General features: G+C 71.5%; 103 protein-coding genes and 3 pseudogenes (1 of these 106 running past the window's edge). 48 read left to right on the forward strand and 58 right to left on the reverse strand.

Annotated elements, in window-relative coordinates:
- Positions 1–334 precede the first annotated feature (334 nt).
- Entirely contained in the window at positions 335–1,354 is a 1,020-nt protein-coding gene (locus Ari01nite_RS33265; protein WP_203786210.1) for a LacI family DNA-binding transcriptional regulator, read from the reverse strand.
- Between the two features lie 104 nt (positions 1,355–1,458).
- Between Ari01nite_RS33265 and Ari01nite_RS33270 the strand changes: the two genes are divergently transcribed.
- Positions 1,459–3,078 carry a glycoside hydrolase family 27 protein gene (locus tag Ari01nite_RS33270; RefSeq protein WP_239163242.1) on the forward strand — a complete coding sequence of 540 codons (1,620 nt, stop codon included), beginning with the start codon at positions 1,459–1,461 and terminating at the stop codon, positions 3,076–3,078.
- Here the strand turns inward: Ari01nite_RS33270 and Ari01nite_RS33275 are convergent.
- Genes Ari01nite_RS33275 through Ari01nite_RS33285 form a run of 3 tightly spaced genes read right to left on the reverse strand, consistent with a single transcriptional unit; the run spans position 3,070 to position 5,008 of the window.
- The gene (locus Ari01nite_RS33275; RefSeq protein WP_203786211.1) at positions 3,070–4,065 is read right to left on the reverse strand and encodes a DUF808 domain-containing protein; all 996 of its coding nucleotides are present in this window, start codon (positions 4,063–4,065) and stop codon (positions 3,070–3,072) included. The two genes, Ari01nite_RS33270 and Ari01nite_RS33275, sit on opposite strands and share 9 nt — an antisense overlap.
- 44 nt (positions 4,066–4,109) lie before the next feature.
- On the reverse strand, positions 4,110–4,445 hold the full coding sequence (locus tag Ari01nite_RS33280; protein WP_203786212.1) for a DUF3817 domain-containing protein: 336 nt from the start codon (positions 4,443–4,445) through the stop codon (positions 4,110–4,112).
- Positions 4,446–4,504: 59 nt separating this feature from the next.
- The gene (locus tag Ari01nite_RS33285) at positions 4,505–5,008 is read right to left on the reverse strand and encodes a hypothetical protein (RefSeq protein WP_203786213.1); all 504 of its coding nucleotides are present in this window, start codon (positions 5,006–5,008) and stop codon (positions 4,505–4,507) included.
- Positions 5,009–5,086: 78 nt separating this feature from the next.
- On the opposite strand from Ari01nite_RS33285, the gene Ari01nite_RS33290 reads away from it, so the two are divergent.
- Genes Ari01nite_RS33290 through Ari01nite_RS33300 form a run of 3 tightly spaced genes read left to right on the forward strand, consistent with a single transcriptional unit; the run spans position 5,087 to position 7,204 of the window.
- Positions 5,087–5,854, forward strand: coding sequence for a DUF4184 family protein (locus tag Ari01nite_RS33290; protein ID WP_203786214.1), 768 nt, complete (start codon positions 5,087–5,089; stop codon positions 5,852–5,854).
- Positions 5,829–6,440 carry a TetR/AcrR family transcriptional regulator gene (locus Ari01nite_RS33295; RefSeq protein WP_203786215.1) on the forward strand — a complete coding sequence of 204 codons (612 nt, stop codon included), beginning with the start codon at positions 5,829–5,831 and terminating at the stop codon, positions 6,438–6,440. Before Ari01nite_RS33290 ends, Ari01nite_RS33295 begins: the two co-directional genes overlap by 26 nt.
- Positions 6,437–7,204, forward strand: coding sequence for a maleylpyruvate isomerase family mycothiol-dependent enzyme (locus tag Ari01nite_RS33300; protein ID WP_203786216.1), 768 nt, complete (start codon positions 6,437–6,439; stop codon positions 7,202–7,204). The genes Ari01nite_RS33295 and Ari01nite_RS33300 overlap by 4 nt, the downstream gene beginning before the upstream one ends.
- Positions 7,205–7,207: 3 nt before the next feature.
- Here Ari01nite_RS33300 and Ari01nite_RS33305 read toward each other — a convergent pair whose 3' ends face one another.
- Positions 7,208–8,374 carry an MFS transporter gene (locus Ari01nite_RS33305; protein WP_239163243.1) on the reverse strand — a complete coding sequence of 389 codons (1,167 nt, stop codon included), beginning with the start codon at positions 8,372–8,374 and terminating at the stop codon, positions 7,208–7,210.
- A 22-nt stretch (positions 8,375–8,396) separates the two neighbouring features.
- Entirely contained in the window at positions 8,397–8,924 is a 528-nt protein-coding gene (locus tag Ari01nite_RS33310) for an RICIN domain-containing protein (RefSeq protein ID WP_203786217.1), read from the reverse strand.
- Between the two features lie 158 nt (positions 8,925–9,082).
- On the opposite strand from Ari01nite_RS33310, the gene Ari01nite_RS33315 reads away from it, so the two are divergent.
- Positions 9,083–9,226 (forward strand): hypothetical protein, encoded by a 144-nt coding sequence (locus Ari01nite_RS33315; protein ID WP_203786218.1) that lies wholly within the window; start codon positions 9,083–9,085, stop codon positions 9,224–9,226.
- Positions 9,226–9,891, forward strand: a complete 666-nt coding sequence (locus tag Ari01nite_RS33320; RefSeq protein WP_203786219.1) for a response regulator transcription factor — start codon at positions 9,226–9,228, stop codon at positions 9,889–9,891. Before Ari01nite_RS33315 ends, Ari01nite_RS33320 begins: the two co-directional genes overlap by 1 nt.
- A 27-nt stretch (positions 9,892–9,918) precedes the next feature.
- On the opposite strand, the gene Ari01nite_RS33325 is transcribed toward Ari01nite_RS33320, so the two are convergent.
- Positions 9,919–10,461 (reverse strand): CGNR zinc finger domain-containing protein, encoded by a 543-nt coding sequence (locus tag Ari01nite_RS33325; protein ID WP_203786220.1) that lies wholly within the window; start codon positions 10,459–10,461, stop codon positions 9,919–9,921.
- An 88-nt stretch (positions 10,462–10,549) separates the two neighbouring features.
- Between Ari01nite_RS33325 and gap the strand changes: the two genes are divergently transcribed.
- Positions 10,550–11,551, forward strand: a complete 1,002-nt coding sequence (gene gap, locus Ari01nite_RS33330; RefSeq protein ID WP_203786221.1) for a type I glyceraldehyde-3-phosphate dehydrogenase — start codon at positions 10,550–10,552, stop codon at positions 11,549–11,551.
- Between the two features lie 224 nt (positions 11,552–11,775).
- A complete protein-coding gene (locus Ari01nite_RS33335; protein WP_203786222.1) occupies positions 11,776–12,747 on the forward strand; it encodes an aldo/keto reductase in 972 nt (323 codons plus the stop codon).
- Here the strand turns inward: Ari01nite_RS33335 and Ari01nite_RS33340 are convergent.
- Positions 12,717–13,934 carry an FAD-dependent oxidoreductase gene (locus Ari01nite_RS33340; protein ID WP_203786223.1) on the reverse strand — a complete coding sequence of 406 codons (1,218 nt, stop codon included), beginning with the start codon at positions 13,932–13,934 and terminating at the stop codon, positions 12,717–12,719. The genes Ari01nite_RS33335 and Ari01nite_RS33340 overlap by 31 nt on opposite strands.
- Positions 13,935–13,972: 38 nt before the next feature.
- Here Ari01nite_RS33340 and Ari01nite_RS33345 point away from each other — a divergent pair, with 38 nt between their 5' ends.
- Positions 13,973–14,713, forward strand: coding sequence for an esterase family protein (locus tag Ari01nite_RS33345; RefSeq protein ID WP_203786224.1), 741 nt, complete (start codon positions 13,973–13,975; stop codon positions 14,711–14,713).
- A gap of 129 nt (positions 14,714–14,842) precedes the next feature.
- Here the strand turns inward: Ari01nite_RS33345 and Ari01nite_RS33350 are convergent, their stop codons facing one another.
- Entirely contained in the window at positions 14,843–15,442 is a 600-nt protein-coding gene (locus Ari01nite_RS33350; RefSeq protein WP_203786225.1) for an STAS domain-containing protein, read from the reverse strand.
- A gap of 86 nt (positions 15,443–15,528) precedes the next feature.
- Between Ari01nite_RS33350 and Ari01nite_RS51035 the strand changes: the two genes are divergently transcribed.
- The 3 genes from Ari01nite_RS51035 to trxA all read left to right on the forward strand — a co-directional run bounded on the left by Ari01nite_RS51035 (position 15,529) and on the right by trxA (position 16,641).
- Positions 15,529–15,663: a hypothetical protein gene (locus Ari01nite_RS51035; RefSeq protein ID WP_275410897.1), complete on the forward strand. Its 135-nt coding sequence runs from the start codon at positions 15,529–15,531 to the stop codon at positions 15,661–15,663.
- A gap of 76 nt (positions 15,664–15,739) precedes the next feature.
- Positions 15,740–16,321: a carboxymuconolactone decarboxylase family protein gene (locus Ari01nite_RS33355; protein ID WP_203786226.1), complete on the forward strand. Its 582-nt coding sequence runs from the start codon at positions 15,740–15,742 to the stop codon at positions 16,319–16,321.
- Complete coding sequence (gene trxA / locus Ari01nite_RS33360) at positions 16,318–16,641, forward strand: thioredoxin (RefSeq protein WP_203786227.1); 324 nt, start codon at positions 16,318–16,320, stop codon at positions 16,639–16,641. Before Ari01nite_RS33355 ends, trxA begins: the two co-directional genes overlap by 4 nt.
- Here trxA and Ari01nite_RS33365 read toward each other — a convergent pair.
- A complete protein-coding gene (locus Ari01nite_RS33365; RefSeq protein WP_203786228.1) occupies positions 16,592–17,617 on the reverse strand; it encodes a LacI family DNA-binding transcriptional regulator in 1,026 nt (341 codons plus the stop codon). The two genes, trxA and Ari01nite_RS33365, sit on opposite strands and share 50 nt — an antisense overlap.
- Positions 17,618–17,638: 21 nt before the next feature.
- Positions 17,639–20,959, reverse strand: coding sequence for an NACHT domain-containing protein (locus Ari01nite_RS33370; protein ID WP_203786229.1), 3,321 nt, complete (start codon positions 20,957–20,959; stop codon positions 17,639–17,641).
- Positions 20,960–21,134: 175 nt separating this feature from the next.
- Here Ari01nite_RS33370 and Ari01nite_RS33375 point away from each other — a divergent pair, with 175 nt between their 5' ends.
- Positions 21,135–21,446 carry a hypothetical protein gene (locus Ari01nite_RS33375; RefSeq protein WP_203786230.1) on the forward strand — a complete coding sequence of 104 codons (312 nt, stop codon included), beginning with the start codon at positions 21,135–21,137 and terminating at the stop codon, positions 21,444–21,446.
- 340 nt (positions 21,447–21,786) lie between these two features.
- On the opposite strand, the gene Ari01nite_RS33380 is transcribed toward Ari01nite_RS33375, so the two are convergent.
- The 4 genes and pseudogenes from Ari01nite_RS33380 to Ari01nite_RS33395 form a co-directional block, all read right to left on the reverse strand.
- Positions 21,787–23,007 carry a YndJ family transporter gene (locus Ari01nite_RS33380; protein WP_203786231.1) on the reverse strand — a complete coding sequence of 407 codons (1,221 nt, stop codon included), beginning with the start codon at positions 23,005–23,007 and terminating at the stop codon, positions 21,787–21,789.
- A gap of 483 nt (positions 23,008–23,490) precedes the next feature.
- Complete coding sequence (locus tag Ari01nite_RS33385; protein ID WP_203786232.1) at positions 23,491–23,814, reverse strand: STAS domain-containing protein; 324 nt, start codon at positions 23,812–23,814, stop codon at positions 23,491–23,493.
- An 89-nt stretch (positions 23,815–23,903) separates the two neighbouring features.
- Positions 23,904–24,494: a DUF5701 family protein gene (locus Ari01nite_RS33390; RefSeq protein ID WP_203786233.1), complete on the reverse strand. Its 591-nt coding sequence runs from the start codon at positions 24,492–24,494 to the stop codon at positions 23,904–23,906.
- A gap of 97 nt (positions 24,495–24,591) precedes the next feature.
- Positions 24,592–24,945 (reverse strand): annotated as a pseudogene (locus Ari01nite_RS33395) (acyl-CoA dehydrogenase family protein); the annotation flags it as partial.
- 5 nt (positions 24,946–24,950) lie between these two features.
- On the opposite strand from Ari01nite_RS33395, the gene Ari01nite_RS51805 reads away from it, so the two are divergent.
- Positions 24,951–25,193, forward strand: coding sequence for a DUF6036 family nucleotidyltransferase (locus Ari01nite_RS51805; protein ID WP_239163244.1), 243 nt, complete (start codon positions 24,951–24,953; stop codon positions 25,191–25,193).
- 128 nt (positions 25,194–25,321) lie between these two features.
- On the opposite strand, the pseudogene Ari01nite_RS51810 reads toward Ari01nite_RS51805, so the two are convergent.
- From Ari01nite_RS51810 to Ari01nite_RS33405, 3 genes and pseudogenes are all read right to left on the reverse strand, one after another.
- Positions 25,322–25,495: pseudogene (locus Ari01nite_RS51810) on the reverse strand (hypothetical protein); the annotation flags it as partial.
- A 182-nt stretch (positions 25,496–25,677) separates the two neighbouring features.
- A pseudogene (locus Ari01nite_RS51815) lies at positions 25,678–26,133 on the reverse strand (glycoside hydrolase N-terminal domain-containing protein); the annotation flags it as partial.
- A 76-nt stretch (positions 26,134–26,209) separates the two neighbouring features.
- Entirely contained in the window at positions 26,210–28,459 is a 2,250-nt protein-coding gene (locus tag Ari01nite_RS33405; protein ID WP_203786234.1) for a rhamnogalacturonan lyase family protein, read from the reverse strand.
- Positions 28,460–28,677: 218 nt separating this feature from the next.
- Here Ari01nite_RS33405 and Ari01nite_RS33410 point away from each other — a divergent pair, with 218 nt between their 5' ends.
- Positions 28,678–29,268 (forward strand): class I SAM-dependent methyltransferase, encoded by a 591-nt coding sequence (locus tag Ari01nite_RS33410; protein WP_239163245.1) that lies wholly within the window; start codon positions 28,678–28,680, stop codon positions 29,266–29,268.
- A gap of 105 nt (positions 29,269–29,373) precedes the next feature.
- On the opposite strand, the gene Ari01nite_RS33415 is transcribed toward Ari01nite_RS33410, so the two are convergent.
- The 3 genes from Ari01nite_RS33415 to Ari01nite_RS33425 form a co-directional block, all read right to left on the reverse strand.
- Complete coding sequence (locus tag Ari01nite_RS33415; RefSeq protein ID WP_203786236.1) at positions 29,374–29,754, reverse strand: hypothetical protein; 381 nt, start codon at positions 29,752–29,754, stop codon at positions 29,374–29,376.
- Between the two features lie 86 nt (positions 29,755–29,840).
- Entirely contained in the window at positions 29,841–30,212 is a 372-nt protein-coding gene (locus Ari01nite_RS33420) for a hypothetical protein (protein ID WP_203786237.1), read from the reverse strand.
- Positions 30,213–30,230: 18 nt separating this feature from the next.
- The gene (locus Ari01nite_RS33425) at positions 30,231–31,190 is read right to left on the reverse strand and encodes an alpha/beta fold hydrolase (RefSeq protein ID WP_239163246.1); all 960 of its coding nucleotides are present in this window, start codon (positions 31,188–31,190) and stop codon (positions 30,231–30,233) included.
- A gap of 63 nt (positions 31,191–31,253) precedes the next feature.
- Between Ari01nite_RS33425 and Ari01nite_RS33430 the strand changes: the two genes are divergently transcribed.
- Genes Ari01nite_RS33430 through Ari01nite_RS33445 form a run of 4 tightly spaced genes read left to right on the forward strand, consistent with a single transcriptional unit; the run spans position 31,254 to position 34,490 of the window.
- Entirely contained in the window at positions 31,254–32,234 is a 981-nt protein-coding gene (locus Ari01nite_RS33430; RefSeq protein ID WP_203786238.1) for a helix-turn-helix transcriptional regulator, read from the forward strand.
- A gap of 40 nt (positions 32,235–32,274) precedes the next feature.
- The gene (locus Ari01nite_RS33435; RefSeq protein WP_203786239.1) at positions 32,275–33,045 is read left to right on the forward strand and encodes an SAM-dependent methyltransferase; all 771 of its coding nucleotides are present in this window, start codon (positions 32,275–32,277) and stop codon (positions 33,043–33,045) included.
- A gap of 33 nt (positions 33,046–33,078) precedes the next feature.
- Entirely contained in the window at positions 33,079–33,906 is an 828-nt protein-coding gene (locus Ari01nite_RS33440; RefSeq protein ID WP_203786240.1) for a metalloregulator ArsR/SmtB family transcription factor, read from the forward strand.
- A complete protein-coding gene (locus Ari01nite_RS33445) occupies positions 33,903–34,490 on the forward strand; it encodes a dihydrofolate reductase family protein (RefSeq protein ID WP_239163247.1) in 588 nt (195 codons plus the stop codon). The genes Ari01nite_RS33440 and Ari01nite_RS33445 overlap by 4 nt, the downstream gene beginning before the upstream one ends.
- Positions 34,491–34,563: 73 nt before the next feature.
- On the opposite strand, the gene Ari01nite_RS33450 is transcribed toward Ari01nite_RS33445, so the two are convergent.
- Together Ari01nite_RS33450 and Ari01nite_RS33455 are read right to left on the reverse strand one after the other, a co-directional pair.
- On the reverse strand, positions 34,564–36,114 hold the full coding sequence (locus tag Ari01nite_RS33450; protein ID WP_239163248.1) for an FAD-dependent monooxygenase: 1,551 nt from the start codon (positions 36,112–36,114) through the stop codon (positions 34,564–34,566).
- A complete protein-coding gene (locus tag Ari01nite_RS33455) occupies positions 36,042–36,620 on the reverse strand; it encodes a PadR family transcriptional regulator (RefSeq protein WP_239163249.1) in 579 nt (192 codons plus the stop codon). Before Ari01nite_RS33455 ends, Ari01nite_RS33450 begins: the two co-directional genes overlap by 73 nt.
- A 118-nt stretch (positions 36,621–36,738) precedes the next feature.
- On the opposite strand from Ari01nite_RS33455, the gene Ari01nite_RS33460 reads away from it, so the two are divergent.
- Both Ari01nite_RS33460 and Ari01nite_RS33465 read left to right on the forward strand, forming a co-directional pair.
- Entirely contained in the window at positions 36,739–38,100 is a 1,362-nt protein-coding gene (locus tag Ari01nite_RS33460) for a hemolysin family protein (protein ID WP_203786242.1), read from the forward strand.
- On the forward strand, positions 38,097–39,173 hold the full coding sequence (locus Ari01nite_RS33465; protein ID WP_203786243.1) for a hemolysin family protein: 1,077 nt from the start codon (positions 38,097–38,099) through the stop codon (positions 39,171–39,173). Before Ari01nite_RS33460 ends, Ari01nite_RS33465 begins: the two co-directional genes overlap by 4 nt.
- A 90-nt stretch (positions 39,174–39,263) precedes the next feature.
- Here Ari01nite_RS33465 and Ari01nite_RS51040 read toward each other — a convergent pair whose 3' ends face one another.
- From Ari01nite_RS51040 to Ari01nite_RS33485, 4 genes are all read right to left on the reverse strand, one after another.
- Entirely contained in the window at positions 39,264–40,784 is a 1,521-nt protein-coding gene (locus Ari01nite_RS51040; RefSeq protein ID WP_275410898.1) for a serine/threonine-protein kinase, read from the reverse strand.
- A 29-nt stretch (positions 40,785–40,813) separates the two neighbouring features.
- Entirely contained in the window at positions 40,814–42,610 is a 1,797-nt protein-coding gene (locus tag Ari01nite_RS33475) for an ATP-binding cassette domain-containing protein (RefSeq protein WP_203786244.1), read from the reverse strand.
- Positions 42,607–44,376 carry an ABC transporter ATP-binding protein gene (locus tag Ari01nite_RS33480; RefSeq protein WP_239163251.1) on the reverse strand — a complete coding sequence of 590 codons (1,770 nt, stop codon included), beginning with the start codon at positions 44,374–44,376 and terminating at the stop codon, positions 42,607–42,609. The genes Ari01nite_RS33475 and Ari01nite_RS33480 overlap by 4 nt, the downstream gene beginning before the upstream one ends.
- Positions 44,377–44,522: 146 nt before the next feature.
- Complete coding sequence (locus Ari01nite_RS33485) at positions 44,523–45,722, reverse strand: ROK family transcriptional regulator (RefSeq protein ID WP_203786246.1); 1,200 nt, start codon at positions 45,720–45,722, stop codon at positions 44,523–44,525.
- Between the two features lie 132 nt (positions 45,723–45,854).
- Here Ari01nite_RS33485 and Ari01nite_RS33490 point away from each other — a divergent pair, with 132 nt between their 5' ends.
- From Ari01nite_RS33490 to Ari01nite_RS33510, 5 genes are read left to right on the forward strand one after another with little or no spacing between them, the layout of a single operon-like run.
- A complete protein-coding gene (locus tag Ari01nite_RS33490) occupies positions 45,855–46,898 on the forward strand; it encodes a substrate-binding domain-containing protein (RefSeq protein ID WP_203786247.1) in 1,044 nt (347 codons plus the stop codon).
- A 2-nt stretch (positions 46,899–46,900) separates the two neighbouring features.
- The gene (locus Ari01nite_RS33495; protein WP_203786248.1) at positions 46,901–47,872 is read left to right on the forward strand and encodes an ABC transporter permease; all 972 of its coding nucleotides are present in this window, start codon (positions 46,901–46,903) and stop codon (positions 47,870–47,872) included.
- Positions 47,869–48,612 (forward strand): ATP-binding cassette domain-containing protein, encoded by a 744-nt coding sequence (locus Ari01nite_RS33500; protein WP_203786249.1) that lies wholly within the window; start codon positions 47,869–47,871, stop codon positions 48,610–48,612. The genes Ari01nite_RS33495 and Ari01nite_RS33500 overlap by 4 nt, the downstream gene beginning before the upstream one ends.
- Before the next feature lie 11 nt (positions 48,613–48,623).
- Complete coding sequence (locus Ari01nite_RS33505) at positions 48,624–49,493, forward strand: sugar phosphate isomerase/epimerase family protein (RefSeq protein WP_203786250.1); 870 nt, start codon at positions 48,624–48,626, stop codon at positions 49,491–49,493.
- A complete protein-coding gene (locus tag Ari01nite_RS33510; RefSeq protein WP_203786251.1) occupies positions 49,493–50,155 on the forward strand; it encodes a nucleoside/nucleotide kinase family protein in 663 nt (220 codons plus the stop codon). Before Ari01nite_RS33505 ends, Ari01nite_RS33510 begins: the two co-directional genes overlap by 1 nt.
- Here the strand turns inward: Ari01nite_RS33510 and Ari01nite_RS33515 are convergent.
- Positions 50,137–52,140 carry an NACHT domain-containing protein gene (locus Ari01nite_RS33515; RefSeq protein WP_203786252.1) on the reverse strand — a complete coding sequence of 668 codons (2,004 nt, stop codon included), beginning with the start codon at positions 52,138–52,140 and terminating at the stop codon, positions 50,137–50,139. The genes Ari01nite_RS33510 and Ari01nite_RS33515 overlap by 19 nt on opposite strands.
- A 93-nt stretch (positions 52,141–52,233) precedes the next feature.
- Between Ari01nite_RS33515 and Ari01nite_RS33520 the strand changes: the two genes are divergently transcribed.
- Together Ari01nite_RS33520 and Ari01nite_RS33525 are read left to right on the forward strand one after the other, a co-directional pair.
- Positions 52,234–53,703 (forward strand): GGDEF domain-containing protein, encoded by a 1,470-nt coding sequence (locus Ari01nite_RS33520; protein WP_203786253.1) that lies wholly within the window; start codon positions 52,234–52,236, stop codon positions 53,701–53,703.
- 175 nt (positions 53,704–53,878) lie between these two features.
- The gene (locus tag Ari01nite_RS33525; protein ID WP_203786254.1) at positions 53,879–56,767 is read left to right on the forward strand and encodes an NACHT domain-containing protein; all 2,889 of its coding nucleotides are present in this window, start codon (positions 53,879–53,881) and stop codon (positions 56,765–56,767) included.
- A gap of 27 nt (positions 56,768–56,794) precedes the next feature.
- On the opposite strand, the gene ku is transcribed toward Ari01nite_RS33525, so the two are convergent.
- A complete protein-coding gene (gene ku / locus Ari01nite_RS33530) occupies positions 56,795–57,682 on the reverse strand; it encodes a non-homologous end joining protein Ku (protein ID WP_203786255.1) in 888 nt (295 codons plus the stop codon).
- 90 nt (positions 57,683–57,772) lie between these two features.
- On the opposite strand from ku, the gene Ari01nite_RS33535 reads away from it, so the two are divergent.
- Positions 57,773–58,564, forward strand: coding sequence for a GAF and ANTAR domain-containing protein (locus tag Ari01nite_RS33535; RefSeq protein WP_203786256.1), 792 nt, complete (start codon positions 57,773–57,775; stop codon positions 58,562–58,564).
- A 29-nt stretch (positions 58,565–58,593) separates the two neighbouring features.
- Here Ari01nite_RS33535 and Ari01nite_RS33540 read toward each other — a convergent pair whose 3' ends face one another.
- From Ari01nite_RS33540 to Ari01nite_RS33550, 3 genes are all read right to left on the reverse strand, one after another.
- The gene (locus Ari01nite_RS33540) at positions 58,594–59,301 is read right to left on the reverse strand and encodes a GAF and ANTAR domain-containing protein (protein ID WP_203786257.1); all 708 of its coding nucleotides are present in this window, start codon (positions 59,299–59,301) and stop codon (positions 58,594–58,596) included.
- A gap of 52 nt (positions 59,302–59,353) precedes the next feature.
- A complete protein-coding gene (locus tag Ari01nite_RS33545; RefSeq protein ID WP_203786383.1) occupies positions 59,354–60,061 on the reverse strand; it encodes a SigB/SigF/SigG family RNA polymerase sigma factor in 708 nt (235 codons plus the stop codon).
- Between the two features lie 235 nt (positions 60,062–60,296).
- Positions 60,297–61,007 carry a GAF and ANTAR domain-containing protein gene (locus Ari01nite_RS33550; RefSeq protein WP_203786258.1) on the reverse strand — a complete coding sequence of 237 codons (711 nt, stop codon included), beginning with the start codon at positions 61,005–61,007 and terminating at the stop codon, positions 60,297–60,299.
- 198 nt (positions 61,008–61,205) lie between these two features.
- On the opposite strand from Ari01nite_RS33550, the gene Ari01nite_RS33555 reads away from it, so the two are divergent.
- A complete protein-coding gene (locus tag Ari01nite_RS33555) occupies positions 61,206–62,414 on the forward strand; it encodes a PP2C family protein-serine/threonine phosphatase (RefSeq protein ID WP_239163252.1) in 1,209 nt (402 codons plus the stop codon).
- Between the two features lie 116 nt (positions 62,415–62,530).
- Here Ari01nite_RS33555 and Ari01nite_RS33560 read toward each other — a convergent pair whose 3' ends face one another.
- Genes Ari01nite_RS33560 through Ari01nite_RS33570 form a run of 3 tightly spaced genes read right to left on the reverse strand, consistent with a single transcriptional unit; the run spans position 62,531 to position 64,530 of the window.
- The gene (locus Ari01nite_RS33560) at positions 62,531–62,917 is read right to left on the reverse strand and encodes a nuclear transport factor 2 family protein (RefSeq protein ID WP_239163253.1); all 387 of its coding nucleotides are present in this window, start codon (positions 62,915–62,917) and stop codon (positions 62,531–62,533) included.
- A 22-nt stretch (positions 62,918–62,939) separates the two neighbouring features.
- Entirely contained in the window at positions 62,940–63,431 is a 492-nt protein-coding gene (locus Ari01nite_RS33565; RefSeq protein WP_203786259.1) for a pyridoxamine 5'-phosphate oxidase family protein, read from the reverse strand.
- A complete protein-coding gene (locus Ari01nite_RS33570) occupies positions 63,424–64,530 on the reverse strand; it encodes an aminotransferase-like domain-containing protein (protein ID WP_203786260.1) in 1,107 nt (368 codons plus the stop codon). Before Ari01nite_RS33570 ends, Ari01nite_RS33565 begins: the two co-directional genes overlap by 8 nt.
- A 49-nt stretch (positions 64,531–64,579) precedes the next feature.
- On the opposite strand from Ari01nite_RS33570, the gene Ari01nite_RS33575 reads away from it, so the two are divergent.
- Positions 64,580–65,521: a phosphoglycerate dehydrogenase gene (locus Ari01nite_RS33575; RefSeq protein WP_203786261.1), complete on the forward strand. Its 942-nt coding sequence runs from the start codon at positions 64,580–64,582 to the stop codon at positions 65,519–65,521.
- 8 nt (positions 65,522–65,529) lie between these two features.
- On the opposite strand, the gene Ari01nite_RS33580 is transcribed toward Ari01nite_RS33575, so the two are convergent.
- The 3 genes from Ari01nite_RS33580 to Ari01nite_RS33590 are packed head-to-tail and all read right to left on the reverse strand — an operon-like array spanning position 65,530 to position 72,401.
- Positions 65,530–66,888: an FAD-dependent oxidoreductase gene (locus Ari01nite_RS33580; RefSeq protein ID WP_203786262.1), complete on the reverse strand. Its 1,359-nt coding sequence runs from the start codon at positions 66,886–66,888 to the stop codon at positions 65,530–65,532.
- A 38-nt stretch (positions 66,889–66,926) separates the two neighbouring features.
- A complete protein-coding gene (locus Ari01nite_RS33585; protein ID WP_203786263.1) occupies positions 66,927–68,918 on the reverse strand; it encodes an ATP-binding protein in 1,992 nt (663 codons plus the stop codon).
- A 42-nt stretch (positions 68,919–68,960) separates the two neighbouring features.
- Positions 68,961–72,401, reverse strand: a complete 3,441-nt coding sequence (locus tag Ari01nite_RS33590) for a bifunctional proline dehydrogenase/L-glutamate gamma-semialdehyde dehydrogenase (RefSeq protein WP_203786264.1) — start codon at positions 72,399–72,401, stop codon at positions 68,961–68,963.
- A 100-nt stretch (positions 72,402–72,501) separates the two neighbouring features.
- Here Ari01nite_RS33590 and Ari01nite_RS33595 point away from each other — a divergent pair, with 100 nt between their 5' ends.
- On the forward strand, positions 72,502–73,401 hold the full coding sequence (locus Ari01nite_RS33595) for a LysR family transcriptional regulator (protein WP_203786265.1): 900 nt from the start codon (positions 72,502–72,504) through the stop codon (positions 73,399–73,401).
- Here the strand turns inward: Ari01nite_RS33595 and Ari01nite_RS33600 are convergent.
- Together Ari01nite_RS33600 and Ari01nite_RS33605 are read right to left on the reverse strand one after the other, a co-directional pair.
- Positions 73,394–73,885 carry a beta-class carbonic anhydrase gene (locus Ari01nite_RS33600; protein WP_203786266.1) on the reverse strand — a complete coding sequence of 164 codons (492 nt, stop codon included), beginning with the start codon at positions 73,883–73,885 and terminating at the stop codon, positions 73,394–73,396. The two genes, Ari01nite_RS33595 and Ari01nite_RS33600, sit on opposite strands and share 8 nt — an antisense overlap.
- 32 nt (positions 73,886–73,917) lie before the next feature.
- A complete protein-coding gene (locus Ari01nite_RS33605) occupies positions 73,918–76,362 on the reverse strand; it encodes a S8 family serine peptidase (protein ID WP_203786267.1) in 2,445 nt (814 codons plus the stop codon).
- 309 nt (positions 76,363–76,671) lie between these two features.
- Here Ari01nite_RS33605 and Ari01nite_RS33610 point away from each other — a divergent pair, with 309 nt between their 5' ends.
- The 6 genes from Ari01nite_RS33610 (at position 76,672) to Ari01nite_RS33635 (ending at position 84,414) form a co-directional block, all read left to right on the forward strand.
- The gene (locus Ari01nite_RS33610) at positions 76,672–77,316 is read left to right on the forward strand and encodes a TetR/AcrR family transcriptional regulator (protein WP_203786268.1); all 645 of its coding nucleotides are present in this window, start codon (positions 76,672–76,674) and stop codon (positions 77,314–77,316) included.
- A gap of 102 nt (positions 77,317–77,418) precedes the next feature.
- Positions 77,419–78,885 carry a GGDEF domain-containing protein gene (locus Ari01nite_RS33615; RefSeq protein WP_203786269.1) on the forward strand — a complete coding sequence of 489 codons (1,467 nt, stop codon included), beginning with the start codon at positions 77,419–77,421 and terminating at the stop codon, positions 78,883–78,885.
- A gap of 38 nt (positions 78,886–78,923) precedes the next feature.
- Positions 78,924–80,312, forward strand: a complete 1,389-nt coding sequence (locus Ari01nite_RS33620; RefSeq protein WP_203786270.1) for a sensor domain-containing diguanylate cyclase — start codon at positions 78,924–78,926, stop codon at positions 80,310–80,312.
- Between the two features lie 64 nt (positions 80,313–80,376).
- On the forward strand, positions 80,377–81,459 hold the full coding sequence (locus tag Ari01nite_RS33625; protein ID WP_203786271.1) for a phospholipase D-like domain-containing protein: 1,083 nt from the start codon (positions 80,377–80,379) through the stop codon (positions 81,457–81,459).
- Positions 81,460–81,722: 263 nt separating this feature from the next.
- Positions 81,723–82,898: an alpha/beta hydrolase family protein gene (locus Ari01nite_RS33630; protein WP_203786272.1), complete on the forward strand. Its 1,176-nt coding sequence runs from the start codon at positions 81,723–81,725 to the stop codon at positions 82,896–82,898.
- 40 nt (positions 82,899–82,938) lie between these two features.
- Positions 82,939–84,414, forward strand: coding sequence for a GGDEF domain-containing protein (locus Ari01nite_RS33635; RefSeq protein WP_203786273.1), 1,476 nt, complete (start codon positions 82,939–82,941; stop codon positions 84,412–84,414).
- Positions 84,415–84,473: 59 nt separating this feature from the next.
- Here Ari01nite_RS33635 and Ari01nite_RS33640 read toward each other — a convergent pair whose 3' ends face one another.
- Complete coding sequence (locus Ari01nite_RS33640) at positions 84,474–85,619, reverse strand: PrsW family intramembrane metalloprotease (protein ID WP_203786274.1); 1,146 nt, start codon at positions 85,617–85,619, stop codon at positions 84,474–84,476.
- On the reverse strand, positions 85,616–86,254 hold the full coding sequence (locus tag Ari01nite_RS33645; protein ID WP_203786275.1) for a hypothetical protein: 639 nt from the start codon (positions 86,252–86,254) through the stop codon (positions 85,616–85,618). Before Ari01nite_RS33645 ends, Ari01nite_RS33640 begins: the two co-directional genes overlap by 4 nt.
- A 205-nt stretch (positions 86,255–86,459) precedes the next feature.
- On the opposite strand from Ari01nite_RS33645, the gene Ari01nite_RS33650 reads away from it, so the two are divergent.
- Entirely contained in the window at positions 86,460–86,834 is a 375-nt protein-coding gene (locus Ari01nite_RS33650) for a YciI family protein (protein ID WP_203786276.1), read from the forward strand.
- 52 nt (positions 86,835–86,886) lie between these two features.
- Here the strand turns inward: Ari01nite_RS33650 and Ari01nite_RS33655 are convergent, their stop codons facing one another.
- From Ari01nite_RS33655 to Ari01nite_RS33665, 3 genes are all read right to left on the reverse strand, one after another.
- Positions 86,887–87,480 (reverse strand): lytic polysaccharide monooxygenase auxiliary activity family 9 protein, encoded by a 594-nt coding sequence (locus Ari01nite_RS33655; RefSeq protein WP_239163254.1) that lies wholly within the window; start codon positions 87,478–87,480, stop codon positions 86,887–86,889.
- A gap of 560 nt (positions 87,481–88,040) precedes the next feature.
- Complete coding sequence (locus Ari01nite_RS33660; RefSeq protein WP_203786278.1) at positions 88,041–88,226, reverse strand: hypothetical protein; 186 nt, start codon at positions 88,224–88,226, stop codon at positions 88,041–88,043.
- A gap of 20 nt (positions 88,227–88,246) precedes the next feature.
- Positions 88,247–89,257 carry a M14 family zinc carboxypeptidase gene (locus tag Ari01nite_RS33665; protein ID WP_203786279.1) on the reverse strand — a complete coding sequence of 337 codons (1,011 nt, stop codon included), beginning with the start codon at positions 89,255–89,257 and terminating at the stop codon, positions 88,247–88,249.
- A 102-nt stretch (positions 89,258–89,359) separates the two neighbouring features.
- Here Ari01nite_RS33665 and Ari01nite_RS33670 point away from each other — a divergent pair, with 102 nt between their 5' ends.
- A complete protein-coding gene (locus Ari01nite_RS33670) occupies positions 89,360–90,349 on the forward strand; it encodes an isopenicillin N synthase family dioxygenase (protein ID WP_438872265.1) in 990 nt (329 codons plus the stop codon).
- Positions 90,350–90,432: 83 nt separating this feature from the next.
- A complete protein-coding gene (locus tag Ari01nite_RS33675; protein ID WP_203786281.1) occupies positions 90,433–91,398 on the forward strand; it encodes an RICIN domain-containing protein in 966 nt (321 codons plus the stop codon).
- 2 nt (positions 91,399–91,400) lie between these two features.
- Here Ari01nite_RS33675 and Ari01nite_RS33680 read toward each other — a convergent pair whose 3' ends face one another.
- Positions 91,401–92,690 carry a beta-propeller fold lactonase family protein gene (locus Ari01nite_RS33680; RefSeq protein ID WP_239163255.1) on the reverse strand — a complete coding sequence of 430 codons (1,290 nt, stop codon included), beginning with the start codon at positions 92,688–92,690 and terminating at the stop codon, positions 91,401–91,403.
- A gap of 143 nt (positions 92,691–92,833) precedes the next feature.
- On the opposite strand from Ari01nite_RS33680, the gene Ari01nite_RS33685 reads away from it, so the two are divergent.
- A complete protein-coding gene (locus tag Ari01nite_RS33685) occupies positions 92,834–94,006 on the forward strand; it encodes a PucR family transcriptional regulator (RefSeq protein ID WP_203786282.1) in 1,173 nt (390 codons plus the stop codon).
- On the opposite strand, the gene Ari01nite_RS33690 is transcribed toward Ari01nite_RS33685, so the two are convergent.
- The 9 genes from Ari01nite_RS33690 to Ari01nite_RS33730 form a co-directional block, all read right to left on the reverse strand.
- Entirely contained in the window at positions 93,989–94,495 is a 507-nt protein-coding gene (locus Ari01nite_RS33690) for a GNAT family N-acetyltransferase (protein WP_203786283.1), read from the reverse strand. The genes Ari01nite_RS33685 and Ari01nite_RS33690 overlap by 18 nt on opposite strands.
- A 44-nt stretch (positions 94,496–94,539) precedes the next feature.
- Positions 94,540–95,472, reverse strand: a complete 933-nt coding sequence (locus Ari01nite_RS51045; RefSeq protein WP_275410899.1) for an AAA family ATPase — start codon at positions 95,470–95,472, stop codon at positions 94,540–94,542.
- Positions 95,473–95,590: 118 nt separating this feature from the next.
- Positions 95,591–96,751: a hypothetical protein gene (locus Ari01nite_RS33700; RefSeq protein WP_239163256.1), complete on the reverse strand. Its 1,161-nt coding sequence runs from the start codon at positions 96,749–96,751 to the stop codon at positions 95,591–95,593.
- A 147-nt stretch (positions 96,752–96,898) separates the two neighbouring features.
- Positions 96,899–98,137 (reverse strand): FAD-binding protein, encoded by a 1,239-nt coding sequence (locus Ari01nite_RS33705; RefSeq protein WP_203786285.1) that lies wholly within the window; start codon positions 98,135–98,137, stop codon positions 96,899–96,901.
- 60 nt (positions 98,138–98,197) lie between these two features.
- Entirely contained in the window at positions 98,198–98,788 is a 591-nt protein-coding gene (locus tag Ari01nite_RS33710) for a hypothetical protein (protein ID WP_203786286.1), read from the reverse strand.
- A 3-nt stretch (positions 98,789–98,791) separates the two neighbouring features.
- A complete protein-coding gene (locus tag Ari01nite_RS33715; RefSeq protein WP_203786287.1) occupies positions 98,792–99,622 on the reverse strand; it encodes a carbohydrate ABC transporter permease in 831 nt (276 codons plus the stop codon).
- On the reverse strand, positions 99,622–100,590 hold the full coding sequence (locus tag Ari01nite_RS33720) for a carbohydrate ABC transporter permease (RefSeq protein WP_239163257.1): 969 nt from the start codon (positions 100,588–100,590) through the stop codon (positions 99,622–99,624). The genes Ari01nite_RS33715 and Ari01nite_RS33720 overlap by 1 nt, the downstream gene beginning before the upstream one ends.
- Before the next feature lie 27 nt (positions 100,591–100,617).
- Positions 100,618–101,931 (reverse strand): ABC transporter substrate-binding protein, encoded by a 1,314-nt coding sequence (locus Ari01nite_RS33725; RefSeq protein ID WP_203786288.1) that lies wholly within the window; start codon positions 101,929–101,931, stop codon positions 100,618–100,620.
- 18 nt (positions 101,932–101,949) lie between these two features.
- Positions 101,950–102,984 carry a LacI family DNA-binding transcriptional regulator gene (locus Ari01nite_RS33730; RefSeq protein ID WP_203786289.1) on the reverse strand — a complete coding sequence of 345 codons (1,035 nt, stop codon included), beginning with the start codon at positions 102,982–102,984 and terminating at the stop codon, positions 101,950–101,952.
- A 271-nt stretch (positions 102,985–103,255) separates the two neighbouring features.
- Here Ari01nite_RS33730 and uxaC point away from each other — a divergent pair, with 271 nt between their 5' ends.
- From uxaC to Ari01nite_RS33760, 6 genes are all read left to right on the forward strand, one after another.
- On the forward strand, positions 103,256–104,671 hold the full coding sequence (uxaC, locus tag Ari01nite_RS33735; RefSeq protein ID WP_203786290.1) for a glucuronate isomerase: 1,416 nt from the start codon (positions 103,256–103,258) through the stop codon (positions 104,669–104,671).
- Positions 104,672–104,677: 6 nt separating this feature from the next.
- Positions 104,678–105,964, forward strand: a complete 1,287-nt coding sequence (locus Ari01nite_RS33740; protein ID WP_203786291.1) for an enolase C-terminal domain-like protein — start codon at positions 104,678–104,680, stop codon at positions 105,962–105,964.
- Positions 105,955–107,424 carry a mannitol dehydrogenase family protein gene (locus Ari01nite_RS33745; protein WP_203786388.1) on the forward strand — a complete coding sequence of 490 codons (1,470 nt, stop codon included), beginning with the start codon at positions 105,955–105,957 and terminating at the stop codon, positions 107,422–107,424. Before Ari01nite_RS33740 ends, Ari01nite_RS33745 begins: the two co-directional genes overlap by 10 nt.
- A complete protein-coding gene (locus Ari01nite_RS33750; RefSeq protein WP_203786292.1) occupies positions 107,421–108,557 on the forward strand; it encodes a Gfo/Idh/MocA family protein in 1,137 nt (378 codons plus the stop codon). The genes Ari01nite_RS33745 and Ari01nite_RS33750 overlap by 4 nt, the downstream gene beginning before the upstream one ends.
- A 94-nt stretch (positions 108,558–108,651) precedes the next feature.
- Entirely contained in the window at positions 108,652–108,981 is a 330-nt protein-coding gene (locus Ari01nite_RS33755; protein ID WP_203786293.1) for a hypothetical protein, read from the forward strand.
- Entirely contained in the window at positions 108,978–109,424 is a 447-nt protein-coding gene (locus Ari01nite_RS33760; RefSeq protein ID WP_239163258.1) for a VOC family protein, read from the forward strand. Before Ari01nite_RS33755 ends, Ari01nite_RS33760 begins: the two co-directional genes overlap by 4 nt.
- Before the next feature lie 595 nt (positions 109,425–110,019).
- Here Ari01nite_RS33760 and Ari01nite_RS33765 read toward each other — a convergent pair.
- The 3 genes in view from Ari01nite_RS33765 to Ari01nite_RS33775 are tightly spaced (each overlapping or abutting the next) and all read right to left on the reverse strand, a layout consistent with a single transcriptional unit that may run on beyond the window.
- Positions 110,020–110,820, reverse strand: a complete 801-nt coding sequence (locus Ari01nite_RS33765) for a DUF6807 domain-containing protein (RefSeq protein WP_203786294.1) — start codon at positions 110,818–110,820, stop codon at positions 110,020–110,022.
- Positions 110,817–111,620, reverse strand: a complete 804-nt coding sequence (locus Ari01nite_RS33770) for a sugar phosphate isomerase/epimerase family protein (RefSeq protein ID WP_203786295.1) — start codon at positions 111,618–111,620, stop codon at positions 110,817–110,819. The genes Ari01nite_RS33765 and Ari01nite_RS33770 overlap by 4 nt, the downstream gene beginning before the upstream one ends.
- Positions 111,617–112,376, reverse strand: partial view of a Gfo/Idh/MocA family protein gene (locus Ari01nite_RS33775; RefSeq protein ID WP_203786296.1) — the 3' portion only. The gene runs 392 nt beyond the window's last position; only the last 760 of its 1,152 coding nucleotides appear in the window; its start codon lies beyond the right edge, outside the window; the stop codon is at positions 111,617–111,619. Before Ari01nite_RS33775 ends, Ari01nite_RS33770 begins: the two co-directional genes overlap by 4 nt.

The following is a 112,376-nucleotide window of genomic DNA, read 5'->3' on the forward strand; positions in this document are numbered from 1 at the left end:
GCGCCCCTGCCACATCCCGCCATCCGGCAGCGGCGCCCCAACGTCATCCCACCGGTTGGCTGGACCGCTTCCGGGTTCGAGGCCTGCGAGTCCGGTCCGGCAGCACTCCTGTGCCAGTACCGTCCCCCGGCCGCGCATCCCCGCCTCGCACGACAACGGCTCCTAAGCGGCCGGTGCGTGGGCTGGCGGCTGGGACCTTGACCTGCACACCACCGGATCGGGTGGTGTCCGCGCCAAGATCTGGGAAGGGGGCACGTACGCCGTCGGGAAGGGGGCACGTACGCCGTCGGGAAGGGGGCACGCGCGCCGTCGGGCGCGGCGGTGGAGGTGCCGCTCAGGCGCTGGCGCCGTGGAGCAGTTCGGTGGGGACCAGCAGGCCTGGTTCGCCGGTGGGGCCGTGGTCGATCTCGCGGCGGCAGCGCTGCACCAGTTCGCGGGCTATCCGCTCTACCGGGATGCGGACGCTGGTCAGGGCCGGTTCGGTGAACGTGCCGATGGCGCCGCCGTCGAAACCGGTCACGGCGACGTCCTTGCCTACCGCGCGGCCCATCGCGTGGGCCACGTGCATGACGACCGCGGCCACCGCGTCGCTGCCGCAGACGATGACATCCGGGGGTGCGGTACGGGTCAGCAGCCGCCGGGTGAAGGCGCGGACGCCACGGTCGGGGCCGTGGCAGACGTTGCGGTCCGGTACGCGGATGCCGTGCGCTGCCAGCCCTTCGGCGAAGCCGGTGAAGCGCTCCGCCTTCCAATACTCGCCGCCGGGTGCACCCGCGTACGCGAAACTGCGGTGGCCCCGCTCCAGCAGATGGCCGACGAGGGCGCGCATGCCGGCCGTGTTGTCCACGTCGACCCACTGCTGCGGCAGGTCGGAGGCCAGCCGGCCCATGCACGCGAACGGGATGCCGTTTTCGGCCAGCAGCCGGACCCGCGGGTCGTCGACGGCCGACTCGGACAGGACGAAGGCGTCGATGTTGCGTTGGGCGATCAGTTCCCGGAAGGTCCGCAGCGGGTCGTCCTGATGGGTGAAGACCACCACCTGGTAGTTGTCCCGCGCCGCCTGCCGGACCAGGGCCTGCACGAAGTGCACGAAGAAGCCGTTCACCGACTGCATCTGCTCGCCGAACATGTGGTAGCCGATCTGCATGGACCGGCGGGACCGCAGGTTTTGCGCGGCCCGGTTGGGCTGGTAACCCAGGGCCGCCATGGCGGCCAGGACGCGGTCGTACGTGTCGGTGGAGACGTTGCCGCGGCGCTCGTTGAGCACGTTGGACACGGTCTGCCGGGACACGCCGGCGTGGGCCGCGACATCGACGATGCCGACCCGCCGGGCCCGCGACGAGCCAGGTTGCATGCCGGTCAGCGTACCGGCCGTCTTGACGGGCCAGCACGGACGTGGAACGTTCAACGCACGCCTGCTCCCCCAGCGTCCCCATCCCCCATCGGAAGCAGGTCATCGTGAGAAGGTTCGGACTTTCGCTGGTCCTCGTCGGTGCGTTTCTCGTGCCGGTGTCACCGGCCTCGGCCGCGCCGGGCAGCCCGGCGGTCCGGCCGCCGCTCGGGTGGAACAGCTGGAACACGTTCGGCTGCGACATCAGCGAGGCGAAGATCCGCGCGGCCGCCGACGCCATGGTCAACTCCGGCATGCGGGCGGCCGGTTACCAGTACGTCGTGGTGGACGACTGCTGGCAGGCGACGACCCGGGACAGCGCCGGCAACCTGCGCTCGGACCCGGCGCGGTTCCCGTCCGGCATGAAGGCGCTGGGCGACTACATCCACGGCAAGGGGCTGAAGTTCGGCATCTACCAGGCGCCCCGCGAGGAGACCTGCGCCCAGTACTTCAACGCGATCGGCGGTGCCACCGGCGCGCTCGGCCGTGAACAGCAGGACGCCAACACGTTCGCGGCCTGGGGTGTTGATTTTCTGAAGTACGACTGGTGCTCGCCCTGGGGCACGCTGACCGACCAGATCGCCGGCTTCACGAAGATGCGCGACGCGCTGCGGGCCACCGGGCGGCCGATCGTCTACTCGATCAACTCGAACAGCGTGCACTCGAACACCGGCCCGTCCTACAACTGGGGGCCGGTCGCCGACATGTGGCGCACCACCGAGGACATCACCGACAAGTGGACCTCCGGCTGCCGCGCCGACTGCTTCATGGGCATCACCGAGATCCTGGACGTGCAGGCCCCGCTGCACTCCTGGGCCGGGCCGCAGCACTGGAACGACCCGGACATGCTCGAGGTCGGCGTCCGCGGCACCTTCACCCCGACCGAGAACCGGGCGCACTTCAGCATGTGGGCGATCATGGCGGCGCCGCTGATCGCCGGCAACGACATCACCACCATGCCGGCCGACGTGCGGACCGTGCTGACCAACCCGGACGTCATCGCGATCAACCAGGACAGCGCCGGCCGGCAGGCGCAGCGGGTCCGGGACTTCGGCGAGACCGAGGTGTGGGCCAAGACGCTCAGCGACGGCTCCGGCGCGGTCGCGCTGCTCAACCGGTCCGGCAGCACCGCGACCGTGTCCACCACCGCCGCCGAGACCGGTATGCCCGCGTCCGCCGGCTACCAGCTGTTCGACGTCTGGACCAAGGCCGGCCGGAACACCACCGGGGCGATCAGCGCCACGGTCCCGCCGCACGGCGTGGTCATGTACCGGGTGCGCACCGGCTCGGGCACCCCGACCGACACCTTCAGCCTGCGCGGTGCCGGGTCGGGCCGCTGCCTGGACGTCCTCGGCGGCGCCGCGGTCGACGGCACCCAGGCCGTCATCTGGGACTGTAACGGCGGCACCACCCAGGCCGTCACCGCGGCGTCCGGTCAGCTGCGCATCGGCGGAAAGTGCCTGGACGCCGACAACAACGGCACCGCGGACGGCACGAAGGTGATCGTGTGGACCTGCGGCAGCGGCACCAACCAGCAGTGGAGCCTGCAGGCCGACGGCACCGTCCGCGGTGTGCAGTCCGGCAAGTGCCTCGACGTCAACCTGGCCGCGACCGCCAACAACAGCACGCTGATCCTGTGGAGCTGCACCGGCGCCACGAACCAGCAGTGGAGCCGCGTGTCAGTGTGAGTCGGCCTCGGCCTGGCTGCCGGTGGCCGGCGCGGATTCGGCGGCGGGCTCGTGGCCGGCGGCCGGGGAAGGCTTCTTGCGGTGCAGGGTCAGCGTCATCACGACCACGATCAGGGCTCCGATGATCAGGCCGAGGATGGCGCTGGCCACCGTGTTGACGATCCATCCGGCCAGGCCGCCGAGTGCGCCCAGGGCGTCGTGCGTCGCCTCCTCGGCGTGGTGCACGGCGTCGTACAGGAAGTGCAGGCCCAGTTCGTCGGCGCCGACCAGCAGGATGTGGCCGCCCACCCAGAGCATCGCGGCGGTGCCGACCACGGTCAGCGCGGTGAGCACCCGCGGCATGCCCTTGACCAGGCCGCGGCCCAGGGCGGCCACGGCGCCGGAGCGCTCGGAGAGCTTCAGGCCGGCGTCGTCCATCTTGACGATCAGTGCCACCGCGCCGTACACCAGCACGGTCATCACCACCGCGACCACGGACAGGATCGCCAGCCGGGACCAGAAGCTCTCGTCGATCACCTCGTTCAGGGTGATCACCATGATCTCGGCGGACAGGATGAGGTCGGTGCGGACCGCGCCGGAGACCAGGGTCTTCTCGTCCTGCTCGCCCTCGCCGTCGCCGTGCGCGTCGTGGTGGGCGATCTTGGCCCAGACCTTTTCGGCGCCCTCGTAGCACAGGTAGGCGCCGCCGAGCATGAGGATCGGGGTGAGCAGGACCGGCACGAACTGGCTGAGCAGCAGAATGGCCGGGAGGATGATGAGGAACTTGTTGCGCAGCGAGCCGAATGCGATGCGCTTGATGATCGGCAGTTCCCGCTCGGCGGCGATGCTGCGGACGTACTGCGGGGTGACGGCGGCGTCGTCGATGACCACACCGGCCGCCTTGGCGCCGGCCTTCGCGGCGGCCGCCCCGATGTCGTCGACCGAGGCGGCGGCGGCCCGCGCCAGCACCGCCACGTCATCCAGCAGGGCAATGAGTCCACCGGCCACGGGGGAAGTCCTTCCAGTTGTTCAGCAGCAGCGTCCGTGCCGGGTCATTGTCGCAAGCGTGCCCGAGCCGCGGTGTCCACCTCGGGTTCCCGGATGCGGCGCCGGGAAACCCAGCGCTCGAACAGCAGCGTGGTGAGCGGCGGGATCGACGCGGCGAGACCGGCCACGGTGCGCAGCAGTGACCAGCGCTCGGCCCGGGCAACCCACAAAACCGCGACGAGGTACGCGACGAAGAGCGCGCCGTGCAGCCGGCCGAACAGCCACACACCCGCCTCGGTGGTCTCGGGGATGTACTTCAGGTACATGCCGACAAGCAGCCCGGTCCAGGAGATCGCCTCGGCGACGGCGGTGATCCGGAAGACGCGGTACGGCGTTGGCATGGTGCTCCTCGGTGCTTCCCGGTGCTACGGCGACTCCGGACGAGGATAGTGGCTCGTGATCAGCCGGACTGACGGACGGTGCCGTCCGCGGCAATCTGCAGCTTGGCCTGCGGCGTCCCGGTGCCCGAAGGACAGGGTGCCGCGTCGCACACGGCGACGGGTGTCACGCGTACCTCCGCATTGATCTTGAATTTGGCCTTGTCCGGCGTCGTCACCGTCACGGTCACCGGATCCAGGGTCAGCGGCGGGACCGGCGCGTAGCCGAACCCCGGACCGGGACCGGGCAGGCGCACCGCACTGCACGCCGTGTCGGGCGCGGCGCCGGTCGGGCAGGGCAGCGCGCTCATCGGGCCCGAGACCATCAGCGGCACGTCCTGCTCGTGACAGCCCCACGAACCGCAGGTCCGCAGATGCACCGACGGCACCCGCGGCGCGACCGCCTGCTCGACCTCGACCCCGAAGCCTCGCAAAGCCGCCGCGCCGGTGGACCCGCCCACCGACTCGGCGCCGGCACAGCCCGCGACCGTGACCAGCAGCAACGCGGCCCACACCGGTCTCATCACGACCCGCTCACAACATCTGCCCACTTTCGCCCCCGCGCGGCCACCGATGCCGGCGCCGGCCGCCCTACCGTCGCGATCATGCCGCTCACGCTGCCCACCCACCCGACCGCCGTCGTGCCGCTGAAGCTGTGGCGGCCCCGCTGGTTCGACGGCGTGGCCCTGGTCGTCGGGGCGGTCGCACCCGACGTGGGCTACGTGACCTACGGCATCACCGGCGAGACCGTGCGCACGCACAACCTACTCGCCCTGCTGTGGTGGAGCCTGCCGGTGACCTTCGTGGCCGCCCGCCTGGTCCGCTGGGCGGCACCCGCGGTCGCCGCCAACCTGCCGGACGCGGGTGTGCTGCGGCTGCGCGACTACGGCGTCCTCGGCTCGGTGCGCCATCCCTGGTACGTCACCGCGATCTCGGCGCTGCTCGGCGCGTTCAGCCATCTCGCCTGGGACTGGTTCACGCATCCGGGCTACTTCCCATCGTTGCAGTCCGAGGTGCTGCCGGGCTGGCCCTGGTGGGGCGTGCTGTCGGACGCCTCCAACCTGGCCGGTTTCGCCGGCGGCACGCTGCTGCTGCTCCACGTCGGACGGTACCGCCTGCTGCGGAAGTGGCACGGCCCGCCGGCCCGCCGGCGGCGGCAACCGGTCCGGTTCTGGACGGTCGTCGCGGTGGCGCTCGGTACCGGCGTGACCCTGGTGCTCGCCCGGCCGGTCGACTGGATGGCCGGGCAGGCGATCCGGGTCATGCTGGTCGCCGCGGTGGCGGTTCTGTGCGCCGCCGGGGTGACCCGGTTGACAGACCGGCAGCTGGGCGCGCATGCTCCTAATCGTGTTAGGCAAGCCGAACCGCAATAGGATTGACGAACGCCGTTCGGAAACGCGGCGGGAGATCATCGAAGCTGCCTGGCAGACCGCCCGGGAGAAGGGCCTCGCCCAGGTGACCCTGCGCGACGTGGCCGACCTGGTGGGCATGCGGCCGCCGTCGCTCTACACCCACTTCGCCTCGAAGAACGCGATCTACGACGCGATGTTCGCGGACGCCTGGGCCACGTTCCTGGCGCACAGCGAGGCCGCCGAACCGGGTGAACCGGCGACCAGCCGCGCGGCGATGCGGTACTACGCCCGGGTCTTCTTCGACTTCGCGGTCGCGTTCCCGGCCCGGCACCAGCTGATGAACCTGCGCACCCTGCCCGACTTCACGCCGAGCGCCGAGGCCTACGCCCCGTCGGTCGCGGTGATGACCGCGTTCGTCGCCCGGATGGCCCGGCACGGCGTCACCGCGCAGGACGACATCGATCTGTTCGTGGCCGTCGTGAGCGGCATGGTCGACGCCCAGCTCGCCAACGACCCGGGCGGCCGGCGGTGGTCCCGGCTCCTGGACCGCGCCATCGACATGTTCGCCGACAACGTCGGCATCACCAGCGAGAGGACCCGGCCGTGACGACAACACCGATGGTCTCGCCGATCGACCACGACACCGCGATGGCGATCGCGGCCGCGGAATACGACCGGGGCGCCGCACTGCTGGACCGGCTCGACGCGGCGCACTGGTCCGCGCCGACCGTCAACGACGGCTGGGACGTCCGCGCCACGGTGGGCCACATGGTCGGCATGATGGCGATGATGAGCAGCGCCGGCCAGCTCGTCCGCCAGCAGATCACGGCGCAATGGGCCGCCCGCCGCAGCGGCGCGCCGGTGTCGATCGACGAGCTGACCGCGTTCCAGGTACGGAGCAACGCCGGGCTCACGGTCGAGCAGTTGCTCGGCAGGTACCGCGCGCTGACCGGCCCGGCGGTGCGCGGGCGCCGGCGACTTCCGGCCTTCGTCCGCCGCCGGACCCTGCCCGAACGCCAACTGGTCAACGGGCAGTTGGAGAGGTGGACCGTCGGCTACCTCGCCGACGTGATCCTCACCCGCGACCCGTTCATGCACCGCCTGGACATCCACGCGGCGACCGGCCTCGAACCCGTGGTCACCGCCGAGCACGAGGGCAGCATCGTCGACCTCGTGGTGCGCGAGTGGGCCGGCCGCCACGGCGAGCCGTACACCGTGGAGCTGACCGGCCCGGCCGGCGGCCTCTGGTCCACCGGCGGGCCGCCGGTCAAGCTCGACGCCCTCGACTTCTGCCGGATCGTGTCCGGCCGCCCCGCCGTGTCGACCGCACCCGAACCGGCCGGGCTGCTGGCTGTGGGGGTGCCGTTCTGAGGCTCACTCGCGCGGCCGGGCTACCCCGGCCCGGCGGACGGCGGCGAGCGCGGCGCCGGCCGCGAGCAGGGCGGCGAGCGCCGCGAAGCCCCAGGCGAGGCTCGTGAGCGTGGCCACACCGGCGACCAGCAGCGGCCCGCCGGCGTCGCCGAGTTCGCGGCCCAGTTCGGCTGAGCCCATGGTCTGGCCGAGCCGTTCGGCCGGGGTGCCGGCCGCCAGCGCCGCGAAGCCCAGCGGGGTGATCAGCCCGGTGCCCAGGCCGATCAGCGCGGCGCTGATCAGCACGCCGGCCAGGCCCGGCAGCACCGCCGCCGCCAGCCCGGCCGCGGTCACCACCAGGCCGGTGATCAGCCCGGTGCGGATGGCGAGGCGCCCGTCGTCGAGGGCGCGGCCGGCCCACGGCTGGACAACCGCGGCGCAGGCCGCCAGCAGCGAGACCGCCGCGCCGGTGGCGATCGTGCCGAGGCCGGCCGCGCGCCCGGACACCGGCAGGAAGCCGACGCCGACCGACAGCGCCGCCGTCGCCGCGGCCAGCGCGCCGGTCGGGGCCAGGAACGCCGGTTCGGTGAGCCGCCGGACCAGGTCGAGCACCGTCTGCCGGGCCATGGCCAGCGGCTGGACGACCGGGACGGCCAGCAGCGCCCAGGCGGCGACGACCGCGCCGAGCACCGCGAGCACCGCGAACAGCAGACGCAGGCCGCCGGCCCACACCAGCAGGCCGCCGAGCAGCGGGCCGAGCGTGTAGCCGATGGACTTGTAGAAGCCGTACGACCCGAACGCCCGGCCGTGCTTCGCGGCCGGGTTGAGCCGGGCGACCAGCGCGGACGCCGCCGGCGAGAACGCCGACGCGGCCGCACCCTGGCCGAGACGGGCGGCCCAGAGCCAGCCCGGGCTGTCCGCGACGACGTAGACCAGCGAGGCCGCGGCGAAGGCGACCAGCCCGCCGAGCAGCACCGGCCGCGCGCCGATCCGGTCGGCCAGGGTGCCGAACAGCGGCTTGAGCAGCACCTCGGCGCCGTCGTACAGGGCCAGCAGCCCGCCCAGCACCAGCAGCGAGGTGACCGCGTCGCCGGCGAAGCCGCCGAGGTTCGCGGCGATGCCGTGCGCACCGAACGCGGTGGTGAACCCGGCCGCGTACAGCGGCCACATACGCCTACGCTCAGCCGTCACCGGCTGAGCGTAGGCACACCCGCTACGGCGTTCCGCCGATGTAGGCGAACCGCCAGTGCTGCCATGGCTCGCCGGTGCCCCAGCACTTCCACTGGACCGCGTCGTTACCGGCGGTCTTGTCCAGGCACTTCTGGCTGTGCCGGGCGATCAGCCGGACGTACCCGGCGGTGCCGATCGGTTCGAGCTGCCACTGCTCGTTGGTGTTGCCCGAACAGGTCGCCTGCACGACGTCGGACCCGTCCGCCTGCCCCCACCAGGCCACGTTGAGGCACATGCCGGTGTGCCGGGCACGGATGTAGTAGTAGTTCCTGCCGTCGAAGTTGCCGGCCAGCTCGCGGTACCACAACTGGTTGTCGGCACCGACACAGCGCCAGGTGCCGACGTTCGCGGCGTGCCCGGTGGCGGCGCCCCAGACGTCGAGACACTGGTCGTTCCAGCCGTTGACGACCTGGTAGTAGGCCGGTTCGGCGCGAGCCTGCGCCGCGGTGGGTGCGGCGACGGCGCCGAGAACGGCCGCCGCCACGGTCAGCAGGGACAGGAATCGGTTCATGGGCTTGACTCCTCCGGTCACTTGGGACTGAGACCCCAGAATCCGATGTGCACCGCCGCGGTGCATCGGGGTTGACCCGCGGCCGGAGGCAGGGTTTTCCCGGTTGCCGTGTCCAGAACTCGATTGAACGCACGGCGCGATGTTGCCAGCATCGACGGGTGGCCGGACGGGACGGCATCCGCACGCATCGCACCGGCTCGCCGGGTGCTGCGGCGATCGCTGCCGGGTGTGCGGCCGCCCTCCTCGTCACCGCGGTCGCCGCCGTGATCCCGCTGGGCCGCCAGACGGTCGGTGGCTGCTGATGCGGGTCGCGCTGGCCGACGACTCCCGGCTGTTCCGCGACGGCCTGGCCATGATGCTGACCGCGGCCGGGATCGACGTCGGCGCCCGGGTCGGCACCGGCCGCGAACTGCTGGCCGTGGTGGCCGCCGACCGCCCCGACGCGGTGATCCTGGACATCCGGATGCCGCCGAGCTTCACCGACGAGGGCCTGCGCACCGCCGAGGAACTGCACGACCGGTACCCGCAGGTCGGCGTGCTGGTCCTCTCCACGTACGCGGAGTCCAGCTATGCGGCGCGGCTGCTCGGCGAGCGGGCCGGCGGCGTCGGCTACCTGCTCAAGGACCGGGTCGACGACGTCGGCACGCTGCGCGACGCGCTGCAGCGGGTGGTGCGCGGCGAGGCGGTCGTCGACCAGGAGGTCGTGCTGGGCCTGCTCCGCAGCCGGCGGCGGGCCCACGAGCTGGGCCGGCTCAGCGACCGGGAGCGCGAGGTGCTGCGGCTGATGGCGCAGGGCCGCTCCAACGCCGGCATCGGCCGGCACCTGCACCTCACCGCGAAATCGGTCGAGGCGCACGTGTCGTCGGTGTTCACCAAGCTGGACCTGTACGCCACCGCGGACGACAACCGCCGGGTGCGCGCGGTGCTGGCCTGGCTGCGCGCCGAGGCCCTGCTCGGCGAGCCGTGACCAAGCCGGCCGTCCGGCCGTCCGGATCTAGGTGGTCTGCCGGGCCCGGAACTTGGCGACCTTGGCGCGGTTGCCGCAGCGGCTCATGTCACACCAGCGGCGGGTCCCGCGGGCCGAGTTGTCGAGGAACATCCGGGTGCAGGCCGGGCCCTCGCACTCGTGCAACTGGGCCGTCGCCGGTCCGGTGACCAGCGCGATCGCCGCCCGCGCGACGAGCGAGAGGGACGCCCGCGCGGAACCCGAGCGGACCAGCGCACCGGTGTCGTCGATGCGCACTAGCGGCGGCGCGACCGCGGCGGCCTCGTTGACGACGGCGCGGTCGGCCGGATCGAACACGGCGGCGGTCATGGCGGCGTACGCCAGGCGGTAGATGGCTTCGCGCAGCTCCTTGGCGGCGGCGAGGTCCGCGTCGCCGACGACGGCCGACGGGTCGCCGACGCCGGCGGCCGCGAACCAGCGGTGCAGGTCGGCGGGGGTGTGCAGGAACTCCACGGGGGTGCCGCCGTACCGCCGGCCGAGGGTGCCGGTCAGGTCGAGCGCGAGGTCACCGCCGAAGAAGTTGAACTCCACGCGGCCATGGTAACCAGCTTGACCGGTTTCATCAGAGCGCCCATCATGTAACCGGACCGACTGGTTACACGATGGGAGTGGTACGCCAATGACCGTGCGACTGGGTATCAACGGCTTCGGCCGCATCGGCCGCGCCCTGCTCCGGGCCCAGCTGCGGCGCCGGGAGGATGTCGAGATCGTCGCCGTCAACGACCTGACCGGGGCGCGGACGCTCGCGCACCTGCTGAGGTACGACACCACCGCCGGCACGCTGCCCGCCGTCGTCACCGGCGGCGACGACGCGATCGAGGTGGACGGCGCGAAGATCACCGTGCTGGCCGAACGCGATCCGGCCCGGCTGCCGTGGCAGGAACTGGGCGTGGACGTCGTCGTCGAGTCGACCGGACGGTTCACCGACGCGCACCGGGCCCGCGCGCACCTCGACGCCGGCGCCAAGCGGGTGCTTATCTCCGCGCCCGCCACCAACGAGGACCTGACCCTGGCGATCGGCATCAACGACGACCGGTACGACCCGGACCGCCACCGGATCGTCTCGAACGCCTCGTGCACGACGAACTGTCTCGCCCCGATGGCGAAGGTCCTCGACGACACGTTCGGGATCGAGCGGGGCGCGATGACCACCATTCACGCGTACACCCAGGACCAGAATCTGCAGGACGGACCGCACCGCGACCCGCGCCGGGCCCGTGCCGCGGCACTCAACCTGATCCCCACCACGACCGGTGCCGCCACGGCGATCGGCCTGGTCCTCCCCCGGCTCGGCGGCCGGCTGGACGGTTACTCGATCCGGGTGCCGGTGCCGGTCGGCTCGCTCACCGACCTGACCGCCGAACTGAGCCGGGAAACCACGCCGGACGAGATCAACGCCGCCTTCCGGGCGGCCGCCGACGGCCCGCTGCGCGGCATCCTGGAGTACACCGAGGACCCGATCGTCTCCAGCGACATCGCCGGCAGCCCGGCCTCGTGCATCTTCGACGCCAGTCTCACCAAGGTCGTCGGCGGCACCCAGGCCAAGATCTACGGCTGGTACGACAACGAGACCGGCTTCGCCAACCGACTCCTCGACACCACCCTCCGGATGGCCGCCTGACCACACCGGCGAGGTGGCGGTGTCCGCCACACCGACCCGGTGGGCCGCGATCTGTTCGCCCCGAGGCCGCCCGCACCCCGGAAACCACGCTGCCCGGCCGCGAGTGCTGGCTCCCGACCCACCCACCGACCTGGTCGGTCCGGGCGACGGCGTCCTCGGGGTCCGCCAGCACTGCCACGACGGCTACCGGTATGCGGGCCAGTGCTCGGGGATAGGTTGGTGGGGTGCTCTACACACGTCTGGGAAGTTCGGGTCTCAAGGTCAGCCGCATCGCGCTCGGGTGCATGAGCTTCGGGGAGCCCGATCGCGGGTCCAACCAGTGGGCGCTCGCCGACGACGACGCCGAGCCGGTCTTCCGGCAGGCGCTCGAGCTGGGGATCACGTTCTGGGATACGGCCAACGTCTACGGCGACGGCAGCTCGGAGGAGATCGTCGGGCGGGCCGTCCGGAAGTATGCCGACCGGGACTCGATCGTGCTGGCCAGCAAGGTGTTCTTTCCGATGCACGACGGGCCCGGCGGGTCGGGGCTGTCGCGCAAGGCGATCATGGAGCAGATCGACGCGTCGCTGACCCGGCTCGGCACGGACTACGTCGACCTCTACCAGATCCACCGGTTCGACCCGGAGACGCCGGTCGAGGAGACCATGGCGGCGCTGCACGACGTGGTCCAGGCCGGCAAGGCCCGTTATCTGGGCGCCTCCTCGATGTGGGCCTGGCAGTTCGCGAAACTGCAGCACACCGCCGGCCTCGGCGGCTGGACCAGGTTCGTCTCCATGCAGAACCAGTACAGCCTGCTGCAGCGCGAGGAGGAGCGGGAGATGTTCGGCCTGCTCGCCGACCAGGGCGTCGGGTCGGTGCCGTGGAGCCCGCTGGCCAAGGGGCGGCTGGCCCGGCCGTGGGACGAGCAGACCACCCGCCGCGCCGGGGCCGACCCGCTGCACGCCCGCTACGAGGGCGCCGAGAACCGGCCGATCGTCGACGCGGTCCGCCGCGTCGCCGAGGCGCGCGGGGTGCCGATGGCGCAGGTGGCGCTCGCCTGGGTGCTGCGCAACCCGGTGGTCGACGCGCCGATCGTCGGCCCGACCAGGCCGCACCACCTGGCCGACGCGGCGGCCGCGCTCGACCTGGACCTGACCGCCGACGAGATCGCGGCGCTGGAGGAGCACTACACGCCCCGGCTGCCGTCCGGGTACTGACGGCTCCAGGGCGCCGTGACGGCCGCGACGAGCGGGAACGCGACCTCCACGGCCAGCACGCGCAGCAGCGGATTCGCCAGCCGGCGCTGCCAGTCCAGGGCCGGGCGAGCCTCGTCGACGGCTGCCGGGGCGTACGCCAGCATGCGATTTTGGAAGCGCGCCAGCGCGACCGGAACGCTCGCCTCAGCCAGGTCGGCGCTGAGATGCCCGGCATCGACGAGGGCCGTGCTCGCGCCCGCGCCGGCGGTCGGCGGCATCGGGTGCACGGCGTCGCCGATCAGCGTGATCCGGTCCGAGCGCCAGGGTCCGAGCGCGCCCGGGAAGACGAACGGGAACGCGGCCACGCTGCCCGGATCGGAGGCGGCCAGCAGGTCGCGGTAGCCGGGTGACCAGCGGGCGGTCAGCGCGAGCGCCTCGGCGAGCAGCAACTCCGGCCGCATCCCGGTGACGTCGGCCGAGAACCGGTCGAGGGGCGCGGCGACCGACCACACGAGGTAGGGCCGCTCGCGGATGACGCCGTCCGGCAGGTCGCCGGTGCGCGGGTGGTGGGCGGCCAGGAACATGCCGGTGCCGCGCGGGCCGATCGCCAGGCCGAGCCCGCGCCGCAGGTCGGCCGGGGCGGCAACCGGGCGGTCGCACAGCTGGACGGTGCCGGCGATGGCGGCCACCCCGGCGGGCCGGGCGGCGGGCCGGCCGGTCAGGTGCTGGGTCACGACCGAGCGGATGCCGTCCGCGCCGACCAGGACGTCGAGCTCGGTGGCCGGGCCGTCGCCGGTGTGGACCGTGACGCCGCCGGGATGCTCGCGCACGGCGGTGACCCGGGTGCCCCAGCGCACCACGTCGCCGAGACCGCGGGCCAGCAACTCGCGCAGCGGGCGCCGGCCGATCAGCAGGTTGTCCGCGCCCGGGATCGGCAGGCGGATCCGGGTGCGGCCGCGGTGGTCGAGGACGGCGATCTGCCGGAACGTACCGGGCGCCGCGGCGGTTCCCTCGATCGCGGCGGCCAGCCCGGGCGGGAGCAGGCCGCGCAGCGCTCCGAGCGACGCGGGCGTCAGGTGCAGCCGGTAGCCGGCCGTGTCCCGCGGCCGGGCATCTCGTTCGAAGACCACGGTCTCGAAGCCCTGCCGCCGTAGTCCGTGTGCCAGCGCCAGGCCCCCGATGCCGCCGCCGGCGATCCCGACTCTCATGGCGTCCATCGTGCCCCGCGGGGCATAGGATCACGCGCGTGCGGCACTACATGGCTGAGCTTTACTCCCCCGCCGGTGCCCGGGGCATGCTGGCCGCGTACGGGCACTACGGCCGTCCGGTGCTGGTGTTCCCCACCGAGAACGGGCACGCCCGCGAGTTCGCCGACCGGGGGCTGGTGGCGGCGGCCGGCGACCTGATCGAGGCGGGCAGGGTGAAGTTGTACGGTGTGGACTCGTTCGACGCGGGCACCTGGTCGGCCGGCGACCTGCCGCTGGAGGAACGCGCCCGGCGGCACGGCGCCTACGAGTCGTGGATCGTGGACGCGGTGGTGCCGCACATCCGGGCCGACAGCGGTGGCGCGGCCGAGATCGTGGTGGCGGGCTGCTCGATGGGCGCGTTCCACGCACTCAACTTCGCCTTCAAGCGGGCCGACCTCTTCCCGCTCGCCCTCTGCTTCTCCGGCAACTACGACCCCACGTCCTGGCGCGGGTGGGGCGAGCAGGGCGACGCGCTCTACTTCAACAATCCGATGGCGTACGTGGCCAACCTGCACGGCGACCATCTGGACTGGCTGCGGTCCCGGCTGTCGGTGCTGCTCGTCTGCGGGCAGGGCCAGTGGGAGGACACCACGGGCTCGCTGGCGTCCACCCGGCGGATGGCCGAACTGCTCACTGCCCGGGGCGTACGGCATGAACTGGATCTTTGGGGTTTCGATGTGCCGCACGATTGGCCGTCCTGGCGGGCGCAACTGGCCCACCACCTGCCCCGGTTCTGTTAACGCGGTGGGCCGGCCCGGCGATGACGAGGGCGGCGCTGAGTGACCGCGTTGCCGCCCATCGGCGTGGCGAAGAACCACCAGGCCAGCCTGACCTCCCGGCGCGGCAGGCACTTCCGGCGGCCGCGCACCTCAGCTCGTCGTCCCGGCCAGCGCAAGGCGCGGCGACGGCCGGTGTGCGGCGGCGACGGCCTGCTCGACCGTGCCGAACGAGCGGAACGCGGTGTGCAGGCGCATCGTGCGCAGCACCGTCTGGACGAACCGGGAGGGACCGGCCAGCAGCAGCTCACCGTGGCGGCGGCGAACCGCGTTGCGGGCCCGGACGAGCGCACCCAGCCCGACCGCGTCGATCACGCCGGCGCCGCTGAGATCGACGACGACGTGCGTGCGGGCGGCCATCGCCCGCTCGAGAGCGGCACGCAGCCCGGGCGCGACGTCGAGGTCGAGGTCGCCGCGCACCCGGACCACCGCGGCGGCCGGCCGGAGCTCGACGTCGACCCGGTCGGTGACCACCCGGGCCGGCTTCTGCGTCCGCCGCGGCGCGCTCGGCGGACACGATGGACAGCGGTGCGGCCCGCGCGCGAAGGCGGAGCCGGACCAGCCGATCGCGGTGACCGCGACATAGACCACGTCCGCATCATGCAGACCACAACCGTCGGTGGCGGCCACGTCGCCGCAGGTGTCACAGATCAGCTGTACGCCCGAACCGTACGCGGAGGGGACGGCCGTCATGCCTGCCTCGCTTCGTCGTCGAACCGTGGTGACCTCAAGCTTCGAAGGCGCAGATGGCGGGACCTCCGCGGATTTATGACGGTCCTGTGACAACCCGCGGATTCTCGGTGGCCCAGGGCGCCCGGCGGCGCCACTCCGGCACCTCGGCAAAGGTGACCGGGCGTAACGCGGCGACCTGTTCCGCGACGTCCTCGACCACCCGCGGCACCTGCCGGACCTGACCTGACGTGCCTTGACGCGGCCCCGCCGGTGCGCGCACGATGGCTGGCAATCGATTGCCAAGCGTCGGGAGGCGCCATGCCCCGGATCAGCTACGTCGACCCGGACTCGGTCACCGATCCGGACCTGGCCGGATACCTCGAGGACTCCCGCCGGTACGGCACGCCGCGGCTGGAGAGCCAGGCGATCCGCGCCCACGTCCCGGCGGTGCTGCGGACGTTCAACCAGTCCTGGCAGCAGGTCTTCCGCGAGGGCGTGCTGGACCACCACATCAAGGAGCTGGCCCGGGTGTTCGTGGCCAAGTCGCTGGACTGCGGATACTGCGCCGGCCAGCGCTCGCACCTCGCGGACATCGGCGAACGCGAGATCGACGACCTGATCGAGTTCCGCGGCTCCGACCGGTTCACCGAACGGGAGAAGGCGGCGCTGCTGCTGGCCGAGGCGATCGCCTGGGATCCGCTGATGGCCGACGACGAGGTGTGGGCCAAGCTGCACGAGCACTTCACCGAGCCGGAGATCGTCGAACTCGGCTACTTCATCGGGCTCACCATGGGACAGCAGAAGTTCCTCAAGACGCTCGGCATCAAGCACGGCGAGTTGGGCCGGGACAACACCGCCGGGCTGGCGCCGGAGGTGGCCGCCACGATGGGCCGGCCGTGAGGACGGCCACCGACGCCGACTTCGACGCCACGGTCCGGGACGTCGGCGGGGCGGTGCTGGTGGACTTCTGGGCAGGCTGGTGCGGCCCGTGCCGTCAGCTCGCCCCGGTCCTCGACGCCCTGGAGGCCGACCTGGCCGGCCGGCTGACCGTGGTCAAGGTCGACGTCGACGACAACCCGGCGGTCGCGCTCCGCTACGGCGTGACCAGCCTGCCGACTCTGCTGCTGTTCGTCGGCGGCGAGCCGGTGCACCGGGTGCACGGCCTGCGGCCTAGGAGCGTGCTGCGGGCCGAACTGGACCGGTGGATTCCCGGACGATGAGCTCGGTGGCCAGCGCCACGCTGCCGGCGTCCGCCCGCGGGTCGACGATCCGGGCCAGCACGAGCCGGGCGGCCTGCGCGCCCAACTCCTCCTGGGCGATCGCGACCGTGGTCAGCGGCGGGCGCAGCCACTCGGCCAGCGGCATGTTGTTGATGCCGACCAGCGACACGTCCTGCGGGCAGCGCAGCCCGCGCTCCGCGATCGCGGCGAGGCAGCCGACCGCGATCATGTCGTTGCCGGCCAGGATCGCGGTCACCTCGCCCCGCTCCAGCAGCCCGCGGCACGCCACCTCGCCGGCCGCCGCGGTGTACTGCCCGGCCCGCACCACCCAGGCCGGTCGCGGCGTGATGCCGGCGGTCCGCAGCGCCGCCCGGTAGGCCGCCGCCCGGGTGCCGGTCACCGAGATCCCGGCCGGTCCGGCGACATGTCCGATCGCGGTGTGCCCCAGCGCCCGCAGATGCGTGACGGCATTCCTGATCCCGCACGCGTCATCGCTGGTCACGCTGGGCACGTCGACCTCGGTCAGCCGGTTGACCAGCACCATCGGCACGCCCTGCCCGGCCAGCGCCGCCACGGCCGCATCGCGCCGCCCGGCCGACGCGATGACGTAGCCCTCGCACCGCCGGGCCCGGAACAGGTCCAGCAGTTCGGCACCGCGCCGCAGGTCGTTGTCGGTGCTGGCGATCAGGCCCTCGAAGCCGTGCTCGCGCAGCACGTTCTGCACCCCGCGCACGACCGGCGGATAGAACGGGTTGAGCAGATCGGGCACCAGCACGCCCACCGTGCCGGACCGCTGGGTGCGCAGCGACCGCCCGACCGGGTCGACCACATAACCCAGCTCAGCGGCGGCCCGCACCACCCGCTCGGTGGTGGCCGGGCTGATCCGCCCCGGCAGCCTCGGGTCGAGCGCCCGCGACGCCGTGGCCGGGTGCACCCCGGCCGCCCGCGCCACGTCCTTGATGGTGAGCCGGTCCACGCCGACACCCTATGCACAAGTTCACGCCCGATCACCGTCGTGCCGGATCAGGTCGTGCGTCAGCGAATCCACGATGGCGGGCAGCAGCGCCGGCCGCGCCTCGTCGGCGACCACGGCGACGGAGGCATATTTCTTGATCAGGTGGGCCTTCACCATCGACGCCAGGTGCGCGTTCGTGCGCAACAGCAGTTTGTACACCGGCCAGCCCAGGTCCTTCTCCTCGGTCGAGCCGATCAGATTCAGCAGCGCCAAGGCGCCGGCGACCCGCGCGAAATCGACGGGCGAGGCGAAGTGCTGCCCGTACCAGTCGGCCACGTGCGGCAACATGTGCAAGAGCTGTGGCCGCGCGACCACGACGGGCACTGCCCGGATCGCCTCGGGCGCCGACGTGACGGCGGAACCGACAAGTTCGGCCGTCTCGCTCAGCGAGAGATGACCGCAGTGCGTGAGGACGTACTCCACCACCGCGAAGGACGCGGGTGGCTGGAGCTGCCCGACCTGGCGGACATCGGCGAGCAGGCGCGGCACACTCGCCGGCGAGGGAGCAGCGAAAAGCCTTCGCGCGAGCACGTCGGAGTAGACCTGGACGGAACTCGCGACGGCGGGAACCGGCACGCCGCGCCACAGGGCCACACCGACATGGGCGACATCAGCCGCATCGGATTCGAACAGCAGACGTGCTTCGTGAACCTCGCGCATGTCGTAGTCGAAACCGTCACGCCGCAACTGCAGCGAGCAGACACCGCCCGCGACGAGGGGCTCGATGGACTGGAGGACGCCCAGCCAGGTTGCCTCCTCGAGGCCGGCCTGCATGAGCCGGACGACCGACCGCCACCACACCAGCGGCTCCTGCCCGTGCGGCGCCAGGTCGGGCAGCGTGATCGATCGGTCCGGCACCAGCAGCAACCGCAGCAGAACCAGGTTGATGACGTAGGCGGCGAGGCGTTGCACCGTGGTTCGCGAGTGCGGGTTGTAGTTGATCTCGTTGCTCTGGATACGCGGCCGGTCAGCCTTGCTCAGCAGCATCTCGAGGACTTTGCCGCCCAGGCTGCGTACCTCGGGTTTCAGCTGGTCGACGAGCTGATGGACGAACCGGACGATCGCCCCGTCCGCGATCGGCCGGTGGGACAGCAGGGCGAAGAGAACGTCGTCCTTGTCCCACGGCACGCCGGGCCGCAGCCGGCCGTTCACGTAATCGTCGTACGCGTCGATCAGCTCGGCGGCCCGGTCCACCGCGTGATGCGCTATCAGGTACTCCGAGAACGTGGCGTGCAGGAACTCGTACGTCTTCCGGCTCTGGTCCGACTCGCTCGTCTCCGAGGTGTGGATGAAGAAGAACCGGCCGATCGTCCGCCTCGCCTCGCTGAGCTGCTGGACCTGTTGCGACCGGTCGCTGCGGGCAGCGAGCCCCTGCGGGTCGAGGGCGCCGAGATCGCCCTGGAGCTGCATCTCGGTGACGAACTGCCGGCCACGGTTGAACATGCCGTAGGCGGCTATCCCCAACCGCCAGAGCTCAGCGCTCACCAGGGGCTCGGGCGGCGGCTCGAGGGTGCGTTCCTCGCGGTCGGACTTGCGCAGCTCACGGCGGGTGAAGTCGACCAGGAGCTGGTGGTAGACCGCGGTCTCGCTCGCCGCGACGGTATGCCCGCCGGATGCGGTGGCCTGGATGGCGATCATCAGGAGCAGCAACGGCTGCCTGGCGATCGGGCCCATCGCCTGGACCGACTGCAGGGAGAGAGCGCCGGGCGGTGTCCCGCCGGCATCCGCGTTGACCGCGTTCCAGGTTGTCAGCCACTCCTCGATCTGCCGGTCGGTGAAATCCTCGAGCCGTAGCACCGCACATCCGCGCGGAATGCTGGCGATGTCGGCCACCACCTGGCGGGACGTGACAATGACCGCCACCGGAGCGTCCTGGTTCATCTCGGTCCGCTGGAAGTCCTGCACCTGGCTCAGGTAGTTGGACTCGGTGGTTCCGGTGGCCTGCATCAACTCGTCCAGACCATCGAGGAGTACGACCCGCGTGGCTCCTCCGCCGCCGTCCTTCTGGCCGGCCGCCGCCTCCGCGATGGTGGCCCACCGGGCACGCGCGTGCGTCGAGCGGTCCAGCACGTCCTGCACCTGCTGAAAGATCGGTGCGCCGGGCGCCCGGACCTGCCGGAGCGGGACCAGGAACGCGGGAAACGCGGTCGACGAAAGCCTGGCCGTCAGCACGCGCATGAGCAACGACTTGCCGGCGCCCGGATGGCCCAGAACCACGAGCGGTTGTTCGGCGCTGCGTGCGGATGCCAGGTAGGCGATCAGAAACTCGTCCAGGTCGGAGCGGACCGGATGGTCCTGCCACCATTCCTCGCTGGAGGGCTGCGATCGATTGTCGACGACCGCGAACCGGAAACGCGGGGTGATGTACCCGTCCGCGATCGACGGGATGGACACCGTTGCGGCGCCCTCCATCTCTCCGATCTTGATGAGCGGCTGGGACAGGATGGCGCGATTCGCCTTCCTCAGCGCGTCGAGATCGTGGTGCGGCCGGTACGGGCGGGAGACAAGCGACAGCACCGTCTCGATCCGGTTCAGCGCGACCGCCTGGCTGTGCAGGGCACCGAGGATGTCCCGGCCGGCCGCCTTGATCGCCCGATCGGTGGCCCGCTGCCCGCCCAGCATCGCCCAGACCAGGAATTCCGGTACGTCGGACGCCAGCCGGAAGTAGTTCTCCTCGTACCGCTTGGTCGCGCCGGTCACGATGTGCTGCACGGTTGGCCGGTACCCGAGCCGCTTCCAGGCTCGATCCCACATGGCGAGCTTGTGGAACGAGGCCAGGCACCGGGCAACACCGGCACGCAGGTACGGAGCGATGTTCACTTCGAGGTTCTCGTCGAAGGAGCAGCCCGCCCACGGGACCTCGATCCGCGCCGACAGCACCGCGTCTACGGCCGTGCGGTACTCCTCGGCGACGTCGAGATCGGCGAACAGGAACCGCTTCTCCTCGTCGGTCAGCTTCAGCACCGCGTAGGCGGGACCGAGATGTTGCTGGAGACTGTGGAACACCGCCTCTCCGACCAGCACGGAATGTGCCGCCGCGATCAGCTGCGCGCGCTCGTAGCCGGCCAGTACGCCGAGCCGGTCCCGGCCCCAGGACACGCCTCTGCCGAGGATCTTGAGGAACTCGCTCTTCTGGTCGACCCAGCCCCAGACCTGCCCGAGCACGGCGTAGCCGGTGGGCAGGGCCGCCGCGCCGGAAGCGAGGATGATGCCGCCCAGCAACGTGTCGAGCATGCGCAGCGCCCCAGGTTCGTCGACTCCCATGAGCCGCAGAGCGGAGCGGTACGTCAAGGGCAGCTTCATATTTCCTCGGCTCGTCACAGATCGTTGGGCGGGCGACAGGTGAGGCTAAGACGGTCGATGCCCGGTAGCTCGCGCCAGTCGTTGATCTGACTGACCGGCCTTGATCGAGCCTGCCCGCGCGGCCGCACCACGGATCGGCGCCGCTACGATCTGACGGGTTGAAAGGCGGAGGATGATGACGAACGCGACGGACACCACCCGGTCGCTGCGCTGGTACGGCGGCCTGGCCGTGGTGTTCTTCGGCATTGTGCCGGCCGTGATGGTGACCATGCTGGTGGCCCAGGGCAAGACTCCCGGCTCGGTGGGCCTGCTGCTGATCGGCGGCATCCCGCTGGTGCTGGCCGCGCTCTGGTTCGCGGCCCGCGGCCTGACCGGCGACGACCCGGACCTCGCCGCGCGCCGCATGCGCCTGAGCATGGCCCTGGTGGCCGGCGCCGACGTGCTGCTGCTGGGCGGCAACGCCCTGATCCGGATGGCCACGTCCTGACGTGGACCTGATCGCCCCGCCGCGCATCGAGGACCGGCCCGCGCGGAGTTGCCTCGAGATCCGCACGGTAACGCCGGTGGTGCCGGGCCGCTGCCCGCGGGCCGTTACGCCACGCTGACGGGTCGCGACCAATCGCTGCGGGCCAACCGGGCGCTGCTGGACTGGGTCGCCGCTTCCGGTGCGCCGCCCGGGTGTGCTCCGACAACCGCCGGTGTGGAACTCGACCGCGAGGGCGACCGTTCGGGTGCCGCTACGAGGCCTGCCTGACGGATCCGCGCACCGAGCCGCGCAAGACGAAATGGAAGGTGCAGCTCAACATCCGCGTCCGCGACACCGCTTGTCAGCGGCTGATCTCACGCTCCGGCAGGCGAGTGGACGGCCGTCGCAGGGCCGCCGCACACCGGGCGATGAACAGCCGCTGCGCCACCGGAACCAGCGGACCGGCGAGCCGGGCGATCAGGAGCGCGGGCCGCGAGCGTACGGTCACCTCGAATTGCACTTGATCTTCCCCGTCCAGCACGATCGCGAACCGCTCATCCCCCTCGAACGTGTGTCCCGGCAACGCCCGATAGTGCATCTCGGTGCGGGCGGGCTCGCGTACCACGTCAATGATCTCGCAGGGCTCCCCCACCCGCAGCCGGCCCACCCCCAGCTCGGACCGCATCTGCTGGCCGGCCCTGGCCGCCGGGGTGTCCGGCGCGACCCGGGCACCCGCGCGGCGATGCATCTCCCAGCTCAGCAGCGCCGCCGACGCCGCCTCGAACCGCTCCCGCCCGGCACCGACCCGATGTGCCCAGCGCCGCTCCGACCAGTGCTGCTCCCGCCGCGCCCACACCACAGCGAGGGCGGTGAGCACCGCGGCTGCGTTCAGGACACCGTGGGTCAAAACCATCCAAGTCAAACCCAGATGGGGTACGGGGAACAGCTGACCGGCCGCGTAGAGCAGCGCCAACGCCATGGTCACCACGCTGACCGCGAGCAGCCCCCGGGCGGCCCGGCCGGACCGGGTAGCGAGAGCGAGCCACAGCCCCGAGGTGAGCATCCCCGCGCCCACCAGCTCGACCGCCTCCCCCGCATCGCCGTCAACCAGAAAGCCGAACCCGACCACCGCAACACCGACCGGCGCCAGCAGCCGCGCCGCCGGCCGGGCGTCCAGCAGCGCCAACAGCAGAAGCGCCCCAAACCCGGCCACGTGAAAGTGCGCCGCCGTGAGCCCCAGCACGCCGGCCGGAAAGCCGAGCAGCGCCACTCCCGCCCGCTCAGCCACCAGCCCCACCGCGGCCACCGGGAGGCAGGCCCCCGCAAACGCCGCCAGCCGCTCCCGCCGCAGCACCACCGGCACCGCGAGGCAGGCCATCAGGTAGGGCACGCAGAGCACCCCCGCACCCACCCCGCGCGGCATCAGCAGCGCCACCACCGCCGGCACAGCCACAACCGGCCACCAGCGCACAAGCCACCGCCCGCGCCCCAGCGCCCCCAGCCCGAGCGGAACGAACAGCAACAAACACACCGCCACCACGAGATAGAGCCCCAGCCACCCCGGCGCCGTCAGTCGATCCATGCCTCCCAGCATACTCGAACACGTTCAAGAAAGGCAGGCCTCGTGCTCGGTAAGGCGCAGTGAACAGGGCCGCAGCCGCCAGAGCATGGCAGGCGGCGTCTTCTGACGGGCCAAGCCCCACCGCGGTGAAACGCCGCGGTGGCACGCCGCGGTGACACGCCGCGGTGACCGCTGCCGACGACGCGCCGCGCCCAGCTGGAGGACCGCTCCGCCGCGCCCGCGGGCCCGCCGGAACACCGGCTCGACGGCGACCGCCCAGCCCGAACACCACTCAACCGCGGATGGCGCCCAGCCGGAGCACCGCTCCACCGCGACCGCGCCCAGCCGGAGCACCGCTCCACCGCGACCGCGCCCAGCCGGAACACCGCTCCACCGCGACCGCGCCCAGCCCGAACACCGCTCCACCGCGGATGGCGCCCAGCCGGAGCACCGCTCGGTTGCGGCCACCCGGCCGGGCAGCGCCGTTCAGGCTGCCTCCCGCGTTTAGGCGTCGGTTGCCTCGCGGACCAGCGTTTTGTCCAGGTTTGAGATCTCCAGGACCATGCGGACCATCGGGCCGGGGTTACACAGCATCAGCCGGGTGGCTCGGGCGGCGGCGGCGCGCTGGGCTGCCACCAGCACGCCTATGCCGGACGAGTCGAGGAAGGTCACGGCCTGCATGTCTACGTCGATGCGGCCACCGTCGTGGGTTGCCACCGCCGAGCGCAGCACCTCGCGCATCGCCTCGACGGTTTCCAGGCTGACATCGCCGATGGGCGCCACCGTGGTGACGTTGCCCTGACGCTCGACGCGGTACTCCAAGGACATGCCGATCCCCCCGGCTGGTTGTGTGCCGTCGGGTCGCCGCGGTACCCCGGATGGCGGCACCGCAAACGTCGCACTTTGTCGTCACCTACTCATGAGCGACCTCCCGCCGACGCCATCCCCAGCCACGTGTGCGGGTTGCCCTCCCAGCACCAGCCGAGCTTCGGCGCATTTTGGCTGATCCAGATGGCCGGCACCCGCCGGTCACCGCAGCGCGAGCCGCCGAGCGAGAAGCACTTGTTTTTCACCAGTAGCTCGGGGTGCTGCGTGATCAGGGCAACACCTTCCTCGATGGTGAGCGGCGTGCGGCCCCGCTCGTCGATGGTCGCCAAGGCATGCGCCGGCACCGCGCCGCAGAACTCCTCGCCCCGCTCGACATCGAGCAGCAGATAGGCGTCGTCGGCCGGCAGATGGACGCCCTTGGCCGGCCCGAAACGCTCCAGCGAGCCCGGCTCGAACGTCCGGTCGACGAATCCCGGCTTGCTCCTGCCGGCCAGCGTGGTGCGCACCATGGACTCCTCGATCGGGACCAGTGCACGCGTGATGACCAGCAAAAACGTGCCGGAGCCCGTCGCCCGCCGCAACGGTGCCAGCCGTTCGGTGAACGCCTCCTCGGACAGCCCGGCCAGCGCGGGATAGCCGAGTGCGACGAGGTTGCCCAGTTGCCGATCGAACTCCGTCATGGGGTCTCCCTCCGGATGGTGGTACGCCCATCAACGTACACCGTACGGAGATATTCCCGCCACTGCTTCCCGGCGGCCCACCGAAAGGCTCGTCAGATTCACTGGTCACCGACGCGCGCAGGGACATCTTCTGCCTGATCTCGGGGGCCTGGAAGCCGGCCGTGCCGGTCGGTACCACGAAGCCGCGGATGCCGTCGGGGGTCTGCGCCCAGACCACCGCCACGTCGGCGACCGAGCCGTTGGTGATCCACATCTTGCGGCCGTCGAGGATCCAGTCGGTGCCGTGCCGGCGGGCACGCGTGCGCATGCCCGCCGGGTCCGAGCCGGAGTCCGGTTCGGTGAGGCCGAAGCAGCCGATCGCGTCGCCGGCCGCCAGCGCGGGCAGCCAGCGTTCGCGCTGCTCCTCGGAGCCCCACCGGTGGATCGCGTACATCGCCAGGGAGCCCTGTAGGTCGCGTGAGCAGTGACGATCCGCTGCTCGATCGGGTCGCGATCGAGGATGCCTTCCGACGCCTCGGCGAACGGTTGGCCCGGCGCGGTGTCATCGCCGACCTCTACGTCTTCGGCGGCGCGGCGATGGCCTTGGCGTACGACGCCCGCCGGTCGACACGCGACATCGACGCGGTGTTCCAACCACACGGCGTCGTGCTCGACGAGGCCAGATCCGTTGCCGCCGAACTCGGTCTACCGCAGTGGTAGCTCAATGAGCAGGCCAGCGCGTACGTCGCACCCGGCGGCGACACCAACGCTCCGCGGGTGTTCGACCATCCCGGCCTGCGGGACGACGAGATCAGCAGGTAGCGGCCGAACTGGAAGAGCAACGCGGCGAACTGCGGGTCGTCGGCGACGGCGTGCTGCGCGATCCGGACGTCGGTCGGCTGGTCGGCGGCGGTACGGCCAGGCCGATCGTCACCCGGCGGAACAGTTCCTGGTAGTCGGCCACGTGCCGGCGCCGCAGCCGGTCGTAGCGCACGGTCTCGGCGGCGCGCAGATGCTGCCACGCGATGCCCTGGTAGTCGCCGCCGACGGCGTGGAAGTTGGCGTAGCTGGAGCCGATCGAGATCAGCAGGGTCACCGCGTCGGCTCCGGTGACCCGCAGCGTGCCGGCGGCGCTGCTGACCACGCCGCCGTCGAGCGCGATCGTGGTGCCGTCGGGGCTGGCCACCGTGGTGCGCTGCGGGCTGCCGAAGGACGCGGTGAAGCTGATCGCGCCGGGCTGGTCCGCGGTCAGCCGCACCGCGATCACCTGATCCGGCGCGCTCGCGAAAACCTCACGATCAAAAGCAACCCCATTGACCACGTACGACGTCGACGTCGTGGCCGTGGTCAGGCGGAGCCGCCGGTCGTGCCCGCTGACCTCGGTGCCATGGTCGAACTCCAGGCGCAGGTCCCCGACCGGCTGACAGACCATCTGCCCAACCGGCTGCCGAGCATGGTCTGGTTGATCAGGGTCTGCGCCTCGAGCCACTGGCCGGCGAACACCAGCCGGCGGATCTCGGCGAGCGCGCCGGCGCCCAGCGGATTGTCCGGGACGTACGGTCCACCCGCTCAGACGGTGTCCCCGTTGAGCTGGAGGCGTTGCCGGCCGGCGTTGCCGAACTCCGCCGATGCGAAAGCTCCGTCGGGACACCTCGAACATGTGCTGGCCCTCCGCCTCAAGCAATACACATCTGTCGATATGTCAGGTGCTCGGGGCGGAGGGCCGGATTACGGTTTTACCGCGGTGTGTAGCTGATGGCCGGCCGGGGCGGGGTGCTCATGCCCGAGCCGAGGTAGTAGTCGACGTGGTGCGACTGCATGTAGCCCTTGAGCGTGATGGCGTTGCGGTAGGCCGGGTTGTGGACCAGCGTGTAGAGCCGGGTGCTGGTCGGCACGTTGGTGGTGAAGATGACCAGCTCGTTGAACGAGGAGTTGGTATAGACGACCTCTTCACGCCAGTCGCCGAAGATGTCGCCGGACAGCGTCGGGCCGCTCTGCGCCGCGGTGACCGCGCCGAAGTTCCAGGTGGTGACCAGCCGGGGCACGCTGCCGCTGGCGGACGGGCTGCTGGGGTTCCACTTCTCGATCTTGCCGGCGTTCAGCAGCTCCATCGTGACGTCGCCGTCCCACCACAGGCCCAGCTGCGGCCACGGCGCCAGCCCGGTGTTCGGCTCGGCGAGCCGGTTGGTCGGGCCGTTGTAGAGGCCGGAGAACGACCACACCTCGTATCCGGGGTAGCGCGGGTCGACGTCGCCGGCCATGCCGCGGCCGACGTCGCCGACACCGGACTCGATGTGCTTCCAGATGATCTGCCCGGTGGTGGCGTCGTAGTAGTACTCGCGCAGGCCGCTGGCGTTGTCCTGCTGCACCGCGTAGCCCTGCAGGCCGGCCCGGTTCGGGTCCATCTTGGCGATGTGGAACCGGTCGCCGTGGATGACGCCCTGCGACGCGAGCGAGTAGCGCAGCGTGCCGTTGCCGTTGAGGACGAACCCGATCTCGGCGATCTCGTCCTTGCCGTCGCCGTTGATGTCGATGATCCGGGTGTTGTGCCCGTCCGGCAGGTCCTGGTTGCCGCGCAGGAACTTCCACTGCATGCTGACCGCGCTGCCGGTGAACCGCCACGCGGTGAACATCAGGTTGAAGCCGCCGTCGCCGACCCGGTTCTTCATGTACGCGACCAGGCTCGGGTTGACCCCGTCCAGGTGGCCGACGCCGAAGCGGGCCATCAGCGGGCCGTCCGCGATGTAATCGGCCGGAATCGCGGCGGTGGCCCGCGGCGCGCCGGTCATCCCGTCCAGGATCGCGATGAACTGCCGGTTGTTGTCGGAGTTCGAGAACGTGGTGCCGTTGCCGAACCGGACCCCGTTGGCGATCCGCAGCGCCACCTCGGCGCGGCCGTCGCTGTCCAGGTCGTAGACCGTGACGCCGTCGTTGTGGCCGACGTCGATAACCGACGAGCCGCCCTCGATGTTGTCCTGGTTGGTGCTGTTCGGCCCCATGTCGGCGGACCACAGGAACTGCCCGTTGCTCCGGTACGCCTCGATCGTCTGCGGCGAGGTCTGCCGGTCGACCACGTAGTCGTACTCGCCGTCGCCGTCCAGGTCACCGACCCAGACGAACTTGACCGCCCCGCCGGCCCGCAGCGGCACCCGCACCACGGGCTCGACCGCGTTGTTGGCCTTGAGCGTGAACGCCCCGCTCGGCGCCTGTTCCGCGCCACCGACCACCGGGCGTACCCGATAGGTGTTCGCCTGGGCGAAGTTGGCGGTCGAGTCGGTGAAGTTGGTGCCGCCGGTCAGCACCGACGAGTTGAGCTTGACCTCGGCGCCGCCGGCCGCGGACCGGTAGACGTTGAAGCCGATCCCGTCCGGGTCCAGGCCCAGCAGGCGCCAGCTGACCAGCGCACTCGTGTTGCTGGCGCGGACCGCGACCACACCACGTCCCAGGCTCTCCATCTTGCGGCCGCTGCCGGTCGGCGGCGGGGTCGTCGGCGTGGTGCCGCCGCCGCTCGTGGTGACGTCCAGGTAGTCGATGTTGGCGAGCCCGCCCGCGGTGGTCGCGGCCAGCCGGATCGTGTTGCTGCCGGCGCGCAGCGGGACGCTCAGCGAGGCGGTGGTCCAGCCGTTCCAGGCGCCGGTGTTGTTGAACGCGTACCCGCCCGCGACGACCGCGCCGTTCACGCTGATGTCGGCGGGGCGCCCGGCCGGGTTGCCGTTGGCGTACCGGATGTCGACCGTGGCGTTCCCGGCGGCCGCCGCGTTCACGGTGAACTGGGCCGCGGCGCCGACCGCACCGTTCGAGTCGCAGAACCCCGAGCCGGAGAAGCCCGAGTGGTTCGAGGCGATGGCTCCGTCGCAGGTGGCGGGCGCGGATTCGGCCTCGTACCGGTCGGTGGCGGCGCTCGCCTCGAGGGCCACGAGCACCCCCGCTCCGGACAGGAGGGTGGCCACGGCCGCGACGACCGTGACCTTCGCTGATCGTTTCATGGGGGGACTCCAAGGTGGATCAGGGATGAGGACGTTAAAACGTTTACCAGAGGTTGCCGAACGATTTCATGGTCGTCAATACCTTGGCAGGCGTTTTCCGTCCTGATGCGGAGGGGAACCGTTTAGGCCCGGCCCGCACGGCGGCCGCGATCAGCACACTCGCGGCGATCTCGTCGAGGCCCGGGCGCTTGCTCCCGGAAACGTTTACCATGACCGGGATGACCTCTCACGACAACCTCTGGCTCCGCAAGATCGCCGAGAACCCCGGCCACTCCCAGTGGTACATCGACCGGTTCCGTGGCATGGCGGCCCGCGGCGACGACCTGGCCGGCGAGGCGCGGCTGATCGACGCGATGGCGCCGCGGGGCTCCCGGATCCTGGACGCGGGCTGCGGCACCGGCCGGGTGGGCGGTCACCTGTCCGGCCTGGGCCATGCGGTGGTCGGCGTCGACCTGGACCCGGCCCTGATCGAAGCCGCCCGGGCGGACCACCCCGGTCCCACCTGGCTGACCGGCGACCTGACCGAACTCGACCTGGACCCACCCGGCTTCGACGTGATCGTCTGCGCCGGCAACGTGATGACCTTCGTGGCCCCCGGCACCCGGCGCGCGATCCTCGCCCGGTTCCGCGCCCACCTGGCCGACGGCGGCCGGGCGGTGATCGGCTTCGGCGCCGGCCGCGGCTACGACTTCACCGAGTTCCTGACCGACGCCGCCGACGCCGGCCTCCACCCCGACCTGCTGCTGAGCGCCTGGGACCTGCGCCCGTTCGGCAAGGACGCCGACTTCCTGGTAGCCGTCCTGACCTAGACAGCTTCCGGTGGGCCGAGGTCTGCGCGACTTGCGGTCCGGCCGCTTTCTCGCCCAGCACCGCTCCCGTCCAGGTCGCGCCGCGCGGTCAGGGCGACTACGGACCTAGACCCGGACACCAGCCCTCACGGTGTGGACGGACGGGCCGGCATGCAGTGAGTAGATGGTCTGTTCGCGCTGGCCGGCCGTGTACCGGATGTGGAAGTACGGCGCCCGCCGGCCGCCCACCTGCCCGTACCAGACGATGTCCCGCTCGACGACCCGCCGCCACCTGCCGCTGGCCGGGTCGGTGACGACCAGTTCGGTCCGCCGGATCCGCTCCACCGGCTCGTCCAGGTATTCGACCGCGTGATCGAAGATCGGGACCGCGTCGAGCGCCGCCTCGCTCTCCCAGTACGTCTCGGGCGCCAGGGCGAGCCGGACCGGGGTCTCCTCCCCCACCCGCACGAACAGGAGCTCGACCCGCAGCCGCGACGACCCGGCCATGGCGTGCACCTCGCCGCTACGCTGCCCCTCGACCCAGACCGGCGAAGGGAGCCGGCAACCAGCGATCCGACGACTGACGTCCCCACTCAGGTCCGGCGCGCGGCCCCGATCGCCAGCAGCACCACGGCGGGAACGTAGAAGGCGCCGACCGAGGCCAGACCGGCCAGCACACCGACGCCGAGCACGATGGCACAGGCCCAGGCCAGCGCACGTCCCGCGACCACCAGCGGCAGCGCACACACCAGCACCGGCACTGCCGTCAGGAGGGCCACGCCCGGGCCGTCGCTCGCCAAGAGGCTGCGGTATTCCACCGCCTGCCCCGCGATCTGCCCGGCCGACAACGGTGCCAGCAGCAGAATCCCGCCGGTCACCAGGCTGTACAGCACGGCCCCCACCGACCACCGCCGCCCGGCACTCGCCCCGACGCCGGCCGGGCGCACCGCTTGTGCCCTTCCCATGGCCATATTTGAACACGTTCAGGCCGCCCGGGCATCCCGCTGGTCCAACCACTTCAGGATCGCCTGGTTCGTTTCCGCCGGCTTCTCCTGCTGGATCCAATGACCACAGTCCAGGCTGACCACCTCCACGTCGGGCACGAATTCGGTCAGCCTTTCGGATTTTTGCACCACGTCACGGTCGCCATAGATCATGAGCGTGGGCTGCCGGACGATCGGGTCCACGTCCGCCAGCAAGCGCCAGTTACGGTCGAGGTTCCGGTACCAATTCAGACTGGCCGTGAACCCGGTTGATGCGAAGGCGGAGACGAAAACGGCCAGGTCGCTGTCGCTCATTACGGGGTCACCGAGCGGTGTTTCTGCCCTGGCGAGGTCTATCAACGCCATACCTGGCCGAGGCTCTCGCGGGGGCTCGTTCTTACGGAACATGTTGCGAAGGAACTGGAAGGTGTTCTCGTCGAATACGGCGTCGGCGACACCTGGCTGCCGATTGAAGTGGACGAAATAGAAGTCGCCGCCGAGCGCCTCCGCCATGGACTCGATCCAGGGCTTTTCCCCGCGCTCGAGGTAGGGCACGCTCAGGTTGATCACTCTGTTGACACGGTCCGGATGCAGCAGGGCCAGGCCCCAGACGACAGCTGCCCCCCAATCATGCCCGACGAAGGTGGCATCGTCGTATTCGTAGTGATCGAGAAGTGCGACGAGATCACCCGACAGGTTTTCGATGTCGTAGTCGGTCACCGCGGCCGGTCGGGATGAATTGCCATAACCCCGCTGGTTCGGGACGATGACATGGTGGCCCGCCGCGGCAAGTGCGGGCACCTGATGGCGCCAGGAAAAGGCGTGCTCCGGCCAGCCGTGACAGAGCACGATGGGTTTTCCGGCATTGCGCCGGCCGGCTTCGAAGACTTCGAGTTCCACACCGTTGACGGCAATGAGGGTGGACTCGGGAAAATCGGTGGATTCAAACAACGCGGTCATGCCGACATCCTGCCGAGGAAAACCGGTCATCCTCTGACCGGTTTTTGTGGAAGTGTTGCCGGCGTGCGAGCCGACCGGCTGATGGCCATCCTCCTGCTGCTGCAACAGCGCGAGCAGGTGACCGCCGCCGAGGTCGCCCGAGAGCTGGAGGTCTCCGAGCGCACCGCCCGCCGCGACCTCGACGCCCTGGCCATGGCCGGCGTGCCCGTGTACTCCCTGCAGGGCCGAAGCGGCGGCTGGCGCCTCGTGGGCGGCGCCCGCACCGACCTGTCCGGGCTCACCGCCAGCGAGGCCCGCGCCCTGTTCCTGGTCGCCGGGCCGGCCTCGGCTGCCACTCCGGCCGTGAAAGCAGCCCTGCGCAAGCTGGTCCGGGCCCTGCCGGAGCCCTTCCGGGTGCAGGCCGAGGCGGCGGCGTCGTCGTTGGTCACCGACCCGCAACGATGGGGATCGGTTCCGGTCGAGCGCCGGCCACCCCGGTTCCTCGACGAACTCCAGGACGCGGTGATTCGCGGCGTCCAGGTGCGGCTCGGCTACGTCGACCGCGACGGCGCCGAAACCTCGAGAACCGTCCACCCGCTGGGCATCGTCGCCAAAGGGCCGTCGTGGTACCTCGTCGCCGGCACCGGCGCCGGCCGGCGGACCTTCCGTGTTGACCGCGTGTCCTCCGCCGAACCGACCGGCGATCCCGTGCATCGACCCGCGGACTTCGACCTTGCCGGGAGCTGGCGCGAGATCGCCGACGAGGTCGACCGCAGGCGGACGCCGCTCGAGATCCAGGCGGTGTGCGCACCCGACGGGATCAGCGTGCTCCGGATGATGCTCGGCGGACGGCTCGAGGTGGGAGGTCCCACGACCGACGGCCGCATCGAGGTCGTGATCCGCGGCCACAACGAGTACATGCTCGCCGGCGAGCTGGCCTGGCTGGTCGAATGGCTCGAGGTGACCGGCCCGCCGGGCGTACGAGACCACCTGGCCTCGATCGGCGACGCGCTCGTCGAGCGATACGGCCGCAACCGGCACGAGGACGGCGGTAGTCCGGGATAAATCGGTCGACCTGCCGGGGCGGCGGTGTGACCCTGCGCGGATGACCGAGGACATGGGACGGCGGCTGGCGCGGGCGCGGTTTCCGCGCAGTGCGGGGTATGCGCCGGAGTGGATGATCGAGAACTGGATGGGGCCCAACGCCATCTGGCTGGTGGAATGGTTGTGCCAGGCCCTGGAGTTGCCGGCCGGGGCACGGGTGCTCGACCTGGGGTGCGGCAAGGCGGCCACCTCGATCTTTCTGGCCCAGGAGTACGACGTCCAGGTGGTGGCGGCCGACCTCTGGATCAAGCCCACCGAGAACTGGCAGCGGATCGAGGCCGCCGGGCAGGGCGGGCGAATCCTGCCGGTGCTGGCCGAGGCACACGACCTGCCGTTCGCCGAGGGGTATTTCGACGCCATCGTCAGCGTCGACGCCTACCACTACTTCGGGACGGACGGGCTCTACCTCAGCTACCTGCGCCGCTTCCTGGCTCCGGGCGGACGCCTCGGGATCGTCGTTCCGGGGCTGGTCGCGGAACTGGACGACGGGCTGCCCGAGCACCTCGCGCCCTACTGGGAGCCGGATTTCTGGACCTTCCACTCACCCGCCTGGTGGGAGCTCCTGTGGCGTCGCAGCGGCGTGGTCAGGGACGTCCGCGCCGACTTCCTCGAGGACGGCTGGCGGGACTGGCTGGCCTGGAGCGAGGTGACGCTCGAGGTGACCGACGACGAGTTCGCCCGCACCGTGGGGCGCCGGGAAGCCGAGATGCTGAAGGCCGACGCCGGCCGCAACCTCGGGTTCACGCGAGTCATCGCCAGAACTATTCCTTGACAGGAATATTCTCCTCGGAGAATACTAGCCGGCATGGACGCGATCCTTGCCTCGTTGGCCGATCCCGCCCGGTGGCGGCTCGTCGAGCTGCTGGCCGGGCGGCCCCGGCCGGTCGGGGTGCTGGCCCAGCTGGCCTCGGCCCGGCAGCCGCAGACGACCAAGCACCTGCAAAATCTCGAACGCGCCGGCCTGGTCACCGCGCAGCGCAGTGGGCAGCGGCGCATCTATGCGCTGAATCCCGGGCCGCTGCGGGAGCTGGCGGCGGCGCTCCACGCGCTGGCCGACGCCGCGGACGAGGGATCGACCGGCGACTTTGCCCGGTACGGGATGAGCATGCAGGCCGAACGGCTGGCGGCGGACGGGGCCGGCTGGGCCGATGAGCGCGAGTTCCGGTTCGACCGGTCGCTGGCCGCGGAGCCGGACGTCGTCTGGCGGCACCTCACCGAGACCGAACTGCTCGCGACCTGGTGGACGCCGGACGACCTGCGTGTGTCCGAACTGGTCTTCGAGGCGCGGCCCGGTGGGCGGATCGTCCAGGAGTACCGCGATGTCGAGGACCTCGACGGCTCGGACGTGGTGGTCGGGCGCGCGGAGGGTGCGGTCGACGCGGTACGGGCCGGCGAGTTCCTCGCGTACCACCTCTCTCCGCTCCTGCCCGACGGTGGCCGTGCGTTCACCGCCCACCTCGAGTTCCACCTGGTAGCCGCCGGCGGCGGCACCATGCTCGCCATTCAGTACCGGATCACCGGGAGCACGGTGGATTCGGCCGACTTCATCGCTGGGATCGAGATCGGTTTCGGTCAGAGCCTCACCAAGCTGGCGGCCGTGGTCGCCGGCCTCGACTCAAGGAGCGCATCATGACCCGCAGAGTGGTCGCCAACATGAGCCTGTCCCTCGACGGCTGCTACGCCAAGGCGGACAACCCGATCGACATGAGTTGGGTGATGCCGTACGCCGTGACCGACGTCGCCCGTGAGCACGTCACCAACCTCTACCAGCCGGCCACCACGGCACTGCTCGGCCGGGTCAACGCCGAGGGTTTCATCGGCTACTGGCCCGCCTTGATCGAGATGGAGGGCGCCGACCCGCGCGACGTGGGTTTCGCGAAGTGGCTGGTCGACGTGGACAAGGTGGTGCTCTCGTCGACGCTCACCGAGGCGCCGTGGGAGCGGACGACGGTGGTCAACAAGCCGGCCACCGAGGTGGTCGCCGATCTCCGCGAGGCCGACGGCGGAGACATCGTCGTCTTCTCCAGCGCGAGCATCATCAAGGCCCTGCTCGCGGCCGACCAGGTCGACCGGCTGGCCCTGATGATCTTCCCGATCTTCCTGGGTGGTGGCCCGCGCCTGTTCGACGACGGCCTCCCGCCGGCCAAGTGGCAACTGGTCAGCGAATCCGCCGGCGACCACGGCGCCATCGCCTTGATGTACGACCGGCTCCGCTGATCGGGCGGCCCGCCCGGAAAGCAGGGTCGCGCCCGGAAGCAACGGTGGCGCCGCTTTTGCCGCGATCGACGGGTTATGCCCGATGCTGCGGGCCGTGCCAATGTTCGAGAGCCTCGCCGAGGCCGCCGACCGGCTGGCCGGTGGTCTGCAGCCAGGCCGCATGACCGTCCGGCCGGATCAGGAGCCCGGCAAGGTCCGGGTGGTCGGGACAGATAGCCCTGACGATGTCGACCCGGCCGCCCCACCCGGCCGCCACGTCAAGATCGGCAGGCGCGGCAGGCGCGGCAGGCGCGGCAGGCGCGGCAGGCGCGGCAGGCGCGGCAGGCGCGGCAGGCGCGGACAGGTCGAGGAGGAGTGGGCGGCCGGTGCGCAGCAGCGTTGCCACGTCGGTTGCTCCGGCGGCGGTTGTCAGCTTCAGGTTGGGGACCAGGCGGCCCAGCCACGGGTGGTCGCCGTCCGGCAGCATCTCGTAGCGCGTGTCCAAGGCCGTGACGATCTCGGCCAGCGCCCGGTTGCCCGCCGGATGCTCGGCGACCCGGCCCAGCAGATCGGCCAGCAGGTCCGGTGCCGCCGCGCCCAGCCGCATCTGGGCCCGCGTGTTGGCCAGCACCGCGGCGCCGGCCGCGTGCCGCTCGCGGTGGTAGGTGGCCAGCAGGTGGGGCGGTGCGTCGCCGCGCACCGCGGCGGCCAGTTTCCAGCCCAGGTTGACCGCGTCGTCCAGGGCCACGTTGACGCCGATCGCGCCGGCCGGCGGGTGGATGTGGGCGGCGTCGCCGGCCAGGATCACGCGGCCCCTGACGTATTCGGTGGCCTGCCGGGCCGCGTTGCCGAAACGGGTCAGCCAGCGCGGGGCGGCCAGTTCCACGTGGCGGCCCAGGGCCCGGGCGACCGTCGACTGGAGGCGCTCCAGCGTGACCGGCGCGGACGGATCCGGGTCGTCGGTGACGATGCGGACGTAACCGGGGCGCGGGATGACGAAGACCGCGCCGCCCGGGCCGGTCGTCATGCCGTACGGCACATCGGTTTTGATCTCGACGTCGCCGAGCAGCGAATAGTGGGTGGACGGCGTGCCAGGGAAGTCGATGCCGGCCAGTTTGCGCACCGTGCTGCGGCCGCCGTCGCAGCCGACCAGGTATTGCGCGCGCAGCTGGCCGTCGCCGACCCCGTCCGGGTCCTCCACCAGTGACCGCAGCTCGTAGCCCCGCCGGATCTCGGCACCCAGTGCCAGCGCGTGCTCCTCCAGCACCTCCTCCACCCGGGTCTGCGGGATGCCGAGCGTGAACGGATGATCGGTGTGCGCGCCGGCCAGGCCCAGCGTCACCGGCAGTCCGGCGAACGGCGCGTGCGGCACCGGCCAGCCCTCGCCGATCAGCCGATCGGCCAGGCCGCGCCGCGCGAGCAGGTCGAGCGAGCGTGCGTTGAGCGTGAAGCTCCGGCAGTACCCGGGGCGCTGCGCATCGCGCTCGACCACGGTCACCGCGATCCCGGCCAGCCGCAGCTCGACGGCCAGCATCAGCCCGGCCGGGCCGGCCCCGGTGATCAGCACCCCGGTCATGCCGGCCAGCTCGAGGTGGGCCAGGCCAGGCTGCCGTCCCGGATCTCGGCCGCGGTTCTCGTGATCCACACCAGTTCCGCCTCCAGGGCGTGCAGCGCGAACTCGCCCTCGATCATGAACAGCCGCGGGAGCTGACCGGAGCCGACCGTCTCGGCCAGCAGTTGCCGGTGTGCGGCGATCTGGTCCCGCAGGTGGCCGGCGCGTTCGGTCAGCGCGTCGGCGGCACCGTCCGGGCCGAGTGCGCCGAGATACGACACCGCGGCCAGGAACTTCGGGTATTCGGCGACGGGCTTGCGGATCAGCTCGTCGATCCACCGCACGAACTCGCCCTGCCCCAGCTCGGTGGGCGCGTACACGGTGCGCTCGGGCCGGCGGCCGGCGCGCTGGGTCTCCACCGGCTCGATCCAGCCGTGCCGCACCAGCGACTGCACCACGTCGTACAGGGAACCCGAATTGATCTTGAAGTTGCCGTCCTTCTGACGCTCGCGCAGCGTGGCCGTCATCTCGTAGGGGTGCATGGACTTTTCCTGCAGCAGGCCGAGCACCGCCAGCGCCAGCGTGTTCTTGATCGTCACAGATATCACCGGTTCCTAATAGTCGGTTCCGACTATACAGTTCTCCCAGCGACTGCGCAGGTGCCCGTGTTAGCTTGCGGTGCGTGACCAAAGATGCAGCTACGGGTGGTAGTGCATCGTGCTGATCGCGATCGGCGTCCTGTCCATCGTGTTGCTGACAGCGGCCACCGGCTACTTCGTGGCGCAGGAGTTCGCCTACGTGGCGGTCGACCGCGAGCGCCTGAAGCGGATGAGCGAGGACGGCGACGCGGCGGCGGGCCGGGCGCTCAAGGTCACCCAGCGGCTCTCCTTCGTGCTGTCCGGCGCCCAGGTCGGCATCACCGTGACCGCCCTGCTGGCCGGCTACGTGGCGGAGCCGTTCCTGGGCCGCGGCACGGCCGAGCTGCTCGGCGCGGCCGGCGTCGCCGCGGCGGTCAGCACCTCGATCTCGATGGTGGTGGCGCTGCTGTTCGCGACCGTGGTGCAGATGGTGCTCGGCGAGCTGGCCCCCAAGAACCTCGCGATCGCCAAGCCCGAGGCGCTGGCCCGCGCGCTGTCCCGCTCCACGCTGGTCTACCTGGCCGTGGTCGGGCCGCTGATCCGGGTGTTCGACGCCACCGCGACCCGGCTGCTGCGGGCCGTCGGGATCGAGCCGATCGAGGAACTGCCGCAGGGCGCCACCTCGGAGGACCTGGACCGGATCATCGCGGCGGCCAGCACCCACGGCACTCTGGACGCGCACGCGGCCCGCCTGCTCGACCACGGCCTGGACTTCCGGGACCGCACCGCGGCCGAGACCATGCGGCCCCGGGTCGACGTCGTCACGATCGGTGCCTTCGAGCCGGTGCAGCGCGTGGTCGAGCTGCTGGACACCGGTCACTCGCGGTTCCCGGTGATCGGTGACGACGTCGACGACGTGGTCGGGGTGGTGTCGATCGCCGACGTGGTCGCCCTGGAACCCGCCGAGCGCACCACCACGATCGTGCTCGGCCTGGCCACGCCGCCGGTGGTGGTGCCCGCGTCGGCCCGGCTGCCCGAGGTGCTCGACCGGCTCAAGGCGGCGCACCGGCAGACCGCGATCGTGGTGGACGAATACGGCGGTTTCGCCGGCATCATCACGCTGGAGGACGTGGCCGAGGAACTGGTCGGCGAGATCCGCGACGAGGACGACCTGCCGGAGCCGACCATCGAGCGGGACGGCGAGGCCGAAGGGTCCTGGCAGATTCCCGGCCGGGCCCGGATCGACGAGATTGCCGAGGCCACCGGGGTGCTGTTGCCCACCGACGACGCCTACGACACGGTCTCCGGCCTGATCCTGGCTCGTCTCGGCCGGCTGCCCGCGGCCGGTGAGGAGGTCGAGGTGCCGCTGCCGCCCGCGGTCGACCAGGACGGCAACCCGCAGCCGCCGGGCCGGGCAAAACTCAAGGTCTTGGAGGTACGCCGGCACGTGCCGGACCGGGTGGCCATGTCCCTGCGGCACGAGGGTCAGGTACGCCGATGAGCACCACCTGGGCCCTGCTGATCTCGTTCCTGCTGCTGGTGCTGAACGCGTTCTTCGTGGCCGCCGAGTTCGCGCTGGTGGCCGCGAAACGCCACCGCCTGGAGAACGCCGCGGCCGAGGGTTCCCGGGGCGCCCGGGCCGCGATCGCCGGCACCCGCCAGCTCTCGATGATGCTGGCCGGCGCGCAGCTCGGCATCACGCTCTGCACGCTCGGCCTCGGCGCGCTGGCCAAGCCCACGGTCGCGCACCTGCTCGAACCGGTGTTCGAGACGCTCGGCCTGCCCGCGACGTTCGCGTACGGCATCGCCTTCGTCCTGGCGGTTGCCCTGGTCGGCTTCCTGCACGTGGTGGTCGGCGAGATGGCGCCGAAGTCGTGGGCGATCAGCCACCCGGAGACTTCGGCCCAGCTGCTGGCGATCCCGTTCATCGGCTTCACCACGGTGTTCCGGCCGGTGCTCACCGCGCTCAACGGGCTGGCCAACGCCTGCCTGCGGGCCATCAAGGTGACGCCGCAGGACGAACTGGCCCAGGTGCACAGCCCGGAACAGCTGCGGATGCTGCTGGAGACGTCGAAGGAGCACGGCACGATCGCCGCGGCGCAGCACGAACTGCTCACCGCGATGCTCCAGGTCCAATCCACGACGGTACGCGACGTGATGGTGCCGACCTCACAGATCGTCACGGTCGAGGCCGGCACCGACGCCCGCGCGGTCGAAATCCTGAGCACCAGAACGGGCCGCTCCCGGCTGGCCGTCACCGACGAGGACGGCACGATCGTCGGCGTGGTGCACGTCCGCGACGCCGCCAAGGTCACCAGCTACGGCCGCCAGGAGACCGCGCGGGCCCTGATGTCGACGCCGCTCCCCCTGGCGGGCGACACCACGGTGCTGGACGCGATCGCCGCCATGCGCCAGCAGCGTGTCCAGCTCGCCCTGGTCTCGACGGCCGACGAGGTGCTCGGCCTGGTAACCCTCGAGGACCTGCTGGAACAGGTGATCGGCCAGTTCGACGACGAAACCGACCCGGTGATCGACGCGGCCCGGCGTGCGGGCCGGACGCACAGCGCCCGCTGATCCCGGTGTGCGCCGGAGCCGGCCCGGTCGTCAGCGACGGTGGCGCTGGTGCCTTTCGGTGCTGTCCAGCTTCCGGCGCGCCGTAACGGGTCAGGCCGGTTTGGCGGGCTTTGGCTTTGGCTTGACGGCCGCCGGTTTGGCCTTCTTTGCGGGCGGATCGGCCGGTTTCACCTTCGCGACCGGCTCCGCCGTCCCCTCGGCCGTCCGCCCCTGGAAGGACAAATCGGACCTGCAGGCCACCGCGTTGAGCGTGAACTCGTCGGGCAGCGCGGTGGCCTCCCCGTAGGACGCCTCGATCGTGGTGGTCAGCGCCTTGCCCGGGACCAGCTTCGTGCCGTCGGCCCGGACCACGTCGCCGTCCTGGTGCCAGGTGGCGTTGCTGCCGCGCAGGAGCTTCTGGTCGCCGGGCAGCCGGAACGACAACCGCCAGCGGTCGAGCGGCACGGCACCGTCGTTGACCAGGGTGAGGGTGGCCGAGGTGCGCCCGGCCGACACGTCCCGCAGGTGGTAGCGCACGCTGCAGCTGATCGGCGCGCCGAGAGCCGCGGTGGCCGGGGTCCGTTCGGCACGGTCGTTCCACCACCAGGCGCCGGTCGTTGCGGCTGGCACGGCCAGCGCCAGCGCCGCCACCGCGAGGCGGCGCCCGAAACCGGTCCCCGCAGCCCGATGACCGCCGGCACCGGAACCGCCGGCACCGTTACCGCCGGCACCGGAACCGCCGGCACCACGACCGGCGGCGACCCGGGTGGTGGCGAGGTCATCGTCCACATCGTCGTCCGCGCCGGTCGGCAGCGGTGACATCGCCGGCAGCCCGGCCGCCTGCGCCAGCACCCGCGCCGCGTCCGCTGCCGACGGCCGGTCGGCCGGCTCCTTGCCCAGGCATCCCGCACACAGCGACGCCACCCGGGCCGGCAGCCCCGCCACCGATGGCAGATCGGCCGGATCGTGATAGCGATGCGCGACCAGCATCTCCGTCGTGGTCGACGCCCGCCACGGCAGCTCCCCGGCCAGCATCAGATAGAGCAGCAGCCCGAGCGCGTACACGTCGGTAGCCGGCCGCACCAGGCCGCCGGCCAGCCGTTCCGGTGCCAGGTAGGCGGGCGTGCCGAGCACACTGTCCGGCTCGCCCACCGCCGCCGAGATGCCGAAGTCGACCAGCTTCACGCCGGTCGCGGTGACCATCACGTTGGCCGGCTTCACGTCCCGGTGCACCACCCCGCGCCCGTGCGCCGCCGCCAGCGCCGCGGCCACCTGCGCGCCGATCAGCACCGCTACCGGCCACGGCAGCGGACCGGCGCTGAGCAGGTCCTTCAGCGACCGGCCGGCCACCAGCTCCATCACCACATAGGGCACCGGCACCCCGCCGACCAGGCTCTCGCCGTAGTCGTACACCTCCACCACGTTGACGTGCCGCAGTCCGGCGGCCGCCCGCGCCTCGGCGTGCAGCTGGGTGAGCAGCGTGGGGTCGGCGGCCAGTTCGGCGGACATCACCTTGACCGCCACCTCGCGGCCCAGGACCTCGTCCTCGGCCCGCCACACCACCGACATACCGCCCGCGCCGAGCGGGTCGATGAGCCGGTAGCGGCCACCGAGTTTCAGGTCGCGCTCCACGGCGAGCCGGTGCCCGCCGCATCGAAAGATCAAACATCATGGGCGTACGCGGTGGCCTGGATCGCGTATGCGGCGGCGTAGCGGCCGCCCGCGTCCAGGAGCTCCCGATGGGTACCCTCCTCGACCAGGCGCCCCTGGTCGAGCACCAGGATCCGGTCGGCGCCGGTGACCGTCGAGAACCGGTGCGAGATGATCACCGTGACGGCGCCGGTACGGGCGGCCAGGTCGCGGGCCCGGGCCAGGTAGCGCTCGAAGATCACGTGCTCGCTCGGCGCGTCCAGCGAGGCGGTCGGCTCGTCGAGCACGAACAGCAGCGGCTCCCGGCGCATCGACGCGCGGGCCAGCGCCGTCTTCTGCCACTGGCCCTCGGACAGCTCCACCCCGTCGAACCGGCGCCCGAGCTGGGTGCCGAACCCGTCCGGAAGGCCCGCCACCAGCCCGTCCGCGTCGGCAGCGCGTACCGCCTCCTGCAATTGATCTTGATCTTCCCGGTGTGGCAGGTCGCCGATGCCGACGGCGTCGCCGAACCGGACGTGGAAGCGGCCGAAGTCCTGGAACGCGGCGCTGCACCGCGCGCGCCACGCCCCGGTGTCCAGCCCGGCGAGATCCTGGCCGTCGACGAGAATCCGCCCGTGGTCCGGGGCGTAGAACTTGGCCAGCAGCTTGACCAGGGTGGTCTTGCCCGACCCGTACTCACCCACCACCGCGACCACCGACCCGGCCGGAACCCGGAAGCTGACCCGGTCGAGCGCCGGCCGGCCGGTGCCCGGGTAGGTGAAGCTGACGCCGGAGATCGTGAGACCGTCACGCAGCGTGGCCGGCGGCTGCCCCGCACCCCGGTCGCGGGCCGCCCGCCGGGCATAGTCGCGCAGCCACAGCAGCGGCTCGCCACCGGCCCGGCCCTCCATCGTCACCTGCACTCCGAACAGCGTGGCCTGCAGCGCGTCGCGCAGCGTCACCGCCACGGTCATCGCCAGCACCACGTCGCCCAATGTGCCCTGGCCGTTCGCCGCCCGGTGCACGACCAGCCCCAGGCCGGCCCCGAAACCCGCGGTGAACACGGTCCAGCCGGTCAGCCGCCAGGCCGCGGCCCGCAGCCGGGCCCGGTACCGGCCGCGGATCGCCTCGTCCCAGGCCGCCCGCTGGCGCCGGGCGATCTCCGCGCCGGCCCCGGCCACCCGGATCTCCTTGCCGCCGTCGGGGCCGGTGGCCAGGTTGAACAGGTGGCGCTGCAGCCGGAACGCCTCGGCGGTGTCCATGGTGGCCCGGCTCACCGCGCGCTGCCCGTACTGGTCGAACCACAGCGGCACGGCGGCGAATCCGACCAGCAGCACCAGCCACGGGTCGACCTGGCTGCCGAGCAGGAACAGCAGCAGGCCCAGCTGAACGGCGCCGGCCACGGCGTGAACCGCCTGCCAGGGCGCGTGGCCGATCCGCCAGCCGGCGCCCTGCAGCGCGGTCACCCGGTCCAGCAGGTCGGTGCGTTCCAGGTGGTCGAGCCGGTCCAGGCCGGCCAGCGTCCGCTCGATCCGGCCGCGCAGGTGCACCGCGCCGAGCTGGTCGGCCAGCACCTTCTCGTACACCTCCCCGGCATCGCGCAGGTATCGGTCCAGGGCGAAGATCCCGGCGGCGGCGAGGGCACCGACGGCCGCGGCGCGCTCGTCCGCGGTGACGATGCCGTCCACCGCGTGCCGCAGTGCCAGAGCCAGAGCCGGCGTGGTCGCGGTGGCCAGCACGACCGCGGCCAGCCCCGCGGCGGTCGGGAACGGGTAGCGCCGCCACGACTCGCGGAGGAGTTCGGCCAGCAGTCCGAGGTAACGGGTCATGCGGACTCCTGGAAGCGTTGGGCCTGGGTGGTGAACATCTCGGCGTACCGGCCGCGGCGGGCCATCAGCTCGTCGTGGCTGCCCGACTCGGCGATCCGGCCGTCGCCGAGCAGCACGATCCGGTCGGCCTGGCGCACCGTGGAGAGCCGGTGCGAGATGAGCACCACGGTGGCGTCGCCGCGGTGCGCGGCCAGCCGTTCGAACACCGCGAACTCGGTGCGCACGTCCAGGTGCGCGGTGGGTTCGTCGAGCACCAGCACCCGGGCGCCGGTGCGCACCGCGTACAGGGCCCGGGCCAGCACCACCTGCTGCCACTGGCCGCCGGAGAGATCCACCCCGCCGGTGCGGGCCCGGGCCAGCGGCGTCTGCCAGCCGTCCGGCAGCCGGGCCAGCACGTCGGTCAGGCCGGCGTCGCGGGCCGCGGCCGCCAGCGCCGCGTCGTCCCGGGGCACCGCGGCGTTGCCGAGCGCCACGTTGTCGGCGGCGCTCAGGTGGTAGCGCACGAAGTCCTGGAAGACGATCGAGATCCGCTGCCGCCAGGCCTCGGCGCCGATCGCGGCCAGGTCGGTGCCGTCCGCGGTGATCCGGCCGGCGGTCGGCTCGTACAGCCGGGCCAGCAGCTTGATCAGGGTGGACTTGCCGGCGCCGTTGAGCCCCACGATGCCGAGCAGCTCCCCCGGCCGGATCTCCAGGTCGAGCCGGTCGAGCACGGTCCGGCCGGTGCCCGGATAGCCGAAACTCACGTCGTCGAACCGGATCCGCGGCACGCCCGCCGGCGGTTCCGCCACCGCCGGGTCCGTCGTGGCGGCCGAGGTGAGCTCGGCACGCAGTTGGTCGTACGCGCGCACGCAGGTCAGCGCGTTGATGGTCTGGTGCGCCTGGTGGGCGTCCGCCGGGTAGATGCTCATCGCGGCGGCGAACACGGCCGCCGCGGTGGCAACCGGCACCCCGCCGCCGGCGACTGCCAGATAGGCGATCGCCAGCGGGACGAACAGCAGCGGGATCTCGCACAGCTGACGGACGAGGATCCGGCGGCCCACCGGCCACATCGGATCGAAGGCCGACCGCAGGTAGCCCTGCGACTGCTCGACCGCCCACCCGGCGGCGCCGAAGATCCGCAGGTCCTTGCCCTCACCGGGCGAGACCAGTGCCTCCGACCACACGTCGGCGCGCTGGCTGGGCACCAGCACGCCGGTCCACACCCGCCGCCAGTTCCGGCCCTCCAGCTGGGCCAGTCCCTGCAGGCCGGCGGCGGCCACGGCGAGCAGCGGGGCCAGCCACCACCGGAAGGCGGCCAGGACCACCGCGGCGCCGGCGATCCCGGTCAGCCGGCCCAGGATGTCGACCTGGGCCAGCGTTCCCGGGCCCGGGGTGCCGTCCATGAAGCTCTCCGGGTCGGCGCGGGCCTGCCGGATCAGCGCCTGCACGCCGGCGCCTTCCAGGCCGCCGATCGTGGTGCTGGTGGCGGCGAGCCGGGCCACCTCGGCCCGGTGCGCGCCGTCGATGCGCATCCGCGCGAGATAGGCCAGCGGCTCCCGGACGGTGGTCAGCACGTGGCCGAGCAGCACGACCGTCAGGTAGGCCAGCAACAACGTCATCGCGGGACCGGCGACGCCGCCGACCAGCGCCCCGAAAGTGACCGCGGTGGCCGCCGGCACCAGGCCGGCGACGAGGGTGGACAGGATGAGGCCGGCCAGCAGGCCGGTACCGACGCACCGCAGGCGTTTGAGCAGCGCGATGCGTTCGGCGAGTGCACGCCGTGACAAAAGAATCCTCCGTTTGGCCGCATGGGCCCTGGCCGCATGGGAACAGCGGCGTGCACGCGAGGTGGGCACGCCGGACATGTCGGTGCGGAGGTCAGCGCATGGCGAGCAGTCTCGATCGACCGGCGCCGATGGGCAACCCAATTACCTCAGGTGCTGGCTACCAGCGCCTCGACCCGATCGGGCGCGAAGATGCGGTCGGCCAGCAGCAGGGCGAGCCCGACCAGGCCGGAACGGTTGTCCAGCCGGGTGGCGACGATCTGCAGGTTACGGGTGGCCAGCGGCAGCGATCGGCGGTAGACCATCTCGCGGATGCCGGCGAACAGCTGCTCCTCGATCCGGGCCAGCTGGCCGCCGATCACCACGACGCGCGGGTTGACCAGGCTCACCGAGTCGGCGATGGCGTGCCCGATGATGCGGCCGGCACGCCGGGCCAGCCGGACCGCGGCGGTGTCGCCGGTGCGGATCAGCGCCACCGCGTCGTCGACCGTGGTCACCTCCTTACCGGCCGCGCGCAGGTCACGCACCAGCGCCCAGCCACCCGCGTAGGCCTCGACGCAGCCGGTGTTGCCGCAGCGGCAGATCGGCTCGTCCGCGGCGTCGTCGACGGTGACCTGGATGTGCCCGATGTCGCCGGCCGCGCCGTCGGCCCCCCGGTAGATCTCGCCGCCCAGGACCATCCCGGCGCCGATGCCGGTGCCGGCCTTGACCATCAGCATCTGCCGGACGTCGGGATAGACGATGCGCTGCTCGCCGAAGGCCATCGCGTTGACGTCCTTGTCGACCAGGACCGCGCACGAGTACTTGTCGGCGAACCAGCCCGGGATGTCGTACCTGTCCCAGCCGCTCATGATCGGCGGACTGACCACCTGCCGGCTGTCGAAGTCGACCGGGCCGGGCACCCCGATGCCGATGCCGAAAACCTCCTGCGGCGTACGCCCGGCGGCCGTCAGCAACTCGCCGAACATCACGTGCGCGGCGGTCAGGACCGGATCGGGCCCGGCCGCGACGTCGATGGCCCGTTCCCGTTCGTCCTTCACGTTGCCGAGCAGGTCGCACAGCGCGGTGCGCATGCCGGTGGCGCCGATGTCGGCCACCAGCAGCACGCCGCGCTGGTAGTGGAACGTGAACCGGCTGGCCGGACGGCCGCCGGTGGGCGTGCCCTCGCCGCTGGGCACCACCAGCTCGGCGCCGACCAGCAGCTCGATCCGCTGGTTGACCGTCGACCGGGACAGGCCGGTGAGGTGGATGACGTCGGCCCTGGTCAGGCTCGGCCGGCTCCGGAACAGCTGGAGCACCTCACCGATCCCGGCCACGGTGGCGCCGAGGGAAGACGGGCTCGTAGACACCGCAGCATCGTATTACGGTTGCCGCCTGTACGGAAGTGGCGAACCTTTTGCTTGACATCCGTCATAACTCGGTCTCTAATTTGTCGAAACATCGACGTCACATGCATGACTCCCTCCGGAAGGTGCCTCCCCATGCCACGAATTCCGATCCACCGCGGCGTCGCGGCCACCGTTTCCGCCGCCGCGCTGCTGCTCACCGCCGCCTGCGGCTCCTCCGACGACGCGGGCGGCGGCTCCGGCGACCCGGCCGGCGGCAGCGCAAAGGTCGCCGCGGTCATCAAGGGCCTGGACAACCCGTTCTTCCAGTCCATGGAGCAGGGCATCAAGGAGCAGGCACAGTCCTCGGGCAGCGCGGTCACCGTGCAGGCGGCCAACTCGATCACCGACACCACGGGCCAGGCCGACAAGCTCACCGGCCTCGCCGGCCAGGACTTCTCCTGCTACATCGTCAACCCGATCTCCGGCACCAACCTGATCCAGGGCATCGCGCAGCTGGCGGCCAGGGACAAGACGATCGTCAACATCGACAGCCCGGTCGAGGCCGCCGCGGCCAAGGCCGCCAACGCCGCCCCCGCCACCTACATCGGCACCAACAACACCTCCGCGGGCCAGAAGGCCGGCGAGCAGATGCTCAAGCTGCTGCCGGACGGCGGCAAGGTGGCCGCGATCGGCGGCATCGCCGGCGACGTGACCAGCGGTCAGCGGGTCGACGGGTTCGCGCAGGCGACCACCGGCAAGCTCGAACTGGTGCAGACCGTGGCCGCCAACTGGGAGCGGCAGGAGGCACTGACCCAGGCCACCAACATCCTGCGGGCCCAGCCCGACCTCAAGGGCTTCTTCGTCGCCAACGACGACATGGGCCTGGGTGTCGCCCGCGCGGTCGTCACCGCCGGCAAGGCCGGCCAGGTCAAGATCATCAGTGTCGACGGCATCAAGGACGCGCTCACCGCGGTCAAGAACGGTGAGGTGGACGCCGTGGTGGCGCAGTACCCGTACGCCATCGGCCTGATGGGCATGGAGGCGTGCCAGGCCGCCGCCAAGGGCGCGACCCTGCCGGCCAACGTCGAGGCACCGGTCGAGGTGGTCACCAAGGAGAACGCCGACCAGGCGCTCGCCGCCACGCCGAAGCCGTTCGGCACCTACGACGACCCCTTCAAGACGCTCCTGGGAAGCTGATCATGGCAACCGCCACCATCCCCGCCCGCAGCACCGCCTGGACGAGCCGGCTCAAGGACGTGAGTTTCTGGGCCGAGTGGGCCGCCGCCGTCGGCCTGGTCCTGCTCGTCGTCGTCTTCCAGATCCTCAACCCGACGTTCCTCAGCTCGGGCAACATCTCCTCGATGCTGGTCGCCGCCGCGATCCTGGTGATCCTGGCGGTCGGGCAGACCTTCGTGGTCGCCACCGGCGGCATCGACCTGTCGGTCGCGTCGATGATGACGCTCGGCGCGGTGACCTTCGGGCAGGCCTACACGAACGGCTGGGGCCTGGCCTGGTCGTGCGTGGCGGCAGTCGCCGCCGGCACCGCGGCCGGCCTGATCAACGGCCTGGTCATCGCCAAGGGCAAGATCACCGACTTCATCGTCACCCTGGGCATGCTGTCCGCGGCCTCCGGCGCCGCGCTGATCTTCGCGGACGGCAAGCCGGTCACCATCATCGACACGTTCCTGCTCAAGCTCTCCACCGGCGGCATCGGCATCTTCGGCTGGACCGTCATCATCGCCGCGGTCGTCGCGGTCATCGCGCACGGCTTCCTCTTCCACACCCGGTTCGGCACGCACGTGCTGGCCACCGGCGGCTCGGCCGAGGCGGCGAACGCCACCGGCATCAGCACGGCCCGCATCAAGATCGCGGTGTACGCCGTGTCCGGCCTGCTGGCCGGCATGGCCGCGATCCTGCTGGTCGCCCGGGTCGGCGCCGCCGAACCGGCCTCGAACACGTCGTTCCTGCTCAACTCGGTGGCCGCCGTGGTGCTCGGCGGGGTCAGCCTGCTCGGCGGGCGCGCCACCATCGCCGGGCCGGTCATCGGTGCGCTGCTGCTCACCGCGCTGACCAACGGGCTCACCCTGCTCGGCGTCTCGCAGTTCTACCAGCCGCTGGCGGTCGGCTTCGTGGTCGTCCTCGCCGCCCTACTCACGAGGTTCCAAAGATGAGCGCACTGGTGAGTGTCGACGGCGTCTCGCTCGCCTTCGGCAGTGTCCAAGCCCTGAAAGACGTCTCCCTCACGATCGCCGAGGGCGAGATCACCGCCCTGGTCGGCGACAACGGCGCCGGCAAGTCCACGCTGGTCCGCTGCATTGCCGGCGTGCACCGGCCGGACGCCGGCACGATCGCCATGAACGGCGCGGAACTGCACCTCAGGTCGCCCGAGGACGCCCGGGAAAAGGGCATCGAGACCGTCCACCAGAATCTGGCGCTGGTCGAAGACCTCACGGTGTGGCAAAACCTGTTCCTCAACCGCGAACTCGTGCACAAGCTCGGGCCGCTGGCCGTGCTCAACCGGCGCGGCATGCAGCGCGAGGCCAAGGAGATGGTCTCCACCCTCGCGGTCAACGTGCCCGCGGTGACCAGCCGGGTGCGCCGCCTCTCCGGCGGCCAGCGCCAGGCGGTGGCGATCTGCCGGGCGGCCGGCTTCAGCTCGCAACTCGTGATCATGGACGAGCCGACCGCCGCGCTCGGCGTGCAGGAGACCGCCCGGGTCGAGGAGCTGATCACCAAGCTCCGTGACGACGGCCGCGCGGTGCTGCTCATCAGCCACAACTTCGACCAGGTGATGCGCCTGTCCGACCAGGTGTGGGTGATGCGTGCCGGCCGCTGCGTCGGCGGCCGCCGCACCGTCGACACCACCGGCGAAGAGATCGTCGCCCTCATCACCGGCGCCAAGAGCGCCTGAAAGGACCGTTCGTGAACCCCCGCAACCCCCTCGGCGTGCACGCACTGGTCTGGGTCGGCGACACCGGCCCGGCCTCGGTCAGCACCGCCGTCGACAAGACCAGGGCCGCCGGATACGACCTGCTCGAGTTCTCGCTGCACGACTCGCTCAACCTGGACGTCGCCCGCACCCGCCAGGAACTCGAGGCGGCCGGGCTCCAGGTCGCCTGCTCGCGCGGCCTGGCCATGGACGCCGACATCTCCAGCGACGATCCGGCCGTGGTCGGGCGCGGTGAGCGGCTGCTGCACGAGTCGCTGGCGATCGCGGCCGGCCTCGGCGCCACCCATCTGACCGGGGCGCTCTACAGCGCGTTCGGCAGCTATGCCCGCCCGCTCAGCACGGCCGGCCGGGCCAACATCGTCACCGTGCTCCGGCAGCTCGCCAAGGAGGCCAAGGGCACCGGCGTTACGCTCGGCCTGGAGATCTGCAACCGGTACGAGACGAACGTGGTCAACACCGCCCGCGACGCGCTGCGCCTGGCCGACGACATCGGCGAGGACAACGTGGTGATCCACCTCGACACTTACCACATGAACATCGAGGAGAACGACATGGTCCGTCCGGTGCTCGACGCCGGTGACCGCCTCGGGTACGTGCACGTCGGCGAGAATCACCGCGGCTACCTGGGCTCCGGCCACCTCGACTTCACGTCGTTCTTCCACGCCCTCGGCACGATCGGCTACTCCGGGCCGATCACGTTCGAGTCGTTCTCGTCCGCGGTGGTCGCCCCGGGCCTCTCCGCCGACCTGTCGATCTGGCGCAACCTCTGGAACGACGGCGAAGACCTGGCCCGCCACGCCCGCCAGTTCATGACCTCCCACCTGACCGCCGTGCCCGCGTGATGACCACGTTCGCGGATCTCGTTGGCCGGGCCCGCGCGCTCGTCGAGGGCGAGCGCCGGGCCGTGCTCGGGATCGCCGGTGCACCGGCCGCCGGCAAGACCACCCTCGCCGAGGAACTGGTCCGCGCGCTCGGCGAGGCCGGGGTGCCCGTGGCCCACGTACCCATGGACGGTTTCCACCTGGCCGACGTGGAACTGGAGCGGCTCGGCCTGCGCGACCGCAAGGGTGCGCCGGCCACGTTCGACGCCCTCGGATACGCGGCCCTGCTGCGCCGGCTGCACGAGGACCGGGACGACATCGTGTACGCGCCGGGCTTCGAACGCGGCCTCGAGCAGCCGATCGCCGGTGCCATCCCGATCCACCGGTCCGCCCGGCTGGTCGTCACCGAGGGCAACTACCTGCTGGTCGACGACCCGCGCTGGGGCACCGTACGCCCCCAGCTCGACGAGGTCTGGTACGTCGACCTCGACCAGGAGGAACGGCTGCGGCGACTGATCGACCGGCACGTCCGCTTCGGCAAACCCGAGGCGGACGCGATCGCCTGGGCCACCGGCACCGACGAGCACAACGCCGAGGTCATCATGGCCACCCGCGACCGCGCCGACCTGGTCGTCCCGGCCTCGGTGCTCGACCAGGTGGTCACTCAGAGCCCGGCCAGGTAACGCTGCAGATTCTGGTGCCGGAACTGATAGGCGGCGCCGTTCTGCCGTAGCACCCCGCGCCGGTGGGCGTCGGCGAGAAAGGGCAGGAGCCCGAACGGGAGCCGGCCGCGCAGCCCGTACCAGAGCCGCACCAGGAAGTAGTTCCCGGTCGCCGTGGTGAGCCCGGCGATGTGTGCGATCGCCAGGGCCGCGACCGCGAAGGTGAGGACCGGCACCGCCCAGCCGGCATAGAAGGCGAGCACGGCCGCCGTCGCCAGGCCGGCGAGGATCGCCTGCAACCAGGCCGCGACCCGGTCGGTCCGGAGCACCTCGGCGGGCTGGACGGCCGCGGTGACGTCGATGGACGTCCGGGTGAGCTGGTCGACGAGCCGGGACGGCCCGACGGCGAGCGCCACGACCGCGGGCACGGCGAGCAGGTAGCCCAGCGCCACCTGCAGAACGGGGGTCGTCAGCACCACGAACAGGACGGCCAGGATCAGCACCAGCTCCGCCGCCCTGCGCCGGGTGAACGGCTCCTTCTTCGGCGCCGGGTGCGGCCCGAAGAGTTGCCGGCGCAGCGAGGCGAGGTTCGGCCTGAACCGTTTCGGGGCCGGCGGCGGGGCGAACAGCTGCACCACCCCGGCCACGGCGCCGAACAGGAGCACCGGCTTCAGCACCTCGAGGTTGGCGCGGCCGGCCGACACGTGCAGCACGACGGCGAGCAGCAGCCACTCGGCCGCAACCACGGCCGCGGCGAGTGCGGCCAGCCCGGCGCGCGGCCGCGGCAGCAGGTGGCGCACCTCCCACCAGCGCAGTTCCTGGCTCTCGTGGCGGGACAGGTGCCGGGCCAGGAACGCCAGCCGCGCGGTGGCCCGGTCCGGGTCCTCGCGATAGACGCTCGGCAGGTACCGGGCGAACAGGTGATCCTCCACGGACCGCTGGTCCGGCAGGGCGACCAGCCCGGCCGGGTCGGCGCCGGGCGCACGATGGACGACACCGGCGATGTAGATCAGCAGCGGGCTGCCGAGCACGCGGGCGAGCGGGCCGTCCGGGTCAGCGGTCAGGGCCGCCTCGACGGCGCCCCAGCGCTGCGCACCGTCGACCCGGCCGGCCGCGAGATAGGCGATGGCGGAGGCGGCGCCGACCGGCTCGACGGCAACTACGAGGGCCCGGTTCAGCGGGGCGCCGACGGCCTCGACGGCGGCCTCATACTCGTCGGCCCGGCAGGTCAGGAGCAGTGGACCGTCCGCGGAGAGGACGCGACGCAACTCGCGCAGGGCTGCCCCGCGTACGGAATCAGGAATTTCATCCAGGCCATCGAGAACAGGGATGATCAGACCGTCGCGCACCAGATCGGTAGCAACCGCCGCATCGATGCCATAGCGCTCATTGATCTGCTGCGGCAGCCAGTCGTCGAAGGTGTCCCGGCCCGGGTCCGGCGTCCACGCCGCCAGCGAGAGCAGGACCGCGACCGGCGCACCGGCCCGGTACGGCCGGTTCAGCTCGCGGACGAACAGCGCCGCCATGGTCGACTTGCCCGCGCCGGGCGGTCCGACGATCACCACGCGCTGGGCGTCGAGCTGCCGCCAGGTCGCCGCCAGGTCGGTGGCGTCGCCGCTCAGCCGCAGCCGCGTCGGCCGGCCCGGCACGCTTGCGCCGACCACGTCCGCGGCCGGCGCCGCCACCGCCCCCTCGACCGACTGCCAGCGCACCCGCAGCGGGCCGTCGACCACGGCGTCGGGATCCAGCGGCAGCCGGCGGGCCACGATGCCGGCCAGCGTCCGGCAGACCTCCCCGGTGCCGGCCGGCGGGCCCGGCCGGCGCGCGGCCGCGATCCCGATCGCCAGCGCCACCACGGCCACCACGAACGCACCGATGCTGGCCAGGCCGTCCGCGGTGTCCAGCAGGCGGTCCGGGCCGGACGCCAGCGCCGCCAGCAGAGCCACCAGGAACGCCACCGCGGCGACCCACCACACCAGCTTCCGCCGGTCACCGCGCGCGAACATCCCGACATCATTCCGGTGCGGACCGGTTTCCCTCAAGGTGGACCGCCGCACGCCGATCTGCACCCCGACGTGACGAGCGGCTGGGGGTAACCGGTGGGCAGATGGCGCTGGCCGGCCTGGAAGGCCTACCTTGCGCTGTCGGTCGCGGTGATGATCGTCTACTACGCGGTGCCGGTCGACGAGGTGCAGGCCGTGCTGGTCGGCACGCTCGGCCTGTCGTCCGCGGCCGCGATCGTGGTCGGGGTCCGCCGCAACCGTCCCGCCGTCCGCTGGCCCTGGTATCTGATGGCGGCCGCCCGCGCCTGCTTCGCGCTGGCCGAGGTCGCCTACTGGATACAGACCTTTGTGGCCGGTGAGGACGTCTTCCCCGGTTACGCCGACGTCCTCTATCTGGCGTTCGCCGTCATGCTGGCCATCGCGGTGGTCGGCCTGGTGCGCGCCCGCCGCCCCGGCAAGGACGTGCCCGGCCTGCTCGACGCGCTGGTGCTGTCCACCGGCGCCGCGATGCTGGCCTGGGTCTTCCTGATCGTGCCGTACGTGCGGGCCGAGGACCTGAGCCCGCTGGCCCGCGCGGTGTCGCTGGCCTACCCGGTCTCCGACCTGCTCGTGCTCGCCGTGCTGTCCCGCCTGGTCACCGGCCGCGGCGACCGCCCGCCGGCGTACCGCCTCTTCGTCGCGAGTGTCCTGGCCCTGCTGATCGCCGACATCGGTTACGCCCTGCTGGAGCTGAGCATCGGCTACACCGCCGGGAACATCGTGGACCTGGGCTGGCTGGCCATGCAGGCCCTGGGCGGCGCCGCGGCCCTGCACCCGTCGGTCACCTCGCTGTCCCGCAAGAGCCCACCGGTCGCCGAGGGCCCGGCACCGCGCCGCCGGGTGGTGGCACTGGCCGTGGCCAGCCTGATGGCGCCCGCGGTGCTGGCCATCGAGTGGCTGCGCGGCATGCCGATCGACGTACCGGTGATCGTGGCCGGCTGCACGGTCCTGTTCCTGCTGGTGATCGCCCGGCTGGACGGCCTGGTCCGGTTGCTGGCGTCGGCCCTGCGCGCGGTCGAGGAGCAGGCCACCACCGACCAGCTGACCGGCCTCGCCAACCGGCGCCGCTTCCACGACCGCTGGGAGTCGGCCCTGAGCGAGTCGGTCGGCCCGACCGCGCTGCTCTACATCGACCTGGACGGCTTCAAGCCGGTGAACGACGCGTTCGGCCACGAGGCCGGCGACGCCGTCCTGGTGGCGGTGGCCGACCGCATCAACGGCGTCATGCGGGCCGGCGACGTGGTGGCCCGCCTGGGCGGCGACGAGTTCGCCGTGATCCTCCCCTGGACCGACGACGAAACCGCCAACAAGGTCGCCGAACGCATCCTGACCGCGCTGGCCGACCCCTTCGACACCCCCACCCGCGAGGTGTACATCGGCGCCAGCATCGGCGCGATCCGGGCCCGCTCCGGAGCCGACCCCGACAACGAACTACGCCGAGCCGACACCGCCATGTACGCCGCCAAGGCAAGCGGCCGCAACCGCATCCACCGCGACGACGAACTCCCGGTGGACGGTTCTCGCTAGAGTGGATCGCCTCGCCGGTATGGAGGGATCCGCCCGTGGACCCTGTGACGCCCAATCTCATCGCAGGCCTGATCGTCGAGGCGATAAAGGTTTCGGCTCCCGGGCGCGCAAGGTCGATCCCGCGATCAGGGCGGAGCTCGAGCAGCGCGCGGTCGGCGATCCGCGGAAATTCCTGGTGTCCATCCTGTCCGAGCTGGAGTCCGTCTCCCCGGACGACAGCCTGCTCATCGGGCGGTTCCTCCGCACTCCCGAATTCCGGAGTTTTGCCAGGTCGATCGCCGTGGCGTCGATGGTCCGGGACCCGGATCTGCAGCACGGCGGATTCGTCGAGAAGCTGTCTGCCCTGCTGGTACTCGCCGAATCGTTACCGAGGGAGCCGGCCAACCGGTACGCCAGACTGCTGGTCGAGACCATCTCGACCGGGAGCCGGGAGGCGCTGACGATCCTCAGCAACAAGGACTCGGCCGAGTATGAGCTCGTGCTCCGCCAGGCCGAGGCCGAGCACGGTCGAACGCTCGGGGCACGCGAACACAGCCAGATCCTGAACCAGATGGACAGTCATCAGTACGCGGCCACCTTGGAGTTTGTCGACGAGTACTGCCGCATCGCGTACGCGGCCAGCGGTGAACTCGTCCCGGCATACTTCGACACACAGCGCCGGGTGCCGATCGGCGCCCTGCACGTCGCGCCCACGTTCGCCATGATCGACTCCACTTCGCAGCCGCTGTGGTCTCAGCTCCGGTCACCGACCGATACCGAAACGACGGACCTGCCCGGGCTTATCGGCCGGTCCTATCGTGTCGTGGTCCTCGGCGACCCGGGCGCCGGCAAGTCGACACTGGCCCAGCGCATTCTTCATGACCTGACCGCTCCACTCGACGACAACGCGGCCATCGGACGGGTTCCGTTCGTGGTCACCCTGCGCCGGTACGACGAGAAGAAGAGGCACCGCGGCTACTCGCTGATCCAGTACATCGAAGCCTCCCTCAACGAGAACTTCCATCTTTCAGCTCCCGCGGGGGCGATCGAGTATCTGTTCACGACCGGGCGGGCGATCGCTGTCCTGGACGGCCTCGACGAATTGCTGGAAACGCACCTGAGGCGCGAGATGGTGGAGGCGGTCGAAAACTTCGGGCAGAAGTATTCGTCGGCCGAAATGATCGTCACCAGCCGGAAGATCGGCTACCCGGAGGCACCCCTGAAGACCGACGTCTTCAAGGTCGCAGTCCTGGAGGAGTTCGACGAGTACAACGTCGCCGAATACGCCCAGAAGTGGTTCCGGCTGGATGACCGGCTGCCCCGGTCGGAGCGTGCCCGCATCACGGCGGCCTTCATCGAAGAATCGGAGAGTGTCGCCGACATCAGGAGCAACCCGCTGATGCTCGGACTCCTCTGCAACGTCTACCGCGGCGAGCGGTCGATCCCGCGCAACCGGGCCGAACTGTACGACCAGTGTGCCCGGATGTTGTTCGAGAAGTGGGACGCAAGTCGCGGCATCGGCACCGCCAACATCCTGCGAAGTGACGCCCGAGCGGCACTTCAGGTGGCCGCGGCGTCGATGTTCGGAGCATCGAGCAGAGCGGAGGGACTGGCTGAGAACGAGCTGGTCACGCTCATCGCCGACAGCTGGCACGGCAGCCGGTACGAGAGCCAGGAGGAGGCGCGGGACGCGGCCCGGTCATTGCTGGCGTCCTGGCGCGGCAGAGCATGGGTCCTGACCGACGTCGGACTCGACGTCCGGGGCGACAGCAGGTACAAGTTCGCCCACCAGACTTTCCTCGAGTACTTCGCGGCCGAGCACATCGTCCGCTGCAATCCGACCCCTGACGAACTGTGGGCCGTCCTGGAGCCACACATCGCCCGGACCGAGTGGGAGATCGTGGCCCAGCTTGCCGTGCAGATGTCGGCCCAGCACAACAGTCGTGCGGCTGATCGGATATACGACCTGGTTCTGACGGCTTGCCACAAGACCGGTCGCCAAGAGGCGCACGCGCTGCTCCGCTTCGCCCTGGAGTATTGCGACGTCTTCCTACCGAGCCTGGATCGAGTCAGGCGGACGGTCGCGGCCGCACTCGACATCTATCTCGCGGCTCCGGGGACGACGGTTCCGGCGGGGTCCGAATCGTCACCGGTCGACGACTCGCTGCAATTGCTCAAAATCGCTGCGGGGCTGCGTGAGGAGAGGATCTCCCGGGTCGCCATCGAGGAGATCAGTGTGCGCTGCACGCAGCGTCTCGCCGCGGCCGAGGACCGCGTCGCCCGAAGGGCGTTGCTGGTCCTGGGCAGCCGGCGCGAGTTCGAGTCGCTGCTGGAGGTCGAGCCGGGGTCGCTCGGGGAGGTCGACTGGCACGCCTTGAAACCGGTATGGGGCGACCGGCTCGTCACCTGGGTTCGCAGCAGCGAGGAGGTCGCCCTCACCGCGTATGAGAATCGCCTCATCAACGGACGCAGCGTCACCGAACTTGTCCCCCTTTCTGCACTCCTCGAGGCGGCTCCGCGATTCGGCCTGAAGTTTCCCTGGCGCTCGCCAGCCGTGATCCTTTTCCTGCGGAGGTACCTCACCGAGTTCGGTCCCGCGTGGCCCAGCAACAACGCCGCCCGGGACATGCACCAGCTCGGCACGACGTTTGGCCTGCTGAGGTCACCCTTCATCCCGCCGTCGTTCCACGACCATTCCGGGACGAGCGATCTCGTGATCCGGCAGTGCACGCTGGGGAGTCCCGACTGGGACGAGTTTGTCGCCCTCCGGGACCAGGCTCGCCAGGCGATCCCGTTCCCGGCACCGACCGGGCCCGCTGCGTACAGCGCGGCGGTGATCCTCGGATCGATCATCGAGACCGAGCGCTGGGACCGGAAGCTGTCGGCGTCACCGGATGTCGGGTCCTTCCTTCAGCTCGGCCCGGTGCAGGCCCTCGAGCCCCTGTTCGTGTCGCGGATCTCGAATGTTGCCGTGCGGCACGTCGACCGGGCGCTACGCCAGTTTCCCTTCACCACCGATCAGCACCGCATCCTGGCCGCCTGGGCGGCGGGTGATTTCGACTTCGTCGTGCGTCGGCGGGCATGATGCCGAGGGCGCCCGTGAGCGTGGCCGTCACGAAGCCTTCCGTTTTGCGGCGGTCTTCTTCTTAGCCGGTTTTGCGGCCTTTGTCGCTTTCGCCGCGGTCTTCTTCGCGGTCTTCTTCGCCGGCTGGGCCGACCGGCGCTTCTGGGCGTTCTCGACGCTGCGCTTGAGCACCTCGAAGAGGTCGGTCACGTTCGTCGGCTCCGGGGCCGGGTCGGCGGCCGTAATCTCCTTGCCGGCCTTCTTCTTCTTGATCAGGTCCTTGACGCGGTCGGTGTAGGTGTCGCGGAAGTCCTGGGGGCGCCACGGGCCGGCCATCGAGTCGATCAGTTGCTGGGCCATGCTCAGTTCGGCCTTCTTGACGGCGCCCCTGCGGGGCAGGCCCTCGATCTCGGCCTTCGGGTCGCGCACCTCGTCGGCGAAGAACATGGTCTGCAGGATCAGCAGGTCCTTCTCGGCCCGGATCGCCGCCAGGTACTCCTTGTTGCGCATCACCAGGGTGCCGATCGCGGCGCGGTTCGCGTCCGTCATCGCGTCGCGCAACAGGCCGTACACCTTTGCCGTGTCGTCGCTGCCCGGGCCCAGGTAGTAGGTCTTCTGGTAATAGAGCGGGTCGATGTCGTCCAGATCGACGAAGCGGTCGATCTCCAGGCTGCGGGAGCGGCCGGGCGCCACCTCGTCGAGTTCGCCGGCGTCCAGCATCACGTAGCCGCCGCCCGCCTCGGCGCCCTTGACGATGTCGTCGTGGTCGACCTCCTTGCCGGTGCGCTCGTTGACGCGCTTGTAGCGGATGCGGTCCGACGTGCCCTTCTCGAACTGGTGGAACGACACCTCGTGGTCGTGCGTGGCCGAATACATCGAGACCGGCACCGACACCAGCCCGAACGTGATGGCCCCGGTCCAGATCGGCCGCGCCATGTCTCCTCCTTCAGCTCCGCCTCGTCATGCCAACGAGTTACCCGCAAACTGACCGTTTCATCGCGCCGGATCCTGAGCACTCTGCGCCCCATGCACCCGTTCGACGACATCACCGTGCGCGAAACCGGCCGCGGCGGTCAGGGCCAGCCGTCGCTCAGCTTCACCGGCGACGTCACCACCAACCAGCTGGCCGAGACGCTCAGTGAACTCGCCCGCTCGCTGCAGACCGAGGCCAGCCTCCCGGACACCCTTGGCGGCATCGTGGCCGCCGCCGTGCACACCGTGCCGGGCGCGGAGCACGCCGGCATCACCGAGGTGCGCGAGCGCCGCAAGCTGGTCACGCACGCCGCCACCGCCGAGGTGGTCCGGGACGTCGACCGGGCGCAGTACGAAACCGGTCAGGGCCCGTGCGTCGAATCCGTCTACGCGGAGAAGACGCTGCGCCTCGACGACATGGTCGACGAGCCGCGATGGCCGGCCTTCTGCCGGCTGGCGCTGGGGCTCGGCGTGCGGAGCATGCTTTCCTTTCAGCTGTACGTGGTCGGCGACAACCTCGGCGCGCTGAACCTGTACGCGAGCAACCCGGACGCGTTCACCGACGAGTCCGAGTACGTGGGGCTGCTGTTCGCCTCGCACGCCGCGATCGCCATGGTCGGCGCGCAGCGCGAGCAGGACCTGGACCGGGCGCTGGCCATGCGGGACGTCATCGGCCAGGCCAAGGGCGTCCTGATGGAGCGGTACGGGATCAACGCCGAGCAGGCCTTCTCGCTGCTGGCCCAGGCCAGTCAGCGGACCAACACCAAGCTGACCGAGCTGGCCCGGCGGCTCAGCGAGACCGGCCGGATGTCCGGCGACGGTCAGCTGAAGGAGAGCGGGAAGTAGTCACTGCTGAAGACGAGGAACCGGCCCGGTCAGCGCTGGGAAGCGCGTCGTACCAGGTCAGCAGCCACGTCGCGGAGCTTGCGGTTGCTGTCCTGGGAGGTTCTGCTGAGGAGCGTGAACGCCTCGTCGGCCGTGCACCGCCGCTGCGCCATCACGATGCCCTTGGCCTGCTCGATGACCGCCCGGTGTTCCATGGCGTCGCGCATCTGCCGGGCCAGGGTCGCGGTGGAGTCGTACGAGTGGGCGTTGGCCAGCGCCACGGCCGCGTACCCGGCGAAGGTCTGCGCCGCGATGATCGCGTCGTCGTCGAACGCGTCCTTGCGTACCGCATAGAGATTGAGCGCCCCGGTGACCGCCTCCTGCACCGGCAGGCCCACCGCCATCGAGCTGCACACCCCGGCCGCCGCGGCCCGCTTGGCATAGTCGGCCCAGCGCGGCTCGGCGTCGGTGTCCGGGATGACGAACGTGCTGCCGGCGGTGGCCGCGTCGAGGCAGGGCCCGCGCTCGACGTCGTACTGGAATTCGTCGAGCACCTGGGCCAGCTCGCCGGTGAACGCCGCGGTGTGCGCGCCGTGGTCACCGACCAGCGTCACGGATGCCTCGGCCACCCCGTCGATGGAGATCTTCGCCAGCTCGGCCACCCTCGCCAGCACCCCGGCGAGTTCGGTCTCACCCAGCCGGATGCGGCCGAGCTCGGCGAACGCCTGCTGCGGTTCGATCGAACGTGCGGCGGTCATGGATTGCGCCCTTCAGCCGACGTCGTTAGCCGCAGCCTATACCGCGGCCCGGTCAGGTCAGCTGGGTCCGCATCTTTGCGAGCGCGCGGGTGAGCAACCGGGAGATATGCATCTGGGAGACGCCGATCTGCTCCGCGATGTGCTGCTGGGTGAGGTTGCCGTAGAAGCGCAGCATCACGATCTGCCGCTCCCGGTCGTCCAGCACGGCCATCGCCGGCGGCAGCGCCACGCTGAGCTCGGCCAGTTCGTACCCGTGCTCCTCGAACCCGAGTTTGTCGCCGACGGTGAGCCCGGAGTCGTCGTCGGTCGGTGTGGAGAGCGGGATCGCCCGGTACGCGTGACCGCTCTCCAGCGCCTCCAGCACCTCCTCCTCGGAGACGCCCAGCCAGGTGGCGACGTCGGCGGCCGTCGGCGGGCGCTGCAGATCGTGGGTGAGTTCGGACTGGGCCGCGCTGATCGCGATCCGCAGTTCCTGGAGCCGGCGCGGAATCCGCATCGACCAGGCCCGGTCGCGGAAGTGCCGGCGCACCTCGCCGAGGATCGTCGGGATGGCGTAGCTGGCGAAGTCGGAGCCGCGCTCCGGGTCGAACCCGTCGACGGATTTGATCAGACCGATGGCGGCCGCCTGGGTCAGGTCGTCGAGCGCCTCGCCGCGGTTCGCGTACCGGCGGGCCAGGCGGTTGGCCATCGGCATCCAGGCTTCGATGGCGCGTGCCCGCAGCGCCGGCCGGTCCGGGTGGGACTCGGGCAGTTCGGCCATCGCGGTGATGAGTGCGGCGGCCCGGGTGTCGGCGTCGGCCTCGGCGGCCGAGCGGCGGTGATGCAGAGTAGGCACGGGATCTCCTCCGGAACGCTGCGCGTGGAGGTGCGGATGAAGTGGCCGTGCATCGAACCACGACGACGTCACCCGCACGTCTGGTTCGGCGCCTTCTTCACCGATGCCAAGACGCTACCCGAAAGTCCCAGTACCTACCATCCGAAAGTACGAGTGACGATCAGCCTGCGGGGCGGCAGGTGCTGGTGACCAGTGTCGCGGCGACGTCGCGTACCTTGCGATTGTTGTCCTGCGATGCCTTTGTCAGGAACGCGAACGCCTCGTCGGCCGAGCACCGCCGCTGCGCCATCACGATGCCCTTGGCCTGCTCGATGACCGCGCGGCTGTCCATCGCGGCCTGCAGGTGACGGGACAGCGCGACCGCGCTGTAGAAGACGTGCGCGTTGGCGACCGCGACCGCGGCGTACCCGGCAAAGGTCTGCGCCAGTGTGGTGGCGTCGTCGTCGAACGCGTGCGGCGGCCGGCCGTAGACGTTGAGCGCCCCGGTGACGTCCTCCAGGATCGGCAGGCCGACGGAGAGCACGCTGCCCATTCCGGCGTCCGCCGCGTCCGGCGCCCACTCACCCCAACGGGTGTCGGTCACCGTATCGGGTACGGAAATCGCGGACTGTTCGGCGGCCGCCTGCAGGCAGGGGCCGCGGCTGTCCTCGTACTGTCGCTCGTCGAGGCGCAGGGCCAGGTCACCGGTGAACGCCGCGGTGTGCGGGCCCTTGTCGCCCACCAGGGTGATCGAGACCTCGGCCGCGCCGGGAACGGTCTGACAGGCCAGCGAGACGACCTTGCCCAGCACGTCATCCAGGGTGGCTTCGGTGAATTTCGTACGTCCCAGCTCGGCAACGGCAACCAACGGGTCGATGGAGCTATACGTCATGGTGCGCCAGGCACTCCTTGCAGCGGTCGGGCGGATAGGACTGACCACCCGGAGCCTTGGCGCCCCGGGTCCGCGCCGCTGCTTGACGCAGTAGGCCGATCCCTGCTCGGGGTCGGCCACAGACGAAGATATTACCCACTGAACGCAGCCGGACCTCACCCCGGCACACGGTCGGTGCAGGGACGTATTTTATTCGCCGTGGATGTGGAAAGCATGGAGAGCGACGAGCGGCTGCGCCGGCTCGAGGCGGTCACGGACGCCACCCTGTCCCGGCTGGACGCCTCCGACTTGCTCGACGAGTTGCTGGACCGGGTCCGCGACCTGCTGGGGGCGGACACCGCCGCGATCCTGTTGATCGACGCCCATTCCCGGCAGCTGGTGGCCACGGCCGCCAATGGCCTGGAGGAGGAGGTACGCCGCGGCTTCCGGCTGGACGTGGGCCGCGGCTTCGCGGGCCGGGTGGCCGCGACCCGGCAGCCGGTCGTGCTCCCGGACGTCACCCCCGCCGACGTGGTCAACCCGATCCTGATCGAGATGGGCATCCGCTCCCTGCTGGGCGTGCCGGTGTTCGCGGCCGGCGAGGTGGTGGGCGTCCTGCACGTCGGCACCCTGTCCCCGCGCGCCTTCACCTCCGACGACGTCCAACTGCTGCAGCTGGCCGCCGACCGCGCCGGCGTGGCCGGCCAGATCCGCAACCAGAAACTGGAACGCGCGACCACGCTGGCCCTGCAACGCAGCCTGCTGCCCGCCACCCTGCCCGAAGTGCCCGGCGTCGACCTGGCCGCCCGCTACGTCCCCGGCCATGCGTTCGGCCTGGGCGGCGACTGGTACGACGTGTTCACCCTGCCGTCCGGCTGGCTCGGCCTGGTGATCGGCGACGTCTCCGGACACGGCCTGGCCTCGGCCGTGGTGATGGGCCGCATCCGCAGCGCGCTACGCGCATACGCCCTGGTCAGCGAAGAGCCGGCCGAGGTGCTCACGCTGCTGGACCGCAAGGTGCGCCACTTCGAGGCCGGCAGCCTCACCACGGCCCTGTACGCGATGCTCTCCCCCGACCGCCGGACGATCCTGGTGTCCTCGGCCGGCCATCCCCCGCCGGTGATCGCCGCCCCCACGGTCCCCGCCACCCTGGCCGCCCTGCCCGCCGACCCGCCCTTGGGCGTGGGCACCCCCAAGGCCGAACGGCGCACCACCCGGCTAGACCTGCCGCCCGGCGCGGTCCTGGTCTGCTACACCGACGGCCTGGTGGAACGCCGCGACCAGGAGATCGACGTCGGCTTCCGGCTGCTGACCGAGGTGATCCGCCCCGCCGACCCCGAGACGATCTGCGCCACGGTGATGTCAGCCGCCGGCGCCGACGAGCCCACCGACGACGTGGCCCTGCTGGTAGTCCGCCGTCACGGGTGACCGCCATTCCCGCAGCCCACCCTCACCAGCGGCCATTCCCGGCGGCCCTTCCCGGCACCCGATCACGCACCCCGCACCGGCCCACCGCAGATCTTGAGTAATTCGCGTTGCGCGGGTCAGGACGGATGAAACTCCCAGAAAGCGCGCAACGCCGCTATCCGGCCGGCGCCGTCGCTTCGGTAGGTGAAGACGCCGCGTACCGCCGTCGCGTGGCCGCCCGGCAACGTCAGATGGATGCAGCCCACGTCGGCCACCTCGTCGCCGCACAGGTACGACCGCTCGATCTCGAAGCGCATCCCGTCCACCCGGCCGATCACGTTGTCGTAGAACGCCGCGATCGCCGTCGCCCCCCGATGCCCGCGCCCGGACGGGTCGAGCGGTGACGGCCCCACCGGATCCTCGACCACGGCGTCGTCGGCGAACAGGCCGAGCCACGCCGTCCGATCGCCGGACCCGGCCGCCGCCTGGGACCGCCTCGCCAACTCGCGCGCCGTCATCGCCATGCCCGGGACACTAGAACACGTTCTATTCCTCGGCAAGGGTGACCGGCAGGCGCACGTCGGTGCCGGTGCCGAGCGTCGGGTGGTTGCCTCGAATGTGGATCTCGTAGCCGGACACCACCGCCCGGTAGAGGCGCAACGGCGCCGGCGCGGTCAGTTCCTCCGGTGCGAACGGGTGGGCGTCGGCACCCACGTCGCGGAAGGCGATCACGCACTCGATGGCCAGCTGGTCGTCCGGGACGCGCTGGGCGGTCGCCGACAGGTAGACCGCCTGTGGATTGTCGGTGGGCGGCACCGACGAGTCGAAGATGACCATCACGATCTCCGGCGTCGTCTCCACGTTCTGCGAGTGCTGCGCGCGCGGATGCGAGATCCAGTACAGCGTGCGGTACTCGTGATGGGTGAAGTAGACCGGCGACAGCCTCGGCCCGCCGTCCGGCTCGACCGTGCCGAGGGTGAGGTAGCGGTTGGCGTCGAAGACGTCGCGCACGACCTGATCCAGCTCAGGATCACTCATGCCCCGGGAGCGTAGCGATCAGTTGACCGAGGCGGGTGGCGGCCTCGGTCAGGTCCGCCGGGGGCAAATGCGAAAAACTCAGCCGTACGTGGTCATCGCCGTCGCCGTCGTCCACACAGAACCGGGTGCCAGGGACGAACGACACACCCGCCTTCTCGGCCGGCGGCAGCAGCCGCGTACCGCTGAAACTGCCCGGCAGTCGCACCCAGAGGAACCAGCCGCCCTGCGGCACCTCGACCGGCAGGTGCGCACGTACGGCCGCGACCAGGGCATCACGCTGGAGGCGGTACGCGTCGCGGAGCCGCGCCACATGCCGGTCGTAGACACCGGACGTCCCGAACGACGCCATCGTCACCGCCGTCGCGTGGTTGACGCCGCCGCCACTGTCCACATACCCCAGGCCGGCGAGCCGGCCGATCAGATCCGGCGCCGCGTTGACCCAGCCGAGACGCAGTCCGGGCGCGACGGTCTTGGCGAACGAACCCAGCCGCACCACCCCGGATCCGCCCGACAACTCCCACAGCGACGGCGGCGCGGTCCCCTCGTAGACCAGCTCCCGGTAGGTGTCGTCCTCCACGAGCAGCAGACCCTCCCGCCGGGCCACCTCGATCAGCTCCCGGCGCCGCGCGTCGTCCAGGCTGCGCCCGGTCGGGTTGCCGAAGGTGGGCACCAGGTAGAGGAACGGCACCCGCCGGCCGATCGTGCGCACCAGGCCGGCGAGTTCCGCCGGCGAGCCGGGCATCCGCCGCAGCGTCGCCCCGGTGTCGGCCAGGATCCGGAACGCCAGGTGATAGGTCGGCGAGTCGACCAGGATCACGTCGCCCGGCCCGGCCAGCAGCGACGCCACCAGCGCCAGCGCGTGCGAGGCCCCACCGGTGACGAAGGTCTGCGCGAACCGGGTGCCGTCCGCCAGGTGCGCGCACAGCCAGTCCACCAGCGGAGCCGGGCCGGTGGCGTGGCCGTAGGTGAGCTGCTGCCAGCCGAACGTGCGGGCCGCCTCCGCACCCGCCGCCGCCCATTCCTCGACCGGCAGCAGGCCGGGGCGCGGATGGCCCCACCCGAGGTCCAGAATGCCGGGTCGCCGCTCGAACTGAATCACCGGTGGCTGAATCACCGCTGGATGGCCTCCCATGGCAAGGTGAACCGTCATGAAGGTTCTGCTGCCGGACAGTGTCGAGTTGGACGTGCGCCTTCCGGAGGGGGTTCAGGGGATAACGTACGCGATCACCGACCCGGTCCCGGACCAGCACACCGACGCCGAGGTCCTGGTCACCTGGGGCAACCCGGACCACCAGTTGCGGGACGCGGCCCGGCGCCTGACGAAGTTGCGCTGGATCCAGTCGCTGGCGGCCGGCCCGGACACCATCCTGCGTGCCGGTTTCGCGCCCGAGGTGCTGGTCACCGCGGGCGGCGGCCTGCACGACCGCACGGTGGCCGAGCACACGCTGGCCCTCGTGCTCGGCGCTGCGCGCCGGCTGAACCTGCTGGTAAGAGCCCAGATCGGCCGTCGCTGGGCACGCGAGTGGGGCGGGCTCCAGCCGTTGTGGGAGGCAGACAATTTCCGTACGCTGCGCGACGCGCACGTGGTCATCTGGGGCTTCGGCGGCATCGCCGCCACGCTGGCGCCGCACCTGGCGGCGCTGGGCGCCCGGGTCACCGGCGTGGCGCGCTCGGCGGGCGAGCGGCACGGTTTCCCGGTACGCACGGTGGACGACTTCCCCGATCTGCTGCCCACCGCGGACGTGCTGATCCTGATCCTGCCGGCCACCGCCGAGACGGAACACGCCCTCGACGCCGCCGTGCTCGGACTGCTACCCCGGCACGCCTGGGTGGTGAACGTCGGCCGCGGCACCACCGTCGCCGAGTCCGACCTGCTGGCCGCGGTGCGCGAGGGCCGGATCGCCGGCGCGGCCCTGGACGTGTTCGAGACCGAACCGCTGCCGGCCGACTCGGGCCTGTGGGACGAGCCGAACGTCATCATCTCGCCGCACGCGGCGGGTGGCCGGCCCCTGGGCGCCCCGGCCCTGATCCGGGAGAACCTGGACGCCCTGCTGGCCGGCCGGCCGCTGAAGCACCTGGTGGAACGCTAGGGCCTGTCCTAGTTCAGCGCCGCGAGCAGGCCGGCCCGGTCCGGGCCCGGCATCGGGTAGCGGACGCCGCCCGCGATCGCCGACACCCGCGCCGCCAGGCCGTTCGCGGCGAGCACCTCCGGGGCGGTGGCCAGCACCGAGCTGATGGCGAGGTTGGCGCGGGCCGCCTCCGGGTCGCTCAGCGCGGCCACGTAGAGCGCGCGGGCCACGGCCCATCGCTGGTCGTCCGGGCGGTAGGTGACGCCGGCCGCGTCCGCCTCCATCTCGGCGATCCGGTGCCGGTCGAACCAGTAGGTCGCCCGGTAGAGCGGCTCGATCACCGCGGCCGTCCGCTCGGCGAACCGGCGGGCCAGCTTGTCGGCCTCGGCCGGCTCGGTCTCCCGCAGCAGGTCGCGCAGCGTGCACGCGTGCAGCAGCCCGATCGCCGCGCCGCGGCCCAGCGACGGGTTGGTGCAGCAGGCCGAGTCGCCGACGGCCACCACCCCGGTGGCGACCGGTTCGCCGCCCACTACCAGGCTGCGCCACCGGTCGGCCAGCCCGGCCATCACGTCGACGCCGGTGAGCGGCGTCCCGGCCGACCAGTGCGCGGCCAGCGGGTACCGGTCCAGGGCCGCGGTCCACCGGTCCGGGTCACGCAGTGCCCGCAGCGGGCGGTCGTGCCCGCTCGCCACGAACGCGACGGCCCAGGTGTCGTTGTCGGCCGGCAGGGTGAGCACCGACACCGAGTCGTGGTGCTGGAGCAGCGGGCCGCGCACCGGCGGCCGGGGGCCCCGGAAGTGCCGGCCGTAGTAGACGAAGCCGGCGTCGTCGCGTTCCTCGGCCGGAGCGCCGCACCCGGCGGCGGCCAGCCAGGCGGGCAGCGCCGATCGCCGGCCGCCGCAGTCCACCACCAGGTCGGCGGTGAGGATGTCGCCGCCGGCCAGCCGCACGCCGGTGACGTGCCGGTCCCGGACCTCCAGGCCGGCGACCGCGACGCCGGTGCGGACGGTGAGCCCGGCCGCGAGCACCGCTTCCAGGACGGGGCGCCGCGCGGTCAGGGTGTCGAAGCGGTCGTCGTCCGGGCGGCCGCCGTCGCGGACCTCGGGCGGCAGCAGACCGGCGAGGTTGACCGCGAACCCGCCCGCGGCCGCGAGCCGGTCCAGCACGCCGGGCAGTTCGGTGCGCATCAGGGTGTGCCAGCGGGGCAGCATGATGTGCGCGAACCGGAACTGGGTGACGCCGGGCCGGTGCCAGGATTCCCAGGCGGTGCCCGGCGCGGGCGCGGGTGGGTCCCGGTCGAGCACGGTCACCCGGTGCCCGTCGCGGGTCAGGAGCAGGGCGGTGGACAGGCCGGTCAGGCCGGCGCCGATCACGAGAATGTCAGCCATGCCGCGAGGATCCGCGCGCCGGCTGCTCACTTTCCAGGTCAGTCGGTGCCCGGTTCGGTGCCTATCTCGACCGGCCAGAGCACGTCGACGAGGCGGTCGACGGCCTTGGCCAGGTGCCGCCGGTAGGTGCTGAACGGCAGCCCGAGGACCTCGGCCGCGGCCTCCTGGCTGGCCGCCGGGCGCAGGAACGTGCGGTCCAGCACGCTGCGCAGCGCCGCGCCCTTCGGCTCGTCGCCGAGCGCCGCCACGGCCGCCTCGATCCGCGGCCGCAGCCCCGGCCCGGCCGCCACCGCGGTGCCGGCCAGCGGACCGGCCGCCAGCCGCTCCGGGCGGTGCAGGTCGCGCAGGGCCTGCCGGACCGCGTCGGCGAACGCGTCCCGTCCGAGCGGCGGCGGGCGCAGCAGGTGCGCGGGCGCCGGCCCGGTGCCGCCGGTCTGCTCGCGCTCGTTCATCAGGTCGAGCCAGTCGTCGACCGGCAGGCGGCGCCAGTCCATCCCGTAGACCACGTGCGGCGCGCCGTCCACCGTGGTCTCGAACGAGCGGGTGAAGGCCAGGTATTCGAACATCGGCCCCCAGAACTCCGGGTCGGTGGTAACCACAAAAGACCAGGCCCGGGTACGCCCGATCCACTCGATGATCGACGAGACCGACCCGGCCATCACCGCGTAGCGATCGCGCTGGTCGTCCCGGACACCGCTGTAGTAGCGGGCCAGGTCGATCCGTTCGCCCGGCCGCAACGGCCCGGCCCGTTCGACGTGCCGCAGGGCCGCGCGGGTCACCGGGTCCTGCTCCTCGAGGTCGCCGCCCCGGGGCAGGGTCAGATAGAGGACGAACGCGAGCAGGCCGTCGTCGTCCCGGATCACGCTGAGGCCGCCCGGCCGTTCGGCCAGCCAGCGGCGGCACAGGCCGGCCTGCGCGGGCCCGTGCAGGCGCTCCACGGTGGCCACCACCTCGCCGTGGTCGGCCGGGGTGCCGGGCAGCAGCGCCACCGACCCGAGCTCGCGCAGCTCGTAGTAGGTCGCGGTGAGCGGGCTGTGCCGGTGCAGGTAGAGCAGGTGCTGGGCGCGCAGCTGGAGGTCCGGGCCGGCGGCGGTGCGGATCCCGGCCACCGCGTGGTCGTGGACGATCCGGTGCAGCGCCCGGTAGCGGTCCGGCGAGCGGCGTTCGAACTCGGCGTCCAGCACGTCCCGGGCCAGCTCGTGCGGTCGCAGGCCGCGCGGGCCAGCGGTGATGAACGGGCGCCGGCACAGCCACGACCAGATCGCCGGTGCGTCCGCGCCGACCGTGTCCCGCAGCAGGTCCTCGGTGGTCAGCCAGGCCTTGGCGCAGGTGGCCAGCCCGGCCGCGTGCGCGTCGGTGGGCGGCTCCCGGACCAGGCATTCGAGCAGCGCGGTGATCAGGTCGGGGACGTCGGCCAGCGAGCGCGGCACCGAGCCGCTGGTGGCCGCGTCGGCGAGCAACGCGGTGGCGAGCGGGTGGCCCCGGCCGAGCGCGACCAGCTTGTCCCGCAGATGCGCCGGCACCCCGGCGCGGGCCAGCAGTTCGGCGCTGTCGGCCCGGTCCAGCGGTTCGAGCCGCCGGATCGCGGCCAGCCGCCGCCAGCCCGGGTCGGTGCGCCACGCGGACGCCGGCGGCTCCCGCCCGGCGATCACCACCACGTCGGCGTCGCTGCGGCCGGGCAGGAAGTCGCGCCGCAGCCAGCCGTCCAGCGGCGCCAGGTGCTCGTAGCCGTCGATCAGCAGGACCGCACCGGCCGGCAGCCCGGCGGTGCCGAGCGCGGTGCGGAAGGCGTCCGGCGCCGGGTCGACGTCCCGGCCGTCGACGGCCACGACGGTGCGCCCGAGGGCCCGCGCCCGCCGGTGGAACTCGTGCAGCGTGCTGGACTTGCCGATGCCGCCCGGCCCGTGCAGGAACAGCACCCGCCGCCCGGAGCCGCCGAGCGCCTCGCCGAACGCGCCCAGCTCGGCACCACGCCCCACGAAGGACCGCTCGCGAGCGTGGTCGAGCAGGTCGGCGACCCGAGTGGACACGGTGCACACACCCCCGACCGGAGTCTACGGCCGGGGGTCGGTTCAGAGCACCTCGCCGGCGAGCCGGTCCGGGTTGCCGAAGCGGTGCGCGGTGATGCTGACCGCCTGCTCGTGCAGGAACGGCAGCAGCTCGACCCGCCCGGCCTCGGTCACCGGCCCGGCGTAGACGGCCAGATCGGGGGTGCTGGGCAGCGCCGCCGAAGCTCCGATCAGCCGCACCCGCCCGGCCGCGACGCCCGCCGCCCAGGTGGCGTCGCCCTCGACCCGCACCTCGACCGGCGGGGCCGGAGCGGCCTCCGGGGAGGACGGCTGACCGGCGGAGGGCGGCGCAGCGAGGACCTCGGCGATCGGCTCCGGCAGCGGTTCCGCGACCGACACCCGCATCGGTGCGCCGGCCACCAGTCCGGCGGCAACCACCCGGACCAGGCCGGCGAGCGGCGCCCCCTCGGCGAGCCGCACCTCGACCGGCACCGGCAGGTAGCGCAGGACATTGCGCTCGACCTGGAGCTCGGACACATCGGCCATTCGGAAATGTCCGGTAAATGCGGCGGCATCGCTCCGGACCGCCCGCTCGAGCGACGCCAAGGCGTCGCCGTCGGGGAGGGAGGAGCCGGCGGCCGCGTCCAGCAGTGCCCGGACGGCCGGGTGCGTGACGTCCGCGCCCGAAGTGGCCGGCGCCGGTTCCCAGCCGGTCAGCCCGATCAGGTAGTTCGGCCCGCCCGCCTTCGTACCCGGGCCGACCGCCGAGCGCTTCCAGCCGCCGAACGGCTGCCGCCGCACGATCGCGCCGGTGATGCCGCGGTTCACGTACAGGTTGCCGGCCTGGACCCGGTCGATCCAGGTGCGCACCTCGGCCGGGTCGAGCGAGTGGATCCCCGACGTCAGCCCGAAGTCGACCTCGTTGACCAGGTCGATCGCCTCGTCCAGGTCGGCCGCCGTCAGCACACCGAGAATCGGTCCGAAGTACTCGGTGCGGTGGTAGGCGGACCCGCGCCGCACGCCCTCGCGGATGCCCGGCGACCACAGCCGGCCGGTGTCGTCGAGGCGGCGCGGTTCGAGCAGCCACCGCTCCCCCGGCCCCAGCTCGGTGAGACCGGCGAGCAGCTTCCCGGCGGCCGGCTCGATGACCGGGCCGACCTGGGTGCGCGGGTCGGCCGGGTAGCCGACGGTCAGCGACGACGCCGCGTCCAGCAACTGGGTCCGGAACCGCTGCGACTTCGCCACCGACCCGACCAGGACCACCAGCGACGCCGCCGAGCACTTCTGCCCGGCGTGCCCGAACGCCGACGCCACCACGTCCTTGACCGCCAGGTCGAGGTCGGCGCTCGGCGTGACGATGATGGCGTTCTTCCCGCTGGTCTCGGCCAGCAGCGGCAGGTCGGACCGGAACGACCGGAACAGCTCCGCGGTCTCGTAGGCACCGGTGAGAATCACCCGCTCGACCAGCGGATGTGCGATCAGCTGCCGCCCCAGGTCCTTCTCGCCGACCTGCACGAGGGTAAGCACGTCGGGATCGGGCAGCGCGGACCGGACGATCTCGGCGAGCACCGCGCCGCACCGCCGGGCCGGGCCGGCCGGCTTGAGCACCACCGGCGAACCCGCGGCGAGGGCGGCGAGCAGCGACCCGGCCGGGATCGCGACCGGGAAGTTCCACGGCGGCGTGACCAGGGTGAGCCGGGCCGGCACCGGGCGGGCGCCGTCGATCCGGTCGAGGTCGGCGGCCAGTTCCGCGTAGTAGTGCGCGAAGTCGACGGCCTCGGACACCTCCGGGTCGGCCTGCTCGGCGGTCTTGCCCGCCTCGGCGGCCATCACCTCGATCAGGTCGGCGCGCCGGGCCTCCAGGGCCTCGCCGACCCGGTGCAGCACCGCCGCCCGGTCGGCCGTCCGCCACCCGGCGCCGGCCGCGACAGCGGCGCCGAGCACCTCGTCGAGCCGGGCCGCGTCGCCGATCCGGGCCGCCTCGATGGTGGCAGCACCCAGCTCCGAGGTGGGCACCCGGCCGAGCAACTCGCGGACCCGGGTGCGGTTGGCCGCGACGGCCGGGTCGGTGTCCGGGGTGTTGACGAACCGGCCCGGCCCCGGCGCCGGGACCGCGGCGTAGCGGTCGGCGACCCGGCGGGCGGCCGGCACGTGCTCGTCCACCTCGGCCAGCGACGCCAGGAAGCGGTCCCGCTCGCGGGCGAACAGTTTCTCGTCGCGGTCCAGGTCGAAGACCGCCGACATGAAGTTCTCCGGGCTCGCGCCCTCCTCGAGCCGCCGGATCAGGTACGCGATCGCCACGTCGAACTGCTCCGGGCGTACCACCGGCGTGTAGAGCAACAACCCACCCACCTCGCGCCGGACCACCTCGGCCTGGCCCTCGGCCATGCCGAGCAGCATTTCGAACTCGACGCCGTCGCGGACGCCCCGGCGCCCGGCGAGCAGCCACGCATAGGCGACGTCGAACAGGTTGTGACCCGCCACGCCGAGCCGCACGTTCGGGATGTGCTGGGGCCGCAGCGCGTACTCCAGAACTCTCTTGTAGTTGGTGTCGGTGGCCTGCTTGCTCTCCCAGGTCGCCAGCGGCCAGCCGTGCACCGTGGCCTCGACCCGCTCCATCGGCAGGTTGGCGCCCTTGACCAGGCGCACCTTGATGCCGGCACCGCCGCGGGCGCGGCGCCGGGCCGCCCACTCCTGCAGACCGATCATCGCGGCCGAAGCATCAGGGAGGTACGCCTGGAGCACGATGCCCGCCTCGAGCCCGAGCAGTTCGGGCGTGTCCAGCAGCCGGGTGAAGACCGCGACGGTGAGGTCGAGGTCCTTGTACTCCTCCATGTCGAGGTTGACGAACTTGGGCGTCGCCGCTTGCGCCGCCTGCCGGAACAGCGGGGTGAGCCGCTCCACCACGTCGTCGACCGCCTCGTCGAACGCCCACGGGTTGTGCGGCGGCACGGTGGCCGACACCTTGATCGAGACGTAGTCGACGTCGTCGCGAGCCAGCAGCCGCTCGGTCTCGCGCAGCCGCCGGGTGGCCTCGCCCCGGCCCAGCACCGCCTCGCCGAGCAGGTTGACGTTGAGCCGCACGTGCCGCTTGCGGATCCGGGCGATGGCCCGGCCGAGCTTCGCGTCGGTGGCGTCGACCACCAGGTGACCGACCATGTGCCGCAGCACGCGGCGGGCGATCGGCACCACCACACCGGGCATGGCGGGGGCGAGCCGGCCGCCGAGCCGGACCGCGGCCCGCAGCGGCGCGGGCAGGAAGCGCGGCACGCCGGGCGCGAGGGCGGCCAGCGCGTGGGCGCTGACCCGCAGGTCTTCGGGCCGGACCACGCCGTCCACGAAGCCGACCGCGAACGCCAGGCCGTCGGGGTCGCGCAGCAGACCGGCCAGTTGCGCGGCCGAGCCGTGCACCGGGACCGAGGCCGCCTCGTGCAGCCAGCGGCGCACAAGAGTGACGGCCTCCTGCGCGAGGTCAATATCGGCGGGCATCGCAAGCTCGGTCATAACGCCAAGTGTCGTTCCGTCCTCAGTTCACGAAAAGCGACTGTTAATGACGAGTACCCTTCAGTTCTCCTTACTAATCCTCTCGGCGACGGGATAGACCATGCTGGAGATCCGCCGGCTCGTCCTGCTGCGCGAACTGGCCGTCCGCGGCACCCTCGCGGCCGTCGCCGAGGCGCTCAACTTCTCGCCGTCGGCAGTGTCTCAGCAGCTCAGCCTGCTGGAGCGGGAAACCGGCATGACCCTGCTGCGCAAGTCCGGGCGCCGGGTGCAGCTCACCCCGCAGGCCGAGGTCCTGGTCGAGTCGGCCGGCGAGGTGCTGGACACCCTGGAACGCGCCGAGGCCCGGCTCCAGGCGTCGTTGACCCGGGTCAGCGGCCGGGTGCGGGTGGCGGTGTTCCAGTCGGCGGCGCTGGCGCTGATGCCGGCCACACTGCGGCAGATGGACGCCCGTTTCCCGGACGTGCGCGTCGAGATGGTGCAGCGCGAGCCGGAGGAGGCTTTGCGCGAGACCTGGGCTCGCGACTTCGACATGGTCATCGCCGAGCAGTACCCGGCGCACGCCGCGCCGCACCACCCGGGCCTGGACCGGCGGCCACTGACCACCGACGCGATCCGGCTGGCGCTGCCGGCCGAGTCGGCCGCGCTGCACCCGGTGGCGTCGCTGGCCGAGGCGCGCGGCATGCCGTGGGTGATGGAGCCGCGCGGGGCCGCGTCCCGGCACTTCGCCGAGCAACTCTGCCGGTCCACCGGATTCGAGCCGGACGTGCGCTACGAGACCGCCGACCTGCAGGCGCACATCCGGCTGGTGGAGTCGGGCAACGCGGTGGCGCTCATTCCCGGCCTGGTCTGGCTCGGCCGGGAGACGTCGTGCCGGCTGCTCGGCCTCCCGGGCGAGCCGCACCGCACGATCTTCACGGCGCAACGGCTGGCCGGCGCCGCGTCACCGGCCGCCCAGGCGTTCCGGGAAACCCTGGAGGAGACCGCCGCCCGGCTCAGCTGACCTCGCGCAGCTTGCCGGTCTCGACCTCGTAGACGAAGCCGCGCACCGACTCCTTCACCGGGATGAACGGGTCGGCCAGGATGCGCTTCACCGACTGCCGCACGTCACCCTCGAGGTCACCGAACGCCTCGGCGGCCCACTGCGGCCGGATGCCGACCTCGCGTTCGATGGCGCCCTTGAACTCGTCGTCGGTGAAGGTCAGCATCCCGCAGTCGGTGTGGTGGATCAGGATGATCTCGGTGGTGCCGAGCAGGCGCTGGCTGATCGCCAGGCTGCGCAGCTCGTCCGCGGTGATCACCCCGCCGGCGTTGCGGATCACGTGGGCGTCGCCCTCGGCGAGCCCGAGGAGGCCGTACGGGTTGAGCCGCGCATCCATGCAGGCGACCACGGCGACGCCCTTGGCCGGCGGCAGCGGCAGCGCCCCCTTGTCGAAGCTCGCGGCGTAGCGCTCGGCGTTGGCGAGAAGTTCGTCGGTGACGGTCATGGCACACCCTAACCACTTCTCCTACTGGTCAGCTAGAGATGGGGCGGACGGAAGGTCACTCCGCTGCCGTCCGTGACCGCCGGGGTCTCGTGTGCGTAGGCGAGGCCGTCGGTGCCGCCGGCGTTCTCCAGTCCGATCGTGGCGCTTATCCCGGTGCCGCGCGGGCCGGAGAGGCCGCGATACCGGTAGGTGACGGTGCCGTCGGCGTGCAGCACAGCACTCACCGACAGCCGGTCGTCCGCGCTGAGGAAGAACGTGACGTCGCGCCACTCCACCACGAACGTGTCCGGTCCGGCCGAGGTCCACACGCTCGACCGGTCGTCGAGGAAGATGTCGTCCCAGAACGGGTAGAGGGCGTCGTTCGGCTCCGCGGCGTCCGGCAGGGCGGTGTTCGTGTACGAGAGCGAGGCAGCCCCGAAGGTGATCAGGCCGTTGCTGCCCACCCAGGCCCGGCTGCGTGCCTGGCTGTAGAGCGGGAACGCGAACGGCAGCGTCACCTCGGCCGCGCTGTCGTCACCGGCCAGGTCGAGCCGCCGGTCGCCGGCCCGGTAGCCGTCGGTGGCCGGGCCACAGCGGTACCCGGACCGGTCGGTGACCTGCGGCAGGTCCAGGTCCTCCCGGTGGTCGCCGCTCACCCGGAGCCGCCGGGTCACCGGGGTCGAGCACCCGCCGAGCGGCCGGGCGGTGAGCTCGTAATCGCCGAGCGGCGCCGCCAGCCGGAACCGCCCCGCGTCGTCCGACGTCACCGTCACCGGCGTGCCGGACAGCGCCACGGTGACGCCCGGTAGCGCGGTGCCGCCGCTGGTCACCGTGCCGGTCACCACGCCCGCCGCGCTGGCCGGCAGGTCCGTGCCGGCGGTGACCGAGCCGTCCGCTGTCACCGTCACGTCCCGCTCGACCGGGTCGTAACCGAACGCGCTTACCCGCAGCCGGTAGTCGCCGGCCGGCAGCCGCCCGAACCGGTAGCCGCCGTCCGCCGCGCTGGTCAGCGTGCGCTGCACCGGCCCGTCCACCCGCACGGTGGCCCCGGCCAGCGGGAAGCCGCCCGAGGTGACCGTGCCGGCCAGGCTCCCGGCCGGTCCGGCCGCCAGCGCGACCGCGGCGTGGGCGTCCAGGCGGCCCTGCCCGAACACGTTGTTGTCGCCGGCCGTCCCGCCGCACGCGGTGTCCCCCGTGTCGATCGCCGACTCGCCGAGGATCTCCCGGGTGGCGGCGATGTTGCGGCGCAGCCCCGGCACGGCTGACCAGATCAGCGCGACCGTGCCGGCGGTGTGCGGCGACGCCATCGAGGTGCCGCTGTACGCCGCGTAACCGTCCGGGACGCTCGAGCGGACGTCCACGCCCGGCGCCGCGATGTCCGGCTTGACCGCGCCGTCCTGCCCGCCGCCCCGGCTGGAGAACCCGGCGATCGCATCGTTCACGTCGGTCGCGCCGGTGGCGTAGGTGTCCGCGTACGACCCCGGGCTGCCCGCCGTGGCACAGCCCGGCCCACCGTTGCCGTTCGAGAACGCCGGGAAGATGCCGGCCGCCACCCAGGCCCGGACGATCTCCGCGTACCACGGATCGAACCCGGCCGCCCCGCCCCACGAGTTGTTCACGATGTCCGGCGCCAGGTCCGGTCGCGGGTTCAGCCCGTTCCGGTCGGTCGGCGCCACGATCCACTGCCCCGCGGCGAGCAGGGCCGCGACCGAGCAGAAGGTGTTCTCACACCCCTTGGCCGCGATCCAGGTCGCCCCGGGCGCCACCCCGACGCCGCCGGCCCCGGCCATCGTGCCCATGGTGTGCGTGCCGTGCCCGGTGTTGTCGCAGGGCACGCCGCCCGGGCAGATCCCGGCCGGGTCGAACCAGTGGTAGTCGTGGTCCCCGGCCCGCCCCCGGTAGCCGGCCGCCAGCGCCGGGTGGTCGAACTGGACCCCGCTGTCGACGTTCGCCACCACGATCCCCGCCCCGGTGACGCCCCGCTCCGCCCACACCCGCGGAGCACCGATCCGGTCGACGTTCCACTCGGCGCCCTCGACCGCCTGCCGGACCGCAGCCGCCCGCGCCACCGGCAACCGGACCGGCTCGTCCGGCAGCACCGCCTTGACCTCGGGCCGGCCGGCGATCGCGGCGAGCAGCGCGGCGTCCCCGGTGACCTGCATGGTGTCCGCGATCCAGAACGACCGGAACGCCGCCTTCCGCCCGGTCAGCAGCCGCCGCAGCCCGGCCTGGTCGGCCGCGGCCCCGGCCCGGGCGTCCCGCAACACCGCAGCCGCCTTGGCCTTGCCGCGGGCTTTCCGGGCCGCCGCGAGATCGTCCGACCCGCGCAGCATGACCCAGAACGTCGCGGTGCCCCCGGCCGCGACCCGCTCCCGCACCTTCGCGGAGACCTTGCCCAGAGCGCCGCCCACACCGGCCGCGCCAGCCGGCGGCGCGCCGGTGGTGCCGGCCAGCACGACTACCCCCAAGCCCCACGCCAGCCAAGTCCGAAATCTCATCGGATATCTCCCCAGCCGCGCGGGATCGGTCGCCCCGCACGCCCCGCGGAACGTATCGACGGGAGCGGAATTCACGCAAGTTCTTGCAACTCTTGCCGCCGAGTTTCACGCCTGTGACCGAGCGAAGAAATGCCCTGCCAGCGGCTCCGCGCCGGGTTAACCCCAGATTGCCCGGCGATATCCAAACCTCTTTCCGAGTTGCGAACGCCACATCCCTGCAAGATCCTTCAGTCAATGTACGAACCGGTACGTTCGTTCATTCCGGCGATCGACTAGAGTCGAGGGCCCCGGTCCCCCGATAGGAGCCCGATGACCGCGCAGCCGACGGAACGCCGCCGGGACGCCGAACGCACCCGCGCCGAGATCCTCACGGTGGCCACCGCGGAGTTCGCCGAACGCGGCTACGACGGCGCCCGGGTCGACGAGATCGCGGCCCGCACCAGCACCACCAAGCGGATGATCTACTACTACTTCGGCGGCAAGAAGCAGCTGTACGTGGCCGCCCTCGAGGCCGCGTACACCCGGATCCGCGAGGCCGAGCAACGGGTGCACGTCGACCACCTGGCACCGGCCGACGCCATCCGCCGGATCGCCGAGGTCACCTTCGACCACCACGAGGCCAACCCCGACTTCATCCGCCTGGTCAGCATCGAGAACATCCACCGCGGCGAGCACATCGCCCGGCTGCCCGAGCTGGTCGCGATCAACGGCCCCGCGGTCCGCCTGCTCGACCGCATCCTGGCCCGCGGCCGGTCGGCCGGCGAGTTCCGCGACGACGTGGACGCGGTCGACGTACACCTGATGATCAGTTCGTTCTGCTTCTTCCGGGTGGCCAACCAGCACACGTTCGGCACCCTCTTCGACCGCGACCTGCTCGACCCGGCCCGCCGCGACCACTACCGCGGCATGCTCAGCGACATGGTCGTGGCGCACCTGACCTCAACCTCACGTTGAGGGTCAGGCCGCCAACCCTCGACCTCAACTTGACCTTCAGCGCACCCGACCCGCACCCACCCGCATCATCGGCACGCACCCGGACGGCCGGAACCTTCAGGGGTGGACCGAACCACGACCGTTCCCCTGACCCGCCGCGTCGCGGGCTGGCACCTGCTGCTGGCCCTCGGCGTGGCGGTGACCTGCGCCTACTACTGGTTCGCCGCGCTCGGCAGCGACTGGGCCGGCACCCAGGTGGCGCTCTACTCCAGTGCCAACGGCGCGCTCGCGGTCAGCGCCCTGGTGGCCGCCTGGCGGCACCCGCAGCTGCGCCTGCCCCTGCTGCTGGTGGCGGCGTCCGCGGTGTCGGGCGTCGCCGGTGACGTGATCTTCTACGTCAAGGCGCTGTTCGGCGGGGAGGTCCCTTATCCGAGCGTGGCCGACGCGGCGTACCTGGGCTGGTATCCCCTGATGGCCGCGGGCCTGCTGGTGCTGGTGCGCCGCCGCACCCCCGGCTGGGACGGGGCCAGCGCGATCGACGCGGCCATCGTCGCGGTCAGTGCCGGTTACCTGATCCACTCCTTCGTGATCGCGCCGACCATGGACGTGACCACGGGCAACGTCGCCACCCTGGTCTCGGTCGCCTACCCGCTCGGCGACCTGGTGCTGATCGTGGTGGGTGCCCGGCTGCTGCTCGGCGCCGGCCCGCGCCCGGTCGCGCTGCGGATGCTCGGCGCCTACCTGGCCGTGACCCTGTACGCCGACACGGTGTACAGCATCACGGTCCTGGACGGCACCTACCGGGTGGCCAACTACCTGGACGCGTTCTGGATCGGCGGTTCGTTCCTGTTCGCCGCCGCCCTCGCGCACCCGTCGGCCCCACTTCTCGGCATCCGTTCCTCGGCCACCATCCCGGACGCCACCCCCGGCCGGCTCCTGGTGCTGGCCGCCGCGGCGGTCGTCGCGCCCACCGGCATGGCGATCCAGTACCTCGCCGGCGCCGACCCCGACGTGCTGGTCGCTGCGGTCGCCTGCAATACGCTGTTCCTGCTGGCGCTGGCCCGGATGGCCGGTCTGGTGCAGGCGCAGCGCAACGCGGCCATCACCGACGGGCTGACCGGCCTGCGCAGCCGCGGCTTCTTCGAGCAGTCGCTGCGGGCCGAGGCCGCCCGGTCGGCCCGCACCGGGGACAAGCTCAGCATGATCCTGTTCGACGTCGATCACTTCAAGAGCGTCAATGACACGTACGGGCACACCGCGGGCGACCGCGTCCTCGCCGAGGTCGCGCACCGGGTGGCCCGGGCGATCCGCCCCGGCGACCTGGTGGCCCGCTACGGCGGCGAGGAGTTCGCGGTGCTGCTGCCGCAGACCACGCCGGCCCGGGCCCGCGAGGTGGCCGAGCGCATCCGGCGCAGCGTCGGCATGGCCCCGATCGCGGTCACCGAGAACCGGGTACGCCGGGTCACCGTGTCGGTCGGCCTGGCCGGGCTGCCGGACACCGCCAGCCCCGACGAACTGGTGATCGCCGCCGACCGCGCCCTGTACGCGGCCAAGGACGCCGGCCGCGACCGGGTCACCGCGGCCGCGTAATCCTCATCCACCGCCACCGGGCGGCCGATGGTGAGCACGTGGCCAGGCTTATCCTCACGCGCAGCTTCGAGCCGCTGGTGGCAATCCCGGTGGTCGCCGTCCTGCACCCGTACGGCGTGGTCGGCGTCCTGCCGCTCGAGCTGTCGCTGCTGCCCCTCTTGGTGCTGGCCGCCATCCAGCAGCCGATCGCCCAGCGCTGGATCCGTGACGGCCCGCTCGGCCGCTGGCCCGCGGCGCCGGTCTGTCTGCACCTCGCGCTGGTCGCCACGATCATCTACGGCCTCGGCTGGGGTCCGGTGCTGCCGCTGGCGTTCGCGCTGGTCGTGGTGCACCACATCCGGTCCGGCGGCAGCGCGATCTGGCGCCCGGCGGTGCTGGCCACCATGCTCTGCATCGCGCTCGGCCAGGCCGGCATCGCGTTCGACGGGATCCACAGCTACCTGAGCCCGATCAACAGCCAGGCGGCCGGCCTGCTCGGCTTCGTGCTGACCGCCCTGTTCATCCGGGCCCTCGGCCAGTTCGCCGAGCAGCGGGAGCGGGCCGAGTCCGCGCTGTCCGACCGCGAGGAACGCTTCCGGATCCTGGTGCAGGACGCGAACGACGTGCTCAGCGTCCTCGACGAGGAGGGCCGCCCGATCTACCTGAGCCCCGGCATCGAGCAGCTCACCGGCTATCCGGCGAAGCACTACGAGCAGGGCGGGTACGCCGCGCACGTGCACCCCGAGGACCTGCCGGCCCTGGTCGAGGTGCTCACCGGCATCTACGCCGACCCGGGCAGCCAGCGCACCATCCACGTCCGGCTCCGGCACATCGACGGCGAGTGGCGCTGGATGGAGTCGACCCTGCGCGACTTCCGCCACCGGCCGGCCGTGGGCGGCGTGGTCTGCACCGTCCGGGACGTGACCGAGCGCCGGGCGATCCAGGAGCGGCTCGCCTACGAGGCCGAGCACGACCAGCTCACCGGCCTCAAGAACCGGGCGGCGTTCCTGCGCGACCTGGAGGAGATGGCCGGTCCCGCGGTGCTCTTCGTCGATTTGGACGGCTTCAAACCCATCAATGACACGTACGGGCACAGGTACGGCGACGAGGTGCTGGTGGCGGTGGCCGGGATGCTCCGCCGCTGCATCGGCGGCACCGACCTGGCCGGCCGGCTGGGCGGCGACGAGTTCGGTATCGCGCTGCCCCGTCCCGAGGAGGCCGACGCGGTGGCCGCCCGGCTGCTCGCCGAGATGGCCGAGCCGATCACCGTCGGTGGTGAAAGCCTGGTGGTCCGGGCGAGCGTCGGCATCGCCGTACCGGGAAATGCCGGAACCGCCGTGGCCGACCTCCTGCACCAGGCCGATTTGGCCATGTACGCCGCGAAGCGGCGCGGAACGCACGGCGCGCAGCGTTACGACGAGACGGTCGCCCTGCCCGCCGCTGGATGATCGTCGCCGCGGATCACCCCCACGGTTAATACACGCTGCGTGAAGTGCCGAGCACACTGACGGCATGGGTATGGACCTGGGCAGCGTCGAGTTCTATTGCGGTCCGCCGGTGCTGGGCGGCCCGGACGACCTGGATCGGACCATTCGCGAGTTCATCGAGGGCGCGACCAGCACGCTGCAGATAGCGGTGCAGGAACTCGACTCCCGGCCGATCGCGACGGCGATACTGGCGGCGAAGGCGAGAAAGGTACGCGTCCAGGTCATTCTCGAGGGCGATTACCTGTCCGAGGAGAAACCGCTCGCCGACCCGTGGACGCTGGCCGGCGAAAATGAGGGAAACCGGGTGATCCACGCGGCCCTGCTCCGAGCCGGAATCGACCTGATCACCGACCTGAACCCGAAAATCTTCCACCAGAAATTCATCGTACGGGACTCCGGAAAACCAACGGCCGCGGTGCTGACCGGCTCGGCAAACTTCACCGGCACCGACACCGGGACAGCGACGCCGGGCACCAACCTGAACCACGTGGTGATCCTGCACGGCCAGCGGGCGACGGGGCTCTATCAGGACGAGTTCGACTCGCTGCGCAGCGGCACCTTCGGCGCGTTGCGCGAGCGGCATTCACCGCGACCGGCGGAGTTCCGGCTGGGTGCCATCCGGGTGAAGCCCGTCTTCGCGCCGGACCAGGGCCCGGAGATGGAAATAATGAAGCAGATGCTGAAGGCGAAGGAACACGTCGACTTCGCCATGTTCACCTTCGCCCAGTCCTCCGGAATCGACGACACCATGGCCTGGTTGCTGCGCGGCGGCATTCCGGTGCGGGGCGTGCTCGACCGTGGGCAGGGCGCCCAGAAATGGGCCGCGACGTCCGAGTTGAAGGCCGCCGGGGCGCAACTGTTCGTGAACGCCCCGGGGAACGGGGTGCGCAAGGTCCACCACAAGCTGATGGTCATCGATCAGCGGCTGGTGATCGCGGGGAGTTTCAATTACACCTCGCCGGCGGCCATGCTCAACGACGAGAACATCGTGATTCTGGGGGATCTCGAAGAAACCGACCCTGTCGCTGAAGGCGCCCAGCAGAAGCTTGCCGCCTATGCGCTGGGGGAGATTGATCGGATCATCTCCACTCTTTGCCGGCCTGCCTGATTCTTGCGGTTGGTCGCTCCAGCCCGCCGGGCCCCGCGCCCCGCCGGGCGCGATCTTCGCGGCCCACCTCGCCCACCGGCGCGAAAATATTGATGCTTGCGCCGAGTGGTTGGTGATGGAAACCTATTGGCACGAGCGCTGAGTTCCTGCCTGCCGGGTGGGATCTCGGTGACCGCGAGACCCCACCGCGGCCGGAGATGCCGCGCTCGCCGCGCCGATCCACGGTTCATGGCATGGATCGAACCGTCACCCACGGAGGAACGATGACCACCCGCCGTAACCTGCTCGTGGCCGCGCTCGCCACCGGGATCGTCGTGCCGCTCGGTGCCGGCCGCGCCTCGGCGGCACCGGACCGGGCCGGCCTTCCCCGGCTCACGTTGCCCCGGCCCACTGGGCCGCATCGGATCGGCAGCGTGGCGCTGCATCTCGTGGACCGGTCGCGGCCGGATCCGGTCGCCGGGGCCGGGCACCACCGTTCGCTGATGGCCACCGTCTGTTATCCGGCCGCCCGGGACGACCGGCGCTATCCGGCGGCGCCGTGGTTGTCCGCCGCCGCGACGCACGCGCTGCTCGTCGGCAACGAGTTTCCGGCGGATGTGGTGGCGGCGCCGCTCACCGCCGGGCAGGTGGGCGCCCCGGTGCTCCGCGACTCCGGGCGGCGGCCGGTGATCGTCTACTCGCACGGGAACAACAGCCATCGCGGCGAAGCCACGATTGTGGTGCAGCAGCTGGTCAGTCACGGCTACGTCGTGGTTTCGATCGATCACACGTACGACGCGTACAGCGAGCTCTCGAACGGCCGGCTCACCGTGCCCGAGGACGAGCTCGAGTTCACGCCCTGGGACTCGGCGTACGACATGCGCTTTTTGCTTGATCGCCTGGAGGATCTCGCCGCGGGACGCAACCCGGACGCCGGGCGCCGCCAACTGCCCGCCGGCCTGGGCGCCGTGCTCGATCTGCGGCGCATCGGCATGGCCGGCTGGTCGAAGGGCGCCACCTCGACCGCCATCGTGCTGAACCAGGACCGGCGCGTGCGGGCCGGCCTGGCGCTCGACGGGCCGATGCAGGCGGTTCCCCCGCCGGACGTGGTCGACCGGCCGTTCATGATGATGACCGCCGAGTTCACCCGGGTCGCCGAGCCGAGCGTCGAGGACTTCTGGAGGCACTACCTGACCGGCTGGAAGCTCAACGTGCAGGCGGACGGCGCGGCGCACTCGTCGTACTGCGATCACCAGTGGCTGCTCCCCCAGCTGGCACAGGCCATCGGCATGAGCGACGAGGAACTCGCGGGCTGGGTCGGCACCCTCGACCCGGGCCGCGGGGTGCGCATCCAGCAGGCGTACCCCCTCGCATTTTTCGACCTGCACCTGCGCAACCGGCGGCAGCGCCTGCTGGAAGGACCCAGCGCGGCCTTCCCGGAAGTTCAGTTCCTGCCCTGATAGCCCTCAAGCAACGTGTGCTCGCAGCCGTTGATAGGGGGTGTCACGACTACGGCTGCAGTTGCTGACGGTCACGGCGGTGGCCCTCGGCTATCAGGGTCTCGTGCCCTGGCTGCCGCTGGGCGCCGGGCGCGGCCTGTCGGACGCCCTGATCGCCGTAATGGCCGGCGTGGGCGCGACGAACTTCATCCGCCGGGTGCGCCGCACGGGGGGCCGCGTCCGGGCTGCCATGGTGGTCGGGTCCATCGCCACCGGCTTGTGGGCGATGGCCAACGCCGCCCTCCTGGCCGGCGAAATCGTGGCTCTACCCACCGTCACCACCGCTGCCGGCTTTCTCTCGGTCGGTGCCGCCTTGCTACTACCGGTGGGGGTGCATCTCCACGCCCCGGCGGTGCCCGGCGCCGAACGGCTCCGCGGCTTCCTCGACGTGGCCACCGTGTCCGGCGCGGTGTTCGCGTTGACCTGGCTGTATGTGCTCGCCCCGGCCCACGTCAACGCCAGCCAGGTGATGACAACCGAGTTCGCGGCCCTGTTGACGGCGCCAGAGGTACTGGCCGCGGCGTTGGCTTTGGTCACCATGTCTCGCGAGGTCAGCGCCCGGGCCGGCCAGGCACCGCGGGTGCTCGCCGCCGCGTCGACGGTGCTGGCCGCCACCGCCCTGATGGCTCTGCGCAACGCCGGCGACGGCAGTGACTGGTGGACGGGCGGTGTGGGAGCCGGCTACGTCCTGGGCGCCGGGCTGGTCCTGGTTTCGAGCCGGCTCGAAATGGCCGGCGGCTCAGCGCCGGCGGCCGATACCCGGCTGCTGCGAGCGCTCGGCTGGAGCTTCCTGCCGTACGTGCCCGTTCTCCTCGCCGTCGTGGCGACCGCTCTTGAACAGGCGAACACCGGTGAGCTCAGCCCGGTGCTCGTCTGGGTCTTGCTGATCACGTTCAGCCTGGTGCTGTTGCGCCAGTTCCTCACGCTGTCCATCGTCGGCGGGCTGGCCCAGACTCTCCAACAGAAACAGGCCGAGTTGGCTCACCAGGCGCACCACGACCCGCTGACCGGCCTGCCCAACCGGGCCGCCTTCCACGTTCGCGGCATCGAGATGCTCGACAGGCACACCGACGGAGCGGTGCTGCTTCTCGACCTGGACGGCTTCAAACCGGTCAACGACCGCTTCGGGCACGCCGCCGGCGACGAGGTGCTGGTCGCGGTGGCCCGCCGGCTGACCGGCGCGGTCCGGCCCGGCGACCTGGCGGCCAGGCTGGGTGGCGACGAGTTCGCCCTGGTCCTCGCCGGGTCGGCGGACGAGGTCGCGGCCCAAGAGGTGGCCGGCCGCGTCCTGGGTGCGCTCGCCGAGCCCTTCACCCTCCTCGGCGGTGTGACGGTGTCGGTCGGCGGCAGCATCGGCCTGGCCACCGGCCCCGGCACGCTGGACGACCTGCTGCGCCGCGCCGACACGGCCATGTACTCGGCCAAGGCCGCAGGCAAGGGTACGGTCCACATCGCAGCCGCCACCGCCAGTAGGTGACACGAACGGGGCCGGCGGCAAACGGGTCCCTTCCGCGCGGCGTCTACGCTGCCGGCGGTCTACACCGCCGCACGCAGCCGGGCCAGCTCGGCTCGGGCGTGCGCCACCCGGCCGTTGTCGGAGCCGCCGGCGATCGCGATCTCGTGCGCGAGATCGTTGGCGGCCTCGATCAGGTGCCGGCTGCGGCGACGGCTGTGCAGCCGCTTGCGGTACGCCTTGCGGTCCTTGCGCAGCCCGCTGACCGCGGTGAGCAGTTCCGGATCGAGCACGCCGGCCTCCTCCTCCGGTTCGAGCAGGTCGCGGATCCAGACCCGTTCCCGGCTCGCCGCATGCCGCAGCACCCAGAAAAGGGCGGCCAGTTCCACGACCACGAGCACCAGCATCATCACGAAGTAGGCCGCCGAGCCCCCACTCAGACCGGACAGGTCGTCCCAGGTGAAGTGGAAGACCATGGCCATCAGCATCGCCAGCACACCGCGGACCACCCGGCGCTCGCCCGGCACGCGGCTGAGCACCCACATCAGCCCGGCACAGAAGATCGCGCTGAACAGTGCGTGCGACACGATCCCGAACAGGCCGCGCAGCAGGAAGATGTGGATCGACGCGCCGACCTGGTCGACGCCGAAGGCCGCCGCCGCGCCGTTGAACGCGTACAGGATGTCCTCGAAGACCTGGAAACCGAGTCCGATGAACGCGCCGATGATGAAGCCGTCGTAGGCGCTGCGGACCAGCCGGGGCGCCAGGGTGAGCAGCAGGACCAGGCCGAGCGCCTTGCCCCATTCCTCGTTGATCGGTGCGGTCAGGCCGGCGCCCCAGTCCGACGCGAACGACGTGCCGCCGATCTTGGCCCAGATCTCCAGCAGGGCGGAGTTGGCCGGCAACGCGATCCAGAAAGTCGCGGCGACACCGCCCCAGACGAACCCGGCCGCGAGCAGCCCGGCCGGCTGCGATGTGTAACGGTTGTGCCGGCGCAGCAGAAGCAGCCACGGTATGAGGTACAGACCGAACAGCAGCACGCCGCCGGCCAGGGCCGGCGCGTAGAACGCGGCGCGCGGCCCGAGGTAGTGCAGCATGCCGAACGCGCCGCCGCCGACGCCCAGCAGATAGACCCAGAACGCCAGGTTGTGCGGCTGGAAGAAGCGGAACGGCTGGCCCCAGCCGGACTCCTCGATCGCCGCCAGCTGCGCCTGCCTGGCCGCCGTCATCGGTTCACCGCCGGCGTGATGCTGCGCACCAGTGCCGTCACTGCTTGCTGGAACCGCTCGAACTGCCCGGGAGCGGTGCGCACGACCACCAGCAGCGCGGGCGCCTCGGCGACGGCCGGGCCGCTGCCGGTGGCCAGCTTGAACGCCACCTCCAGCCCGTCGCCGCCGGTCGACGTGCTGCTCTGTGCGACCCCGACCAGGCCCGAGTCGGTGGTCGCCGTGGTGCGCCCGCCGCCCAGCCCGCCCGGACGGTCGTCGCCCTCGGCCCGCTGAACCTGATCGAGGAACGCATCGGCCGAACCGGGGAACGACGCCACCTGGATGGCGATCGTCGCCCCGCCCGTCGCCAGTTGGACCGGCGACCCGCCGCCGGCCGCACCGACCAGCGCGCCGGACTCGAGCTGCCAGCCCACCGGCGGCACGGCCGTCGCCCCACCGCCGAGATCGAGGACGTCGCCCGCCTTGATCGCGTTGTGCCACGGGATCGCGGCGCTCACCAGCGGCAGGCCGTAGATCAGTACCAGGGCGACAGTGAGGACGATCAACGCGGGCCGGAACGTGCGCCGGTCGAGCCCGAACAAGCGGTGCTCGACCGGCACCCAGTCGGGCGGAGACTCCTGCGCCTGCGTCGACATCCGTGGCCCCCAACGGCAGCGCCGATGTGAATGAGGCCCCAGCCTGGCACCGGGCCGATCAGGGGTGCAAGTGCCGATGGTCATGGGTCCGGTACGCCATGTCACATGGAAAAATTCCCCGCAGGGATGTCGGATCCGGGCCGGGTCGTTCGTAGCACAGGTACAGGCGGCCGGACGAGGCCGCCGGGACAAGGGAGTTCACCGAATGACGCGGTACCTGATCTCGTTCAACGAGGGCGCGATGGACCACATCTCCGACGGCGACCTGCCGGACGTCGGCAAGGCCGCGCACGCGGTGATCCAGGAGGCCGTGGACGCCGGCGTGTTCGTGTTCGGCGGCGGGCTGCAGCGGCAGCAGGCGAGCGTCGTGGCCACCGACGGGCTGGTCACCGACGGGCCCTACCCGGAGACCAAGGAGGTCATCGGCGGGTTCGTCGTCCTCGATCTGGCCTCCCGCGAGGAGGCGCTGCCGTGGGCGGCCAAAATTGCCGCCGCCTGCCGCTGCGCACAGGAGGTCCGGGAGATCATGGACGACCCGGGGCTCGACGAGATGCTCCGCCCGCCCGGCCGGCAGGGCTAGACACGAACCGGCCCAGGACGCCGGGGCGTCCTGGGCCGGAAAGCGGTACCGATCAGGAGAACACCACGTCGCTGCACCACATGTAGGCCTGGTCGAGGTGCGAGGCCTGCCAGATGACGAAGACGATGTGCTGTCCGGTGTAGCCCGACGTCGACACGTTGAACGTGATGTCGGTCGCCGGGGCGTACCGGCCGGTCTGCGTGATGAAGTCCAGGTTGCCCCAGCCGAGACGCTGCGTCTTGGGGTCGTACCCGTTCTTGCTCACGTAGACCCGGAAGTAGTCAGCACCGTGACTCGCCTGGTCGTACAGGTGGATCTGGAAGTTGCTGCTGACCGTGGTCGTCTTCCAGTCCCCGGGCGTGTTCAGGCTGTTGTTCCGGGCCAGGTTGTTGCTGCACAGCGTGCCGTCGGGGGTCGAGCCCTGGAAGTTGGCGCCCAGGCCGTCCCGCAGCGCGCTCATCCAGTTCCACATCGTGTCGGCGTTGGCCTGGAAGGCCTGGTAACACATCGGGTCTTGTTGCTGCAACGCCGGGCTGGTGTGGTTGCTGCCCCAGGTCTTCCAGCACTGGTAGGCCCGGGTGGCCGGGCCGACGATGGTGCCGTGGGCCTGGGCCGAACCGGGCACAGCGAGCGCGCCGGCCATCATGGTGAGCAGCAGGACAAGCGCTCGGAGGGCTGGCCGGGATCCCCTACGGGATTGATCGGGCTTGTGTGAACGCACTGCAGATCCTCCGTTCCGCGCATTGACAATCTTGAATGGGAGCGCTCCCACTAGTGTCGCAGCCACGGATCGAAATATCAATAATGAGCCATTTCAATTAGATCTGCGCAGGTAGGGCAGTGTGGGGGCGGTCTTGTCCGGGGCAAACCACGCAATCGCCCGCGTGCGTCCGGGAGCTCGGCCCGGCGGGGTCCACCTCCCCGAGTGGACCTTGCGCAGCGCCGGGCCGGATGTCAGAGGAACGGGCGACGCCGGTGTCCGGCAGGACCGCGAACCGGCCGGGTGCCGGCCCTCGACCGTCTGGTCGATAACGGACACTGGCCGGATGCGAAATCTGTATGTGGTCACCCATCCCGAAGCCACCCACCACGTCGACGGCGTGGTCGGCGGGTGGTTCGACTCCGACCTCACCGACCGTGGCCGCAAGCACGCCGGGCAACGGCGAGGCGGAGGGCCGGCCGCAGGCGTGGCTGGACGAGCGCTTCCTACCGCCACCGGCCACCGGCGAGCGGTTGCGCCACGCCGACGGCGTGCCCGGCGCCGAGACGAGGTGGGACCTGGCCGTGCGGGCGTACGCGGCGCTGCACCGCATCCTGCGCCACGCTGCGCGAGGACGACCGCCGCCACAGCCGCCAGATCATCTCCCTGAACGAGACCGGCCACCTGACCACTTGACGGTCCCCCGTCCTGGTCAGGCCGCGTCCGCCCGGAACAGCGTGGACAGCGCGCCCGGGAGCGGGGAACCACGCGCCGGGATGTCGTCGGCCCGCGCCGGATCGGCCTGCCACAGCGACCCGTCCGCGGCGCCCTGCGCGGTCGCGAGCATCGACACGTACGCCGTCCGGATCTGGAACTCGGTCTGCCCGGCCGGCAGGTCGGAGAGTTCCACCAGCAGCGAGGCACTGCCGAGGATCCCGTACGCGTTCCGCGCGATCCCCTCGTAGTCGCCGCCCGGATAGCGGGTCACGTTCGCCCGCGCCGTCCGGGTCATCGCGTCGTAGTTGTGCACCGCCAGCCGCCGCGACTCGGTGACCGCCGCACCCGGCGCCAGCGGGCTGGTCGGCCAGAGGATCGACGCGGTTGTCTCCTCGCCGTCGGGTTGCACGTACCGGCCCTGCATGTGGTAGTCGATCACGACCCGGGGATGGGTGGCGTGCCAGTGGCGCAGCACCGCACGCGACTCCGGCACCGGGTTGTCCTCGATCGGCGTGAGCGGGTTGTGGAACCGGTTGATGTCGTAGCCGACGCCCGGCTGGGCGTATTCGCCGGTGGCGCTCGGGTCGTGGTTGTAGCGCTGGTTGCGCACCGCACCGTCCGGGTTGGCCTGCACCACGACGTCGACCGTCACCCGGCTGCGCAGCCACCGGTGCCAGGGCGTGTCCGGCACCCCGAGGGTCCACAGCGCCCGCACCGCGGCCGGGGTGCCCAGCGGCTCGTCGCCGTGCTGCTGGGTCACCAGGAGCAGCCGGGTCCTGCCGTGCCCGAGGGTGGCCAGCCGCAGCGGCCGCCCCTCGTTGCTGCGCCCGACCACGCCGAGCCGCACCCGGCCGTCACTGGCTTTCGCGATCCGGCCGAGGGCCTTGGCCACCTCCTCCGGGCTGGGCCGCGCCGAGATGTCCGGCGGTGCCGCCTGGGCGGGAGCCGGCACCGCGATGAGGCCGGCGACGAGAAGTGCACTGCTGGCGACCATCTTCCATCTCACGTGCCGACCCCCTGATCGAGTGACGTCAATGTCACGGACAGTCTAATAGGCTGGCCACCTGAGGGCAGGCACACGAGGAAGGGAGGTGCCGCCATCAGCACGCTGCCGATCGTCGACGTGTCCGCGCTGCTCGGCCGGGCCGGCCCGCCGGTTCCCGAGGTCGCCCGGGACATCGAGCGCGCCTGCCGGGACAGCGGCTTCTTCTACGTCGTCGGACACGGCGTGCCGGCCGCGCTGCTCGACCGGCTCGACACCCTGAGCCGCCGGTTCTTCGCGCTGCCCGTCGCCGGCAAGATGGACATCGCCATGCGGCACGGCGGTGCGGCCTGGCGCGGATACTTCCCGCTCGGCGCCGAACTGACCTCGGGCCGGCCGGACCGCAAGGAGGGCCTCTACTTCGGCGCGGAACTCGGCGAGGACGATCCCCGGGTGCGCGCCGGCCTGCCGCTGCACGGCCGTAACCTCTTCCCCGCCCAGGTGCCCGAGCTGCGGACGGTGGTGCTCGACTACCTCGACGCCCTCACCGCGACCGCCCAGGCCGTGCTGCGGGGTGTCGCGGTCAGCCTCGACCTCGACGCCGACTATTTCGCCCACGGTTACACGGCCGACCCGACCGTGCTGTTCCGGATCTTCCACTACCCGCCGTCGCCGCCGGACGACGATGACTGGGGCGTCGGCGAGCACACCGACTACGGCCTCTTGACGCTGCTGGCCCAGGACGACAACGGCGGCCTTCAGGTGCGCACCGCCGGCGGCTGGATCGACGCGCCCCCGATCCCGGACGCGTTCGTCTGCAACATCGGCGACATGCTCGACCGGCTCACCGGTGGCTGGTACCGGTCCACCCCGCACCGGGTCCGCAACCTCAGCGGCCGGGACCGGCTGTCCTTCCCGTTCTTCTTCGACCCGGACTTCACCGCCGAGGTCCCGCCTCTGCCCCGTCGCGCATCCGGCGACGCCGACCGTGGCTCGCGCTGGGACGGTCAAGACCTTCAAGCATTCAGCGGTACGTACGGCGCGTACCTGATCAACAAGGTGTCCCACGTCTTCCCGCAACTGCGCCAGGCAGTGCGACTACCTGCGGACGGCTGACGCATTGCATCGATGAGAGCGGATGCGTACGGTCCGGTGCGTAGTGCCGCTCCCCCGGCTCCCTCATCCCCCGAGGAGTCCCCATGCCCCAGCGTGCGATTCGCGCTGCCGTGCTCGCGCTCGCCGTCGTGGCCGCATCCCTGTTCGTCGCGTCGCCGGCCAGTGCCGCGTACGGCCTCATCCGGGGTGCCGCCTCCGGCCGGTGTGTCGACGTGCCGGCCGCCAACACCGCCAACGGCACCCAGGTGAAGCTGTACGACTGCAACGGCGGCACCAACCAGAACTGGAACTACACCTCCGGCCGGCAGCTCAAGGTCTACAACAGCAAGTGCCTGGACGTGTCGGGCAGCGCCGCGGTGATCAGCGACTGCACCGGTGCGGCGAGCCAGCAGTGGACCGTCACCAGCGGCGGCACGATCACCTCGTCCGCCGGGCTCTGCCTGGACGCGATCAGCGCCGGCACCGCCAACGGCACCGCGATCGGCGTGTACTCCTGCAACGGCGGGTCCAACCAGCGGTGGAACAGCACCGTCGGCGTGCCGGGCTGCCCGACCGCCGGCAACATCACCTACACGCTGGCGCGGGCAGCCAACCCGACGGCGGACCAGACCGACGCGTACAACCGGATCACCGCGGCCATGAACCTCGCCGTCGCCGAGTACAACTGCTACATCGGCACCACCAAGGCCCTCTACATCACGTACGACCCGGGCGTGCCGACCGCGGACGGCAACTACAACGGGAGTATCCGGTTCGGGTCGAACCGCGGGTACATGAGCCAGGCCACCGCCCAGCACGAGATCGCGCACACCCTCGGCGTCGGCACGTACAGCCGCTGGTCCGCGCTGATCTCCGGCGGGCGCTGGACCGGCGCCACCGCGCTGGCCCAGCTGCGGTCGCTCACCGGCGACTCGGCGGCCGTGCTGAGCGCGGACACCCAGCACTTCTGGCCGTACGGGCTGAACCAGGCCAGCGAGGCGACGTCCGCGGACGACTACGTGTTCAACGCGAAGATCGTGGCCGCGATGCGTACGGACATGGGCCTTTGATCTTAAACCGGGGCGGTCCAGCCGGTCGGGACCTGACCGACGCGGACCCGCTGGGGATGGTCGCCGACCGGCACCGAGGCGATGCGCTGCCCGGTGGCGAAGCTGATCGCGGACACCCGGTCGGCGCCCGACTCCGAGATCACGCAGGACAGGCCGTCGCCGCTGACCGTGGCCCAGTACGGCTTGCTCGCGGTGACCAGCGGACCCTGCGCCAGGGTGGCCCGGTCGACCACGGTGGCGTAGTCGTCCATGGTGCCCGCCACGCAGAGCTTCGAGCCGTCCGGGCTGATCGACAGGCCGTGGTGCCGCGAGTCGTTCACCCAGGTCGTCCGGTCGGGGCTGGTCGCCGGGTTGAGCGGCAGTTCCTTGACCCGGGTGATCCGGTCGGCCGCCACGTCGTACTCGACCAGGCCGGCGAAGAACGACACCTGGAAGTAGAGCCGGGACTCGTCCGGCGTCAGGATGGCGGGCCGGACCGCGTCGGACAGATCCGAGCGGCCGAACGCGTCCAGCCGGGTCCGCATGTCGATCACCTTGGACACCTGGAACGTCGAGGTGTCCGCGATGGTGATCCGCCGGTCGCCCTTGGACCAGTCCTGCGACGGGTCGTCCAGCGCGGTGTTCACCTCACCGATCGACATGTTCCAGAGCCGCCGGCCGTCCCGGGTGTAGATGTTCTCGTGCGGCTTGTCGCCGGCCTGGAACGAGCCCAGCTGTCTCCCGGTCACGATGTCGAGCACGTGCACGGTGTTGGAGGTGGACGCCGACACCGCCACGGTGCGCCCGTCCGGCGAGACCGCCATGTGGTCGGACCGGAACCCGGACACCGGGAAGCGCCAGCGGATGTCACCGGTGGCCAGGTCGACCGACACCACGTCGGCGAAGCTGGGCCGGGACGCGACCAGCGCGGTGCCGTCCGGCGTGGTGTACATGTCGTCGACGAGTTGGTCGTGGCCCTCGCCGGGGCCCTGCTGGATGCCGAGATAGAAGGCCAGCCGGATCGGGTTCAGATAGATCTCGAGAAGGCGCTGGGTCCGGTCCGGAACCACGTTGATCCGCCCGATGCGGCCGAAGTCGCCGCGGGCGCGGATCACGTCGACCGTGCCCTCCCAGTTGTTCCCGACGAACATGACCTCCTGAAGTGCGGGCTGAAGTGCGGGCTGAAGTGCGGGCTGAAGTGCGGGCTGCAGGGCGGGCGCCGCGGCCGCCGGCACGCCGGCGAGGGGCACGGCGGCCAGCACGGCACCGAGGGTGGCTGCGACTATTTGGCGTACGGGCATGGCCAGCTCCACGTATCGAAGTTTGTATACCGCTCGACGGACACGACTGTTACCGTGCGGTAACACAATGGGAACAAGCCAACGACCGATGTCGATAGAGGGCGGCTCTCAATGCCTCAGCGTCTCCTTGTCTCTGACCGACAACGGGCCCGGTCATGCTGACCGGATCGGTCGCGGCCCTGGTGGCCGATCTCGCGAAGGACGACGCCCTCGTCGACGATGTGGTCGCCTCGGCGCGCGAGCAGTTCCCCGAGGTGGCGCGCCTGCCGTGGGCGGAGAGCCGGCGGCACGTGGCGGCGCTGCTGGACGCCGGCTTCACCGCGTTCGCCCGGGCCAGCGCCGAGGGTGACCTCGCGTCCGATCTGGACTTCAGCGAGGCCCGCCGGTTCGGCGCCGAGCGGGCGGCGCTGGGCGTTCCGGTGGCCGGCCTGATGGCCGGGGTGCACGGCGGCCGCAGCCGCCTGCTGGAGATCGCCATCAACCGCGGGCGCGAGGCCGGGATCCCGTACGACGAACTGCTCCAGGCCCTGTTGAAGCTGGACCGCTACGGCACCGAGCTGGAACGCCACGTGATCGACGGCTACCGGCAGGCCGAGCAGGCGCTCAACCGCGACGACCGGACGGCCCGCATCCGGGTGCTACGACGCCTGCTGCTCGACGACGACGGCCCGCCCGGCCCCGACGAGGACCCGCCCCGCTTCGGCCTGCACGTCGACACCGCGTACCACTGCGTGATCTCGGACGTGTCCGACCCGAACCGGGTCCGCGCGCTGGAGCAGGCGTTCGCGCACTGCGGCGGCGTGCTGGCCCCGGTCGGCGGCCGGCTCAGCGGCCTGTCCCCGCGGCTGCCGGCCGGCCGGGCACTGGACCCGGCGGTGCTGGTGGTGACCACCCCGCCGGTCTCACTCGACCAGGCCCGGGCCGCCTACCGGCTGTGCCGCACGGCCCTGCAGGCGGCCCGCGTGTCCGAGTCCACCGGCCTGTGCGACGTCGTCGACCTGGCCGGCGAGACGGCCCTGGCCGGCCAGCCGCTGCTGGCGTCGTTCCTGAGCGACGGCCTGCTGTCGGCGCTGCAGCCCGGCGACGACTTCCACCGCGAACTGGTCGCCACCGCACTGGCCTTCCTGGATCACGGCCAGCGGCTGGACCGCACGGCCGCCGCGCTGCACCTGCACCCCAACACGGTCCGCTACCGCCTGCGCCGCCTCCAGGACCTCACCGGTTTCGGCACCGGCGGCGAGGGCCTGCCGGTCCTCGAGACGGTGCGCTGGTGGTGGGCGCTGCACGCGTGGTCCCGGCACCCGGCCGACTCAGCGGCGTCGACGTAGCGGCTTGACGTAGTAGACCAGCGTCCACGACCAGCCGGGCTGGGTCTCGCGGCCGACCTCCGCGTAGCCGAGGCCGGTATAGAAAGCCATGGCCTCCGGCTGGTTGTCCGCCGTGTCCAGATGCAGGGCGCGCAGGCCCGCCTCGGCGGCCCGCCGTTCCAGCTCGGTCATCAGCGCGCGGCCCACCCCGCGGCGGCGGGTCGCCGGGTGCACCCGGACCCGCAGCACCTCGGCCCGGCCGTCGGCGGTGGGCCAGAATCCGCCCATGCCGGCGAGATGACCGTCCACCTCGGCAACCAGGAACTCGCCGCCGGCGGCCAGGAAGGTTCCGCCGATGTCGGCCAGGTCGGTGAAGTCCGACGGCGGGGCAGCGGCGGGCGGTAGGGGCAGCGGCACCGTCGGATCGGCGGTGTGGCCCACGTTCGGCAGGGCGTTCAGCGCCCAGAGCACTGGCGCGTCGTCGTCCCTGAATCGCCTGACCGTCAGCACCACGCCGACACTGCCCGGCACCGCCCCGGAACGCGACCGAAATATCAGCCGGTAGCCGGGAAGTCGGCCGCCGCCACGCGGCCGGCTCCGCGGCGGGCGGCTCGCAGCGCCGCCTCGTTCACGAGATCGCGGAGGCCGGCACCCACCAGGCCGCCGGTGGCCGCGGCCAGCGCATCCAGGTCGACGTCGGCGGCCAGCGGGACCCGGCGGGTGTGCACCGCCAGGATCTCCCGGCGGGCGGCCAGGTCGGGCGGGTCCAGCGTGATCCGCCGGGCGAAGCGGCCCGCCGCCTCCGGTTCCGCACTCGCGACGGCCATCAGCACCTGGTTGCCGGGCCGTCCCTTCGGCAGGAGGGCGGGATCGTCGAGCAGCACCACGGCCGGCCCGAGCCATCGGCGGGGGCGCCGCAGCAGGGGCACCCGGGCCTCGCCGGCCAGCGCGTGCGCCAGCAGCGTCCGGCCGGTGCCGGGCGGGCCGACGACCAATATCCCGTACGGGATCATCGCTCCGAGCCGCCGGTATCGGCGCGGCGATCGCAGATAGTCGACGACGTCCGCCAGGGGCGAAAGGTCGACGCCGCCCACGTCGGCGAAGGTCGGCCGGCGCCGGGACAGCCAGATGATCAGGGCGAGGGCCGGCACGGCCGGGATCAGGCCGAGCAGCCACCACGGCGCCGGGTGCTCGACCGGGCTCGCGTTCACCGGGACGCCGTTCGACTGGAGCATCGCGAAGATGTTGTCGTCGGCGAACGGCGGCCGCTCGGTGGTGAACCGGGAGACCCCGTCGACCGCCTGCTTGAACCGGCCCTGGATGGTGTCGCCGGACGCGCTGACCTCGGCCATGTTGTCAATCTGGACCTGGCCGAGGAAGGCGGTGTAGGCCACCGGGGTGCGCGACGGCGGCGCCAGCAGCAGCGCCGCCACGGCAGAACCGGCCGCCACGAGCAGGATCAGGAGCAGCAGCCGGCCGAGTCGCATGATGGTCAACGTACGACGAAAAAGGCGCGCGTGCCGCGCGCCTTTCTCTGAGATCTTCGGGTGCCCCGGAAGGTTGGAGTCGACGCCAAGGGGCACCCGAAGATCCGTCAGGGGTTCATCAGTTGAGCGAGCATGTTGACAGGCCCTCGGCGTTCAGGTCCGGCTTCGCGGCGTTGCGGCCGATCGCCGTCTCGATCCGGTTGATCGTCGAGAAGCGCTTGTCGGCCAGCGGGCCGAGGATCGCGTTCTGGACGAAGGCCGGGCCGCCCTGGCCGACCGAGTTGGCGATCCGGTTGTTCGCCTCGTTGATCTGGGTCTGCAGCAGCGCCAGGTTGCGGTCGACCTCGGCCTGAGCCTGGGCCGGCACCGCCACCGGGACGTTGACCGCCGGGCAGTTCACGGTCTGCGCCGCCACGGCCTCGCCGCCACCGGCGTTGTCACCGGCTGCGCCGCCACCGACCTCGGTGTCCTGCTCGGCCGACGCGCCGCCGTTCTCGTTGAGCGAGCAGGTCTGCAGCTCCTCGGCGTTCAGGTCCGGCTTCGCGGCGTTGCGGCCGATCGCCGTCTCGATCCGGTTGATCGCGGCGAAGCGCTTGCTGGCCAGCGGGCCGAGGATCGCGTTCTGGATGAAGGCCGGGCCGCCCTGGCCCACCGAGTTGGCGATCCGGTTGTTGGCCTCGGCGATCTGGGTGTTCAGCAGCTCCAGGTTGCGCTGCACCTCGGCCTGCGCCTGGGCCGGAACGGCCACCGGGACGGCCACGTTCGGGCAGTTCACGGTCGGGACGCCGGCCGCGGCGTCGCCGCCACCCGCGTTGTCGCCGCCCGCGTTGTCGCCCCCGCCCGCGCCGTTGCCCGGAAGCTGGGTGTCCTGCTGCCGCGACGCGCCGCCGCCCTCGTTCAGCGTGCAGGCCGACAGGCCTTCCGCGTTGAGGTTCGGCTTCGCGGCGTTGCGGCCGATCGCCGTCTCCATCCGGTTGATGGTCGCGGCTCGCTTGTCGGCCAGCGGGCCGAGGATCGCGTTCTGGATGAAGTTCGGGCCGCCCTGGCCCACCGACGTGCGCAGCCGGTTGTTCGCCTCGGCAATCTGGGTGTTCAGCAGCTCGAGGTTGCGCTGCACGTCCGCGGCCTGCTGGGCCGGTACGGCCACCGGGATGGCGACGTTCGGGCAGTTGACCGTCGGGACGGCATCCTCGGCCGCCGCGGCAACGCCCAGGCCGGCGCCGACGATGACGACTGCGACCCCCACGACCGCACCGATCTGCCAGCGGCGCCCATTCATGCGGGACTTGTTGAAGCGAGATCTGTACATTGGAACCTGCGCCTTCCCGATGGGGAGCCAAATGTGCCTCGGCCATCCATACGGGAGCGCTCCCATGAGCGGATCAAAAGTTCCTAAAAATTTTTGAAATCCCAGCTCAGAGGGGTTCTATCCCAGGATCTGGTCCAGCCACGGGTTCCGGAAGGTCCCGGCCGGGTCATAGCGACGTACCAGATCTTGGAAATTCTCAAAACGGGCATATTCCGTTCGCAGCACGTCCGGCCCGGTGACGAAGATCTTGCCCCAGTGCGGCCGCGGACGCAGCGGCGCCAGCACCCGCTCCAGCTCCGCCACCACCGGCAGCACCGCGTCGGTGTCGGCGATCCAGGTGAAGTGCAGGGCCACCGAGTCGCGGTGGTAGTTCGGGCTCAGCCACAGTTCGTCGGCCGCGATCGCGCGGACCTCGCAGACCTGGAGCACCGGCGCCACCCGCTCGCGGATCGAGGCCACCGCGTCGATCGCCGCCAGGCCGTCCGCGCCGGCCACGTGGTATTCGGACTGCAGTTCGGCGCCGCTGCTCGGGGTGAACTCCATCCGGAAGTGCGGCAGCCGGGTGTGCCACGGCCCGAGCTCGCCGGACTGGTCGGTGCTGTTCTCGGCCGGCATGCCGGGCACCGGGTGGCGCGGGCCGTCGGCGCGGTGCCCGCCGTACCACTCCCCCGTCATCGGCTCGGTGCGCTTGAGCCACGCGTGGTTGATGTCCAGGCTGGTCCAGTCGGTGAACAGGCTGACGCTGTAGCCGTCGGCGAGCATCGCGTGCAGGTGCGCCTCGACCGCGATCCGGGGCACCCGGTCGAACACGTACTGCCGCAGCTCGAAGCCGGGCACCACGTCAAGGGTGAGCGCCGTGACGATGCCGGGCGCGCCCAGGCCCACCACCGCGCCGAACAGGTCGTCGTCGTCACGGGTCAGGGTGACCATTTCGCCCCGGCCGTCGATGAACTCGAGGCCGGCGACCGCGGCGGCCAGGTTGGCGTTGCCCACACCGGAGCCGTGCGTGGCGGTGGCGACCGCGCCGGCCACCGAGATGTGCGGCAGCGACGCGCTGTTCTGCAGGGCGAGGCCCGCGTCGGCGAGAATCGGGGCGAGCTCGCCGTAGCGGATGCCGCCGTCGACCCGCACCGAGCGCCGGTCCGGCGCGATCTCGACCACCCGCGGCAGGTCGGCCAGGGTGACCAGGTCGCCGTCGGTGTCGGACATCCGGTTGAACGAGTGCCCGCTGCCCAGCACGCGCAGCGGGCCGCCGGCCTTGACCAGGTCGCGGACCTCCTCGACACGGCGCGGGCGGTGCAACCGCCGGGCGCCGAAGACGATGTTGCCGGCCCAGTTGGTCACGCGCTCGCTCATGGCCTCAGCCTATGACGAACGCGCCGCCGGCACCGGGTGCCGGCGGCGGATCCGTCGTCGTCAGGCCGCCGGCCTGGCCCGCTCCGGTAAGCCGCCGAGACGCGCGGTCACCACATGCAGGGCGAAGAGCACGTAACCGGCCAGCACCGCGACCAGCACCGGGTGCACGAACCCGGCCAGCAGCGCCGCGAACACCACGATGCCGGCGCCGGCCAGCACCGTCACCGGGCGGGCCAGCGCGAGCGACCAGGCGGCCCGGGCCGCGCCGCGGCCGGTGATGCCGGCCTGCACCGCCACCAGGGCGGCGTACCCGGCCGCCACGGCCGCGGCGATCAGAACCACGGTCACGGCGGCCGCGCCGCCGGGCACCACGCCGCGGCGCAGGGCCGCGACATCCAGCACGACCAGGCCGAATCCCACCGCGACGACCGGACCGGCCCACAGGCCGGGCACCAGGCGGACGCGGAACGCCTGCCAGCACTCGGCCAGCGTCGGCCAGCGGCCCTCGGTGATCAGGTGATGGATCGCGTGGCTGCCCACGCCGACGGCAGCGCCGGCCGTGAGCAGCGGCAGCGACAGCACCGTCACCAGCATCCCGAGCAGGGCCAGATCGGCCGCGAGGCGCAGGGAGTCCCGCCAGTCGTGCGGCATCGCCTAGCCCTTCAGTCCGCTGGTGTTGATGCCCTCGACCAGCAGGCGCTGGAAGGCGACGAAGAACAGGAACACCGGCACCAGCGAGAGCAGCGACATCGCGAACATCGGTCCGACCGAGGCCTCACTCGTCGAGTCGATGAACAGGGTCAGCGCCACCGGGGCGGTGTAGTCCTTCAGCTCCGACAGATAGACCAGCTGCCGGAAGAAGTCGTTCCAGGTCCAGATGAACGAGAAGATCGCGGTGGTGACCAGCGCCGGCCGGCTCAGCGGCAGGATGACATGCCGGAAGACCTTGTACGCCGACGCGCCGTCGATCACCGCGGCCTCGTCCAGCTCGCGGGGGATGCCGCGCATGAACTGGACCATGAGGAACACGAAGAACGCCTCGGTGGCCAGGAAGTGTGGCACCAGGAGCGGTAGGTACGGGAAGTCCCCGCCGACCCAGCCGAGGGTCCGGAACAGGATGTACTGCGGGATGATCAGGACGTGCCCGGGCAGGAGCAGCGTGCCGATCATGATGGCGAACCACATGCCCCGCAGCCGGAACCGCAACCGCCCGAGGGCGTACGCGGCCAGCAGGCAGGACAGCGTGTTGCCGATGACGGTCACGACCGATACCAGCGCGCTGTTGATGAAGAAGCGGCCGAACGCGACGTCGAACTTGTTCCAGCCGTCGGGGAAGTTGCTCGGCGTGAACTCCTCCGGGAACAGTCCGATGTTGCGGACGATCTCCTCGGGCGATTTGAACGCCGTACCGACCATCCAGAACAGCGGGTAGAGCACCGCCGCCAGGATCAGGATGAGCGCCAGCAGGCGCAGTTTGGACCGCATCACTTGCCCTCGGAGTCGGAGTAGTGCACCCAGAATCGACCGGTGCTGAACAGCAGCACGGTGATCAGGCCGATCACCACGAGGAAGACCCAGGCCATCGCGGACGCGTAGCCCATGTTCAGCTCGACGAAGCCCGCGTTGTACAGGTGCAGCGTGTACATCAGGGTGGTGTCGACCGGGCCGCCGGTGCCGTTGCTCAGCACGAACGCGGACGTGAAGCCCTGGAAGCCGTGGATGGTCTCGAGCACCAGGTTGAAGAAGATGACCGGCGACAGCATCGGCAGCGTGATGTTCGCGAACCGCCGCCAGGCACCGGCCCCGTCCACCGCCGCCGCCTCGTACAGCTCACTGGGAACCTGCTTGAGGCCGGCCAGGAAGATGACCATCGGCGCGCCGAACTGCCAGATGGCGAGCAGCATGAGGGTGGGCAGCGCCCATGTCGGGTCGTTCACCCATGGCTGGCCCTCGATGCCGAACAGAGCGAGGAACGAGTTGAACGCGCCCTCACGGTTGAACATGCTGCGCCACACGATGGCCAGCGCCACGCTGCCGCCGAGCAGCGACGGCAGGTAGAACAGGCCGCGGAACAGCGAGATGCCGCGCAGGGCCTTGTTGAGCAGAAGTGCGACGCCGAGTGCGGCCGCCAGCTTGAGCGGCACGGCGACCAGCGCGAACGTGGCGGTGACCCGGACCGCGTGCCAGTACGACGGGTCAGCGGTGAACATCCGCTCGTAGTTGTCCAGACCCACCCACTGCGAGTCCATGACGTCGATCAGCGGGCTGTAGTCGGTGAAGCTGAGGTACAGCGAGATCAGCATGGGTATCGCGGTGACACCCATCAGACCCAGCAACCAGGGTGAGAGGAAGATGTAGCCGGCCAGGTCCTCCCGGCGGCGCCGACGGACCTCCCGGCCCCGCCGATGAGCGGCGGGACCGGGAGGCGCGGGCTCGGTCGGACGAACCGGCATCTGAGCCATTGTCACGAGGGAGTTCCTTTAGCTCTGCCCGATGGCTGCCTTGGCAGCAGTGACGAACGCCGCGGCGCCCGCCTCGGGAGTGGCGCGACCGTAGAGAACTTCCTCGGCCACCCGGATCAGCTCGGTCTTGACCTTGCTGTGGCCCTTCGGCGGCACGCTCGGTGCGGTCGGGCCGAACAACTTGCCCAGCTCGTTCTGCACCTTGATGGTCTGCTTCATGTTCGGGTCGGTGACCGCCGCCTCGACCTGCGCACGGACGTCGGTGTTGGGCGGCAGGCCCCGGTCGGTGCCGAGGATCATGCCGGCCTCCGGGTCGTTGGCCAGGAAGTTGACCACGTCGACCGCGGTGTCCTTGTTCTTGGTGCCGCGGAAGACCGAGAAGTAGAGCGAGGCACGAGCCCACTGGGCGCTGGTGTCACCGGGGTAGGCCACCAGGCCGAGCTCGCTCTTGGTGTTCTTCTTCAGCTCGGGCATCTGGTTGGTCCAGACCCAGGAGGTGCCCGCCTTGCCGGTCACCACCAGCTGCTTGGCCACACCGGAGTCGTTGCCCTCGTGGATCACGTCCGGCGTCGGGGTGGCGCCCTTGGCCCGGGCCCCCGCCCACAGCTGGAACCACTTGGTCATGTCCGCCTCGTCGAAGGCGATCTGGTTGCCCTTGTACAGGTCTTTGCCGGCCTGCCGCAGGTAGACCCAGAGGGCCTGGTAGACGGCGCTGGCGTCCTGGGTGCCGGGCAGCTTGGCGACCTTGGAGACGTTGGCCGCCCAGGCGACGAAGTCGTCCCAGCTCATGCCGGTCGTCGGCGCCGGCAGCTTGTTCTTGTCGAGCAGGGTCTTGTCGTAGACCAGGCCCTGGGTGTTCTCGCCCATCGCGACGCCGACCAGCTTGCCGTCGACCTCGCCGTACTTGCGCAGGCTCTCCGGGAACTTGGTGACGTCGAGCTTGCCGTCGGAGGTGTACGGCGTCAGGTCGAGCGTGACGTTGCGCTGCGCGTACTCCGCCAGGGCGTTGTCGTCGATCTGGAAGATGTCCGGCGCGTTGCCGCCGGCGGTGAGCGTGGCGAGCTTGTCGTAGTAGCCCTGGTTGGCCTGCCAGGTCTTCTTGAACGTCACGTTCGGGTGCTTCTGGGTGTAGAGGGCGAGCGCCTTCTCGGTGAGCTCGGCACGCGCGTCCGCACCCCACCAGAAGATGGACAGCTCGACCTTGTCGCTGTTGCCGCTGCCACCCTCGTCGTCGCCGCAGGCCGCGGCGCCGAGCAGGAGCGGCACGGCCAGCGCGGCGGCTAGCAGGCGACGGCGGGTCGGGTGACCGGTCGTCCTGGAGTTGGAATCCATTGCAGGTTGGCTCCCTTTTTAGGAGGCGACGCCGCCGGGGATGGTCACGGTGCCCGGGTCCGCAGGGCTGTGCGGACCCGGGCCCGGCCCCGTCGAGTCGCGAATGACCAGTTCGGTCTGTAGATGTAGATGTGCGGTGGAACGACGGTCGTCGCCATGTGCAAGCAGCATGTCGACGGCCGCCCGACCGGCGGCGGCGGTGGGAGTCGCCACCGTGGTCAGCTTGGGGCGGGTGAGCCGGCTGAGCATGATGTCGTCGATGCCGACGACGCTCACGTCCTGCGGCACCCGGGCGCCGGCGGCCAGCAGCCCCTCGATGAGGCCGATGGCCATCAGGTCGTTGTAGGCGAGCACGGCGGTGGCGCCGGCTCGCAACACGTCCTCGGCGATGGTGAGACCGCCCACCTCGGTGGGCGGGTTGGGACCGATGACGACCAGTTCGGCCTGCCCGGCGCGGGCCGTTGCGGTCGCGGAACGGCGGATCTCCCGGCTGGTCCACGATCCTCGCGGACCGCTGACCAGCGCGATGGTGCGGTGGCCCCGGGCGGTCAGGTGCTCGACCGCCAGCCGGGCGCCCTGGGCCACGTCCATCACGACGGCCGGGATGCCGGTGATCTGCCGGTTGACGACGACCAACGGCACCTCGCGGCTGAGTTGCTCGATCAGCGCGTTACTCATCCGCGGGCTGCACAGTAGGACACCGTCGACCTGCTTGGCCAGCGCCCGCACGACCTCTTCCTCGACGGCCGGGTCCTCGTTGGTGTCGGCGACGAAGATGTGGTGGTCGTGCTTGCGGGCCTGGCTCTCGGCGGCCTTGATCAGGGGCGGGAAGAAGGGGTTGGCGATGTCCGCCACGATCAGGCCGATGTTGTACGTGCGGCCGGTGATCAGCGCGCGAGCGGCCCGGTTGGGCCGGTAACCGAGCTGCTCGGCGCAGGCCAGCACGCGGCTGCGGGTGTTGGGGTTGACCAAATGGGGCGCCGAGAACGTGCGTGACACCGTCGAGATGTGCACGCCGGACGCCCGAGCGACGTCGCGAATGGTGACGGACACGCTCCGGCCTCCTCTTTAGACGTGTGGCGGTGGTCACTGACGGAGACATTTAATGCAAGCGGTTGCACCGATGTCAATGGGATTGTGTTGCGCGAAGATTGCAAAGCTCCACTCAGAACACGCTCTTACTCGGGTAAATACGGACAGATACACCCCCGCCGATTGACGACTCTGCATCGATCCGCCTAACTTCGCTGCAAACCTTTGTACCGCCCGACCCCGCTTACGGGCTCCCCGGCCCGCTCACCATGACTTAACCCGAGGTGGACCAGTGTCCGACCCGATCTTCGCTCTCGACCCGCGCCAGGCGGCGATCGCCCGCGAGCTCTACGCGGGCGTCCGCGACCTGCCGCTGATCTCGCCGCACGGCCATGTCGACCCCGGCCTGCTCGCCGACGACCAGCCGTTCCCCGACCCCGCGCGGCTGATCATCGTGCCCGACCACTACGTCACCCGGATGCTGCTCAGCCAGGGCATTCCGCCCGCCCGGCTGGGTGTCCCCCGGCGCGACGGCGGGCCGGTGGAGACCGACGGCCGGGTCATCTGGCGGCTGCTCGCCGACAACTGGCACCTGTTCCGCGGCACCCCGTCGCGATTCTGGCTGGAGCGCACCTTCGCCACCGTCTTCGGCGTCGAGACCCGGCTGACCAGCGCGACCGCCGACGACGTCTACGACGCGATCGCCGCCAAACTGGCCGAGCCTGGCTTCCGGCCGCGCGCCCTGTTCGAGAAGTTCGGCATCGAGGTACTGGCCACCACCGAGTCCCCGATCGACGACCTCGGCAAGCACGCCAAGCTGGCCGCCGACGGCTGGGGCGGCCCGGGCGGCCGGGTGATCACCACGTTCCGCCCGGACCACGTGGTCGACATGGACCACGAAGCCTGGGCCGAGAACGTCGGCAAGCTCGCCGACCTGACCGGCGAGGACACCGGCACGTACGCCGGCTACCTGGCCTCGCTGCGCCGCCGCCGGGAGGCCTTCATCGAGGCCGGCGCCACCTCGTCGGACCACGGCCACCTGACCGCGCGTACCGCGAACCTGAGCGAGGCCGAGGCCGCCGCCCTGTTCGAGAAGGGCCTGCGCGGCGAGGCCGACGCGGCCGACGCCGAGACCTTCCGGGCCCACATGCTGCTCGAGTTCGCCCGCATGTCGCTCGACGACGGCCTGGTCATGCAGCTGCACCCGGGCGCCGTGCGCGACCACAACAAGCAGCTGTTCGCCGCGCACGGCCGCGACGTCGGCGGCGACATCCCGCAGGCCACCGACTACGTGCAGGCGCTGCGCCCGCTGCTCGACGCGTACGGCATGGACCCGCGGCTGCGCGTCGTGGTGTACACCCTGGACGAATACACCGCGAGCCGCGAGCTGGCCCCGCTGGCCGGCGGTTACCCGGCGCTGTTCCTCGGCGCACCCTGGTGGTTCCTGGACGCGCCCGACACCATGCGCCGGTTCCGCGAGGCGGTCACCGAGACGGCCGGGTTCTACAACACCGCCGGCTTCGTCGACGACACCCGGGCGTTCTGCTCGATCCCGGTCCGGCACGACGTCGCCCGCCGTGTCGACGCGGCGTTCCTGGCCTCGCTCGTCGCGCAGGACCGCCTGCCGCTCGACGAGGCCGCCGAGACCCTGGCCGACCTCGCCTACCACCTACCGAAGCGGATCTTCCGCCTGGACAAGAAGGCATAGTTACGCATGACGACCATAACCGGGGTGAGCGTGCACGACGTGCGCTTTCCCACCGCGGCGGCCGGCGACGGCTCCGACTCGATCAACAAGGGTGACTACTCGGCCACCTACGTCGAGCTGGCCACCGACGGCCCGCACACCGGCACCGGATTCACCTTCACCAACGGCCGGGGCAACGAGATCACCTGTGCCGCGGTCCGCGCGCTGGCGCCGGCCATCGAGGGCAGGACGCTCGACGAGTTGTTCGGCGACCCGCTGACCTTCCTGCGCTCGGTCACCACCGACGTGCAGCTGCGCTGGATCGGCCCCGAGAAGGGCGCCCTGCACATGGCCACCGGCGCCCTGGTCAACGCGGTCTGGGACCTGCGCGCCAAGGAGGCCGGCAAGCCGCTGTGGCAGCTGCTCGCCGAGATGCCGACCGAGGAACTCGTGGCCCAGGTCGACTTCCGGCACATCCGGGACGCCATCACGCCCGAGGAGGCGGCGGCCATCCTGGACAAGGGCCGGGTCGGTCTCGAGGACCGGCTCGCCCAGCTGCGCAGCGAGGGCTTCCCGTCGTACACCACCAGCGTCGGCTGGCTCGGTTACCCCGACGACAAGGTCCGGGCACTGACCAGGCAGGCGTACGCCGAGGGCTGGCGCGCCATGAAGATGAAGGTCGGCGGCCCGATCGAGGACGACGTGCGCCGCGCCCGGATCATCCGCGAGGAGATCGGCCCGGACGCGCTGCTGATGATGGACGCCAACCAGATCTGGGACGTCGACGAGGCGATCGCCAACATGGCCCGGCTCGCCGAGTCCGACCCGTACTGGATCGAGGAGCCCACCCACCCGGACGACGTGCTCGGTCACGCGCGCATCCAGCAGGCCGTTTCCCCGGTCCGGGTCGCGACCGGCGAGGTCGCCGCCAACCGGGTGATCTTCAAGCAGCTGCTCCAGGCCGGCGCGATCCGGGTCATGCAGATCGACGCGTGCCGGGTGGCCGGCGTGCCCGAGGTGCTGGCCGAGCTGCTGATGGCCGCGAAGTTCGGGGTGCCGGTCTGCCCGCACTCCGGCGGTGTCGGCCTGTGCGAGCTGGTCCAGCACCTGGCGATCTTCGACTACCTGCGGGTGGGCACGTCGCTGGAGGGCCGGATGGTGGAGTACGTGGACCACCTGCACGAGCACTTCACCGACCCGGTGCGCACCCGCGACGGCCGCTACCTGGTGCCGGAGCAGCCCGGTTACAGCTCCGACCTGAAGCCCGAGTCGATCGCCGAGTTCCGCTTCCCGGAGGGGCCGGCCTGGCAGTGACCGACCTCCTCGACCTCCAGAGCCTCGCCCGGGTGCCCGCGGACGCGCGTCCGCGGATCGCACCGGGCGAGGCCGGCGCCGGCATCGTGCACCTCGGTGTCGGCGCGTTCCACCGCGCGCACCAGGCCGTCTTCACCGAGGACGCGATGGCGGCGGCCGGCGGCGACTGGGGCATCGTGGCGGTCGCGCCCCGGTCCACCTCGGTCGTCGACGCGCTGCGGGCCCAGGACCGGCTGTTCAGCGTCACCACGCTGGCACCGGCCGGCCGCAGCATCCGGGTGATCGGCTCGTTCGCCGGGCTGCGGCACGCGGCCGGCGACCCGGAGGCGGTGGTCCAGCTGCTGGCCGACCCGGCGATCCGGATCGTCACGCTCACCGTGACCGAAAAGGCCTACTGCATGGACCCGGCCACCGGCCGCGTCCTGCTGGACGACGCGCTACGCGCCGACCTCGGCACCGACCGGCCCCCGCAGACCGTGCCGGGCCTGCTGATCCGCGGCCTGATCGCCCGCCGCCGGGCCGGCGCCGGTCCGATCGCGCTGGTCAGCTGCGACAACCTGCCGGCCAACGGGCACCGGTTGCGCAGCCTGGTCGAGCACCTCGCGGACCTCACCTCGATGTCCGGCTGGGTCAGCGAGAACGTGACCTTCCCCGGCACCATGGTGGACCGGATCGTGCCGGCCAGCACCGCCGAGACGCTGGCGGTGGCGGCTGCCGAACTCGGTGCCCGGGACGAGGCCGCGGTCAGCGCCGAGCCGTACACCCAATGGGTGATCGAGGACGACTTCCCGGCCGGCCGCCCGGCCTGGGACCGGGCCGGCGCGGTGCTGACCGGCGACCCGCGGCCGTGGGAGCGGATCAAGCTGCGCTCGCTGAACGGGGTGCACTCGGCCACCGCCTACCTCGGCGCCCTGGCCGGCAAGGACACCATCGCCGAGGCGCTCACGCTGCCCGGCCTGGGCACCGTGCTGCGCAAGTTCATCGCCGAGGACGTGGCGCCGAGCCTGGTGCCGCCGGACGGCATCACCACCGTCGAGTACGGCGAGCAGGTGCTGGAACGCTTCGCCAACCCGGCACTGGGCCACACCACCGTGCAGGTGGCGATGGACGGCTCGCAGAAGCTGCCGCAGCGGGTGCTGGACACCATCCTGGACCGGCGGCGGGCCGGCGCCACCCCGCGCTGGGGTGCGCTGGTGGTGGCCGCCTGGATGCGGTTCGTGCAGGGCAGCACCGACGCGGGCCGGCCGCTGCCGCTCAACGACCCGCTGGCCGAGACCATCCGGGCCCGGCTGGCGTCCGCGCCGGACACCCCGGCCGGCGTGGTCGACGCGCTGCTCGGCATCGACGCGGTGTTCGCTCCGGAACTGGCGGGAGACGACGTGATCCGGGTACTGCTGGTGGAATGGCTGACCGAATTGGACAAGCACGGCGCGGAAACGACTCTGGCGGGAGCGGCATGACGGCCACGGTGGCGCTGATCGGGGCGAACGGGCACGGCCGGTGGCACCGCCGGCGGATCGCGGAGCTGACCGGGGCCGGCCGGGTGCGGCTGGTGGGTCTCGCCGACCTGCAGCCGGTCGACCCGGACCCACCCGTACCGGCAAATGTCCCGCTTTTCACCGACCACCGTGAGCTGCTCGCCCAGACCAGGCCCGACGTGGTCGTGATCTGCACCCCGCCGCACACCCACCTGCCGATCGCGCTGGACGCCATCGCGGCCGGCTGTGACCTGCTGCTGGAGAAGCCGCCGGTGGCGTCGCTCGCGGCACACGGCACGCTGGCCGCCACCCTGGCCTCCAGCGGCCGGGCCTGCCAGGTCGGCTTCCAGGCCCTCGGGTCGGCCGCCTGGCAGCAGTTCCGCGACTCGCTGGCCGGCCTGGGCCCGCTGGACGGCGTCACCGCCACCGCGTCGTGGAAGCGCGACGACGTCTACTACGCGCGGGCGCCGTGGGCCGGCAAGCGCACCGTCGGCGGGCGCGCGGTCATCGACGGCGTGCTGGTCAACCCGATCGCCCACGCGGTGATGCAGGCCCTGGCCACCGCCCGCGCGGCCGGTTCCGGCAAGCCGCGGCAACTCGCCGTCGAGCGCTATCGGGTGCGCGACATCGAGGTCGAGGACACCGCGTTCGCCCGGGTCACCTTCGAGAGCGGCCTGGCGGTGCTGATCGCGGTGACCCTGGCCGGGGAAGACTTCATCCCCGGCGAGATCGGCGCACGCGGCCCCGGCGGCCGGTCGCTGCTGGAATACCCGAAGGACCGGATCGCCCTGCCCGGCGACGCCGGCCTGCGGGACGTACCCGGCCGCACCGATCTCCTGACCAACCTGCTGGACCACCGCGCGAACGGCACCCCGCTGCTGGTGCCGCTGCCGGACACGGCCGACTTCACCGCCGTGCTGGAGGCGCTGACCGTGCCCGACGTGCCCGCGCCGCACCTGCTGGGCAGCGAGTGGGTCATGGTGGACGGCCCGCAGCGCGTCATTCCGGGCATCAACGAGGTGCTGCGCAAGGCCACCGAGACGCTGGCCCTGCCGTCCGAGATGGGCGTGCCGTGGGCGGTCAACCCGATCATCCAGCGCCTGCCGGTGACGTAGGTCCGGTCGGCCGGGCGCCGTCGCGCCCGGCCGGCCGGCTGCTTTCCGGACACCCGGACATTGAAGATCGTCATAACGGAGTAGTCTCCCCGCCATGGTGAGCCGGTTCGGCGCATTCACCCTGGCCGTCGTGTGGACCGCCCTTGGCCTGGCGGTCGGCCTCACCGCGCTCCAGCTGGCCGCCCAGGGCGGCCTGGGCGACGCCGGCCTGATCGGCGCGGTGATCGACGCGTTCCGGAGCAACATGCGCTGGTGGATGGTGCTCACCCCGGCCTGCCTGCTCATCGGCACCATCTGGATCGGCATGGGCGCCCGCACCGCCCGCAGCACGGCCGCGCTCGGCGCCCAGGCCGCCCTGATCGGCCTCGCGGCAGCCCTGTTCGCCCTGCTGCTGTTCCTGATCGCCGGCCAGGCCCTCGCGTGACCGCCGACGTCCCCGGCCTGCACGTGGTCTTCGACTGCGCCGACCCCGACCGGATGGCGAAATTCTGGATGCTCGCGCTGCCCGGCTACGACTTTCCCGCGCCGCCGCCGGACGGCTTCGACACCTGGGAATCCTGGGCCGACGCCAACAAAGTGCCCGAAGACCAGCGCAACCTGGCCCGCACCCTCGTCGACAAGGCCGGCAGCCGCCCCACGATCTTCTTCAACCAGGTCCCCGAACCCCACCCGCCCACCAAGAACCGCCTGCACCTGGACGTGAAGGCAGCCGAGGGCCTGGCCGGCGACGAACGCCGATCGCGCCTGGAGTCGACAACCGCCCGCCTGGTCGACGCGGGCGCGACCGTGGCCCGGATGGTCGACGGTCCCGAGGGCTTCTGGCTGGTCCTGCAAGATCCCGAGGGCAACGAATTCTGCGTGATCTGACCGAATCAGCACCCGCCGCCCCGATCCCGGCACGGCGCACGCCCCGCCCGGCGCCGAGTATGACCCGGCCGCACGCCCCACAACAGACCTTGACCCCACCCCACCGGGAACGGCGGCCCCCAACCAAGATCCCTCCGCCGCCGGCCAGCCACCCGAAGACCTTGACCCCCACACCACCGCACCGGGTGGCCTCCGAACCAAGATCGGTGCACCGGCACCGGCACCGGCACCGGCACCTCACCGCGCCACCTCTTGACGGGGATAAAAGCCGCGCTTGCTTTCATAACGGTGGATCGACAGTTCTAATCGCAGCGACAGTTCGCACCGATGCGGATAACGATTCGCGCGGCGATCGACACGCAGAAAACCACAAGATCGCGGGGAATTGCGCGCCATTGCGCTCCTCGCCCGCGACCTTGTGGAGTCTCAGCACGCCAGCTACCGCAATTCGACAAAACTGAAACGCAGCAGCGCCGCCCGGGGGCGGCTTTGTTGAACTGCCGTCGCCCGGTGGCACGAAGCCACAAGATCGACCGCCTCGCGCCAGCCCGGCAAGCGCCACAACCGGCAACGCCACAACCGGCAAGCGGCCCCGCTACAGGTCGACCAGGGCCTCGTTGATCTCGGCTCGGGTCAGCACGCCGTCGGCGATCAGCACCCGCATTTCGCGGCTCAGCGGCACGCCCGGGCGGATCGGCAACGGCTGGGACCAGGCCAGCGCGGCGCATACGCCGGTGTAGCCCTCGGTGCGGGCGAACCAGCGATCCTCGCCGGCCAGGCCGCGGAACACCAGCGTGTAGCTGCCGCCCACGGTCAGGGCCAGCCACGGGTCGGTCGAGCCGTGTGCGGCCGCGCCGGTCGCGGTGAACGTCTGCGCCTCGCCCGCACCGGCCCGCCAGAAGAAGCCCCCGTACCCGGCGCCCACCGGCCGTCCATGCGTGACCGGGCTGCCGATCACCACGTCGTCCGGGCCGGTGGCGCTCAACTCGTACGAGAAATGCAACTCCCAGCCTCGCGCCGCGGCACGGGCCGTGACCACCCGCTCCTCGCGCAGGAGGATGCGGTCATCCGCGTCGCACCAGAGCAGCTGCTCGAGGAAACCGCCGTCGACCGGCTTGGACGCCAGGTGCCGGATCCGGCCGTGGTCGTCGAGCCAGACGTAGCCCTCGTCGCGGACGTACGTGCGCCCGCCCCACAGGTTGACGCCGGCGACGTCCGCCAACGTCACCGACGCGCCCATGTGCCAGGGGTGGTCGTAGCAGAGCGAGTCGGTGACCACCGTGCCCGCCAGCGTGCGCACCGGGTGCAGGTGCGGGCGAGGAGCCAGCCGGATGTCCAGGTCCGGCTCCTCGACGTACGTCGCGACCTCGGTGTCGCCGACCCGCAGCGCAGTCATTCGACCGCGGCCCGGTAGCCGGCGTACGCCTCGTCCAGGACCTCGGCACCCGGCCGGGACCAGACGTCCTCGTGGAACACCTCGACCTCCACGTAGCCTTCGTAGCCCGCCTCGCGCACCGCGGTCGCGAACCGGCGCATGTCGACGCTGCCGGTGCCGGGCAGGCCCCGGCCGAGCAGCACGCCCTCGGGCAGCGGGGTGATCCAGTCGGCGAGCTGGAAGGAGTGGATCCGGCCCTCCCGGCCGGCCACCTCGATCAGGCGCCAGACCTGGTCGTCCCACCACAGGTGGTAGGTGTCGATGACCACGCCCACGGTGTCGGCGGGGTACGGCGCGGCCAGCTGCAACGCCTGGCCGAGCGTGGCGACCACGCACCGGTCCGAGCAGAACATCGGGTGCAGGGCCTCGATGGCCAGCCGGACACCCGCCGCTTTCGCGTACGGCACCAGCTCGCCGATCGCGTCGCCGATGTGCCGCCGGGCGCCGTCGATGTCCCGGGAGCCCTCCGGCAGACCGCCGCTGACCAGCACCAGCGTGTCGGTGCCTAGCGCGTGCGCCTCGTCGATGGCCTGCCGGTTGCTGTCCCGCCAGTCCGGCAGCTGGAAGAAGCCGGACCGGCACAGGGACGAAACTTCAAGACCGGCATCGCGCACGAGGGCGGCAGCCTTGTCCAGTCCGTACTCGGCCACCTCCTCACGCCACAGGCCGACCGCGGGTACGCCGGCCTTGACGCAGCCGGCGACCAGGTCTTCCAACGGCCACCGCTTGGTGGTCGCCTGATTGAGCGAAAAGCCCTTCATCGATCCAGTTCCGGGATCTCGATGCGCCGGCCCTCGCGCGAGGACTGCAGGCCCAGCTCGGCGATCTGCACGCCGCGGGCGCCGGCCCACAGGTCACCCGCGTACGGGGCGTCCTCGGCGACGTAGCGGAGGAACTGCTCCCACTGGGCGCGGAAGCCGTTCGGGAAGACGTCGTTGTCCGGGACGGTCTGCCACTGGTCGCGGAAGCGCTGGGTGGTCGGCACGTCCGGGTCCCAGACCGGCTTGGGGGTGGCGGCCCGCGGCTGGATGCGGCAGTGGTGCAGGCCGGCGACCGCGCTGCCGTGGGTGCCGTCGACCTGGAACTCGACCAGTTCGTCGCGGTTGACCCGGACCGCCCAGGAGGAGTTGATCTGGGCGACGATGCCACCGTCCAGCTCGAACAGACCGTACGCCGCGTCGTCGGCCGTGGCCTCGTACGCCGTACCCTCCTCGTCCCATCGCTTGTCGATGTGCGTGACCGCCCGCGCGGTCACCGCGCGCACCGGCCCGAACACCTGCTCGAGGACGTAGTGCCAGTGCGGGAACATGTCCAGCACGATGCCGCCGCCGTCCGCGGCCCGGTAGTTCCACGACGGACGCTGCGCGGCCTGCCAGTCACCCTCGAAGACCCAGTACCCGAACTCGCCGCGTACCGAGAGGATCTTGCCGAAGAAGCCGCTCTGCACCAGGCGGGCGAGCTTGCGCAGGCCGGGCAGGAACAGTTTGTCCTGCACCACGCCGTGCTTGATGCCGGCC

The sequence above is a fragment of the Paractinoplanes rishiriensis genome (genome assembly GCF_016862375.1).
Taxonomy (GTDB): domain Bacteria; phylum Actinomycetota; class Actinomycetes; order Mycobacteriales; family Micromonosporaceae; genus Actinoplanes; species Actinoplanes rishiriensis.

Excerpts from the sequence above, each read along its gene's own strand:
- Ari01nite_RS33265 (WP_203786210.1), bottom strand. The coding sequence starts at position 1,354 with ATGCAACCTGGCTCGTCGCGGGCCCGGCGGGTCGGCATCGTCGATGTC.
- Ari01nite_RS33280 (WP_203786212.1), bottom strand. The coding sequence starts at position 4,445 with ATGCCAACGCCGTACCGCGTCTTCCGGATCACCGCCGTCGCCGAGGCG.
- Ari01nite_RS33290 (WP_203786214.1), top strand. The coding sequence starts at position 5,087 with ATGCCGCTCACGCTGCCCACCCACCCGACCGCCGTCGTGCCGCTGAAG.
- Ari01nite_RS33310 (WP_203786217.1), bottom strand. The coding sequence starts at position 8,924 with ATGAACCGATTCCTGTCCCTGCTGACCGTGGCGGCGGCCGTTCTCGGC.
- Ari01nite_RS33320 (WP_203786219.1), top strand. The coding sequence starts at position 9,226 with ATGCGGGTCGCGCTGGCCGACGACTCCCGGCTGTTCCGCGACGGCCTG.
- gap (WP_203786221.1), top strand. The coding sequence starts at position 10,550 with ATGACCGTGCGACTGGGTATCAACGGCTTCGGCCGCATCGGCCGCGCC.
- Ari01nite_RS33340 (WP_203786223.1), bottom strand. The coding sequence starts at position 13,934 with ATGAGAGTCGGGATCGCCGGCGGCGGCATCGGGGGCCTGGCGCTGGCA.
- Ari01nite_RS33350 (WP_203786225.1), bottom strand. The coding sequence starts at position 15,442 with ATGACGGCCGTCCCCTCCGCGTACGGTTCGGGCGTACAGCTGATCTGT.
- Ari01nite_RS33355 (WP_203786226.1), top strand. The coding sequence starts at position 15,740 with ATGCCCCGGATCAGCTACGTCGACCCGGACTCGGTCACCGATCCGGAC.
- Ari01nite_RS33370 (WP_203786229.1), bottom strand. The coding sequence starts at position 20,959 with ATGAAGCTGCCCTTGACGTACCGCTCCGCTCTGCGGCTCATGGGAGTC.
- Ari01nite_RS33375 (WP_203786230.1), top strand. The coding sequence starts at position 21,135 with ATGACGAACGCGACGGACACCACCCGGTCGCTGCGCTGGTACGGCGGC.
- Ari01nite_RS33380 (WP_203786231.1), bottom strand. The coding sequence starts at position 23,007 with ATGGATCGACTGACGGCGCCGGGGTGGCTGGGGCTCTATCTCGTGGTG.
- Ari01nite_RS33385 (WP_203786232.1), bottom strand. The coding sequence starts at position 23,814 with ATGTCCTTGGAGTACCGCGTCGAGCGTCAGGGCAACGTCACCACGGTG.
- Ari01nite_RS33390 (WP_203786233.1), bottom strand. The coding sequence starts at position 24,494 with ATGACGGAGTTCGATCGGCAACTGGGCAACCTCGTCGCACTCGGCTAT.
- Ari01nite_RS33405 (WP_203786234.1), bottom strand. The coding sequence starts at position 28,459 with ATGAAACGATCAGCGAAGGTCACGGTCGTCGCGGCCGTGGCCACCCTC.
- Ari01nite_RS33410 (WP_239163245.1), top strand. The coding sequence starts at position 28,678 with ATGACCTCTCACGACAACCTCTGGCTCCGCAAGATCGCCGAGAACCCC.
- Ari01nite_RS33415 (WP_203786236.1), bottom strand. The coding sequence starts at position 29,754 with ATGGCCGGGTCGTCGCGGCTGCGGGTCGAGCTCCTGTTCGTGCGGGTG.
- Ari01nite_RS33420 (WP_203786237.1), bottom strand. The coding sequence starts at position 30,212 with ATGGGAAGGGCACAAGCGGTGCGCCCGGCCGGCGTCGGGGCGAGTGCC.
- Ari01nite_RS33425 (WP_239163246.1), bottom strand. The coding sequence starts at position 31,190 with ATGACCGCGTTGTTTGAATCCACCGATTTTCCCGAGTCCACCCTCATT.
- Ari01nite_RS33435 (WP_203786239.1), top strand. The coding sequence starts at position 32,275 with ATGACCGAGGACATGGGACGGCGGCTGGCGCGGGCGCGGTTTCCGCGC.
- Ari01nite_RS33440 (WP_203786240.1), top strand. The coding sequence starts at position 33,079 with ATGGACGCGATCCTTGCCTCGTTGGCCGATCCCGCCCGGTGGCGGCTC.
- Ari01nite_RS33445 (WP_239163247.1), top strand. The coding sequence starts at position 33,903 with ATGACCCGCAGAGTGGTCGCCAACATGAGCCTGTCCCTCGACGGCTGC.
- Ari01nite_RS33465 (WP_203786243.1), top strand. The coding sequence starts at position 38,097 with ATGAGCACCACCTGGGCCCTGCTGATCTCGTTCCTGCTGCTGGTGCTG.
- Ari01nite_RS33475 (WP_203786244.1), bottom strand. The coding sequence starts at position 42,610 with ATGACCCGTTACCTCGGACTGCTGGCCGAACTCCTCCGCGAGTCGTGG.
- Ari01nite_RS33490 (WP_203786247.1), top strand. The coding sequence starts at position 45,855 with ATGCCACGAATTCCGATCCACCGCGGCGTCGCGGCCACCGTTTCCGCC.
- Ari01nite_RS33495 (WP_203786248.1), top strand. The coding sequence starts at position 46,901 with ATGGCAACCGCCACCATCCCCGCCCGCAGCACCGCCTGGACGAGCCGG.
- Ari01nite_RS33500 (WP_203786249.1), top strand. The coding sequence starts at position 47,869 with ATGAGCGCACTGGTGAGTGTCGACGGCGTCTCGCTCGCCTTCGGCAGT.
- Ari01nite_RS33510 (WP_203786251.1), top strand. The coding sequence starts at position 49,493 with ATGACCACGTTCGCGGATCTCGTTGGCCGGGCCCGCGCGCTCGTCGAG.
- Ari01nite_RS33515 (WP_203786252.1), bottom strand. The coding sequence starts at position 52,140 with ATGTTCGCGCGCGGTGACCGGCGGAAGCTGGTGTGGTGGGTCGCCGCG.
- ku (WP_203786255.1), bottom strand. The coding sequence starts at position 57,682 with ATGGCGCGGCCGATCTGGACCGGGGCCATCACGTTCGGGCTGGTGTCG.
- Ari01nite_RS33535 (WP_203786256.1), top strand. The coding sequence starts at position 57,773 with ATGCACCCGTTCGACGACATCACCGTGCGCGAAACCGGCCGCGGCGGT.
- Ari01nite_RS33540 (WP_203786257.1), bottom strand. The coding sequence starts at position 59,301 with ATGACCGCCGCACGTTCGATCGAACCGCAGCAGGCGTTCGCCGAGCTC.
- Ari01nite_RS33545 (WP_203786383.1), bottom strand. The coding sequence starts at position 60,061 with ATGGCCGAACTGCCCGAGTCCCACCCGGACCGGCCGGCGCTGCGGGCA.
- Ari01nite_RS33550 (WP_203786258.1), bottom strand. The coding sequence starts at position 61,007 with ATGACGTATAGCTCCATCGACCCGTTGGTTGCCGTTGCCGAGCTGGGA.
- Ari01nite_RS33560 (WP_239163253.1), bottom strand. The coding sequence starts at position 62,917 with ATGGCGATGACGGCGCGCGAGTTGGCGAGGCGGTCCCAGGCGGCGGCC.
- Ari01nite_RS33565 (WP_203786259.1), bottom strand. The coding sequence starts at position 63,431 with ATGAGTGATCCTGAGCTGGATCAGGTCGTGCGCGACGTCTTCGACGCC.
- Ari01nite_RS33575 (WP_203786261.1), top strand. The coding sequence starts at position 64,580 with ATGAAGGTTCTGCTGCCGGACAGTGTCGAGTTGGACGTGCGCCTTCCG.
- Ari01nite_RS33580 (WP_203786262.1), bottom strand. The coding sequence starts at position 66,888 with ATGGCTGACATTCTCGTGATCGGCGCCGGCCTGACCGGCCTGTCCACC.
- Ari01nite_RS33590 (WP_203786264.1), bottom strand. The coding sequence starts at position 72,401 with ATGACCGAGCTTGCGATGCCCGCCGATATTGACCTCGCGCAGGAGGCC.
- Ari01nite_RS33595 (WP_203786265.1), top strand. The coding sequence starts at position 72,502 with ATGCTGGAGATCCGCCGGCTCGTCCTGCTGCGCGAACTGGCCGTCCGC.
- Ari01nite_RS33600 (WP_203786266.1), bottom strand. The coding sequence starts at position 73,885 with ATGACCGTCACCGACGAACTTCTCGCCAACGCCGAGCGCTACGCCGCG.
- Ari01nite_RS33605 (WP_203786267.1), bottom strand. The coding sequence starts at position 76,362 with ATGAGATTTCGGACTTGGCTGGCGTGGGGCTTGGGGGTAGTCGTGCTG.
- Ari01nite_RS33610 (WP_203786268.1), top strand. The coding sequence starts at position 76,672 with ATGACCGCGCAGCCGACGGAACGCCGCCGGGACGCCGAACGCACCCGC.
- Ari01nite_RS33625 (WP_203786271.1), top strand. The coding sequence starts at position 80,377 with ATGGGTATGGACCTGGGCAGCGTCGAGTTCTATTGCGGTCCGCCGGTG.
- Ari01nite_RS33630 (WP_203786272.1), top strand. The coding sequence starts at position 81,723 with ATGACCACCCGCCGTAACCTGCTCGTGGCCGCGCTCGCCACCGGGATC.
- Ari01nite_RS33640 (WP_203786274.1), bottom strand. The coding sequence starts at position 85,619 with ATGACGGCGGCCAGGCAGGCGCAGCTGGCGGCGATCGAGGAGTCCGGC.
- Ari01nite_RS33645 (WP_203786275.1), bottom strand. The coding sequence starts at position 86,254 with ATGTCGACGCAGGCGCAGGAGTCTCCGCCCGACTGGGTGCCGGTCGAG.
- Ari01nite_RS33650 (WP_203786276.1), top strand. The coding sequence starts at position 86,460 with ATGACGCGGTACCTGATCTCGTTCAACGAGGGCGCGATGGACCACATC.
- Ari01nite_RS33655 (WP_239163254.1), bottom strand. The coding sequence starts at position 87,480 with ATGATGGCCGGCGCGCTCGCTGTGCCCGGTTCGGCCCAGGCCCACGGC.
- Ari01nite_RS33675 (WP_203786281.1), top strand. The coding sequence starts at position 90,433 with ATGCCCCAGCGTGCGATTCGCGCTGCCGTGCTCGCGCTCGCCGTCGTG.
- Ari01nite_RS33685 (WP_203786282.1), top strand. The coding sequence starts at position 92,834 with ATGCTGACCGGATCGGTCGCGGCCCTGGTGGCCGATCTCGCGAAGGAC.
- Ari01nite_RS51045 (WP_275410899.1), bottom strand. The coding sequence starts at position 95,472 with ATGCGACTCGGCCGGCTGCTGCTCCTGATCCTGCTCGTGGCGGCCGGT.
- Ari01nite_RS33700 (WP_239163256.1), bottom strand. The coding sequence starts at position 96,751 with ATGAATGGGCGCCGCTGGCAGATCGGTGCGGTCGTGGGGGTCGCAGTC.
- Ari01nite_RS33705 (WP_203786285.1), bottom strand. The coding sequence starts at position 98,137 with ATGAGCGAGCGCGTGACCAACTGGGCCGGCAACATCGTCTTCGGCGCC.
- Ari01nite_RS33710 (WP_203786286.1), bottom strand. The coding sequence starts at position 98,788 with ATGCCGCACGACTGGCGGGACTCCCTGCGCCTCGCGGCCGATCTGGCC.
- Ari01nite_RS33715 (WP_203786287.1), bottom strand. The coding sequence starts at position 99,622 with ATGCGGTCCAAACTGCGCCTGCTGGCGCTCATCCTGATCCTGGCGGCG.
- Ari01nite_RS33720 (WP_239163257.1), bottom strand. The coding sequence starts at position 100,590 with ATGCCGGTTCGTCCGACCGAGCCCGCGCCTCCCGGTCCCGCCGCTCAT.
- Ari01nite_RS33725 (WP_203786288.1), bottom strand. The coding sequence starts at position 101,931 with ATGGATTCCAACTCCAGGACGACCGGTCACCCGACCCGCCGTCGCCTG.
- Ari01nite_RS33740 (WP_203786291.1), top strand. The coding sequence starts at position 104,678 with ATGACGACCATAACCGGGGTGAGCGTGCACGACGTGCGCTTTCCCACC.
- Ari01nite_RS33750 (WP_203786292.1), top strand. The coding sequence starts at position 107,421 with ATGACGGCCACGGTGGCGCTGATCGGGGCGAACGGGCACGGCCGGTGG.
- Ari01nite_RS33755 (WP_203786293.1), top strand. The coding sequence starts at position 108,652 with ATGGTGAGCCGGTTCGGCGCATTCACCCTGGCCGTCGTGTGGACCGCC.
- Ari01nite_RS33765 (WP_203786294.1), bottom strand. The coding sequence starts at position 110,820 with ATGACTGCGCTGCGGGTCGGCGACACCGAGGTCGCGACGTACGTCGAG.
- Ari01nite_RS33770 (WP_203786295.1), bottom strand. The coding sequence starts at position 111,620 with ATGAAGGGCTTTTCGCTCAATCAGGCGACCACCAAGCGGTGGCCGTTG.